General features: G+C 66.4%; 93 protein-coding genes, 5 pseudogenes and 1 riboswitch (1 of these 99 only partly in view). Of the genes and pseudogenes, 44 read left to right on the top strand and 54 right to left on the bottom strand.

The features are described 5' to 3' along the window. A pseudogene (locus ACIDOCELLA78_RS000000101315) lies at positions 1-359 on the bottom strand (type III polyketide synthase); the annotation flags it as partial. A 267-nt stretch (positions 360-626) separates the two neighbouring features. Between ACIDOCELLA78_RS000000101315 and ACIDOCELLA78_RS000000101310 the strand changes: the two are divergent. After that, a complete protein-coding gene (locus ACIDOCELLA78_RS000000101310; protein ID WP_201728052.1) occupies positions 627-2,393 on the top strand; it encodes a DEAD/DEAH box helicase in 1,767 nt (588 codons plus the stop codon). 114 nt (positions 2,394-2,507) lie between these two features. Here ACIDOCELLA78_RS000000101310 and ACIDOCELLA78_RS000000101305 read toward each other — a convergent pair whose 3' ends face one another. After that, positions 2,508-3,629, bottom strand: a complete 1,122-nt coding sequence (locus tag ACIDOCELLA78_RS000000101305) for a glycosyltransferase family A protein (RefSeq protein ID WP_201728051.1) — start codon at positions 3,627-3,629, stop codon at positions 2,508-2,510. Between the two features lie 51 nt (positions 3,630-3,680). Here ACIDOCELLA78_RS000000101305 and ACIDOCELLA78_RS000000101300 point away from each other — a divergent pair, with 51 nt between their 5' ends. The 8 genes and pseudogenes from ACIDOCELLA78_RS000000101300 to ACIDOCELLA78_RS000000101265 all read left to right on the top strand — a co-directional run bounded on the left by ACIDOCELLA78_RS000000101300 (position 3,681) and on the right by ACIDOCELLA78_RS000000101265 (position 10,594). Then, the gene (locus ACIDOCELLA78_RS000000101300; RefSeq protein ID WP_201728050.1) at positions 3,681-4,799 is read left to right on the top strand and encodes a DegT/DnrJ/EryC1/StrS family aminotransferase; all 1,119 of its coding nucleotides are present in this window, start codon (positions 3,681-3,683) and stop codon (positions 4,797-4,799) included. Next, on the top strand, positions 4,796-5,464 hold the full coding sequence (locus ACIDOCELLA78_RS000000101295; RefSeq protein ID WP_283770814.1) for a DapH/DapD/GlmU-related protein: 669 nt from the start codon (positions 4,796-4,798) through the stop codon (positions 5,462-5,464). The genes ACIDOCELLA78_RS000000101300 and ACIDOCELLA78_RS000000101295 overlap by 4 nt, the downstream gene beginning before the upstream one ends. A 147-nt stretch (positions 5,465-5,611) precedes the next feature. Next, complete coding sequence (locus ACIDOCELLA78_RS000000101290; protein WP_201728049.1) at positions 5,612-6,202, top strand: carbonic anhydrase; 591 nt, start codon at positions 5,612-5,614, stop codon at positions 6,200-6,202. A 198-nt stretch (positions 6,203-6,400) separates the two neighbouring features. Beyond that, entirely contained in the window at positions 6,401-7,207 is an 807-nt protein-coding gene (locus ACIDOCELLA78_RS000000101285; RefSeq protein ID WP_201728048.1) for an IclR family transcriptional regulator, read from the top strand. A 16-nt stretch (positions 7,208-7,223) separates the two neighbouring features. Further along, the gene (locus ACIDOCELLA78_RS000000101280; protein WP_201728047.1) at positions 7,224-8,390 is read left to right on the top strand and encodes an acyl-CoA dehydrogenase family protein; all 1,167 of its coding nucleotides are present in this window, start codon (positions 7,224-7,226) and stop codon (positions 8,388-8,390) included. A 235-nt stretch (positions 8,391-8,625) separates the two neighbouring features. Continuing rightward, a pseudogene (locus ACIDOCELLA78_RS000000101275) lies at positions 8,626-8,960 on the top strand (hypothetical protein). 135 nt (positions 8,961-9,095) lie between these two features. Then, positions 9,096-9,662, top strand: coding sequence for a hypothetical protein (locus ACIDOCELLA78_RS000000101270; RefSeq protein ID WP_201728046.1), 567 nt, complete (start codon positions 9,096-9,098; stop codon positions 9,660-9,662). A gap of 140 nt (positions 9,663-9,802) precedes the next feature. After that, complete coding sequence (locus ACIDOCELLA78_RS000000101265) at positions 9,803-10,594, top strand: AI-2E family transporter (protein WP_201728045.1); 792 nt, start codon at positions 9,803-9,805, stop codon at positions 10,592-10,594. A 106-nt stretch (positions 10,595-10,700) separates the two neighbouring features. Here ACIDOCELLA78_RS000000101265 and istB (ACIDOCELLA78_RS000000101260) read toward each other — a convergent pair whose 3' ends face one another. Then, positions 10,701-11,447: an IS21-like element helper ATPase IstB gene (gene istB, locus ACIDOCELLA78_RS000000101260; protein ID WP_201727488.1), complete on the bottom strand. Its 747-nt coding sequence runs from the start codon at positions 11,445-11,447 to the stop codon at positions 10,701-10,703. 17 nt (positions 11,448-11,464) lie between these two features. Then, entirely contained in the window at positions 11,465-12,991 is a 1,527-nt protein-coding gene (gene istA, locus ACIDOCELLA78_RS000000101255; protein WP_201727680.1) for an IS21 family transposase, read from the bottom strand. Positions 12,992-13,221: 230 nt separating this feature from the next. Here istA (ACIDOCELLA78_RS000000101255) and ACIDOCELLA78_RS000000101250 point away from each other — a divergent pair, with 230 nt between their 5' ends. From ACIDOCELLA78_RS000000101250 to ACIDOCELLA78_RS000000101235, 4 genes are all read left to right on the top strand, one after another. After that, positions 13,222-13,500, top strand: a complete 279-nt coding sequence (locus ACIDOCELLA78_RS000000101250) for an AI-2E family transporter (RefSeq protein WP_201728059.1) — start codon at positions 13,222-13,224, stop codon at positions 13,498-13,500. Then, positions 13,497-13,694, top strand: a complete 198-nt coding sequence (locus ACIDOCELLA78_RS000000101245) for a hypothetical protein (protein WP_201728044.1) — start codon at positions 13,497-13,499, stop codon at positions 13,692-13,694. Before ACIDOCELLA78_RS000000101250 ends, ACIDOCELLA78_RS000000101245 begins: the two co-directional genes overlap by 4 nt. Beyond that, positions 13,681-16,299: a cation-translocating P-type ATPase gene (locus ACIDOCELLA78_RS000000101240; RefSeq protein ID WP_249675209.1), complete on the top strand. Its 2,619-nt coding sequence runs from the start codon at positions 13,681-13,683 to the stop codon at positions 16,297-16,299. The genes ACIDOCELLA78_RS000000101245 and ACIDOCELLA78_RS000000101240 overlap by 14 nt, the downstream gene beginning before the upstream one ends. A gap of 66 nt (positions 16,300-16,365) precedes the next feature. Continuing rightward, positions 16,366-17,247, top strand: a complete 882-nt coding sequence (locus ACIDOCELLA78_RS000000101235) for a halocarboxylic acid dehydrogenase DehI family protein (RefSeq protein ID WP_201728042.1) — start codon at positions 16,366-16,368, stop codon at positions 17,245-17,247. Positions 17,248-17,254: 7 nt separating this feature from the next. Here ACIDOCELLA78_RS000000101235 and ACIDOCELLA78_RS000000101230 read toward each other — a convergent pair whose 3' ends face one another. After that, a complete protein-coding gene (locus ACIDOCELLA78_RS000000101230) occupies positions 17,255-17,896 on the bottom strand; it encodes a DsbA family protein (RefSeq protein WP_201728041.1) in 642 nt (213 codons plus the stop codon). Between the two features lie 268 nt (positions 17,897-18,164). Here ACIDOCELLA78_RS000000101230 and ACIDOCELLA78_RS000000101225 point away from each other — a divergent pair, with 268 nt between their 5' ends. Then, positions 18,165-19,709: an NAD(P)/FAD-dependent oxidoreductase gene (locus tag ACIDOCELLA78_RS000000101225; protein WP_201728040.1), complete on the top strand. Its 1,545-nt coding sequence runs from the start codon at positions 18,165-18,167 to the stop codon at positions 19,707-19,709. A 132-nt stretch (positions 19,710-19,841) separates the two neighbouring features. Here ACIDOCELLA78_RS000000101225 and ACIDOCELLA78_RS000000101220 read toward each other — a convergent pair whose 3' ends face one another. The 17 genes from ACIDOCELLA78_RS000000101220 to ACIDOCELLA78_RS000000101140 form a co-directional block, all read right to left on the bottom strand. After that, positions 19,842-21,374 carry an amidase gene (locus ACIDOCELLA78_RS000000101220; protein ID WP_201728039.1) on the bottom strand — a complete coding sequence of 511 codons (1,533 nt, stop codon included), beginning with the start codon at positions 21,372-21,374 and terminating at the stop codon, positions 19,842-19,844. Between the two features lie 74 nt (positions 21,375-21,448). Next, positions 21,449-22,147 carry an ABC transporter ATP-binding protein gene (locus tag ACIDOCELLA78_RS000000101215; protein WP_201728038.1) on the bottom strand — a complete coding sequence of 233 codons (699 nt, stop codon included), beginning with the start codon at positions 22,145-22,147 and terminating at the stop codon, positions 21,449-21,451. Next, complete coding sequence (locus ACIDOCELLA78_RS000000101210; protein ID WP_201728037.1) at positions 22,141-22,869, bottom strand: ATP-binding cassette domain-containing protein; 729 nt, start codon at positions 22,867-22,869, stop codon at positions 22,141-22,143. The genes ACIDOCELLA78_RS000000101215 and ACIDOCELLA78_RS000000101210 overlap by 7 nt, the downstream gene beginning before the upstream one ends. After that, complete coding sequence (locus ACIDOCELLA78_RS000000101205; protein WP_201728036.1) at positions 22,862-23,872, bottom strand: branched-chain amino acid ABC transporter permease; 1,011 nt, start codon at positions 23,870-23,872, stop codon at positions 22,862-22,864. Before ACIDOCELLA78_RS000000101205 ends, ACIDOCELLA78_RS000000101210 begins: the two co-directional genes overlap by 8 nt. 8 nt (positions 23,873-23,880) lie before the next feature. Then, positions 23,881-24,753: a branched-chain amino acid ABC transporter permease gene (locus ACIDOCELLA78_RS000000101200; RefSeq protein ID WP_201728035.1), complete on the bottom strand. Its 873-nt coding sequence runs from the start codon at positions 24,751-24,753 to the stop codon at positions 23,881-23,883. A gap of 136 nt (positions 24,754-24,889) precedes the next feature. Then, positions 24,890-26,143: a substrate-binding protein gene (locus tag ACIDOCELLA78_RS000000101195; RefSeq protein ID WP_201728034.1), complete on the bottom strand. Its 1,254-nt coding sequence runs from the start codon at positions 26,141-26,143 to the stop codon at positions 24,890-24,892. Positions 26,144-26,206: 63 nt separating this feature from the next. Then, positions 26,207-27,088 (bottom strand): nitrilase family protein, encoded by an 882-nt coding sequence (locus ACIDOCELLA78_RS000000101190; RefSeq protein ID WP_201728033.1) that lies wholly within the window; start codon positions 27,086-27,088, stop codon positions 26,207-26,209. A gap of 286 nt (positions 27,089-27,374) precedes the next feature. Continuing rightward, entirely contained in the window at positions 27,375-27,977 is a 603-nt protein-coding gene (locus ACIDOCELLA78_RS000000101185; protein WP_201728032.1) for an ANTAR domain-containing response regulator, read from the bottom strand. After that, on the bottom strand, positions 27,974-29,167 hold the full coding sequence (locus ACIDOCELLA78_RS000000101180; RefSeq protein ID WP_201728031.1) for a transporter substrate-binding domain-containing protein: 1,194 nt from the start codon (positions 29,165-29,167) through the stop codon (positions 27,974-27,976). Before ACIDOCELLA78_RS000000101180 ends, ACIDOCELLA78_RS000000101185 begins: the two co-directional genes overlap by 4 nt. 137 nt (positions 29,168-29,304) lie before the next feature. Then, on the bottom strand, positions 29,305-30,000 hold the full coding sequence (locus ACIDOCELLA78_RS000000101175) for a response regulator (protein WP_201728030.1): 696 nt from the start codon (positions 29,998-30,000) through the stop codon (positions 29,305-29,307). Next, positions 29,997-32,600 carry a sensor histidine kinase KdpD gene (locus ACIDOCELLA78_RS000000101170; RefSeq protein ID WP_201728029.1) on the bottom strand — a complete coding sequence of 868 codons (2,604 nt, stop codon included), beginning with the start codon at positions 32,598-32,600 and terminating at the stop codon, positions 29,997-29,999. Before ACIDOCELLA78_RS000000101170 ends, ACIDOCELLA78_RS000000101175 begins: the two co-directional genes overlap by 4 nt. 59 nt (positions 32,601-32,659) lie before the next feature. Next, positions 32,660-33,259, bottom strand: a complete 600-nt coding sequence (gene kdpC / locus ACIDOCELLA78_RS000000101165) for a potassium-transporting ATPase subunit KdpC (RefSeq protein WP_201728028.1) — start codon at positions 33,257-33,259, stop codon at positions 32,660-32,662. A gap of 15 nt (positions 33,260-33,274) precedes the next feature. After that, positions 33,275-35,311 carry a potassium-transporting ATPase subunit KdpB gene (gene kdpB / locus ACIDOCELLA78_RS000000101160; RefSeq protein WP_201728027.1) on the bottom strand — a complete coding sequence of 679 codons (2,037 nt, stop codon included), beginning with the start codon at positions 35,309-35,311 and terminating at the stop codon, positions 33,275-33,277. Positions 35,312-35,322: 11 nt separating this feature from the next. After that, a complete protein-coding gene (kdpA, locus tag ACIDOCELLA78_RS000000101155) occupies positions 35,323-37,020 on the bottom strand; it encodes a potassium-transporting ATPase subunit KdpA (protein ID WP_201728026.1) in 1,698 nt (565 codons plus the stop codon). A gap of 26 nt (positions 37,021-37,046) precedes the next feature. Further along, positions 37,047-37,187, bottom strand: a complete 141-nt coding sequence (locus ACIDOCELLA78_RS000000101150; RefSeq protein ID WP_201728025.1) for a hypothetical protein — start codon at positions 37,185-37,187, stop codon at positions 37,047-37,049. Positions 37,188-37,192: 5 nt separating this feature from the next. Then, positions 37,193-37,279: a K(+)-transporting ATPase subunit F gene (kdpF, locus tag ACIDOCELLA78_RS000000101145; RefSeq protein WP_374223235.1), complete on the bottom strand. Its 87-nt coding sequence runs from the start codon at positions 37,277-37,279 to the stop codon at positions 37,193-37,195. Positions 37,280-37,598: 319 nt separating this feature from the next. Next, entirely contained in the window at positions 37,599-38,729 is a 1,131-nt protein-coding gene (locus ACIDOCELLA78_RS000000101140; RefSeq protein WP_249675202.1) for an outer membrane beta-barrel protein, read from the bottom strand. A 370-nt stretch (positions 38,730-39,099) separates the two neighbouring features. Between ACIDOCELLA78_RS000000101140 and ACIDOCELLA78_RS000000101135 the strand changes: the two genes are divergently transcribed. Beyond that, positions 39,100-39,690 carry a heme-binding protein gene (locus ACIDOCELLA78_RS000000101135; protein ID WP_201728022.1) on the top strand — a complete coding sequence of 197 codons (591 nt, stop codon included), beginning with the start codon at positions 39,100-39,102 and terminating at the stop codon, positions 39,688-39,690. 173 nt (positions 39,691-39,863) lie between these two features. Here the strand turns inward: ACIDOCELLA78_RS000000101135 and ACIDOCELLA78_RS000000101130 are convergent, their stop codons facing one another. The 3 genes from ACIDOCELLA78_RS000000101130 to bhcA form a co-directional block, all read right to left on the bottom strand. Continuing rightward, entirely contained in the window at positions 39,864-40,166 is a 303-nt protein-coding gene (locus ACIDOCELLA78_RS000000101130; protein WP_201728021.1) for a high-potential iron-sulfur protein, read from the bottom strand. Positions 40,167-40,178: 12 nt separating this feature from the next. Then, positions 40,179-41,930 carry a cytochrome c gene (locus ACIDOCELLA78_RS000000101125; protein ID WP_201728020.1) on the bottom strand — a complete coding sequence of 584 codons (1,752 nt, stop codon included), beginning with the start codon at positions 41,928-41,930 and terminating at the stop codon, positions 40,179-40,181. Positions 41,931-42,133: 203 nt separating this feature from the next. Then, entirely contained in the window at positions 42,134-43,324 is a 1,191-nt protein-coding gene (gene bhcA / locus ACIDOCELLA78_RS000000101120; protein ID WP_201728019.1) for an L-aspartate--glyoxylate aminotransferase BhcA, read from the bottom strand. 162 nt (positions 43,325-43,486) lie between these two features. On the opposite strand from bhcA, the gene bhcR reads away from it, so the two are divergent. Then, positions 43,487-44,326: an HTH-type transcriptional regulator BhcR gene (gene bhcR, locus ACIDOCELLA78_RS000000101115; protein WP_201728018.1), complete on the top strand. Its 840-nt coding sequence runs from the start codon at positions 43,487-43,489 to the stop codon at positions 44,324-44,326. A 227-nt stretch (positions 44,327-44,553) separates the two neighbouring features. Here the strand turns inward: bhcR and ACIDOCELLA78_RS000000101110 are convergent, their stop codons facing one another. Continuing rightward, positions 44,554-44,757, bottom strand: a complete 204-nt coding sequence (locus tag ACIDOCELLA78_RS000000101110; RefSeq protein ID WP_007421600.1) for a cold-shock protein — start codon at positions 44,755-44,757, stop codon at positions 44,554-44,556. Between the two features lie 313 nt (positions 44,758-45,070). On the opposite strand from ACIDOCELLA78_RS000000101110, the gene fghA reads away from it, so the two are divergent. Next, on the top strand, positions 45,071-45,922 hold the full coding sequence (fghA, locus tag ACIDOCELLA78_RS000000101105) for an S-formylglutathione hydrolase (protein WP_201728017.1): 852 nt from the start codon (positions 45,071-45,073) through the stop codon (positions 45,920-45,922). Between the two features lie 25 nt (positions 45,923-45,947). Here the strand turns inward: fghA and dnaA are convergent, their stop codons facing one another. The 4 genes from dnaA to ACIDOCELLA78_RS000000101085 all read right to left on the bottom strand — a co-directional run bounded on the left by dnaA (position 45,948) and on the right by ACIDOCELLA78_RS000000101085 (position 50,417). Continuing rightward, entirely contained in the window at positions 45,948-47,417 is a 1,470-nt protein-coding gene (gene dnaA, locus ACIDOCELLA78_RS000000101100; RefSeq protein ID WP_201728016.1) for a chromosomal replication initiator protein DnaA, read from the bottom strand. Between the two features lie 548 nt (positions 47,418-47,965). After that, entirely contained in the window at positions 47,966-48,238 is a 273-nt protein-coding gene (rpsT, locus tag ACIDOCELLA78_RS000000101095) for a 30S ribosomal protein S20 (protein ID WP_201728015.1), read from the bottom strand. A gap of 237 nt (positions 48,239-48,475) precedes the next feature. After that, the gene (metZ, locus tag ACIDOCELLA78_RS000000101090) at positions 48,476-49,660 is read right to left on the bottom strand and encodes an O-succinylhomoserine sulfhydrylase (protein ID WP_201728014.1); all 1,185 of its coding nucleotides are present in this window, start codon (positions 49,658-49,660) and stop codon (positions 48,476-48,478) included. 91 nt (positions 49,661-49,751) lie between these two features. Then, positions 49,752-50,417, bottom strand: a complete 666-nt coding sequence (locus ACIDOCELLA78_RS000000101085) for a DsbA family protein (protein WP_201728013.1) — start codon at positions 50,415-50,417, stop codon at positions 49,752-49,754. Between the two features lie 101 nt (positions 50,418-50,518). On the opposite strand from ACIDOCELLA78_RS000000101085, the gene ACIDOCELLA78_RS000000101080 reads away from it, so the two are divergent. The 9 genes from ACIDOCELLA78_RS000000101080 to ACIDOCELLA78_RS000000101040 all read left to right on the top strand — a co-directional run bounded on the left by ACIDOCELLA78_RS000000101080 (position 50,519) and on the right by ACIDOCELLA78_RS000000101040 (position 60,140). Continuing rightward, positions 50,519-51,121, top strand: coding sequence for a TetR/AcrR family transcriptional regulator (locus ACIDOCELLA78_RS000000101080; protein ID WP_201728012.1), 603 nt, complete (start codon positions 50,519-50,521; stop codon positions 51,119-51,121). Positions 51,122-51,204: 83 nt separating this feature from the next. Further along, positions 51,205-51,903: a glutathione S-transferase family protein gene (locus ACIDOCELLA78_RS000000101075; RefSeq protein WP_201728011.1), complete on the top strand. Its 699-nt coding sequence runs from the start codon at positions 51,205-51,207 to the stop codon at positions 51,901-51,903. 14 nt (positions 51,904-51,917) lie between these two features. Further along, positions 51,918-52,601, top strand: coding sequence for a haloacid dehalogenase type II (locus ACIDOCELLA78_RS000000101070; RefSeq protein WP_201728010.1), 684 nt, complete (start codon positions 51,918-51,920; stop codon positions 52,599-52,601). Positions 52,602-52,634: 33 nt separating this feature from the next. Next, positions 52,635-52,843: riboswitch (cobalamin riboswitch) on the top strand. Between the two features lie 105 nt (positions 52,844-52,948). Then, positions 52,949-54,946, top strand: coding sequence for a TonB-dependent siderophore receptor (locus tag ACIDOCELLA78_RS000000101065; protein ID WP_201728009.1), 1,998 nt, complete (start codon positions 52,949-52,951; stop codon positions 54,944-54,946). 300 nt (positions 54,947-55,246) lie between these two features. Next, positions 55,247-56,482 carry a branched-chain amino acid ABC transporter substrate-binding protein gene (locus ACIDOCELLA78_RS000000101060; RefSeq protein ID WP_201728008.1) on the top strand — a complete coding sequence of 412 codons (1,236 nt, stop codon included), beginning with the start codon at positions 55,247-55,249 and terminating at the stop codon, positions 56,480-56,482. Positions 56,483-56,492: 10 nt separating this feature from the next. Continuing rightward, positions 56,493-57,422: a branched-chain amino acid ABC transporter permease gene (locus tag ACIDOCELLA78_RS000000101055; RefSeq protein WP_201728007.1), complete on the top strand. Its 930-nt coding sequence runs from the start codon at positions 56,493-56,495 to the stop codon at positions 57,420-57,422. A gap of 6 nt (positions 57,423-57,428) precedes the next feature. Further along, entirely contained in the window at positions 57,429-57,959 is a 531-nt protein-coding gene (locus ACIDOCELLA78_RS000000101050; RefSeq protein ID WP_249675200.1) for an ABC transporter permease subunit, read from the top strand. Beyond that, positions 57,905-59,410: an ATP-binding cassette domain-containing protein gene (locus tag ACIDOCELLA78_RS000000101045; protein ID WP_249675198.1), complete on the top strand. Its 1,506-nt coding sequence runs from the start codon at positions 57,905-57,907 to the stop codon at positions 59,408-59,410. The genes ACIDOCELLA78_RS000000101050 and ACIDOCELLA78_RS000000101045 overlap by 55 nt, the downstream gene beginning before the upstream one ends. Further along, positions 59,403-60,140, top strand: coding sequence for an ABC transporter ATP-binding protein (locus ACIDOCELLA78_RS000000101040; protein WP_201728006.1), 738 nt, complete (start codon positions 59,403-59,405; stop codon positions 60,138-60,140). The genes ACIDOCELLA78_RS000000101045 and ACIDOCELLA78_RS000000101040 overlap by 8 nt, the downstream gene beginning before the upstream one ends. Positions 60,141-60,237: 97 nt before the next feature. On the opposite strand, the gene ACIDOCELLA78_RS000000101035 is transcribed toward ACIDOCELLA78_RS000000101040, so the two are convergent. The 5 genes from ACIDOCELLA78_RS000000101035 to ACIDOCELLA78_RS000000101015 all read right to left on the bottom strand — a co-directional run bounded on the left by ACIDOCELLA78_RS000000101035 (position 60,238) and on the right by ACIDOCELLA78_RS000000101015 (position 65,848). Next, positions 60,238-61,539: an Nramp family divalent metal transporter gene (locus ACIDOCELLA78_RS000000101035; protein WP_201728005.1), complete on the bottom strand. Its 1,302-nt coding sequence runs from the start codon at positions 61,537-61,539 to the stop codon at positions 60,238-60,240. 180 nt (positions 61,540-61,719) lie between these two features. After that, the gene (locus tag ACIDOCELLA78_RS000000101030) at positions 61,720-62,319 is read right to left on the bottom strand and encodes a CarD family transcriptional regulator (RefSeq protein WP_249675196.1); all 600 of its coding nucleotides are present in this window, start codon (positions 62,317-62,319) and stop codon (positions 61,720-61,722) included. A gap of 322 nt (positions 62,320-62,641) precedes the next feature. Further along, complete coding sequence (fdxA, locus tag ACIDOCELLA78_RS000000101025; protein WP_201728003.1) at positions 62,642-62,974, bottom strand: ferredoxin FdxA; 333 nt, start codon at positions 62,972-62,974, stop codon at positions 62,642-62,644. A 77-nt stretch (positions 62,975-63,051) separates the two neighbouring features. Then, a complete protein-coding gene (locus tag ACIDOCELLA78_RS000000101020; protein ID WP_201728002.1) occupies positions 63,052-63,348 on the bottom strand; it encodes an RNA-binding S4 domain-containing protein in 297 nt (98 codons plus the stop codon). Next, positions 63,335-65,848, bottom strand: coding sequence for a helicase-related protein (locus tag ACIDOCELLA78_RS000000101015; RefSeq protein WP_201728001.1), 2,514 nt, complete (start codon positions 65,846-65,848; stop codon positions 63,335-63,337). The genes ACIDOCELLA78_RS000000101020 and ACIDOCELLA78_RS000000101015 overlap by 14 nt, the downstream gene beginning before the upstream one ends. 137 nt (positions 65,849-65,985) lie before the next feature. Between ACIDOCELLA78_RS000000101015 and htpG the strand changes: the two genes are divergently transcribed. Next, entirely contained in the window at positions 65,986-67,806 is a 1,821-nt protein-coding gene (htpG, locus tag ACIDOCELLA78_RS000000101010; protein ID WP_201728000.1) for a molecular chaperone HtpG, read from the top strand. 64 nt (positions 67,807-67,870) lie between these two features. Here htpG and ACIDOCELLA78_RS000000101005 read toward each other — a convergent pair whose 3' ends face one another. Then, a complete protein-coding gene (locus tag ACIDOCELLA78_RS000000101005; protein ID WP_201727999.1) occupies positions 67,871-68,893 on the bottom strand; it encodes a dipeptidase in 1,023 nt (340 codons plus the stop codon). Positions 68,894-68,941: 48 nt separating this feature from the next. Then, positions 68,942-69,433, bottom strand: a complete 492-nt coding sequence (locus ACIDOCELLA78_RS000000101000) for a zinc-ribbon domain-containing protein (protein WP_249675194.1) — start codon at positions 69,431-69,433, stop codon at positions 68,942-68,944. Positions 69,434-69,518: 85 nt separating this feature from the next. Between ACIDOCELLA78_RS000000101000 and ftsE the strand changes: the two genes are divergently transcribed. The 6 genes from ftsE to ACIDOCELLA78_RS000000100970 all read left to right on the top strand — a co-directional run bounded on the left by ftsE (position 69,519) and on the right by ACIDOCELLA78_RS000000100970 (position 74,396). Next, positions 69,519-70,190, top strand: a complete 672-nt coding sequence (gene ftsE, locus ACIDOCELLA78_RS000000100995; protein WP_201727998.1) for a cell division ATP-binding protein FtsE — start codon at positions 69,519-69,521, stop codon at positions 70,188-70,190. A 12-nt stretch (positions 70,191-70,202) separates the two neighbouring features. Further along, on the top strand, positions 70,203-71,129 hold the full coding sequence (locus tag ACIDOCELLA78_RS000000100990) for an ABC transporter permease (RefSeq protein WP_201727997.1): 927 nt from the start codon (positions 70,203-70,205) through the stop codon (positions 71,127-71,129). An 83-nt stretch (positions 71,130-71,212) separates the two neighbouring features. Beyond that, positions 71,213-71,782, top strand: coding sequence for a YdcF family protein (locus tag ACIDOCELLA78_RS000000100985; RefSeq protein WP_249675192.1), 570 nt, complete (start codon positions 71,213-71,215; stop codon positions 71,780-71,782). After that, positions 71,782-72,480 (top strand): 1-acyl-sn-glycerol-3-phosphate acyltransferase, encoded by a 699-nt coding sequence (locus ACIDOCELLA78_RS000000100980; RefSeq protein WP_201727995.1) that lies wholly within the window; start codon positions 71,782-71,784, stop codon positions 72,478-72,480. Before ACIDOCELLA78_RS000000100985 ends, ACIDOCELLA78_RS000000100980 begins: the two co-directional genes overlap by 1 nt. Before the next feature lie 216 nt (positions 72,481-72,696). Continuing rightward, positions 72,697-73,290 carry a DedA family protein gene (locus ACIDOCELLA78_RS000000100975; RefSeq protein WP_201727994.1) on the top strand — a complete coding sequence of 198 codons (594 nt, stop codon included), beginning with the start codon at positions 72,697-72,699 and terminating at the stop codon, positions 73,288-73,290. After that, on the top strand, positions 73,287-74,396 hold the full coding sequence (locus ACIDOCELLA78_RS000000100970; RefSeq protein WP_201727993.1) for a D-alanine--D-alanine ligase: 1,110 nt from the start codon (positions 73,287-73,289) through the stop codon (positions 74,394-74,396). Before ACIDOCELLA78_RS000000100975 ends, ACIDOCELLA78_RS000000100970 begins: the two co-directional genes overlap by 4 nt. A 64-nt stretch (positions 74,397-74,460) precedes the next feature. Here the strand turns inward: ACIDOCELLA78_RS000000100970 and ACIDOCELLA78_RS000000100965 are convergent, their stop codons facing one another. Continuing rightward, on the bottom strand, positions 74,461-75,921 hold the full coding sequence (locus tag ACIDOCELLA78_RS000000100965; RefSeq protein ID WP_249675189.1) for a class I SAM-dependent methyltransferase: 1,461 nt from the start codon (positions 75,919-75,921) through the stop codon (positions 74,461-74,463). A 446-nt stretch (positions 75,922-76,367) separates the two neighbouring features. Here ACIDOCELLA78_RS000000100965 and ACIDOCELLA78_RS000000100960 point away from each other — a divergent pair, with 446 nt between their 5' ends. Next, positions 76,368-77,342, top strand: a complete 975-nt coding sequence (locus ACIDOCELLA78_RS000000100960; RefSeq protein ID WP_307850868.1) for a LysR family transcriptional regulator — start codon at positions 76,368-76,370, stop codon at positions 77,340-77,342. Between the two features lie 37 nt (positions 77,343-77,379). On the opposite strand, the gene ACIDOCELLA78_RS000000100955 is transcribed toward ACIDOCELLA78_RS000000100960, so the two are convergent. Both ACIDOCELLA78_RS000000100955 and ACIDOCELLA78_RS000000100950 read right to left on the bottom strand, forming a co-directional pair. Continuing rightward, positions 77,380-77,580 (bottom strand): hypothetical protein, encoded by a 201-nt coding sequence (locus ACIDOCELLA78_RS000000100955; RefSeq protein WP_249675187.1) that lies wholly within the window; start codon positions 77,578-77,580, stop codon positions 77,380-77,382. Between the two features lie 298 nt (positions 77,581-77,878). Further along, on the bottom strand, positions 77,879-78,466 hold the full coding sequence (locus tag ACIDOCELLA78_RS000000100950) for a RecX family transcriptional regulator (protein WP_201727990.1): 588 nt from the start codon (positions 78,464-78,466) through the stop codon (positions 77,879-77,881). A 96-nt stretch (positions 78,467-78,562) separates the two neighbouring features. On the opposite strand from ACIDOCELLA78_RS000000100950, the gene ACIDOCELLA78_RS000000100945 reads away from it, so the two are divergent. Next, positions 78,563-79,546: a malate dehydrogenase gene (locus tag ACIDOCELLA78_RS000000100945; RefSeq protein ID WP_201727989.1), complete on the top strand. Its 984-nt coding sequence runs from the start codon at positions 78,563-78,565 to the stop codon at positions 79,544-79,546. Between the two features lie 45 nt (positions 79,547-79,591). Here the strand turns inward: ACIDOCELLA78_RS000000100945 and ACIDOCELLA78_RS000000100940 are convergent, their stop codons facing one another. The 3 genes and pseudogenes from ACIDOCELLA78_RS000000100940 to ACIDOCELLA78_RS000000100930 form a co-directional block, all read right to left on the bottom strand. Continuing rightward, a complete protein-coding gene (locus ACIDOCELLA78_RS000000100940) occupies positions 79,592-80,353 on the bottom strand; it encodes an NAD kinase (protein ID WP_201727988.1) in 762 nt (253 codons plus the stop codon). Next, on the bottom strand, positions 80,350-81,201 hold the full coding sequence (locus tag ACIDOCELLA78_RS000000100935; protein WP_201727987.1) for a carbon-nitrogen hydrolase family protein: 852 nt from the start codon (positions 81,199-81,201) through the stop codon (positions 80,350-80,352). The genes ACIDOCELLA78_RS000000100940 and ACIDOCELLA78_RS000000100935 overlap by 4 nt, the downstream gene beginning before the upstream one ends. Before the next feature lie 40 nt (positions 81,202-81,241). Continuing rightward, positions 81,242-82,416, bottom strand: a pseudogene (locus tag ACIDOCELLA78_RS000000100930) (aminotransferase). A 289-nt stretch (positions 82,417-82,705) separates the two neighbouring features. Between ACIDOCELLA78_RS000000100930 and ACIDOCELLA78_RS000000100925 the strand changes: the two are divergent. The 9 genes and pseudogenes from ACIDOCELLA78_RS000000100925 (at position 82,706) to ACIDOCELLA78_RS000000100885 (ending at position 92,059) form a co-directional block, all read left to right on the top strand. Further along, positions 82,706-83,044, top strand: coding sequence for a P-II family nitrogen regulator (locus ACIDOCELLA78_RS000000100925; protein ID WP_012040513.1), 339 nt, complete (start codon positions 82,706-82,708; stop codon positions 83,042-83,044). An 86-nt stretch (positions 83,045-83,130) separates the two neighbouring features. Then, positions 83,131-84,563: pseudogene (glnA, locus tag ACIDOCELLA78_RS000000100920) on the top strand (type I glutamate--ammonia ligase). Positions 84,564-84,793: 230 nt separating this feature from the next. After that, positions 84,794-85,972 (top strand): acetate/propionate family kinase, encoded by a 1,179-nt coding sequence (locus tag ACIDOCELLA78_RS000000100915; RefSeq protein WP_201727986.1) that lies wholly within the window; start codon positions 84,794-84,796, stop codon positions 85,970-85,972. 142 nt (positions 85,973-86,114) lie between these two features. After that, a complete protein-coding gene (locus tag ACIDOCELLA78_RS000000100910; protein ID WP_201727985.1) occupies positions 86,115-88,091 on the top strand; it encodes a phospholipase C in 1,977 nt (658 codons plus the stop codon). A gap of 134 nt (positions 88,092-88,225) precedes the next feature. Continuing rightward, the gene (locus ACIDOCELLA78_RS000000100905) at positions 88,226-88,489 is read left to right on the top strand and encodes a DUF302 domain-containing protein (protein ID WP_201727984.1); all 264 of its coding nucleotides are present in this window, start codon (positions 88,226-88,228) and stop codon (positions 88,487-88,489) included. Between the two features lie 138 nt (positions 88,490-88,627). Beyond that, positions 88,628-90,154 carry an IS21 family transposase gene (istA, locus tag ACIDOCELLA78_RS000000100900; protein ID WP_201727680.1) on the top strand — a complete coding sequence of 509 codons (1,527 nt, stop codon included), beginning with the start codon at positions 88,628-88,630 and terminating at the stop codon, positions 90,152-90,154. Between the two features lie 17 nt (positions 90,155-90,171). Next, positions 90,172-90,918: an IS21-like element helper ATPase IstB gene (istB, locus tag ACIDOCELLA78_RS000000100895; RefSeq protein WP_201727488.1), complete on the top strand. Its 747-nt coding sequence runs from the start codon at positions 90,172-90,174 to the stop codon at positions 90,916-90,918. 121 nt (positions 90,919-91,039) lie between these two features. Continuing rightward, positions 91,040-91,285, top strand: a complete 246-nt coding sequence (locus ACIDOCELLA78_RS000000100890) for a DUF302 domain-containing protein (RefSeq protein WP_201727983.1) — start codon at positions 91,040-91,042, stop codon at positions 91,283-91,285. 54 nt (positions 91,286-91,339) lie between these two features. After that, a complete protein-coding gene (locus ACIDOCELLA78_RS000000100885) occupies positions 91,340-92,059 on the top strand; it encodes a sulfite exporter TauE/SafE family protein (protein WP_201727982.1) in 720 nt (239 codons plus the stop codon). A 120-nt stretch (positions 92,060-92,179) separates the two neighbouring features. On the opposite strand, the gene ACIDOCELLA78_RS000000100880 is transcribed toward ACIDOCELLA78_RS000000100885, so the two are convergent. The 11 genes and pseudogenes from ACIDOCELLA78_RS000000100880 to soxC all read right to left on the bottom strand — a co-directional run. Then, positions 92,180-93,688 carry a tetratricopeptide repeat protein gene (locus ACIDOCELLA78_RS000000100880; protein WP_201727981.1) on the bottom strand — a complete coding sequence of 503 codons (1,509 nt, stop codon included), beginning with the start codon at positions 93,686-93,688 and terminating at the stop codon, positions 92,180-92,182. A 51-nt stretch (positions 93,689-93,739) separates the two neighbouring features. Then, a pseudogene (locus ACIDOCELLA78_RS000000100875) lies at positions 93,740-94,524 on the bottom strand (sulfite exporter TauE/SafE family protein). A 99-nt stretch (positions 94,525-94,623) separates the two neighbouring features. Continuing rightward, positions 94,624-95,061: a hypothetical protein gene (locus ACIDOCELLA78_RS000000100870; protein WP_201727980.1), complete on the bottom strand. Its 438-nt coding sequence runs from the start codon at positions 95,059-95,061 to the stop codon at positions 94,624-94,626. After that, a complete protein-coding gene (gene soxB / locus ACIDOCELLA78_RS000000100865; protein WP_201727979.1) occupies positions 95,058-96,794 on the bottom strand; it encodes a thiosulfohydrolase SoxB in 1,737 nt (578 codons plus the stop codon). Before soxB ends, ACIDOCELLA78_RS000000100870 begins: the two co-directional genes overlap by 4 nt. A gap of 24 nt (positions 96,795-96,818) precedes the next feature. Further along, a complete protein-coding gene (locus ACIDOCELLA78_RS000000100860; protein ID WP_249675211.1) occupies positions 96,819-97,112 on the bottom strand; it encodes a hypothetical protein in 294 nt (97 codons plus the stop codon). 5 nt (positions 97,113-97,117) lie between these two features. Continuing rightward, the gene (gene soxA, locus ACIDOCELLA78_RS000000100855) at positions 97,118-97,957 is read right to left on the bottom strand and encodes a sulfur oxidation c-type cytochrome SoxA (protein WP_201727977.1); all 840 of its coding nucleotides are present in this window, start codon (positions 97,955-97,957) and stop codon (positions 97,118-97,120) included. A gap of 54 nt (positions 97,958-98,011) precedes the next feature. Continuing rightward, a complete protein-coding gene (soxZ, locus tag ACIDOCELLA78_RS000000100850) occupies positions 98,012-98,323 on the bottom strand; it encodes a thiosulfate oxidation carrier complex protein SoxZ (RefSeq protein WP_201727976.1) in 312 nt (103 codons plus the stop codon). 11 nt (positions 98,324-98,334) lie between these two features. Next, positions 98,335-98,829, bottom strand: a complete 495-nt coding sequence (gene soxY, locus ACIDOCELLA78_RS000000100845) for a thiosulfate oxidation carrier protein SoxY (protein WP_249675183.1) — start codon at positions 98,827-98,829, stop codon at positions 98,335-98,337. Positions 98,830-98,875: 46 nt separating this feature from the next. Next, positions 98,876-99,220, bottom strand: a complete 345-nt coding sequence (gene soxX, locus ACIDOCELLA78_RS000000100840) for a sulfur oxidation c-type cytochrome SoxX (RefSeq protein ID WP_201727974.1) — start codon at positions 99,218-99,220, stop codon at positions 98,876-98,878. Between the two features lie 10 nt (positions 99,221-99,230). Beyond that, positions 99,231-99,986, bottom strand: a complete 756-nt coding sequence (locus tag ACIDOCELLA78_RS000000100835; protein ID WP_249675181.1) for a c-type cytochrome — start codon at positions 99,984-99,986, stop codon at positions 99,231-99,233. Between the two features lie 7 nt (positions 99,987-99,993). Beyond that, on the bottom strand, positions 99,994-101,209 hold the 3' portion of the coding sequence (gene soxC, locus ACIDOCELLA78_RS000000100830) for a sulfite dehydrogenase (protein ID WP_201727972.1). It continues 35 nt past the right edge of the window; 1,216 of the gene's 1,251 nt are visible here — the last part of the coding sequence; its start codon lies beyond the right edge, outside the window; it ends in the stop codon at positions 99,994-99,996.

Here is a 101,209-nt window from a genome sequence, read left to right as displayed (position 1 = left end):
GCGACGATCAGATGCGTGATCGCGGCGGGGTCGATCGCGGCGTCCGCGACCGCCCGCAGCGCCAGCGGCGCGGCCTCGCGCTCGAACATCGCCATCCGCGCCGCGGTGTCGGGAAAGGCGCCGGGGCGGTAGAACTCCTGCGCGTCCGCCCCGCCTTCGGCGAGCGCGCCCGGCGCCAGCACCGAGTGCCGATGCCCGATCCCGGCGCGCCCCGCCATGCGGGCGAACAGCGCCGCCGCCCGCGGTTCCAGCCGCCCCGCCGCATAGGCGGTGAAGTCGCGGTGAATGTCATGCGCCGGCACCGCGATGCCGATCCGGTTGATGAACGCCTCGCCCATCCCTGCTAGATGTGCCGCCATCCGCCACCGGCAAGCCGCTTTCCGCGCCGCGTTCGCGGCACCCCGCCTTCCGCGCCGCGTTCGCGGCACCCCGCCTTCCGCGCCGCGTTCGCGGCACCCCGCCTTCCGCGCCGCGTTCGCGGCACCCCGCCTTCCGCGCCGCGTTCGCGGCGCCCCGCCTTCCGCGCCGCGTTCGCGGCGCCCCGCCTTCCGCGCCGCGTTCGCGGCGCAGGGCATCCCTGCCCGCCCGGATGTTTCATCCGCCGCCCCGATGCCCTATGAGCCGCCATGCCCTTTTACATCGAGACCCCCGCCCTGCTTCAGGCCCTCGCCGAGCGTGGCTATGCCGAACCCACCGCGGTGCAGAGCGCCGTGCTGGAACCCGAGGCCGAGTCGCGCGACCTGCTGGTCTCGGCGCAGACCGGCTCCGGCAAGACCGTCGCCTACGGCCTCGCCTTCGCCGCCACGATCCTCGACGACGACCACCTGCCCCAGGCCGCCGCCCCGCTCGCCCTGGTGATCGCCCCCACCCGGGAGCTGGCGCTCCAGGTCCATGCCGAGCTGTCCTGGCTCTACGCCCATGCCGGCGCCCGCGTCGTCGCCTGCGTCGGCGGGATGGACCCGCGGCGCGAGCAGCGCGCCCTCGCCGCCGGCTGCCACATCGTCGTCGGCACGCCCGGCCGCCTGCAGGACCATCTCACCCGCCGCGCGCTCGACCTGTCGGCGCTGCGCGTCGCGGTGCTCGACGAGGCGGACGAAATGCTCGATCTCGGCTTCCGCGAGGAGCTGGACGCGATTCTCGGCGCCGCCCCGGCCGAGCGCCGCACCCTGCTGTTCTCGGCCACCATCGCCCGCGAAATCGCCGCCCTCGCCCGGCAATACCAGCGCGACGCGCTCAGGATCGACACGCTGGTCCGCAACCAGCCGCACGCCGACATCGAATATCGCGGCATCCGCATCGCCGCCGACGAGGTCGAGCACGGGCTGGTCAACCTGCTGCGCCATCACGACAGCGGCCCCTGCCTCGTCTTCTGCGCCACGCGCGAGGCGGTGCGCCGCCTGTTCGGCCGCCTGCAGGAGCGCGGCTTCGCCGCCGTCGCCCTGTCCGGCGAGCTGAGCCAGAACGAGCGCAACGCGGCGCTGCAATCCCTGCGCGACGGCCGCGCCCGGGTCTGCATCGCGACCGACGTCGCCGCCCGCGGGCTCGATTTGCCGAATCTCGATCTCGTCATCCATGCCGACCTGCCGACCGACAAGGCGACGCTGCTGCACCGCAGCGGCCGCACCGGCCGCGCCGGGCGCAAGGGGCTGTGCCTGCTGCTGGTGCCGCCGGCGCGGCGGCGCCGGGCCGCCGCATTGCTGGCCTCGGCCGGCATCGAGGCGGTGTGGGACGACCCGCCCTCGGCCGAGGCGATCCGCGCCGGCGACCAGGCCCGCCTGCTCGCCGACCCGCTGCTCACCGAACCCCCGCTCGATGACGACATCGCCCTCGCCGGCGAGCTGCTCGCCGCCCATCCGCCGCTCGCCGTGGCGGCGGCGCTGATCCGGCTCTACCGCGCCCGCCTGCCGGCGCCGGAGGACATCACCGCGCAGCCGGCCGAGGCCCCGCGCCCCGCCCGCGACCGGCACGACAATCCGCGCGACGGGCGGGAGATGGTCTGGTTCCGCGCCGCGATCGGCCGCCACGGCCGGGCCGACCCGAAATGGCTGCTGCCCCTGCTCTGCCGGATCGGCGGGCTGACCCGGCGCGACATCGGCGCGATCCGCATCTTCGATCGCGAAACAAGGTTCGAGATCGCGGCCGACTGCGCGGGCACCTTCGCCGCAGCACTCGATGCCGGCGCCAGCCCCGACCTCGCGATCGAGCCGGCCGACGCCGCCCCCGCGCCGCAGGCCGCCCGCCCGCCGGCGCGGCCCGGCTTCCGCCCCGCCGGCCGGAGCGGCTTCAAGCCGGGCGGCAAACCCGCGCCAAACCCGACGCCGATGGCACGCCCGCCACCGGACGGTGGGACCAACCGCGGGGCAAATCGCCGGGCAAGGTGGCGGGCAAGGTAGCAGGCAAGGCTGGGGCCAAACCGCATGCCAAACCAGGGACCAGACCGGGCGCGAAGCCGCGCGCGAAACCGGGCGCCTGACTCACGTGCCTGACCTGGGCGCGGCCGGCGCCGCTCAGGCCTCGTAATCGACCACCCCGGTCAGCCGCAGCGCCACCTCCCGCGCCGGCGGCAGCTCCGCCCGCCCGGCGGTCCAGCGCCACCCCTCCTCCGGCGCGTACCAGCCCGCCGCCAGCGCCGTGCTGCGCAGCATGTCCTCGCCATCGACCAGCAGCCGGTCGATGGCGATGCCGAGCGGCCGCTGGTCGGCGGTGCCGAGCGCGAACCCCCGCCGCGACATCAGCCAGGCCGGCCCGCCGGCCTCCGCCAGGCTGAACCGGTGCCACGGCCCGTCCCGCTCGGGCTCGATCCGCCCCTGCGGCGTCAGCAGATGAATGTCCGGCTCCCGCGTCCACGACTGCGCCTCGCGCGAGAAGCCGCGCGCCTCCGCCTGCCCGCGATAGGTCGCACCGCGCATGTATTCGTGCCGCGCCGTCATGTCATAGCGCGGATAGTCGAAGATGTTCAGCAGCGAGAGATGGCGGTGCCGCACCCGGGTGCTGATCCCGGTGCGGTAGCCGAGCGCGCGCAGATTGTCGTGCAGGTCCGAATCGCTGGCATGGCCGGCCTGCAGAATCGCCTCCCGGCGCAGCACCAGCAGCCGGCCGGAAGGGTTGTGCGGCGAGAACACGAGCTGCTCCGGCGTGTCCGGCCGGTGATCCTGCCGTCCCGGATCGCCGTAATAGATCATGTCGCCGACATCGTGGGGCGGGCGGCCCGGCTCCAGCCGCAGCGCCTGCACGGGGTCGACGAAATCCCCGGGATCGACGAGGGAGCCGAGCATCGCCAAGCCCGGATCGTCGTGCATCAGCCCGGTCATGTGGGCGAGCCAGCAATCGAACGCGCCCGGCAGGATGACGGTGTCGGCCTCGATGAAACCGAACAGCTCGTCCTCCTGCGTCAGCCGCGATGCGATCTCGCGGATCACGGCGCCGATCTCGTTGGCCGGCAGCCAGACGATCTCGCGGAACAGGCCGCGCCGCTCGAAGCCGCGCACCACCTCGCGCACCTGCATGTCGTCGGAGGCGGAATCGATCAGCGTGATCGCGGCGGCGCTGCGGGTCAGCCGATGGAGGCTGTCGAGACAGGCCCAGAGATACAGCGGACGATTGCGGGAGGATACGAAAACCTTATACATTGAATGTGACCATTTTTGACAAAACGATTGTATTGAAAACAGGGACGCATTTTGAAAACCACTCTGCCTGTTTACAGGCCGCTCCTGCCCCCGGTCCAGTCGATCCTGCCCTATCTCGCGCAACTCGACTCCCGCCGGGTCTACACCAATCGCGGGCCGCTGGCCGAACAGCTCGAGGCGCGGCTGGCCGTGCTGCTGGCCGGGCGGGCTGACACGCTGGTGACCGCCGCCTCCGGCACCGCCGCGCTGCAAGCGGCGATCCTCGCCCATGCCGGCCGTCCGCGCGGCCGCCGCACCCTGGCGCTGATCCCCGGCTACACCTTCGTGGCGACCGCCTTCGCCGCCATGGCCGCCGGCTACGAGCCGCTCTTCTGCGATCTCGCGCCCGGGAGCTGGCGGCTGCGGCCGGACGACCTGCCGCCGGACCTGCCCACCTCCCGCCTCGGCCTCGTGCTGCCGGTGGCCCCTTTCGGTGAAATGCCGCTGCAACGCGACTGGTCCGCCTTCCAGGCGCGCACCGGCATCAAGGTGGTGATCGACGCCGCCGCCTCGTTCGAGGCGCTGCTGGCCGCGCCCGGCGAGGCCGTGGGCGCGGTGCCGGTGGCGCTCAGCTTCCACGCCACCAAATCCTTCAGCACCGGCGAGGGCGGCGCCGTGCTCTGGGCCGATCGCGACGGGCTGGTGCGCGCCGCGCAGGCGATGAATTTCGGCATGGTCTACACCCGCGAGAGCCGCGCCGCCGGGTTCAACGGCAAGCTCAGCGAATACCACGCCGCGATCGGCCTCGCCTGGCTCGACGGGCTCGACCGGCGGATCGCCGCGCGCCGGCGGGTCGCCGCGCGCTACCGCAAGGCCGCCGCCGCCCACGGCCTGGCCGATCACCTGCTCCTGCCGCCCGCCATCGCCTCCTGCTACGCCCTGTTCCGGGCCGACAGCGGCGCCGATGCCGCGGCCGCATCGGAATCCCTCGCCCGCGCCGGCATCGAGACAAGGCGCTGGTATGGTCTCGGCGTGCAGGCCGAGGCCTATTTCCGCGCCCGCGGCGCCGCCCCCCTGCCCGAGACCGAGCGTCTCGCCGCGCGGATCATCGGCCTGCCCGTCGCCGAGGACATCGCCGCGTCCGACATCGCGCGAATCCTGCGCGCCCTCGCCGCGCGGGGCGCGCAATGAGTCATCCCGTCATTCTCTACGGCGCCACCGGCCACGCCGTCTCGGTGCGCGAGGAGATCGAGCAGATCCTCGCCGAGCGCGACCTGCGGATCATCGCCTATATCGACGACTCGCCGCACACCCGGCCCGACAGCATCGGCGGCGTGCCCGTCATCGATTTCGAGACCTGGCGGCGCGCCTACCGCGACGTGCCGCTGAACGTCACCATCGGCAACCCGGCGCACCGCCGCCGCCTGGTGGCGCGGATCGAGGCCGCCGGCGGGCAGTTCGCCTGGCTGATCGGCACCTGGCCCTCCCTCGCCCGCGACCTCGTGGCCGGCGAGGGCAGCTTCATCGGCGGCGGCTGCTATGTCGGCCCCGGCGTCCGGCTCGGCCGGCACGTCCAGCTCCAGCCGCTGAGCTTCATCGGCCACGACACCTCGATCGGCGATTTCACCACCATCTGCTCCTCGCGCATCGCCGGCTGGGTCGAGATCGGCAGCGACGTCTTCATCGGCATGGGCACCAGCATCGTCCACGGCAGCGCGTCGCGGCCGCTGCGGATCGGCGATGGCGCCTTCATCGCCGCCGGCTCGGTGGTCACCAAGTCGGTGCCGCCCGGCGCGCGGGTCATGGGCAACCCGGCGCGCCCGCTGCGCGAACTCGCCCGCCGCAATGGCGGCTGAACCAACCCGCCGCAACCGCGGCTGAACCAACCCGCAGCACCCCCGGCGGTTGACTTCCGCGTCCGGCGCCATATTTCCCGGCCGCGCCGCCGCAACGTTACGGCGCGGCAACCAGCGGACCCGCCACCCACACCCGAAAGCAGCTCAATGACCTCGAAGACCGTCACCGAAATCCTCGCCGCCAATGCCGACTATGCCGCCAGCTTCGGCGCGAAGGCCGACCTGCCGATGCCCCCGGCGCGCCACTTCGCCATCCTCACCTGCATGGATGCGCGGCTCGACCCCGCCCGCTATGCCGGCCTCGCCGAGGGCGACGCCCATGTCATCCGCAATGCCGGCGGCCGCGCGACCGACGATGCCATCCGCTCCCTCGTCATCTCGCACAAGCTGCTCGGCACCACCGAATGGTTCGTCATCCACCACACCGATTGCGGCATGGAAACCTTCACCGACCAGCGCATGGCCGAACTGCTGGAGGACAACCTGAACACCGCCAGCCTCGATCCGGCCAGCATGACCTGGTCCAACCCCCATCACGGCGGCGGCTGCGCCGACGGCCACTTCATCAAGTGGCTCTCGATCCGCAACCAGGAGGACAGCGTGGTGCAGGACGTCCGGCACATCCGTGCGCATCCGCTGGTCCCCGCCAACATCGCCATTCACGGCTACATCTTCGACGTCCGCACCGGCAAGCTCAACGAGGTCGCCGCCGCCACCGCGGCCGGCCGCCCCGCCTGAACCGCTGACGCCTGAACCGCTGACGCCTGAACCGCTGACGCCAGAATCGCTGACGCCTGAATCGCTGACGCCCGTTCCGCGTCACCCCCGCCGCCCCTGAAGGGCGGCGGGGACTGTCTCCCCCCGCGCATATTCCGCCATGCGGAATACTTTTCCGCAAACTTGACGCCCCCCGCCGCGCCCGCCTAAACCCGGCCGATGAGACCGCGCAGCCCGCGCCCCACCCCCACGGCCGACACAGCGCCCCCCCGTGACCGCGATTTCGTCACCGCCCTCGCCCGCGGGCTCGACATCCTCCGCGCCTTCCGCCGCGAGGGCGAGGCGCTCGGCAACGGCGAGCTCGCCGCCCGCACCGGGCTCAGCAAATCCACCGTCTCCCGCCTCACCTACACGCTCCACCGGCTCGACTACCTGTCCTACCATGCCGACACCGCGCGCTACCGCCTCGCCCCGCCGGTGCTCTCGCTCGGCTATTCCTGCCTCGCCGGCCTGAAGCTGCGCGATCTCGCCCGCCCCTTCATGCAGGCGCTGGCCGATCACTCCGGCATGCCGGTGGCGATGGCCGGGCGGGACCGGATGTCGATGGTCTATCTCGAGCGCTGCAAGGGCACCGACGCGGTGACGCTGTCGATCGAGGTCGGCGCGCATATCCGGCTGGCCACCAGCGCGCTCGGCCGCGCCTGCATCGCCGCCCATCCGCCCGGCGAGCGCGCCCGCCTGCTCGACGAGCTGCGCTTGCATGAGGGCGAGGCCTGGCCGGCGATCCGCCCCGGCATCGAGGCGGCGATCGGCGAATGCGCCGCGCGCGGCTACTGCACCTCGTATGGCGACTGGAAGCCGGGCGTCAACGCCGTCGCCGTCCCCTTCGTCCCGCGCGACGGCACGCCGATCCTCGCCTTCAACTGCGGCGGCCCGGCCCAAACCCTCACCAAGGCGCGGATCGAGGCGGACATCGCCCCCCGCCTGCTCGACCTCGTCCGCCGCGTCGCCGCCGTTTCCCCCTGACAGAAGAGAGAGCGCCATGGCCCTGGATTCCGAAACCCTCGCCCAGTTCCTCGACACGCTGGACCGCTTCGTGAAGGCGCGGCTGATCCCCGCCGAAGACCGCGTCGCCGCCGAGGACGACATCCCCGCCGAGCTGGTCGCCGAAATCCGCGCGATGGGCCTGTTCGGCATGTCGATCCCCGAGTCCCATGGCGGGCTCGGCCTGTCGATGGCCGAGGAGGTGCAGGCCGCCTTCATCCTCGGCCAGGCCTCGCCCGCCTTCCGCTCGCTGGTCGGCACCAATAACGGCATCGGCGCCCAGGGCATCATCATCGACGGCACCGAGGCGCAGCAGGCGCACTACCTGCCGAAACTCGCCAGCGGCGAGATGATCGCCTCCTTCGCCCTCACCGAGCCGGATGCCGGCTCGGATGCCGGCAGCCTGCGCACCACGGCGCGGCGCGAGGGCGACGAGTTCATCCTCAACGGCACCAAGCGCTACATCACCAACGCCCCGCGGGCGGATCTCTTCACGGTCTTCGCCCGCACCAACCCCGCGGTGAAGGGGGCTGCCGGCGTCAGCGCCTTCCTCGTCGAGGCCGGCGCCAGCGGCCTCTCGCTCGGCCGGCCCGACCGCAAGATGGGCCAGAAGGGATCGCTCACCTGCGACGTCATCCTTGAGGATGTGCGGGTCCCCGCGACCGCCATCATCGGCGGCCCGGCGCGGGAGAATCAGGGCTTCAAGACCGCGATGAAGGTGCTCGACCGCGGGCGCCTGCACATCGCGGCGGTCTGCGTCGGCGCCGCCGAGCGGCTGATCCGCGACAGCCTCGCCTTCGCCCTCGATCGCCGGCAGTTCGGCGAGCCGATCGCCGAGAAGCAGCTCATCCAGGCCATGCTGGCGGACAGCCGGGCCGAGGCCTTCGCCGCCCGCTGCATGATCGAGGAAACCGCCCGCCGCAAGGATGCCGGGCGCAACGTCTCCACCGAGGCGGCCTGCTGCAAGATGTATGCGAGCGAAATGGTCGGCCGCGTCGCCGACCGCGCGGTGCAGATCCATGGCGGCGCCGGCTACATGGCCGACTACGCCGTCGAGCGGTTCTACCGCGATGTCAGGCTGTTCCGAATCTATGAAGGCACGACGCAGATCCAGCAGCTCCTGATCGCCCGCAACATGATCCGCGAAATGACCGGCGCCGCCTGACCCGCCAGATCCTCGGCATGAACCCGGCCGGCACGCAAGCGGCCGGCATGAACGCAACCGGCCGGCACGCAAGCGGCCGGCATGAACACAACCGGCCGGCACGCAAGCGGCCGGCATGAACACAACCGGCCGGCACGCAAGCGGCCGGCATGAACACAACCGGCCGGCACGCAAGCGGCCGGCATGAACACAACCGGCCGGCACGCAAGCGGCCGGCCGGCCGGCACGGAATCGCTTGCGGTCGCCCCCCGCGCCGTGTCAATCTCGTTGCAAATGCCGGAGAAGATCAGCAGCTTCGAGAAATCCCCCTCCCGCGCCGAAGACCGTTCCTGGGCGGTGATCGCGACCATCGGCCGGGTGGTGCGGGTGGCGGACATCCACCCGAGCCACACCCGCGCCGAGGCCGACCGCGCCTGGCGCGAGCAGCAGGTCCGCGCCTATCTCGGCTTCCTCCAGCGCTGCGAGCACCCGGTGCCGCGCTACACGATCCGCGCGATGACCCGCGCCCAGCTCCCGCGCGGCTGGCGCCCGCTGCCCGCCCTCGGCTTCCTCAACGGCCGGATGTTCTGACCCCGCGGCGCCGCCCGGCGCGGCACACGGCACACGGCACACGGCACAAAAAAAGGCAGGCGCGGAAAGGCAGGAGCAGAAACAGGAGCGAAAAGACATTGCCCACCCCCGGGCAAACATGTTCTTGTTCCGTTCATGGATGTCGCCCGCCGCTTCCGCGCCTTGATCGACACGCTGTGCGACGCCGTCGCGCGGCGCGGCGCGGCCGGCGTCTTCGGCCCCGAGAGCGGCGCCCTCACCATCCTGCTCTGGACCCGCTTGCGCCGCTACGCCACATTTTTGATCCGCCTCTGCGATAACCAGGTTTCTGCTCCGCGTCCGCGTCCCACTCGCCACCGCGAGCGCCGGCCGGTGGATCGCGCAAGGCTCGCCTTGCCCCGCCGCGCCGCCTGGCTGCTCGCGCCGGTCCCCGAGGCCGTCGCCGCCGCCGGCCAGCTCCGCGCCCTGCTCGCCGAACCCGAATTGCAGCGCCGCATCGCCGCCGATCCGCGCTTCGGCCGCATCCTCCGCCCGCTCTGCCGCACCCTCGGCCTCAAGCTCCCGGCCGCGCTCCGCCTGCCCCAGCGCCCGCGCAAGCGACGCCCCAAACCCGAAACCACACAAGCCCGCGCCGACGAGGCGGACGCGAAACTGCCGCGCCGCTTCCGCCCGCCCGCCTGGCTGCGCCGGCGCGAGCGCCCGCGCGGCCCGCCGCCCGCCTGACCTGATCCTCCCGCGCCGTCCTCGGGCATCATCCGATCAGGTAACTCCGCCTGACCGGCCGATGCTCTACACTCGCGCCATGGCGCGCGGGCACGGCACGGTCGGGGCGGGCGGCGCGCGGGGTTCGGCCATGCGGGCGCATGACTGAGCCGCCGCCCGCCGGGCGTGTGGGCGGCGGCTCCGGCATTGCCCCGCTGGCGCTGGCCGCCGCCGCCGGACTCGCGGTCTGCGCCGCGCTGGCGCTGCCCTTTCTCGGCGCGCTGACCTGGGCGCTGGTGCTCGCCATCCTGTTCGCCCCGTTGCAGGCGCGGCTTGAGCGGCGCCTCCCCCATCGCGGGCTCGCGGCGGGGCTTGTCGTGCTGGTGGCCATCCTCGTGGTCGGCGCGCCGGCGACGCTGGTCATCGAGCGGCTGGCGAATGCCGCGATCGCGGGGGCCGCCTTCATCCAGGCCCGGCTCGCGTCGCAGGGGCCGCTTCGCCTGCCCGCCCTCGCCTGGCTGCCGGCGGAGCCTGACCTCTCCGGCCTGCTCGGCCGGCTGGTCGCGATGCTCGGCAATGAGGGCGCCGCCCTGCTGCGCGGCTCGGTCGCCCAGCTCATCGAGATCGTCCTCGCCTTCTACATCCTGTTCTACGCGCTGCGCGACCGCGCCGCCGCCCTCGCCGCGCTGCGCCGGCTGCTGCCGCTCGGCGCGGCGGAGGCCGACGAGGTCTTCGCCCGCATCGGCGGCACCGTGCAGGCCATCGTCTACGGCACGGTGATGGTCGCGGCGCTGCAAGGCGCGCTGGCCGGGCTGATGTTCTGGGCGCTCGGCCTCGGCGCGCCGCTGTTCTGGGGCATCGTGATGAGCCTGCTGGCCATCGTCCCGGTGCTCGGCACCTTCGTCGTCTGGATTGCGGATTCCGGAGAATTCGCCCATGGATTCCGATTTTAATTCGCCCACGATTCCGACGTTTATTCGCCCGGGGATTCCGAGATTTATTCGCCCGGGTAGCGGTCTCTGTGGCTGTTGATTTCGTTGCTCTCCTGTTCTCGTTGGGTCAAGCGGTTTTTGGGGTTTGCTTGCGGATCTTGCGCAGGCTTTCGCCGGTGAGTTCGATGCGGTGGGCATTGTGGAGCAGACGGTCGAGAATGGCGTCGGCGTAGGTCGGATCGCCGATCAGCTCATGCCAATGCGCCGGGGGGATCTGGCTGGTGATGATGGTGGCGCGGCGGCCGTAGCGATCCTCGACGATCTCGAGCAGGTCGTGACGGGCGCCGGCGTCGAGTGGAGCAAGGCCGAAGTCGTCGAGGATCAGTAGATTGACGGCACCGAGGGTGCGGATCATCCGGCCGTGACGCCCTTCGGCGCGGGCGACCGCGAGTTCTGCGAAGAGTTTGGGGGCGCGCTGATAGAGCACGGTCCTGTCATCGCGACATGCCTTGTGACCGAGGGCACAGGCCAGCCACGATTTTCCGACCCCTGTCGGCCCGCTCAGGACGAGATTGTCGTGCGCGTCGATCCACTCACCCTGGATCAGCTTCTGGAACAGAGCCCGATCGAGGCCGCGGGCACTCCGGTAATCGACATCCTCGATTGCAGCGTCATGGCGCAGCCTGGCATGGCGCAGCCTTGTGCTCAACCGCTTGTCACGTCGGACGGTGATCTCGCGGTCGAGCAGAAGACCGAGCCATTCGGCGTGACTGAGGCTGGGGGTTTCGGGATTGGCGTGCAGCTCGGTGAACGCGCGGGCCATGCCTGCAAGACCGAGCTGGTGGATCTGATCGAGGGTCGGATGGTTCAGCATGAGGCTTCTCCTTGTCATCAGTGGAAATATCCGCCGCCCCGGATGTTGGGGTGGCGGATCGGGGTGGGATCGGGACTGGCGGTGCCGGCGGCTCGCTCCAGCCGGTTATCGAGGATGGATTTGACCGAGCCGTAGGTCAGGGTGCCGATGGTGAGCGCGCGCTCGGCCGCGGCATCGAGCCGGTCGGCGCCAACACTGCGGGCCAGGCGAAGGATGCCGATGCAGGCGCGGAACCCCTGCTCCGGATGAGGCCGGCGTTCGAGGATCAGGGTGCAGAGTGTCGCGACCGAGGGACCAAGCCGTGCGGCTTCCTGATGGATCCGTGCGATGGTCCAGTCGCCATAACGCCGGTGGCTCGAGGGCATGTGCTCGGCGATCGTCGTGTGTTTGCCGTTACCCGGCCTGCGTGCGTGCACGGCGATCCGTTCGCCACGGAGAAAGATCTCGACCGTGCGCACGGTGAACCGGGCCTCGACCTCGGCGCGGGCGTGCCGGTAGGGGACGGAGTAAAAATGCTTCTCGATCTCGACGTGATAATCGATGCCGACCCGCCGGCGCCGCCATTGCGCCAGCACATAGGGTTCGGCCGGCAGTTCCTTCAGCGCGGGACGATCGAGTGTTTCCAGCAGATGCCGTCTTGTCGCCCCCAGGCGACGGACGACCCGCTCCTCGTTCAGCCAGCGGCAGAATTCAGCGATCGCGGCATTCAGTTCGGCGAGGCCGTAAAATGCCCGGTTGCGCAGCTTGCCCAGCAGCCACCGCTCCGCCAGCAAAACCGCCACCTCGACCTTCGCCTTGTCACGCGGCCGCCGCGGCCGCGCCGGGAGAATGGCCGTGCCGTAATGGCGCGCCATATCGGTGTAGGTCCGGTTGACCTGTGGATCGTAGAGGCAGGCGCGGATGATCGCGACCCTGGCGTTGTCGGGCACCAGCAGCGCCGGCACGCCGCCAATTGCTGCCAGAGTGCGATTATGCGCCTCGATCCAGTCCGGCAGGGTCTGGGTCCAGGTCGCCTCAGCATAGGTGAAGCTCGATGCGCCGAGAACGGCGACGAAGATCTGGGCCGCACGCGTCTCGCCGGTGAGCCGGTCGATCACCACCGGCACCGTGTCGCCGGCATAATCGACGAACAGCTTCTCGCCCGATGCGTGGGTCTGGCGCATCGTCACCGGTAGCCGGGCTTCCCAGCTCCGGTAGAGCTCGCAGAACCGGCTGTAGCGATACCCATCCGGGTGCTCGGCAATATACTCGTCCCACAGGATCGACAGCGTCACGTGCTTGCGCTGCAACTCGCGGCGGATACGCCCCCAGTCCGGCTCATCCACACGTCGATGCCCCGGCCGCTTGCCCACCGCGCCGTCGAACAAGCGCCTTTCCAATGCCGCTTCGGACAGCGCCAGAGCCCCTGGCCCATCGAGCCCGGCCGCCTCCAGTCGCCGCAGCGTCAAGCGCACCGTCGATGCCGCAACCCCGACCCGGATCCCCACCTGGCGGGTCGAAAGCCCCGCCATCCTCAATCTGACAATCTCGCGCACATCGCGCATCGCAATCCGCTCCACTGGCATTCATCCGCTCCCTCGATCAGCCAAAGGGAGGGAACCTGAACCAGCCAGCAGAGACCTCAAGCCAACCCGGCCAACCCCGCCCGCCTGGGCGAATAAAAGTCGGAACAGGTGGGCGAATTAATCTCGGAATAGGTGGGCGAATAATTCCCGGAATCCCGGGCGAGTTAATCTCGGAATCCCGGGCGAATTGAGCCCGGAATCAGCACTGGATTCCCGAAGCCGCCTATCTCGCCCTCGAAGGCCACGAGACGAAGGCGCTGATCCTCGCCCTCTGGGGCGCGCTCGTCGTCGGCGAGATCGACAACGTGGTGCGGCCCATCCTGGTCGGCGACCGGCTGAACCTGCACACCGTGCCGGTCTTCATCGCGATCATCGGCGGGCTCATCGTCCTCGGTCCGCCCGGCTTCATCCTCGGCCCGCTGGCGATGACCACCACCCTCCTCGCCCTCGCCCTGCTGCGCCGCCGCCTCGGCGGGCCGGCGTCATGAGCCCGCACACCGCCGGCGTCTGGCTCGGCTTCTGTCTCTGCGCGGCGCTGGTCGGGCTGGCCGGCCCGGCGCTGTCGCGCAATGGCGACGTGGTCGCCACGCGGCTGAACCTCTCCGGCGGGTGGATCAGCTTCGGCCTGTTCGCCATGTATCTGCTCAACGCCTATGTGCTGTTCCTCCATGGCGCGCGCTGATCCCGCCCCCGCGCCGGCGCCGGCCTGGCACGCGCTCGATGCCGCGGCGGTGGTCGCAGCCCTCGGCGGCGACGCGGCGCGCGGGCTCGACGACGCCGAGGCCGAAGCCCGCCTGCGCCGCCACGGGCCGAACGCGATCGAGGCGGCAAGGCAGCAGGGCCGGCTCGCCCTGCTGCTCGCCCAGTTCACCGACGTCATGGTCCTGCTGCTGATCGGCGCGGCGGCGCTCTCCGCCCTGATCGGCGCGATCGAGGACACGATGGTGATCCTCGCCATCGTCATCCTCGATGCCGCGATCGGCTTCATCCAGGCCGCCCGGGCGCAGGACGCGGTGGCCGGGCTGCGCCGCCTCGCCGCCCCGGGCGCGACGGTGCGGCGGCAGGGGCGGGTGCTGGCGCTGCCGGCCGCATCCCTCGTCCCCGGCGATCTCGTCCTGCTCGAAGCCGGCAACACGGTCCCGGCGGATCTGCGGCTGCTCGACGCGCCGGACCTGCGCATCGGCGAGGCCGCGCTGACCGGGGAATCGGCGCCGGTGCCGAAGCAAACCACCCCGGTTCCCGCCGGAACCATACTGCCCGAGCGCACCTGCATGGCCTACAAGGGCACCGGCGTCTTCAGCGGCCGCGCGACGGGCATCGTGACGGAAACCGGAATGGCCACCGAGCTTGGCCGGATCGCCAGCCTGATCGAGGGCGCCGCCGCCGACGCCACGCCGCTGCAACGCCATCTCGCCCAGTTCGGCCGGCAGATCGCCGCGGCGGCGCTGGCGATCTGCGGCCTGATCCTCGCCACCGGGCTGCTGCGCGGCGAGGCGCCGCTGCCGATGCTGCTGACCGCGCTCAGCCTCGCGGTGGCGGCGATTCCCGAGGCGATGCCCGCCGTTGTCACCGTGCTGCTGGCCGGCGGTGCCGCGCGGATGGCGCGGGCGCGGGCGCTGATCCGCCGCCTGCCCGCCGTCGAGACGCTCGGCGCCGTCACCACCATCTGCGCCGACAAGACCGGCACGCTGACGCTGAACCAGATGCGGATGACGTCTGCCTGGCGCCCCGGCGACCCCGACGCGACGGCGCTGCTCCGCGCCCTGGTATTGTGCAACGACGCCACCGCCGATGCCGCCGGCGAGCCGCAGGGCGACCCGACCGAAACCGCCTTCTGGCACGCGGCGCGCGCGGCCGGGCTCGATCCGGCCGCCGAGCGCGCCCGCCACGCGCGATGCGCCGAACGGCCCTTCACCGCCGAGCGGCGGCGCATGACCACGCTGCACCGCGAGGACGGCGCGCTGGTCAGCTACACAAAGGGCGCGCCCGAGGCCGTGATCCCGCTCTGCACGGAAATGGACGGCCCCGCCGGCGCAGCACCGACCGATCATGCGGCCCTCATGCGCGCCGCCGCCGCCATGGCCGCCGATGGCCTGCGCGTGCTCGCCGTCGCCCGCGGGCGGCACAAGCCGGGCGCAGCGGATATCCTCCCCGAGGCGGCACTGGAAAGCGGGCTCGAATGCCTCGGCCTCGCCGGCCTGATGGACCCGCCACGCCCCGAGGCCGCCGCCGCGGTCGCGACCTGCATCGCGGCGGGCATCCGCCCGGTGATGATCACCGGCGATCACCCGCTCACGGCCATCGCCATCGCCCGCTCGATCGGCATTCTCGACGATGCCGCGGACACGGCGGCGGCGGTGATGACGGGCGCCGCGCTGCAGGCGCTCGACGAGCCGGACCTGCGGCGGCGGGTGCGGGAAGTCGCGGTCTTCGCCCGGGTCGATCCGGCGCAGAAAATCCGCATCGTCACCGCGCTGCAAGCCTGTGGCGAGGTGGTGGCGATGACCGGCGACGGGGTGAACGACGCGCCGGCGCTGGCTCAGGCGGATATCGGCGTGGCGATGGGCCGCGGCGGCACCGATGTCGCCCGCGAGGCGGCGAGCCTCGTGCTGCTGGACGACGATTTCGCGACCATCGTCGCCGCCGTGCGCGAGGGGCGGCGGATCTATGACAATATCCGCAAATTCGTGCGCTTCATCGTCGCCTGCAACACGGCGGAGATCCTGACGATCTTCCTCGCCCCGTTCTTCGGTCTGCCAATGCCGCTGCGGCCGATCCAGATCTTGTGGATCAACCTCGTGACCGATGGTCTGCCCGGACTCGCCCTCGTCACCGAGCCGGCCGCACCCGACATCATGACCCGCCCGCCGCGGCCGCCGCGCGCACGGCTGCTCGCCGGCGGCATGGCCGTGGAGGTGCTGTGGTCCGGGCTGCTGATGGCGGCCATCACGCTGCTGACCGAGGCCGCCGCCCGCCGGATGCAGGACGCGCACTGGCAGACGATGGTCTTCGCCGTGCTGACCTTCGTGCAGCTCTGGCAGCTGATGGCGGTCCGCGCCGCGCATGCACCCCCGTTCCATGCCGATCTCGGCGCGAACCCGCCACTATTGGGCGCGGCGCTGCTCACCGTGGCCTTGCAACTCGCGGTAATCTACACGCCCGGGATCAACCGCGCCTTCGGCGCCGCCCCGCTGCGCCCCGGCGAACTCGCCGTGACGATCGCCGCCTCAAGCGTGATCTTCATCGCCCTCGAACTGGTCAAATGGGCACGCCGCATCTTGACCTGAAGGCCGGAGATCGCCTCTCCTGCATCCCGCATTTGAGATCTGCATCGCCGGGAGGGCGACACGACGATGACCACACTCGAAAGGCACCTGCCCACCCCGATCCCCGCCATCCATCCGCTGGCGGAATATCTGGCCGATGGCGAGCGGAAGGCGTTCTACACCGCCATGAAGACCGCGCTGCAGGTGCCATGGATGGGGGTGGTGACGATGGCCTACGCCCATTACCCGCATTTCTTCCGCCATCTGTGGCAGGGGATCGAGCCGATCGTGACCAGTGCAGGCTTTGTCGGCGAATGCCGCGAGCTGCGCGCGCTGGCCGAGGGGGAGGCCGCGCGCCTTGCGCCGGCCGGGCTGCGCGGAACGCTGGACGCCGCCGGCTACGCGCCGGCGGAAATCGCCTCCATCCGCGACATGATCGAGATCTTTTCCCACGGCAACTACCCCTATCTGCTGATCGCCACACTGGTGCGGCTGCTGCTGGAAGGCGGCGCGATGGCGCCTGACGCGGCGGTTGACGCGGTGCCCTTCACCGGCCGCCACGCGCCGGATGTCGCCTGCCCGTTCGTGCTGATGGAGGCGCATCATGCCGAACCGACGACAAGGGCTGTGTATGAGGATGTGAAGGCGACGCTCGGCCTGCCCTTCGTCAACACCGACTACCGGGCCCTGGCGCGCTGGCCGAGCTATTTCGCCGCCGCCTGGGGCGGGATCAGGCCGCTGGTCGCGACGCCGGCCTATGAGGCGGCCTGCCGCCGGGTGCATGACGACGCTCTGGCGCGGGTCCGCCATCGCGTGCCCAATCCGGCGGGGCTGGATGCCGAAGGGTTGCGCGCGGCGGCGCTGCGGGATGCACCACTCGACGAAATGCAGGCGGTGGCCCGGCTGTTCCAGTGGCTCCTGCCCGGCCTCGTGCTGAATGTCGCTCTGTTCGACCTGCAACTGCGATAGACAGCCCCTACCCGGCAACGCCGCGCAGGCGCCAGGCCAGCGTGCCGATCCGGTCCTGGCCGAAAAAGGGCTCGCCGTGCCAGACCATGGTTGGCACGCCCCAGTGGCCGGCGGCGCGCAGATCCCGGTCGTTCCGCGCCAGCACCGCCTCATACCCGTCGGGATCGGCGGCGATCGCCGCATCAAGCGCCGCAAGGTCGAGCCCCGCGCGGGCGGCGGCGCGGGCGAGATGCTCGCCGGTATCCCAGCCATCGACCTGGCCATCCCAGAGCAGGCGGGACACTTCAAGGCAAAAGGCAACGCCGCGTCCGCGCTGCGACCCCGCAACCCCGAGGCGGCCCAGCCGGCGCGCCAGCGGCTGCGCCGCCGCGATGGCGAGCGTCGTCGGGTCCTGCGCGACCGGATCTGGCACGGGGCGGCGGAACGGCATGCCGTGCGCCGCCGCCTCGCGCGCGCTGTCACGCAGGAAATAGGGACGCGCGAGGGGGTTCATGGTCCGGAAGTACTCCGGGTTGCGCAAGGCGGCCGGATGCACGATCCGCATCTCCAGCGCGACGCCATGCGCTTCCGACAAAGCGATGAGGCGCGGCAGCGCGATGTAGCAATACGGGCTGCGGAACGACCAGAACACCAAGACCGGATCACTCATTTTCGCCCCCTACGGTTCCTGGACCAGACAGTCGCTGGACTGCCGCCCGGCGAAATTCAACGTCACCGGCGCCCAGCGGGAAGACCGGAAGCAGCGCGGATGGCGCAACAAATTTTTCCGTCGAGCCTGGTTTGAATACCATTGTTTGCGGTGACCGGAAACCGCATCGGAAATTGATACGATCACCTATTGACCAAGAATATCTTTCTGAATATCGTATTCATGAATTGTATTACTCTATTTTATGTCTCGATAAGGTTAATAATTTATGTCGCCTTCTAATTTTTTATCCAACCCCAAAAAAGTATCAGCGATTTGTATCGGCGCGGGGCCGGCGGGTTTGACTGCCGCGTATCTGCTCAGCCGCAACGGCATGACCGTGACCGTGCTGGAACAGGATCCGGTTTATGTCGGCGGCATTTCCCGCACCGAGACCTACAAGGGCTTCGCGTTCGATATCGGCGGGCATCGCTTCTTCTCGAAATCCGAGGAAATCGAGGCGCTGTGGGACGAGATTCTCGACGAAGGATTTCTTGTCCGCCCGCGGAAATCACGGATCTATTACCGCCAGAAGCTGTTCGACTATCCGCTGCGGGCGATGGACGCGCTGCTGAAACTCGGCGTGTTCGAGGCGGTGCGGTGCGTTCTGTCCTATGCGAAGGCGCGGCTCTTTCCGATCGCCAACCCCACCAATTTCGAAGACTGGGTAACCAACAAGTTCGGCAAGCGGCTGTTCCGGATCTTTTTCCGTACCTACACGGAAAAGGTCTGGGGCATGGCCTGCAACAAGATTTCGGCGGACTGGGCGGCGCAGCGGATCAAGGGATTGTCGCTGTCGCAGGCGATCAAGCACGCGCTCATCCCGCAATCGGGCAAAAAGCCGCGTGAGCAGGTCATCAAGACCCTGATCGACAGTTTCCGCTATCCGCGGCGCGGCCCCGGAATGCTCTGGGAGGCGGCGGCCGCCAAGATCGAACGCCAGGGCGGCGAAATCCGCAAAGGCCTGAAGGTTGTCACCATCACGCCGGAAGACGACGCGTCATGGACGGTCGTCGCCGAGGATCAGGCCGGCGCTCGTCACGCGTTTCATGCGACCCATGTGATTTCGACGATGCCCATGCGTGAGTTGTGCCATGCGATCCAGCCGCGGCTGGACGGCGACACGCTGGCGGCGGCGGACGCGCTCAAATATCGCGATTTTCTCACCGTCGCGCTGATCCTCAAGGACCGGTCGCTCTTCGACGATAACTGGATCTACATCCACGATCCGAGCGTCAAGGTCGGGCGAATCCAGAATTTCAAGTCATGGTCACCGGAAATGGTTCCCGACCCGACGCTGAATTGTTACGGGCTGGAGTATTTCTGTTTCGAGGGCGATGGTCTCTGGGCTTCGGCTGACGAGGCGCTGGTCGAACTCGCCACCAGCGAACTCGTCAGGCTCGGCCTTGCGACACGGGACGATATTCTCGAAGGGACCGTCGTTCGCCAGAGAAAGGCCTATCCGGTCTATGACGACCACTACCAGAAACATATCGATACGATCAGGACGGACCTTGAGGCGACCTGCCCGAACCTGCACCTGATCGGCCGAAACGGCATGCATAAATACAACAATCAGGACCATGCGATGATGACGGCCATATTGGCCGCCGAAAACATCCTGGCGGGAAAGCAGGTCTATGATCTCTGGAAGGTCAACCAGGACGCGGAATACCACGAGGAGGGGACAACATCGTCGTCCCGGAATTATCACCGCGCCTACCGCCAGGTGACCGAAACCTCGCCGCTCGTGCCGATGGCCAGTTCCGACTGAGTTCCATGCTGCCAGAGGCGGGCTGACGATAGGGCATCATCCGATCAGATGAATTCATCTGATCGGACAAGGATGCCGTGATTGCCGATATCGCGGAGCGCCGCATCCGACCCCGAAGGATCGGAGACCTCGCTATGCCGATATCGCGGTCCAGTCCACACCGCTCTCGAAACCTGAAGCGGCACGATAGATCGATCGCTCGTCATATAGCCGGCCGATCAGCATCATCCCGACCGGAAGTCCGTCCACCTTGCCGCAAGGAATGCTCATGGCCGGATGATGCGTGCAGTCGAACGGACAGGTGTTGGGCAGCATCTCGAAGCCCCGCTGCAGGATCTCGGTGACCGGGGCATCGGCATCCGGCAACGGTGGCGCGACCATGGGGACGGTCGGCATCAGCAGGAGGTCGAAGCGCTGCAAGGCGGCGTCGTAGGCGGCGCGCAGGCGGCGGACGAGGTTCTGCCCCTTCGCGTAGTAGCGGCCGCCATGGGTCCTGGTCATGTAATGGCCGAGGAGCATGGTGTTCTTCAGCGTGTCCGACAACTCGTCCGCCCGGTCGCGCCACACGGCGTGGCGGTCCATCAGCGAGGTCAGGTAGAGGCCCTGCCAGTTGAAGCCGAACCCGTTGCCATGCATCATCTGCATCGTCGCCCCCTCGGCGGCCACGGCGAGCCAGATCGCCGGCCCGACCGTGTGCATCGGGATCGAGACGGTTTCGACCTCGGCACCCATCGCCCTGTAGCGCTCGGCGGCGGCGCGGACGAGGGTATCGCTCGCGGCTTCGGACTGCGGATGGCCGAACCCTTCCTGGACAACGCCGATCCGCATGCCCTTCACGCCCAGGCCGAGCGCCTCGACATGAGCGTATGCCCGATCGCCACCGTATTGACGCGGGTCCAGCCCATCGGGGCCGGCAAGGACATCGAGCAGGCGGGCGTTGTCCTCGACCGTCGCGGTGATCGGCCCGGTGTGATCGAGGGTGAGTTCGATCGGCATGATGCCGGTATAGGGCACGAGCCCGTGAGTCGGCTTCATGCCGTAGGTGCCGCAGAAGGCCGAGGGCATGCGGATCGATCCGCCCTGGTCGCCGCCGAGCGCCATATCCACCTCACCCGACGCCACGAGTGCGGCGCTGCCCGAAGACGAGCCGCCGGCCGAGTGCCCGTGCCGGTGCGGATTGTGCACCGGGCCGCTCGAACTGGTATGGCTGCCACCCGAGAAGCAGAAATATTCGCAGACCGATTTGCCGACGATGGTGCCGCCGGCATCGAGGATGCGGGTGACGACCGTCGCGTCGACTTCAGGCATGTAGCCGTCCAGGGTCGAGGCGCCGTTGGACATCGGCAGACCGGCGACACAGACATTGTCCTTGATCACGACGGTCTTGCCCTTGAGTGGGCCGGTGGCGGCGCCCTCGATCACGGACTTGATCGCCCACGCACCGAGCCGGTTCTCCTCCGGGGCGACGCGCTGGCCGGGCAGCCGTGGATAACGGACCTCGGGCAGTTCGTCCTGCATGCGGTCGACGAGTTGCAGGGCGGCGATGCTCGAGGCAATCGCTTCATGGTGTCCGGCGAGATCGGTCTCGTCGAAACTCATGCCCAGTTCGGCCGCCACATCACGCAGAGTCGCGAGCGACGGAACCTTGACGGTATGAAGTGTCATTCAGTCCTCCCCAAAAACAGGCCAGTCGTGAACCAGACAGCCGGCCGCCCGATCCGGGCGGGCCGGAACACGCTTCAGAGTGCGAGATATTCCTTCATGATCTCGCTGTCGGCGATATCGTCGCGATTGCCTTCGGCGACGATGCGCCCCTTCTCGAGAATGATGCAATGAGAGGTGAGCGAGAACACCATCGGGACGTTCTGCTCGACGATCACGATCGTCATCTTTTCCCTGCGATTGATTTCCGCGAGGATTTTCGCGATCTGCTGGACGAGGATCGGCATGATGCCGTCGGACGGTTCGTCGAGCAGGAGAACCTTCGGATGGCTCATCAGACTGCGGCCGATCGCGAGCATCTGCTGCTCGCCGCCGCTCATCGAACCCGCAAGCTGCTTCAGGCGTTCGCCGAGCCGCGGGAAATAGCCGATCACCTCGTCAAGCCGGCTCACCTTCTGCCCGCCGCCGGCAATCCGCCCCATTTCGAGGTTTTCCCAGACCGTGAGCTTTGGGAAGATGCCACGCCCCTGAACGATGGTCGCGATGCCGCGCCGGGAGCGGAGATGCATCGGCAGATGGGTGATATCTTCCCCGTCGAGCACGACACGCCCGGAACGCGCGGGCAGCGATCCGTTCAGGCCGCGGATCAGGGTCGTCTTGCCCATGCCGTTGCGGCCGAGAAGGCCGACGATCTCGCCGGTCTCGACCTTGAAGTCGATGCCATGGATGACCTCGATCGGCCCGTAGCCGACATGCAGGCCGGTCGCGCTCAGCATTCCCACTCTCCGCCCAGATAGACATTGCGCACATCGTCGTTCTCGCTGACAGCGGCGAAATCGCCCTCCATGAGAACCCGGCCGAGATGCAGCACGGTGACCGGCGCGCCGAGGTCGCGGATGAAGTTGATGTCGTGCTCGATGATGACGATCGCGATGCCGAATTCGGCGGCGAGCGTCTTGATGAGCGCCGCGGTCGCGTGCGTTTCCTCCGCGCTCATCCCCGCCGTCGGCTCGTCGAGCAGGAGCAGCTCGGCACGATTGGCCAGCAGCATGCCGATCTCGAGCCATTGGCGCTGCCCGTGGGAAAGGGTGAGCGCCGGCTTCGATGCAAACGCCTCCAGCCTGGTCAGTTGCAGCACCTCGCCCATGCGGGCGCGCCGGTCTGCGCCTTCCGCGTGCTTGCCGATCGAGGCAAGCTCGATATTTTCAGCGACCGTCAGGTTGTCGAACACCGAGGGTGTCTGGAACTTGCGGCCGATGCCGAGCCGGGCCCGCCCTGGAACGCTCATGGGAGTGATGTCGCGCCCCTTGAACGCGATGCGCCCCGATGTCGGCACGACATGGCCGGAAATCATGCTGATGAAGGTCGTCTTGCCGGCGCCGTTCGGCCCGATGATGCAGCGCACGTCGCCACTGCCGAGGGTGAAATCGACATCCTCATTCGCCACCAGGCCGCGGAAATGCTTGGTCAGTTTCGAGATCCTGAGAAACTCAGCCATGGGCGTCATCCTTGCGCGCGACAAGGCGGCCGAGCGCGCCGGCGATGCCGCCCTTGAAGGCGATGATCACGGCGACGAAGATTCCGCCGAGAATCAGCTGCCAGAATACCGGCGACAAACCATCGAGATAGTTCGAAAGCGCCGCCACGCCGAGGCCGCCGAGCAGCGCGCCGAGCAGCGACTGCCTGCCGCCGATCGCAACCCAGATCACCACCTCCGTCGAAAACGCGACGCTGGCGAGCGAAGGGGACACGAATTCGGCATGCGCCCCGTACAGGGCGCCGGCAAAACACGCGACCGCGCCCGAGATGGTGAAGGCGATGGTCTTGTACCACGAAGTGTCGAAGCCGAGCGAAAGCGTGCGGCCCTCGTTCTCGCGAATGCCGACCAGCACCTTGCCGAAATCGCTGCGGGTGAGGCGCCGCAATCCGGCATAGATCGCGACCGTCACCGGCAGAACCAGATAGTAGATCGCGCGGTCATGCGCGAGAGACACGCGGCCGAGCGGGCCAAGCGCGAGGTCCATCCGCGGGATGTACATCCCGTTGAATCCGCCGGTGAGCGAGGACTGGCTGATGGCGATCTGCTGGACCATGATCGACAATGCGAGGGTGATCAGGACGAAATAGATATCCCGCACGCCGGCGCTGAACAGGAAATAGCCAACCAGGAACGCAAGGCCGGCGCCGACGACGATTGCCGCCAGCAGACCGAGATATCCATCGCCGGCGCCGAAGCCGGCCTTCATGGCGAGGCCCATCGCATAGGCGCCGAGGGCGAAGAACGCCGCCTGGCCGAAGCTGAGGATGCCCGCATAGCCCCAGAGCATGCCGAGCGACATCGCGAGAACGCCATAGATCAGATATTGCGGCAGGACATAAATGACGTAGCCGCCCATCATGAGGGGCAGCAGTGCGAGGACGGCGAATACCACGATCGCCGCAGCCGATTCCGAGCGCAGGCTGATTCGCGGCATCGGCGGGACCGGTCGGGTGTTTGACATCGCGTTGCTCATTTTTCCTTGAACACTCCGGTGGGACGGAACCGCAGCACGACGATGGCAAGCGCGAAGACGATGGTCTGCGCGATGACCTGGCTGGAGAAGGCACCGAAGATGGTCTGCGAGCCGCCGATCAGGAAGCTGCCGGCCAGCGTGCCGCCGAGCAGTTGGCCGATGCCGCCGACGATCACGACGAAAAACGAGCGGACGAGATAGATGTTGCCGATCGTCGGATCGATGCTCAGGATCGGGGACATCAACGCGCCCGCAAGCCCCGCAAGCATCGCGCCGGCGACGAAGACGATCTTGTAGGTCGCCGCGACATTGAGGCCGAGCAGGCCGGCAACCTCGCGATTCTGGGTCAGGGCGCGGATCTTGATGCCGTAAGACGTCTTGTAGAAGACGAGGCCGATGGCGCCGAGCAGGGCCGCGCTGAGCAGCGCGACGAGAGCTTCGTATTCGGGAATATGGAAGCCGAGAAAGGCGATGGCGCTGGGCAGCGGCGTGGGGATGGTGCGGATATCGCTGCCGAAGGCGATCTTGATCAGCTCGGTCAGGATCAGGAAAAGCCCCCAGGTGAGCAGAAGCGTCTCGAACGGCTTGTCGTAGAAATGGCGGATCAGCGCGTGCTCGACGATCAGGCCGACGAGCCCGACGCCGGCGACCGCGACGAGAACAGCGAGGCCGAAAGGCAGCCCCGCCGAGAGGCAAGCCCAGGTGAAATAAGCCCCGAGCGTGATCATCGCGCCATGGGCCATGTTGATCACCCCGATCAATCCGAAGACGACGGCAAGGCCGAGCGCGGCAAGGGCGTAGACGAAGGTGATGAGCGTGCCCTGGATGGCGAGGGACAGGATGGCGTGAAACACCGTTTCGTGGGTCATGATCGATACATTGCGGTCGGAGCCTCGTCTTGTTCCAGCCTCAGGGCGAGCACGCCGGCGCGCCGGGACCGGATTGCAGGAAATCCTTGCCGTGCGGGCAGGCTGGCGAAGCGCCCGCCTGCCCGCACGCTCGGGATCAGTTCAGCGGCAGATGGGCGCAACTGGCGGTCGCGGGTGTCACGTCCGGGAAGTATTGCACCTGCTCGAACATGTCCCCGGTTCCGGTCCAGTGGTCGCGGACACGCATGAGGTAGGAGGGCAGGATCGCCTGGTTATCGATCGCCCGCATCGTGACGCTGCCTTGCGGCGCCTTGTCGAAGGTCAGGCCGGCAAGTCCCTGGCGCAGGCCATCGGTCGAGACCTTGCCGGTTTTGGCGATCGCCATCGCCGCCATGTGGCCGGCATTGTACATCGCGACGCCGACCGTATCCATCAGCGCGTTCTGCCCGAATTTCGCGCGGAACTTCTTGAGGAAGGCGTCGTTGTTCGCCTGCTTGATCGACATGAAATAGTCGAAGCTGACATAGGTGCCGGCCGAGGCTTCGGGGCCGAGCGCGCTGGTCACGACTTCCTCGTCATCCACCGTCCAGAGGGTGAAATCCTTTTTCATGCCGGCGGAGACGAACTGCTTGCGGAAATTGATGGTGTCGCTGCCGGTGAGGGAGAGGAAAATCACGTTCGCGCCGGAATTGCGGATCTTGGAGAGCACCGAGTCGTATTGCGGCGTATTGAACGGGATGTAGATTTCCTCGACGACTTCGCCGCCCAGCTCGACCAGGCGCTTCTTCGTCACGGCGTTGGTCACCCGCGGCCAGACATAGTCCGAACCGACCATGAAGAATTTCTTGCCGTGGTTCTTCATCATGTAGGGCAGATGCGGCCAGACCTGCTGGCTCGGCACCGGGCCGAACATGAAGATGTTCGGGTTGCAGACGCCAGGGAAATATTTCTGCTGCTGGCCTTCATAGAAGGTGGGGTAGAGCAGCACCTTGTTCCCCGCGGTGACAACGGGGCCCGCAGCGTTGCGCTCGGCGCTCGAGAATGTGCCGGCCAGAAAGTCGACGCCCTCCTCGCGGATCAGCCGGTTGGCCTGCTCGGCGACGATGCGCGGCTCGGTCTTGGAATCCGCCATGATGATTTCGAATTTGCGGCCGAGCACGCCGCCGGCAGCATTGATTTCATCGACCGCGAGTTTGAACCCCTCGGAATGCGCCTTGCCATAGACCGTCCATGCGCCGGTGAGAGGCGAGATCACGCCCACCTTGATCGGTGCCGCGGCATAGGCGCTGCGGATGACCGCCGGCGCGCCAAGGGCGGAGGCCGCGCCAAGGCTGCCCAACAGAACAGAGCGGCGGTTCACGCCGTTAGCGGAATTCGGCTTTTCACTCATGTTATCCTCCTTGGGGTTAGGGGCTGGCGTATCCCGTTGGTTTTTATCGTTGGACGCGGGTGCTCAGTACCATCCACGCGGCACGTCGGCACCGAGCATTTCATCGTAGACATCCGTCCGCCGATCGCGGAGGACCTGGTTGAAATCGTTCCAGTTCCGGCCGCGGCGGGCATCCTGGAGATTCACATCCGCGTAGATGATCTCCTGCCGTGTCCGGCTGGCGGGCCCTGCGACCGGCCATCCGGTGTAGCTGACGATCAGGCTCTGGCCCTCGAATGGCTGATCGCGTTCGGTGCCGACCCGGTCAGCCGCGGCGATGAACAGCGAATTCGAATGTGCAGCGGCCATGACGAGAATGTTCGCCATCGCCTCGCGCCCCTCGGCCTGGCCGGGGATCGGCACCCAGTTCGTCGGCACGCAGACGATGTCGGCGCCGGCGAGCGCGTTCAGCCGATAGGTTTCGGGAAACCAGCCATCGTAGCAGATCGCCATGCCAATGCGGCCGATCGGCGTGTGGAAGACCGGAAATCCGAGATTTCCGGGTTCGAAATAAAGGGTTTCCTCGTTCCAGAGATGCACCTTCCGGAATGTCCCGATATAGCCTGAAGGTCCGATCAGCACCGCCGCGTTATAGAGGCTGTCGCCATCACGCTCGGCGATTCCGGCGGCGATGTAGACATCGTGGGACGACGCGGCGGCCTCCCAGCGGCGGACGGTCGGCCCGTCGGGGATCGGCTCCGCCAGGGAGAATGCTTCCCCCCGGCTCCTGAACACATAGCCCGAATTGCAAAGCTCCGGCAGCACGAGCAGTTTCGCGCCATTTGCCGCCGCCTGTTCGATCAATCCGAGACTGACGTCGAGATTGGCGTCCTTCTCGCCGACATGCGGCTCCATCTGGAGGCACGCCACCCGCACCATGTTGCGGCTCCCGGACTGCTCGGCCATCAGACAGCACTCCCCAAAAAAAATAGCCCTCGGCCTGCCCCCATGACGTGACGGGAGCGGGACGAGGGCGGACTTGCCCTTGATATGGTGGCAAGCAACCCTGCTCGCCGGTCCCCGGCATATCTTGACGGGGCCCAAGCATGTTGTTCCGCTCATGCGCGCGCTGTCAACATGAATTTTAGAGCACTTTCCGATCCATCCGGATCGGATGACGCTCTAGCCGAGCGGGCGGGTTTGAAGCTGCGACGGGGTGCCGAAACGCGCTGGCATCTTGCCGCGGCGCGGGTCAGGGCGCGTTGCGGATGCCTTCGAGCAGTTCCTCTGCACGGGTCACCGCATCGGCGATCGACGCCATCGAGACCCGCTTCTTCATGGCCTGGCGGCGAAGCAGGGTATAGGCCTCGTTTTCGGAAATGGATTCCTTCGCCATGATGATCCGGGTGGCCTTGGCGATGAGGCGCTGCGATTTCATGGTTTCCTCGAGCTTGGCCACTTTCGACGACAGCTTCGCCTCGTAGGATTGCAGGGACCGCGCGAGGACGAGGTTGGTCAGGATACCGATCGGCCGGATCGGTTTCATGATCACCGCATGGGCGCGGGCATCCATCAGCGCCCGCAAGGTCAGCGGGCTCTCCGCATTGACGACGGCAATCCGGGTCAGGCTCGTGTCGTCGTAGCTGAAGCCGCGCTGCGTCGCCGACTCGTGTTCGACGAGGAAGAAGACGACATCGGCGCGTTCGCTCGCCTTCGCCGCTGCCGGCCAGACATGGCTGACATCGCAGCCAATCCGCCGGAGTTGGCGCACCAGCTCGTCGCCATCCCCATCATGCGGGTGAGCGATGAGAACCCGCAGGTCACGCAGTTCGCGAAGGATCCGCAGGTCCATCATGCGGAGATATCCTGAACGCCAGGCCGCCCCGGGGCGCTTGGGGCGAAGCCGCCTTGATCGTAATCGTGGCTGACGAGGTAGGGATCGGGTTTGACCGGCTCGGTCTCCTCGTGAACGATCCTGAAGGTGCAATCCGCCGTGGCGATTCCGATGCGCGGGGTGACATAGGCGTGATTGTTGTCAGGGTCGATCGTTACCACCCCCTGGGGGGCGTGAAACTCGGCGCCGAGCGCTTCGCGGGCGAGCACCTGCGGGGTAGTGGTGCCGCAGGCCGCAAGGGCCTGCGCGAAAAGATGCACCTGGCAATAAGCCGCTTCCGCATACATGCTGATCGGGCAACCCTCGCCGAACTTCGCGCGAAACCGCTCGCTGAACTGCCGGTTGGCCGGCGTTGCCACCGTGGAGAAATACGGGGCCGCCGTGATGTGTCCAGCGGCCCGCTCGCCGCCGATCTCGGCGAGTTCGCCCTCCGCCATGGTCAGGCTGGCGATCGGGATGCCGGCGGCGAACAGCTTCGTCTCGGCATATTGGCGATAGAACGCAATGCCGGCTTCGCCGACAAGCGTGGAGAAAATCGCATCCGGCCGGATGCGGCAGAGCCGGTCGAGGGTTGCATCGAAGGTGCGATCCGCGAGCACCAGCGGGAAATATTCCTCGCCGACGATCTCGCCCTGCGCCGCATCGACCAGTTCCTTCATCACCCGATTGGATTCGCGCGGATAGATGTAGTCGGAGCCGATCAGGAAAATCCGCGATCCGTGCCGCCCGGCAAGATACCTGGCAAGCTGGATGCTGTTCTGGTTCGGAACCGCGCCCGTATAGATGACGTTCGGCGAGTATTCGAAACCTTCATAGAGCGAGGGATACCATAAAAGGCCGTTCCAGCGCTCGATCGAGGGCAGCACCGCCTTGCGTTCGGCGGAGGTCGAACAGCCGAAAATGATCTGCACGCCGTCGTCGATGAGCAGGCGCTCGGCAAGCTCGCGATAGGCCGCCGGGTTCGAGCCCGGATCATAGGCGATGGGCTCGACGGGACGCCCGAGAATTCCTCCGGCCGCATTGACCTCCTCGATGGCCAGCGCGGTGCCGAAGAAATGCTCGGATTGGGGAATCCGCATCACGCCCGAGCGTGAAAACAGGATTCCAACCCGCCATGCATCGCGATTATTGGCGAGCGTATCGTTCTGCAAGCAAACCTCTTCGATCCTGAACGGACAAGACTGTCCAGCCGCGATAGTGCCGACGCCGATCTTGCGATGCAAGCGGACATCACGGGTCGGTCGGCCCGCCCCTCTCGGACAACGCGGCGTCGCCGCGCGCGGGGACTTTACTCGACGATGTAGCCGAGCCCCGGCCGGGTCCGAATGTGGTTGTCGGCGAAGGCGCCGAGTTTCTGGCGGATATTGCGGATATAGATGCGGATATAGGTGCGGTCGGACTCGTGCACCCCGCCCCAGCCGGCGCGCAGGATGTCGTCATGCGTCACCAGCTTGCCGCGATGCCGCACCAGGGCTGTGAGAATCCGGAATTCGGTTTTCGTGAAATGAATTTCCGCGCCATCGAGGCTGACGCTGCGGGCCGCCTCGTCGATCCGCAGCCCGTCGAAGACGATCAGCTCGGTCGGCACGCCCTGGCCGGTCGCGATCAGGCGGAAGGCGTTGCGGATGCGCGCGAGCAGTTCGCCGAGGCCGAAGGGTTTCTCGACATAGTCGTTCGCGCCCGCGTCGAACGCCGCGATCTTCTGCGCCTCCTGGTCCCGCGCGGAGAGCACGATCACCGGCACCTCGGAGAATTCGCGCAGCTTCACGATCACGTCCTGCCCATCGAGATCGGGCAGGCCGAGATCGAGCAGGATCACGTCCGGCACCAGCGTCGCCGCCAGCCGCAACGCCTCCGCCCCCCGATCCGCCCGCAGCACGAGATATCCCGCCGCTTCCAGCGCCGGCTTGAGGAAGCGGTGGATCTGCGGCTCGTCATCCACCACCAGCACGCGGCCCGTCTCGATCCGTTTCGCCTCGGTCATGGCTGTTTCAGCTCCACGCGGATGATCGTCCCCGGCAGCCCGTCCGCCGGCAGGTCGCGCCGCGGGCTTTCGGCGGCGATCGTCCCGCCCATCGCCTCGACGAAGGCCCGCGCGATCGCGAGCCCGAGCCCGGTGCCCGGCGCCACCCGGTCGCCGCGGACCACCCGGAAGAAACTGTCGAACACATGCGGCAGGTCCTCGGGCGGAATCCCCACCCCCTCATCGGCGACAGACAGCACGACGACCTCCCCCGCGCGCCGCGCGAACACCGAGATCGCCCCGCCCTCGGGCCCGTATTTCACCGCGTTCTCCAGCAGATTGACCAGCACCTGTTCGAGCAGCGCCGGGTCGGCGCGCACCGTGGCCGCGTCCTCGGGGATGTTGACCGCGGTGTGGAACGCCTCGCTCACCCGTGCGACCGCGAGTTCCACCACCGGCGCGAGATCCACCCTCTCGTGCCGGGCGACGATCTCGCCGGTCTCGATCCGCGCCATCCCGGTGATATTGGCGAGAAACCGCGTCATCCGCCCGACATCCTGGACGATGCTGGCCAGCAGGTCGCGCCTTGTCGCCTCCGGCAGGTCGTCATCCGATTCCGCCAGCGTTTCGGCCGCGCCGCGGATCGCGGTCAGCGGCGTGCGCAGGTCGTGCGAGAGCGAGGAGAGCAGCGCCGTGCGCAGGCGCTGCGTCGATTCATGCGCCCGCGCCTCGGCCGCGCTGGTGGCGAGCCGGAGCCGTTCGGCGGCCAGCGCGGCCTGGTCGGCGAGCGCGCCGAGCGTCTGGATCACCGGCTCGGCCGGCGGGGTTTCCGGCCGCACGCCGAGCACGCCGATCGCCCCCGCCTCGGTCGCCAGCGGCTGGAACCGCCAGGCCGATGCGGGCAGCGTCGTCGTGCCCAAGCCGGTGGCGACACGGTTGCGCCAGGCGAATTCCGCCGCCGCCACCGCCGTCTCGTCGAACCCGCTGGCCGGGGGCAGCCGGCCCGCCCGGGCGATGAGCAGCGCCGCCTCGCCGGCCAGCGCCCGCGCCTCCGCCTCCACCACCGCGGCGAGCCCCGCCTCGTCCGAAACCTGCGCCAGCGCGCGGCCGAACAGCGTGATCCGCCGCAGCGCCTCGATCCGCGTGCGCGCCGCCTCGGCTTCCGCCCGCACCCGCCCGGCCAGCGAGCCGGTGAGCACGCCAACGACGAGAAAGGCGAAGAGCGCGGTCACGTCGCGGGGATTGGTGACCGAAAACGTGTAGATCGGCGGGAGAAAGAAGAAATTCCACAGCACGAAGCCGGTCAGCGCCGCGAAGATGCCGACGCTGCGGCCATACAGGCTCGCCATGCCGACGACGATCGCCGTGAAGACATAGCCCATCGCCTCGGCCGGCAGCAGGAAGCGCAAGGCGAACCCGACGATGGTCGTCGCGATCATGATACCGAGGCTGAGGCCGAAGGGCATCAGCCTCGGCGGGGGCGCGCGATGCGGCGGCGCCGGCCGGCTTGCCGCGGGATCGGGGACGACATGCAGCGCATAGGCCCGCGCCCCGCGCGCGAGCCGCGCGGCGAGGCCCCGGCGCCACCGCCACCGCCCCCCGCCCCGCGCGATCACGATATGCGCGACGTTCTGCCGCGCCGCCGCGTCGAGCAATGCCGCGAGCACATCCGCGTTCGTCGTCGTCTCGACGGTGCCGCCAAGCTGGATCGCGAGATCGAGCGCCGGCTGCACGGCCATGCCGGTCGCCGCCCGCTCGGCATGGAAGGCGAAGAACGGCGCGCGCAGCGCCTCGGCAAGCCGGGAGGCGTGCCTGACCACCTGCTCCGCCGCCTCGCCCGCCTCGACTACCGCCATCACCCGCTCCGCCGCCGGCCACGGCCCGGCGATCGCCTGCGCGCGCATGTAGGCGGCGATGTCGCGATCGACATGCTGCGCCACCCGCCGCAGCGCCATCTCGCGCAGGGCGGCGAGATTCCCCGGCCGGAAGAAGCCGCCCAGCGCCCGAAGCGCGACATCCGGCCGGTAGACCAGCCCCTGCTTCAGCCGCGTCCGCAACTCCTCCGGCGGCAGGTCGATCAGCTCGATATCGTCGGCGAGGCCGAGCACCGTATCGGGCAGGGTTTCCGCCACCCGGATACCGGTGATGCGCGCCACCTGGTCGTTCAGGCTTTCCAGATGCTGAACGTTCAGCGTGGTCCAGACATTGATCCCCGCCTCCAGCAGCGCCGCCACGTCCTGCCAGCGCTTGGCATGGCGCAGGCCCGGCGCGTTGGCATGGGCGAGTTCGTCGACCAGCAGCAGCGCCGGCCGCCGCTTCAGCGCCGCATCGAGATCGAACTCCTCCAGCAGCCGGCCACGATAGGGCACGATGCGCCTTGGCAGCACCGGCAGGTCGCCGAGTTGCCCGGCGGTTTCGGCGCGCCCATGCGTCTCGACCAGGCCGACGACGACATCTGTTCCCGTCTCGAAGCGTCGCCGTCCCGCGGCCAGCATCTCCCAGGTCTTGCCGACCCCGGGGGCGGCGCCGAGGAAAATCTTGAGCTGCCCGCGCCCGTCGCTGTTCGCGCGGGCGAGCAGCGCGTCCGGATCGGGCCGATTCTCTGGCGATGCTGATCCCATGCGGGATGATCACGCCATCCCCGGCAAGCGCGCAAGCCCCATGACGCGGCTCTCCGGCGTCACGCTTGCGGCCGTTTCACGAGGGCGAGGTTGAGCCGCAGCACGTCGACATGCGCGGTGCCGATCACGCCGAAGGCCGGCCGCGCCGCGAGGCGGCGCACCAGGCGCGCGACCGCCGCCGCTTTCATTCCCCGCGCCTTGGCCACCGCCCGCACCTGCCGCAGCGCGTTCGCCAGCGAGATGTCCGGATCGAGCCCCGACCCCGACGATGTCGCCGCATCGTCCGGCACCGGCCCTGGACCATAGGCCTTGCGATAGGCTTCGATCCGTGCGGCGACATGGGAGATGAGCACCTTGCTGGTCGGCCCAAGATCGGAACCGCCGGATTCCGCCGCGTCATAGGGCGTGGGTATGGTCTGGCCCTTCGCATTGGTTCCGGTCAGCGCCGAGGGGCGCGAGTGGAACCATTGCGGCCCGCGGAACTCCTGCCCGATCAGCGCCGAGCCGACCGGCTTTCCGTGAACCCGGATCAGGCTGCCATTCGCCTCGAAGGGAAAGACGAGCTGCGCCAGCGCGGTGAGCGCCAGCGGTGCTACCAGCCCGAGCAGCAGGGTGAACACGATGACAAGGGAAACCACGGGGCGGAGTTCGCGCAACATGACGGCCTCGCTCGATCAGCTGAAGATGTGGAAACTGGCGAGGATCATGTCGACCAGCTTGATCCCGACGAACGGTGTGACGATGCCGCCAAGCCCGTAGATCAGCAGGTTGCGCCGCAGCAGCGCCGCCGCCCCCATCGGCCGGAAGGCGACGCCGCGCAGCGCCAGCGGCACCAGCACGACGATGACCAGCGCATTGAAGATTACCGCCGAGAGAATGGCGCTTTCCGGCGAGGCCAGGCCCATGATGTTGAGCGCGCCGAGCTGCGGGTAGCTGGCGGCGAAAATCGCCGGCAGGATCGCGAAATATTTCGCGATGTCGTTGGCGATGGAAAAGGTGGTGAGCGCGCCGCGGGTGATCAGCAGCTGCTTGCCGATCTGCACGATCTCGATCAGCTTGGTCGGGTCGCTGTCGAGATCGACCATGTTGCCCGCCTCGCGTGCCGCCTGCGTGCCGGTCTGCATCGCGACGCCGACATCGGCCTGCGCCAGGGCCGGCGCGTCGTTCGTGCCATCGCCGCACATCGCGACCAGCCGCCCCTCGGCCTGCGCCGCGCGGATGTAGCCGAGCTTGTCCTCCGGCGTCGCCTGCGCGATCACGTCGTCCACGCCGGCCTCGGCGGCGATCACGCTCGCTGTCACCCGGTTATCGCCGGTGACCATGACGGTGCGGATGCCGATGCGCCGCAGCGCCTCGAACCGCTCCCGGATTCCCGGCTTGACGATATCCTTCAGCTCGATGACGCCGAGCAGCGCGCCGTCCGCCATCAGGCCGAGCGGCGTGCCGCCGGCCCGCGCGATGCGGTCCACCGCCGCGCCGAACGCCTCCGGCGCGGCGCCGCCGGCAAGCGCGACGATGGCGTCGACCGCCCCCTTGCGCCAGCGCCGCTCGCCGGCATCGAGACCGGAAAGCCGTGTATTCGCGCTGAACGGCACAACGACCGCCCCCTCTGGCAGCGTCGGATCGGCGCCGAATTCCTCCCGCGCCAGCCGCAGGATCGACCGCCCCTCCGGCGTTTCGTCGCCGAGCGAGGCGCAGGCGGCCGCCTCGGCCATGCGCCGCACATCCACGCCCGGCACCGGATGGAAGGACGAGGCCATGCGGTTGCCGAAGGTGATCGTGCCCGTCTTGTCGAGCAGCAGCGTGTCGACATCGCCGGAGGCCTCGACGGCACGGCCGGAGGTGGCGATGACGTTGAAGCTCACCAGCCGGTCCATCCCGGCGATGCCGATGGCAGAAAGCAGCCCGCCGATCGTGGTCGGGATCAGGCAGACGAACAGCGCGGCAAGCTCGGCGATGCCGAGCCGCGCGTGTGAATAGGACGCGAAGCCGGGCAGCGTGACCACCACGATCACGAACACGATGGTCAGGCCGGCGAGCAGGATGTCGAGCGCGATCTCGTTCGGCGTCTTGCGCCGCGCCGCGCCCTCGACCAGGGCGATCATCCGGTCGAGAAAGCTCGAACCCGGCTCGGCGGTGACGCGGACGACCAGCCAGTCCGACACCAGCTCGGTGCCGCCCGTCACCGCCGAGCGGTCGCCGCCCGCCTCGCGGATGACGGGGGCGGATTCGCCGGTCACGGCACTTTCGTTGACGCTGGCGATGCCTTCGACGATGTCGCCATCGGCGGGGACGAGGTCTCCGGCCTCGACGAGCACGAGATCATCCCGCCGCAACTGCGGCGCCGGGACCAGGGTGAACGCGGCGCGGTCCGCCGGATCGTCGAGCCGCTTCGCCATCGTGTCGCTGCGCGCCCGCCGCAGGCTCTCTGCCCGCACTCGTCCGCGCCCTTCCGCGACGGCCTCGGCGAAGGTGGCGAACAGCACCGTGATCCACAGCCAGGCCGCGATGACGATGGAGAATGCCCAGCTATGGCCTGAAACCATTTCGTGGATACCGACGGATGTCGTCAGCAGGGCGATGATCTCGGTGACGAAGATGACCGGATTGCGGCAGAGTGTCCGCGGGTTGGTCTTGGCGAGGGCATCGCGCAGTGCGCGGAGCAGGATATCGCGATCGAACAGCCCGATCGTCTCGACGTTGCGGGGCATGGCGGCGCTCCTCAGAAGGTCTTGCCGGCGAGCAGGAGGTAATGCTCGACGATCGGGCCGAGCAGGTCCACCGGCATGAATTGCAGCCCGACCAGGATGACGATGACGCCGATCAGCAGGCCGATGAACAGCGGGCCATCGGTCGGGAAGGTGCCCTCGGAATGCGGCAGGCTCGGCTTGGCGCCGAGTGATCCGGCGATTGCGAGCACAGGGATCATCACCGCGAACCGGCCGAGCAGCATGGCGATGCCCAGCCCGTAATCGAGCAGCGCCGTGTTCGCCGAGAGGCCGGCAAAGGCGCTGCCGTTATTTTCGGTGGCCGAAGTCCAGCCATAGAGCATTTCGGAGAGACCGTGCGGCCCGGCATTGGCGAGCGAGGCGAGGCCCGAAGGGCTCAACAGCGAGACGCCGGCACCGACGAGGATGACCAGGGTCTGCACCAGAACCGCGAGCATCGCGAGTTTCATCTCCCGCGCCTCGATCTTCTTGCCGAGATATTCCGGCGTCCGGCCGACCATCAACCCGGCGACGAACACGGCGAGCAGCGCGAAGAGCACGATGCCATAGAGCCCCGAGCCGACGCCGCCGGGCGCGATCTCGCCCAGCTGCATCATGAAGAGCGCGGCCAGCCCGCCGAGCGGCAGATAACTGTCTGTTACCGAATTGACCGCGCCGGTCGAGGTTCCGGTTGCCGCGATGTTGAACGTGGTGGACTGCGCGATGCCGAAGCGCGCCTCCTTGCCCACCATGTTGCCGGGATGCGCCGCGAGCCCGGCATGGACGAGGATGGGATTGTTCGCCGCCTCCGCGGCATAGGCGCCCAGCATGCCGCAGGCGAGGATCACCGCCATCGCCGCAAACAGGGCCCGCCCGTCGCGCTTGCGCCCCGCCACATGGCCGAAGGCGATCGGCAGCGCGAAGCCGATGACCAGGATCAGCCAGATTTCCAGAAGGTTGGTCCAGGCGGTCGGGTTTTCGAACGGATGCGCCGCGTTGGCGTTGAAGAACCCGCCGCCGTTGGTGCCCAGTTCCTTGATCGCCTCCTGCAGCGCGACCGGCCCGCGGGAAATGGTCTGAATGCCGCCGGCGAGGGCATGGACATGGGCAGCGGGGGCGAGCGTCATCGGCACGCCGGAAGCGATCAGCAGGATCGCGGCGATGACGGCGAGCGGCAGCAGGAGATAGAGGGTGATCCTGACGAGATCGACATAGAGATTACCGAGCGTGCGAATACCGCCACTGGCGAAGGCCCGCATGAGCGCGCCCGCCGCGGCGAGGCCGGCGGCCGCGGAGAGGAAGTTGTGCACGGCAAGACCGAACATCTGCGCGCCATAGGAAATCTGGCTCTCGGGCGCGTAGGCCTGCCAGTTTGTGTTGGTGGCGAAGGATATCGCCGTGTTGAAGGCGAGCCTGGGGCTCATGCCCCCGATATGTTCGGGGTTGAAGGGCAGGTAATCCTGGAGCCGGAGGATCGCGTAGAGCAGCAGGACGTGGACCAGGGCGAGCAGCAACAGGCCCACGGCATAGGCGCTCCAGGCCATCTGGCGGGTGGGATCGATCCCGCAGAGGCGATAGACCGGCGCTTCGATTGCAGCGAAGAAGCGCCACTCACCGCGATAGAGGCGGGCCAGATAGGCGCCGAGCGGAAAGGCGGCAGCGAGGACGAGAACGAGCGCGAGGGCGATGAACCCGATTCCGTGCAAGGTCATGGAGGGCGATATTCCGTTCCGGATTGCTACTGGTCCGGCGAATGCCGGTGGAGAAGCTGTTGGACCACCTGCCAGATCCACAGCACGACAAGGATGATGGCGCAGGCGCTGCCAAGGCAGATCAGGGCGTCGGAGGCGAGGCCGGCGATGTGCGCCGCGACATCCATGGCGTTCAGAAATCTTCAGGTCGCAGCAAGGCCCAGACGAGATAGACGAGGACCAGCATGGCGACGACGCCGGAGACCCACAGATCGATCACCGCTGCGGCTTTCGTCAGATCGTCACGCAGGCGTTCACGTAGAGGAGAAGCGCGCCGAACAGCGCGATGGCGAGCGAGAGGGAAAGAAGGTCTGTCATGGCGCCTGGCTCCGAATTGGCCTTGTCGTGTGGCGATTACGCAATTCGGAGTATGGGCGGCGCGGCGGTAAAGATTCGAGGCCGAATTCAGGCGAGTTTGTATAGAAAATGTATAAATGCGGCGCGGCGTATGAGCGTGAGGGCGCGGTGCCGCCAGCCGGACCGGAGACGACGGGTACACGCCCCGCCGAACATCCTGCCCGGCCGCATGCCGGTGGCAGTCAGAACAGGATACCCGCCTCGATCACGCCGGTAACCTGGTTGCGACCCGTGCCTTTGCTGCCATAGGCCGGCCCGGCGCCGATTTTCGTCAGGTGCAGGTAGCCGAGATCGGCGCGCGCGAAGAGATATCTGGTTTGCCAAGTCGGGGTTACCGAAACGCCGACCCCGCGCGAGCCCGGATTTGCGAACCAGAGATCGGGGCCATTGGAGGCGAAATATTCGCCCCAGGCACCGATCGAGTACGGCGACGCGCCGAACTGGTAATCGGCGAACAAGGCGGCGCCGAAATTGCTGGAACCCCTGTTCAGGCCGATCCGATGGTCGGGTTTCGCGTAGACATATTGCAGTTCGGGCACGAGGTTCAGATTGCCCGACGTGTATGAGTAGAACCCGCCGATCATTGTCGAATTGACGAGGGGCGATTCGCTCAGCGGGCCAGCCCCGACATGGGATGCGGCATAGGGCGTGGTCGCGGAGCCGTAGACATGCGCGCGAGGCCCCGTGCGGCCGAGATTGGTCGCACCGAATATCGTGATGCTGTTGGCAGCATCGGGTGCATAGCTGACATCCGCCTGAAGGAAATTCCACACGCCGGTGTTGAACCCGTCGCCGAGCGATGCGGTGGCGCTGAAGGGGCCGCGATTGTAGGTCGCGGTGACACCGAGGCTCTGGCCATTCTCGACGTAGAAGATGTCCGTCGTCAGAACGTTCGCATTCTCCCAATCAATGGCGGATTCATAGCCTTCCACGGAGCCGATCTGACCAGCGGAAATCGTGAAGCCAGGAACCGGAGCGAGGGTCAGGTAGGCGGCATAGAGCGGCCCGGTCGGGAATGCCTGCGCTGTTGCCGGTGTTGGCGCCGTCCCCAGCGTGAACGGCGTCGTCGCCCCGGCCTGGAGGGTGAAACGCACAGGCCCGTCGGGCTTTTCGACCTTGATCAGGCCGTTCATCAACTCCGCGCCGGTCGACTTGCTAGTGCCCAGCAGGCCGGTCTCGGCGCCGCGGCCGGCACCGGACAGCGCATACATGTATCCATCGACCCCGCCAGCAACTTCGAGAGTGCCCAGTGGCCCGGCGTCGAGATGCATCGGTGCCGGCAAGCTCATTGCCGCGGCCAAGGGTGCCGTCATGATCGACACGCCACAGGCGGCAGCCAGTGCGCAGACGGGCCGGCGACCGGCATGCCGGACTCTCGATATCGGTCTCATGGGCGACAGTCACCTTTCGTGAATTGGCGGGCGAAGCAGAGACCGCGGGAGAGGTCGGCAGCATCTCTTCCTGGTCCCGACATGCAGGCTTGGTTTTCGCATGGCACATACAGTGCGCGTGATACAGGATGCCAGAGCATCATCCGATCCGGGGGATTGAAAAACCCGCCATCGCTGACAAAAATCGCACTTCGTCGCCATTGATTGCAGATCAGGGGTGGCGCACCATGTCCTCCTGATGATGCGCAAGATCGCCGCTTTGCCCACGCTCCTGCTTCTCGGAGGATGTACCGTGTTCGGAATCCGGTCTGGCACGCCGCAGCCCGGCTATACCGTCACCGGACGGGTGGGCGCGGTGCAGATTCGCAACTACGGGCCGCGGCTGGCGGCGGAAACGACCGTCGAGGGCGGGGAGATCGGCTCCCGCTCCACCGGCTTCCGCAAGCTCGCATCCTACATTTTCGGCGCCAACACGAGGCCCGGCGGCGGCAGCGGGAAGATCGCGATGACCGCCCCCGTCGAGCAGGCTGGCGCCGGCGGCAGCCGGATCGCGATGACAGCACCGGTCGCCCAGCAGGGTAGCAATGGCCGCTGGACCATCCGCTTCTTCCTGCCCGCCGGCATGACGATGGCCACCGCGCCGCGCCCGCATGACCCCTCGGTCCAGCTCGTCGAGATTCCCGCCGAGACGATGGCGGTCCTGCGTTTTTCCGGCAGCCCCGGCGCCGGTTCGGTCGCGGCCCACAGCGAAAGGCTGCTCGCAACACTGGCTCACTCACCATGGCAGCCGGAGGGCAGCGTCGTCGCCTGGTTCTACGATCCGCCCTGGACGCTGCCCTGGCTGCGCCGCAACGAGGTCGCCGTTCCCGTCGAGCACCGATAGCGCTTCAGGCCAGCCGCCGCGCCTCGCACTCGTTCGGCCTTGCCGATGAGCGGAGCATCACGGCGCGTTGCGCGAGAGATCCGGGGTAGAGCACAATATCCGACTCATCAGAGCGGACGACGCTCTAGTGCCCACTTTCAATCTGAAATCCATCGGATTTCAGATTCTGGACACTAGCCCCGCTTCATCCATGCTTCGCACCAGCCGGCCGGGCTGATCGGGCCGGCGACCAGGTGGCAATGGCTCGCGGTTGAACCCTGTTCTGGCGGCTTGAACAAGACGCAGGCGCCGCAGACCTCGCCATGTTGCGATCTGTCGACATATCCGACAGCGGCTTTCGACACGCTGGGCACCATGGCCCGCAGGCTACCCGGCGCGGGACCGCTCCCTGCCGCGCGCGCCCGCGTGGCCAGGGCGGCAAGGCCCGCCGCGGCGGCGAGAAGGGCATGGCGGCGGGTTGATGCTGAATGGATCATGCGGCGCTCCCGTCAGTAATTCGTGGTGCTCAGGGCGATCCGGGCCGAGAGATTGCGCCCGCCGCCGAGCCCGCCGGTGAGGGCCACGGCAACCAGCCGGTCATGGCGGTAGACCTGCCGCAGTGCGAGGGTCATCGGATGCGTATCCCCGCCAATCGTCGCACGGCCGATCAGCCGGTTGCCCTGCGCGGCGCAGGCGCCCGCGAGCCGCACCGGCCGCCTGCCATATTCGGCGGAGAGCGTCGCGGTCATCCGGCAATCGGTGCGGTTACCATCGATCCAGATGCGGCCCTGGATGTCGGAAAAGTGCCGGACCTTGCGGCCGCGCGACAGGCTGGCCGTCATGCTGCCGGTATCGAGATCGACCTCGACGGTCCTGAGCGGGCGAAGCGCGGCGACGGTGTTCGCCGTGGCGTCCGGCGCGCCGCGATTGCCCCAGCTGGTTCGCACATAATTGGCGATCGCCGCGATCTGCGCATCCGAGAGCATCGCGCCGAAGCGCGGCATGGAGGACTGGCCCGGATGCCAGGGCTGGAACCCGCCGAGGACCATGCTGACCAGATCGTCGCCCGGACCGTTCCAGACGGCCTGGTTGTGCGCGAGATTCGGAATGTTGGCGGAGACACCCTGCCCATCATCACCATGGCAGCGGGCGCATTCATCATGATAGAGGCGCTTCCCGCTCGCGAGGGAGGCGGCGATCACCCGCTTTGCCGGCGCGCTTTTCTGCGGATGCACCGTGCGCAGATAGGCGATGATGTCACTGACATCGTGTTTGGGCAGCCGGCTCAGACTGTCGTCGACCACGGTTTTCATCTTGCCGAATGGCGCGCCTTCGCGCATGTCGCCGCCATCGCGCAGATAGGCGAGGATCGCCTGATCGGACCATGCGCCGAGACCGTCCGATTTCGAGTTGGTGATGTTTGGCGCATACCACCCCTGGTCGACGATGTGGCCGCCGGCGAGATCGCGCGCGGGGATTGTCGCCATCGCGATATTGCGCGGGGTGTGACACGCGCCGCAATGCTCGAGCGCCTGAACGAGATAGGCGCCGTGCCGAACGTTTCTGCTCCAGCCCGGCTGGTATTTCATTTCATGCGGATGGAAGAACATCAGCCGCCAGGCGAGCAGGCCAGCGCGCAGATTGGCCGGGAAGGCCATCGTATCCGGCCGGTCCGGAATCGCGGCGGGGGCGAGACTGTCGAGATAGGCCTTGATCGCCATCACGTCGGCATGGCTGAGCTTGGAATAGGCGGTGTAGGGCATCACCGGGTATTCGTATTTCGGAAACACGACGAGCGAACTACCGGGCTCGATGCCGTCATGCATCGCGCGCCAGAACTGGCGGTCGGTCCATTTGCCGATGCCGTGCCGTTTGCTCGGCGTGATGTTAGGGGAGAAGACGGTGCCGAACGGCGTGCCGACCGCGCGGCCGCCGGCGAAGGGGGGCTCGCCCGCAACGCTGTGGCAAGGCAGGCAATCGCCGGCGACGACGAGAAAGAAGCCCTTGCGCACCATCGCCGCCCGTTTCGGATCTTTCGGCATATTGGCGGGCTGCGGCAGATCGTCGCCCGCCATGCCGGGGCGTGGCGCCGCCGCGACATGCGTTGCCGCCGCCGGCCAGGTGGTGACACCGGCCATGGCCGCCCCCTGCGCCGCGGGCGGGGCGGCGCTGGCGGTGACCCACAACGCCGCGGCGAGGGACAGTGACGCGGCAAGACCGCCAAGGATCATTCTCGTCCGAGTGTGGGGCATTCCGGGCATGCGCAGATCCTCCTCATGGTCCATGAGGGACGGCGGAGCCCGGTTTCAACGGCAGGATCGGTCAGTCGGGGGAAAACACACGAAATCTGACAGAATCGTGATCGCGCGAGCGTTGCACGATTTTTCGTTACGAATTCAGTTCATTTTATATGAAAGCCGAAGCCGGCATCTCCCCTGCCGGCCGTCTGGACCTTCGCCTCGGGTCAGTCTGCGGCTTCCTTCATCTGCGCGCCGCCGTGCCGGTAGAGCGCCTGGGCAGCGGCGACGCCGGCGCCGAGGCGGATGTCGAGACCGAGATCGGCCATGCACATCTCAGCGACAGCAAGGCCGGAGAGCGCCATCGCATCGGTGAGCATGCCGAGATGGCCGATGCGGAAGACCTGGCCGGCGACATCGCCCAGCCCCGCGCCGAACGCCATGCCGTAACGCTCGGCGGCGTGGGTGACGATGCGCGCGGCGTCGAACCCGCCGGGGGTGCGAATTGCGGTAACCGAATTCGAGTAGAGTTCGGGTGATGCGGCGCAGGGCGACAAGCCCCAGGCGGCGACGGCGGCGCGCACGCCGCTGGCGATCCTGGCGTGGCGGGCGAAAACGTTGTCGAGCCCTTCATCGAGCAGCATGCGGCTCGACAGCGCGAGCCCGTTCAGGAGCCCGACCAGCGGCGTGTAGGGATAACCGCTGGCGGCGTTAGTGGCGCGCATGTCGTCGATATTGAAGAAATTGCGAGGGAGTTTCGCGTTCCTGCTGGCGGCGACGGCCTTCTCGCTGAACGCGGTGATGGCGAGGCCCGGGGGCAGCATGAAGCCTTTCTGCGAGCCGGTGACCGCGACGTCGACGCGCCAGGCATCGAATTCGAACGGCATCGAGCCGATCGAGCTGACGCCATCGACGAGGAGCAGCGCATCGTGGCTGGCCGCGTCCATCACCCGGCGCAGGCCGGCGATGTCGGAGACCACACCGGTCGCGGTTTCGTTGTGGGTGGCGAGCACGGCCTTGATCCGGCGCGCCTTGTCCTCGTGCAGAAGTTCGGCGAAGCGGGGGAGAGGAATCCCCTCGCCCCAAGTCACGTCGACCAGGATCACCTCGAGGCCGAAGCGCCGGCACATCTTGATCCAGCGGTCGCTGAACATGCCATTGCGGGCGGCGAGCACGGTGTCACCGGCGCTGAGCGTGTTGGAGATCGCGGTTTCCCAGCCGCCGGTTCCCGTCGCGGGGAAGATGAAGACCTCGGCGCGCTCCGCCTTCATCACGCCGCGGCAACCCGCGAGCGCCGCGCTGAGGATCGGCGCGAAAGCCTGCGACCGGTGATCCATGGTCGGCATGTCGCAGGCTTTTCGGATCACTTCGGGAATGTTCGTCGGCCCCGGGATGAAGACAGGGTTCTGCAGACTCATCGGGCGGATCCTTCTTCGGTTGCGCGGACTATAGGGTTCCGGCCAGGGGCACGCAATTTTTTTGAAAATATTTTTCAAAGCTGGAATTCGGCGGAAAAATGATTTGAATCATGATTTTGTTTTTTTCATCATGCGAAAATTGGTTTCAATCGAGGAGCAACGATGGCAAGGCCGCCCGAGATCGGCAGCACCGGACGCCGTGCGCGGGGACGCCCGCGCGCCTGGGCCGACACGACCAACCAGAACCGGATCAAGTCGCTCGATCGCGCCATGGACGTGCTGGAGCGGCTGAGCGAGATGGGCAGCGCGACGCTCTCGGACCTTGCCGGGGAACTCGGCCAGTCGCCGGCCAGCGTCTACCGCGTCCTGTTCACGCTGGAGGCGCGCGACATCGTCGATTTCGAGGCGACGAGCCAGACATGGCATATCGGCGCGGGCGCCTTTCTGATCGGCTCGCGGTTCCTGAGACGGACATCGCTGGTGGAGCGCGTGCGGCCGGCGCTCCGGAGCCTCATGGAGCGCACCGGAGAGACGGCGAGTCTCGGCATCGAACGGAACGGGCTGCTGCTCTTCGTGAGCCAGGTTGAGACCCATGCCCATATGCGGGCCTTCTTTCCGCCGGGGACGACATCGCCAATGCACGCCTCGGGCATCGGCAAGGCGCTGCTCGCGGAGATGGACGAGGGGCGGCTTGCCGCAATCGTCTCGCGCCACGGGCTCGTGCGCTTCACCGCCAACACGCTGACGACGCGCGACGCGCTGATGGCCGATCTCGCGGCGACACGCGAGCGTGGCTATGCGGTGGATGCCGAGGAACGGGACGATGGCATGCGTTGCATAGCCGCACCGATCTTCGACATGCATGGCGAGGCGATTGCCGGGCTTTCGATCTCGGGGCCATCGGCACGGATGCCCGACTCGGCAATCTCCGGACTCGGTTCATCGGTCATCGAGGCGGCGCAGTCGGTGACCGCGGGGATGGGAGGCCGGCGGCACGAGTGAGGCGTTTGGAAATCCCCCCTGGCCGATGTGATTCGCCGCTGAATTCGTATTCGGCAGGGATGGGAAGCTTGACCGTCTTTCATGCCGACCGGCATGGGGTGAGGAACCGGCATCGTGCCGCCGAACGATATCGGCGAATCCGCCGACGCAGCCGCATAAAAGATGAGGGGCCAAAAAAAACGGGGCCCCGGAGGGCCCCGTCGTGTAACCAGACCAGAACGGTAGGTTCAGACCGCCTTGAGGTTGGTCGCAGCCGCCTTGCCGCGTTCCTGCGTCACCTCGTAGGAAATCTTCTGGCCTTCGTTGAGGCCGCGCATGCCAGCAGCCTGAACCGCAGTGATGTGAACAAAAACATCCTTGCCGCCATCCTGCGGCACGATAAAGCCAAAGCCCTTCGTGGTGTTAAACCACTTGACAGTGCCGATCGCCATTGTCGCGTCGTCGCTCCTAAGACAGACCCACCGTGCGACCGCCGCACGGCTCCAGAGGGACAACCGGGTTTTGGACGTCTTGGCCGTACGGAAACCCGTCTCGTGCAACAAGGCAAGCCAAAGTCGATTGCACGATTAATGACGCAGAAACCGCCGGAGCTGTCAACGCGAATAAATTCTCCCGCGGGCGATTTAAGCAAGATTTCGCAAACTATCCGTTCAAATTCGATAAAACGCATAAGAGCCACCTACGATTGCCTTTCCGCACGCAGCGGGGAATAGTCAGGAAAGCCATTTACAGGGAGATCGATACATGACGAACGCTACCGTTTTCGAGACGATTTCGACCCAGAAATGTTTCGGCGGCATGCAGGGCGTCTATCGGCACGAGGCAAATGAAACGGGATGCGCGATGCGCTTTGCTGTTTTCATCCCGCCTCAGGCCAAGATCGGGAAGGTTCCCGCACTTTATTACCTGGCCGGCCTGACATGCACGGAAGAGAATTTCACGGTTAAGGCCGGGGCGCAGCGCGTTGCCGCGGAGCTTGGGATCGCCCTGATCGCTCCGGATACCTCGCCGCGCGGCCTTGGCTATCCCAGTGAATCGGACGCGTATGATTTCGGCGTCGGCGCCGGGTTTTATGTCGACGCCACCGAAGACCCGTGGCGAAATGGGTACAGGATGTATTCGTACATCTCGGAGGAATTGCCGGCGCTGATCAATGCCTCCTTTCCGGTCGATGCCGCACGGGTCGGCATTTTCGGCCACTCGATGGGCGGACATGGCGCCCTCACGATCGCGCTTCGGAATCCGCGGCGCTATCGGTCCGTTTCCGCATTCGCGCCGATCGTATCGCCGATGCGTTGTCCCTGGGGCGAAAAGGCGTTGACCTTCTATCTGGGCGGCGACCGCACGGCCTGGCGCGATTACGACGCAACCGCGCTGATCGCTGACCGTGGCTGGAATGGTCCGGCCATCCTGGTTGATCAGGGAACGGCCGACCCATTCCTTGAGCGCGAACTCAAGCCCGAATTGCTGCGGGAGGCCTGTTCAGCAAAGGGCGTGGCGCTGGAGCTGCGCATGCAGGATGGCTATGACCATTCGTATTTCTTCATTTCGACCTTCGTCGAAGACCATCTCAGGCATCACGCCCAACATCTCTGATGGGCGGGGCCTGACGAGATGCCGATCAGACGGTCAGTATCCGGCGGAGCAGTTCGACATCCTCGGCGAAATCGGGATCAGCGTCGATCAGTTCGGTGACTTTCGCCACCGCGTGCATCACCGTCGTGTGGTCACGGTTACCGAACTTCCGGCCGATCTCGGGCAGGCTGCGGCTGGTCAGCTGCTTGGCGAGATACATCGCAATCTGCCGCGGGCGCGCGATGTTCCGCGCCCGCCGGGCCGACGACATTTCGCTGATCCTGATATTGTAATGCTCGGCGACCTGCTTCTGGATTTCCTCGATCGTGATCTTGCGGTCGTACGCGCGCAGGAGATCGTGCAGAACCTCGTGCGCCGTTTCAAGCGTGACGGGACGCTCGAACAGGTTTGCGTGCGCGATGAGCCGGTTCAGTGCCCCCTCGAGTTCCCGGACATTCGCGGTGATCTTTTGCGCGAGGAACTCCATCACCCGACCGGGCACGTTCACGCCGGCACGGGCAGCCTTGGCCTCGAGAATGGCCAGCCGCAACTCGTAGGTTGTCGCATGGACATCGGCAACCATGCCGCAGCCCAGCCGGGTGCGAAGCCGGTCCTCGATCCCTGAAAGATCGGAGGGCGACTTGTCGGCGGAGACGATGATCTGCTTGCCGGAATCGACCAGCGCATTGAAGGTGTGGAAGAACTCTTCCTGCGTGCCATCCTTGCCGATGAGGAATTGCAGATCGTCCACCATCAGGACATCGACACTGCGCAACTCGTTCTTGAATTCGATGGTAGACTGCCGGCGCAGGGCGCTGACGAATTTGTGCATGAACTTCTCGGCCGACATATAGGCGACCGTCACCTCGTCCGAGCGTTGCGAAAGCTCCCAGGCGATCGCGTGCATCAGATGGGTCTTGCCGAGCCCGACCCCGCCATAGAGGAACAGCGGGTTGAAACCGGGTGTGGCATGTCCATCCGCGACGCGCCTTGCGCAGGCGTACGCAAACTCGTTCGGCTTGCCAACCACGAACGTATCGAAGGTGAACCGGGGATCGAGCGGCGCGCTCATATCCTGCCGATCCTCAATTTCACGGCGGGCGGCGGCAGGCTTGACGGCAGCCCCCTTCACCTCGGCCTCGGCAAGGTCGGGGGCGCGCTCGCTCGTTCCCACCGGCTTGGTGCGGATATCGACCCGGCGCACCGCAGGATTTTCGGCCTGCCAGAAGGCGGTCAGCAATCCACCATATTCCTTGTTGACCCAGTCGCGCAGGAACCGTGTGGGCAGCATGACCGTGACTTCATCGCCATCAAGCCCATGCAGAACGGCCTGGCGCAGCCAGTTGCGATACTCGACCTCGCCAATCTCTTCCTGCAGACGCCCCCGGACGCGACTCCACTGGCTGGCCAGTTCATCCTGGCCAGTATCGCCGCGCGAACGCCCTGAAGACCGGGCTTCGCTACCCTGATCCTGCCAAACCTGCGTGCTCAAGTGCCGCTCCCGTCCTGACTTCATCCCTGCACGACCGCATGACCGACCCGATATTCGACCGCACAAACCGGCCATCCGCAATCGATGGTTGAAAAAACCACCAAACGGATCAGTCACCGTCATCCATTCGTCATCCTGTGACCTGAAACTAGGCCAAACCCAGCGCCCTGCGCAAGACCCTATTGATTTGATTTTCTGCTGATATAATGTGCATCTTTAAATAATTGCCCATTAAATCAGGTGATTGATGGAGCCCTTTGAAATCTGGCCGCATCACTTCCTGATAAAATCGCAAAAACATCTTGCAATTGTCGGTTGCAGTTCATGTTGACGCGCTGTTGCGAAATACGATCAGTGAAGCAATTCTGATCCTGACAGCGAGTGCATCAGAAAACAACAAACAGCAGACATATCCAGCGACTTGTTTCATTCGCTGAATACCTCAACTGATCGTCGTTAAAAACGTGGTTTCACCAAGCCGAGAGGACTGATTGAAACGGCCCTTGCGTCAAGAGCCGCTCCGGCAACGGCGGTGGGGTTTTATCCGATAGAAATGGAAGCCCCGCCGCGTCTTAGACGGAGGCCGAAAGCGCCTTCACGCGGGCGGAAAGCCGGGACAGCTTACGGGACACCGTATTGGCCTTCAGAACGCCCTTTGTGGCGGCGCGCTGCAATTCAGGCTGAGCGACCACGAACGCGGCACGCGCTTCAGCATGATTGCCCGACGCTATCGCCTCTTCAACCTTCCGGACGAAGCTATGCACGCGTGACCGGCGGGCCTTGTTGCGCGCTGTGCGAACAATGGTCTGACGGATGCGCTTCTGCGCCGATGCAATATTGGCCATGGACGAACGATCTCTTCCAGTAAACGGAGCAAAAACCAACAGGCCGCAGCGCATGGTGGCTGCGGCCCGAAATCATATGTGTAGATATCGCCGGTCGGGTTGGCCGTCAAGCAGGGAAACCGCGCAATCCAGCGTCCGCATTCCGTATGGCCAGAGCGCGCGACAGACGCCGGAACGGCCGTCGCCCGACCGGCCTCCGGATATGACGGCATCCGACCGCAATACCCGCATGGCGCGTTACGCCAGCGCGTCGAACGCCCGATCGAGATCGTCGATCAGGTCCGCAACGTCTTCAAGACCCACGGAGAAACGGATCGTTCCTCCCCCGATGCCAAGGCGGGCTCGCTCTTGCGCGGGAATACGAGAGTGGGTCGTGGTTTCCGGATGAGTTACCATCGATTTCGAATCGCCCAGATTATTGGAAATCGCGATCAGATCGAGTGCGTTCATGAAGCGGAACGCCGCGTCCTTGCCTCCCTCAAGCTCGAACGTCACCAGCGTGCCGCCGGCGCTCATCTGCCGCTTCGCGAGGTCAACCTGCGGATGGTCGGCCCTGAACGGATAGAGAGCCCGCCGGACATGGCGATGGCTTGCGAGATGATCCGCAATGGTCGCCGCCGAGCGGGAGGCCTGGCCGACGCGAAGCGCCATCGTCTCAAGCCCTTTCAGGATGACCCAGGCGTTGAATGGCGAGATCGCGGGACCGGTGTTGCGGGTGAAGGGCTGAAGCGTGGTCTCGATCCAGGCCTTGCTGCCCAGCACGGCACCACCGAGCACACGCCCCTGGCCATCCATATGCTTCGTCGCGGAATAGACGACGACGTCGGCGCCAAACTCGATCGGCCGTTGCAGCAGAGGCGTGGCAAAGACATTGTCGACCACCACAACGGCGCCGGCCTTGTGGGCGAGGTCGGCAACGGCGCGCAGGTCGATGATCTCGAGCATCGGATTGGACGGCGTTTCCAGCAGCACCAGCGCAGCGCCCGGTGCCAACGCCGCCTCCCAGGCCGCGAGGTCGCTCCCGTCGACGAACACGCTCTCGATGCCGTAGCGCGGCAGCAAGGTCGAGACGATCCAGGAACAGGAGCCGAACAGCGCACGCGAGGCGACAACCCGGTCCCCGGCCTTCAAATGGGACAGCAAGGCCGCATTCACCGCAGCCATGCCGGTCGCGGTGGCGCGGCATGCCTCGGCCCCCTCAAGCGCCGCGAGCCGGGCCTCCAGCATGCTGACGGTCGGGTTGCCGAAGCGGGAATACTGGTAATGCGCAATCTCGCCTTTGAACGTGGCCTCCGCCTGTTCCGCGCTATCATAGACAAACCCGGAGGTCAGATAGAGCGCTTCGGCGTTCTCTGCGAAATTGGACCTGATCTGGCCGGCGTGAACCAGAGTGGTCGCGGGGCGGTATTTTCGTTCTTTCATGATCCGTCTATATCGTGCCGGCGTGGGACGGCAACCCACATGCGGCATGGGCCAGACCGGAGGATCGCAAAGGGCTGGTTTGCAACGGCGGTCAGACGGCGCCGAGCGCGGAGGCGGCAGGCGCTGGCTGGCGCAGCCAGCGATCGAGCATGGGAATGATCCGCTTTGCCGGCTGAAATCCTTCGGTGACGATCACGTAGCGCCGATCCGGCTCCTTTGCGGCGACAAGGGTCGGAAAGCCGACGATGCCGGATTTCTGCGTCAGCGCGAAGTCTTGCCGCGTTTCCGCGCCAAGGTCGTCGGAGCGGAGCAGATCCCGGAAAATCTCCGCGCCGAACCCCTGGCGCGCCGCGATTCCCGCCAGCACCACCGGATCCGTCACATCCTCGTTGCATAAATAGAAAGACCGCTGGATGTTGCCCAGAAGGATGAACGCGTCCTCCGCCGAGCGGCGACGGGCTGCGACAATGGCACGACAAGCCATTTCGCTATCGTAGAAAAAGCCTTCGCGGTCGAAAAACGCATGATCGAAGGGCTGCCCGGACGCGTCTTGCACCCGCTCCCAATGGGCTGACGTCAGACTTTTCGCCGCCGCATCCATGGGCGAACGCACGTCTCGCCGCAGGCCGCCGAGAACGATGCGAATGCTCGTCCGGCGGGCATAGCGTGCGCGAATCTCATCCATCACCGGCGCAAAACCCCAGCACCATGCGCACATCGGATCGATAAAGTAGACGAGAGAGGTTTCATATATCATACGTCACACCATATGTGCCAATCCGCCGCGCCGGACGGGTTGTTTTATAATGATCGGTTTATTATATTGGAATTGGTAATGCAGTCGAGATCAAGAGTAATATGCCACGCCCACGCCTCCTGACTGACGATGACGTTCTCGACCGGGCAATCCCGGTCTTCAGACAGAATGGCTACGCAGGCACGTCTCTACGCGACCTGACGGAGGCAACCGGTCTCAGCGCGGCCGCGCTGTACCATCGGTATGGCGACAAGGACGGCCTGTTCCGCGCGGCGCTCGAGCGCTACGCTGATGACGGCTTGACGCCTGTTCTTGAAGAGCTCGCCGCGAATTCCGACCCGATCGCCTCGATTGCCGATTTTCTCGGCCAGATCCGCGACCTTTCGCGGGACGATCCGCTACATCTCGGCTGCCTGCTGGTGAACACGGCGATGGATGGCGGCCCCCTGTCCCCTGAAGCGAGGACGATCGTCGCGACGCGTCTTGGCGACGTTCAGCGGTTTTTCCAGGAACGGCTTGAACACGCCCAGGAGGCCGGGCATTTGCCGGCCGGCATGAACGCCGCCACACAGGCCGAGCTGCTGTTGGGCACCGTTGTCGCGCTGCGCACTTTCGCGCGGCTCGACCCCGATCCTGGCCGGCTGGACCGCCTTGTCGATGACGCCGTGAGCAGACTCACGAGGCCCGCGCCCACATCCATATGAACACATGCACCACCCGGACACGCCGCCAGTCTCCGCCGGCCTTGCGGCGTTGCTACGCGGAGTGCCGCCTGAGGAGAGCCTGAATGCGTGACCCCCTGAAGCTTTACGATCTCGCCGGCGCGGACGAACGCGTCCGGTTCAGCCCGAATTGCTGGCGCACCCGCTTCGCGCTCGCCCACAAGGGCCTGCCGTGCGAGACCGTGGTCTGGCGGTTCATGGAAAAGGACGCCATCGCATTTTCCGGCCAGGGCAAGGTGCCCGTGCTGGTCGATGGTACCCGGCATGTTCATGACAGCTGGACCATTGCCCTGTACCTTGAGGATGCCTACCCGGATCGTCCGAGCCTGTTCGGCGGCGCCGCCGGCCGCGGCCTCGCCCGCTTCGTGAACCAGTGGACCAGCGAGGCGGTACACCCCGCGATCGCGAAGGTTGTGCTGCCCGACCTCGTGGACATTCTGCACGAGGGCGACCGCGAGTATTTCCGCACGACGCGCGAGGCCGCTTTCGGCACCACGGTGGGCGCGCTGCGGGCGGCGCGCGAGGAGAATCTCGCCGCGCTCCGCGCCACGTTGCGCCCGCTTCGCAGCACGCTGGCCGATCAGAAATTCCTCGCCGGCGACGCTCCGAACTATGCGGACCATGTGGCCTTCAGCGCCTTCCTCTGGGCGCATGCCTCGACCCCGGTAAAGATCCTCGCCGAGGATGACACGCTGCACGCCTGGTGCGGCCGCATGTTCGACGCTTATGACGGGCTGGCACGCAGCCTGCCGGCCGCCGCCTGAACGGGAGACATCCAATGTCCGCGATCGAGGGTATCCGCGCCTGCGTGTTCGACGCCTATGGCACGCTGTTCGATTTCGGCTCCGCCGTCGCCCGCTGTCCGGATGTGCCGGATGACCGGCGCGCCGCGCTGGTGACGCTCTGGCGGGACAAGCAGCTGCAATACACCTGGTTGCGCAGCCTACAGAACCTCTACACCGATTTCGAGACCGTCACCGCCGACGCGCTCGATTTCGCGCTGGAAGCGACCGGCCTCGCCGACCCGAAGCGGCGCGAGTCGCTGCTCGCACTCTATCGTATCGTCTCGGCCTATCCCGAGGTAAAGGCGACGCTGGGCACGCTGAAGGCAAAAGGAATCGCCACGGCGATCCTCTCCAACGGCACTCCCGCGATGCTCGCCGCGGCCATCGCCCATGCCGGGATTGGCGACGAGCTTGACCATGTGCTTTCGGTCGAGGCGGTGGGCGTGTTCAAGACCGATCCGCGCGTCTACCAGATGGTGCCGGCGCGCCTCGGCGTCGAGCGCAAGGAAGTCTGCTTCGTCTCATCCAATGGCTGGGATGCCTACGGCGCCTCGGCCTTCGGCTTCCGTGTCGCCTGGTGCAACCGCGCGAAGCAGCCGGCGGAGCGGCTGCCGGGCACGCCCGACGCCATGATCGGCGATCTGTCCGCCCTGCCCGGCCTGCTCGGCCTCGGCTGAGGCGCCGCTTGCGCCAGCCGGGACGGCGGCGCTAGATTGAGAGCAGGAACCGGTGGCCCGCAAGGGCTGAAACGGGAACGCAGAAGGGCGAAGTTTCGCCCCGTCTGCGGCTGCCCCCGCAACTGTGAGCGGCGAGGCGCGTTCATCCGGGCCATTGCGAGGCGGCACAGACCGCCCGCGAGAAGGCCGAACGCGCCAATGACCCGCGAGCCAGGAGACCGGCCGGTTCCGAGACCATGCGCGCGCATCCGGGCGGGGTGAACCGGGAGCGAAGGGTGAAGTCCCGAAGCCTTCGGTCGCCCTGATGGCAGCGCCCGCCCCGCCGGGCGCCGGACCGGAGACTCCTCATGCGCGACTTCGCGCGACACATATCTTTGATCACCCTGACCTTGTGCGGGGCGCTCGCCACTGCGCACGCCCAGAGCGAGCAGCTTCCCGCCGGCACCGTACCGATCGAAACGGTGACCGCCTCGTATGTGCGGACACCGATCGCCGACACCCCCGCATCGGTCACGGTCATTACCGCGGCCGAATTACGCCGGCGCGGTGTATCCACCATCGCCCAGGCGCTCGCCACCGTCCCCGGGCTGAACGTGGTGCAACTGGGTGGGCCGGGGGCCCAGACCTCGGTCTTCATCGACGGCACGAATTCCGAGGACGTGCTGGTGCTGCGCGATGGCGTGCCGGTCAACGACCCCTCGGTGGCCAACGGCGCGTTCAATTTCGGCAATCCCGGCATTGGCGATATCGCACGGATCGTCGTGGTCCGCGGCCCGATGTCGGGCCTCTACGGTTCGGGCGCGATCGGCGGTGTCATCAACCTGATCAGCAAGCGCGGGCACGGCGCGCCGCATGTCGATTACGACATTGCCGGCGGCTTTCCCGGCCAGGGCGAAGGCAGTGTTACACTTTCCGGCCGGAGCGGGAAGTTTGATTACGCAATCACCGGTTCGCTCATCGAGCAGGCCGGGTTCGACGCGACGGCGCGGCGCCTTGCCGTCTATGCCGGGCATCGCGATCCGTTCCGCTACAAGCTTGGCGCCGTCAATCTCGGCTACACGCCCATCGCCGGCACGCGGATCTCGGTGATCGTCCGCGCCCGGCAGACCGGCAGCCAGTATCCCGATCTCGGCTACCCGATCTTCGATGATCCCTATGAAAACAGCTACGATTCCAACGTTTTTGTTCGCTTCGGGGTGAAATCCCACCTGTTCGACAACCGGCTGACCACCGCGCTCGACATCGCCCATGTCCAGGACGACCGCCGCTACCTCACCTTGTTCGACCCCGCCGACCCCAATCAGTATGCCGGCGACAGCGGCTATCGCGGCGACCGCACAGTGATCCAATGGAACAACGTGGTCCGTCTTCCCGATTTCGGGCCTTTGGCAGGGTCGGACCTCGTGGCCGGCATTGAAAGCATTCACGACACCGCAATCGAGAACCTCAACGAGAATTTTTTCGGATTTCCCTATCTGGCGAGCCTCGACGCCTCGCAATCCACCACCGCCGCGCATCTCGGCGCGCAGACCACCGTGGCGCGCCGCCTTTCGGTGCAGGGCGCCATCCGTGCGGATTCGGTCAGCGGCTACGGCACCGTGGTCACCGAGCGCGGCGGCCTCGTCCTCGCGCTGCCCGCCATCGACACACGGTTGAAAGCCTCGGCGGGCAGCGGCTTTCTCGCCCCCTCACTCTACGACCTGCACGGCATCGACAGTTATGGCTATCACGGTAACCCGAACCTCCACCCCGAACACTCGATCGGCTACCGGTTTGGTTTCGAGACCGTCCTGCCCGCCTTCGGCATGGCCGACGCGGTCACGCTGCGGATGAGCTATTTCCATCAGGACATCTCGAACCTGTTCCAGTACACATCGCTGCCCGACGGCACCAGCACGGAGGAAAACGTCGCCCGCGCCCGCATTCACGGCGTCGAGGCCGGCATCGGCTTCGCGCCGGCGCCCTGGCTCTCCGGCCAGATCGACTACACCCGCACCATCGCCCGTGATGTTGCGACGGGCGCCGCCCTCCTGCGCCGGCCGGAAAACGCCGGATCGCTCACCGTCTCGATCCGTCCCATCCCGGCGCTGTCGATCGAACCCGCCATCCGCTATGTCGGCCGTTTCTCCGATTACCTCTACGCCAATTCCGGCTATCCGGCCGGGATCGGCCTTGCCCGGCCCGGCACGATCGCCAATCTCGCGGTCAACTACCGGGTTAGCCGCGCGCTCACCCTCTTCGCGATCGGCCGCAACCTGACCAACTCGCCCTTCGAGCCGGCAAACGGCGTGCAAATCCCCGGCCAGAACTTCCTCTTCGGCCTGAGAGGCACGATCGGCGGATGATGTCCGCATCCCGGCTCGGCGCGCCGCATACGACATATTCGTGAAAGGCATATGTTGCGATGCACAAAAAACTTGAAACAGGCAGGGCAACCGACATATAGTGCGATGCAGCAAACAACACGTTGTTTGCTTTCTTGGACGTTTCCTCCCTAAACTTGGCGGCCTTGTGGCCGCCATTTTTTTTGCTCGCTCCACGTCCTGTCGTGATGTGGCCCTTCCAAAAAAATCGCTTGCCTTCATCCATCAGCCGTTTACTTTACGCATGGCAGCTATATCACAAAAGCAAGAAGGACGGGACGAATGGTACTTTCAAGGCGCAATGCTCTTCGAGGAGCGGCAGGCTCGGTTCTCCTCGCTTCGGCAAGCCCCATCGCCCGTGCGGCGGACAAGGTCTATCACCTTGGGATTACGCTTCCCCTGACCGGTGCCGATGCCGAGGCCGCGCACCTGATCCTGCACGGCGCGCAACTCGCCATCAAGCTGGCCAACCAGAGCGGCGAACTGGGCGACATCCGGCTTGAGCCGATGATCCTGAACAACGCCACAGCGACCGCCGGCCAGTACGACCCGGCGCAGGCCGCCACCAACGCGCGCAAGCTGGCGGGCACGCGCACCGTTCTCGCCAATGTCGGCCCCGAGATGAGCGGCTCGGGCAAAGCGATGGCGCCGATCCTTTCGATGGCCAGTCTCGCGACCATCACCCCCTCCTCCACCGCGCCGGACATCACCAGCCCGACCTATGCCGGCGAGTTCGATCCGGGCGGCAAGCCGATCTATTTCCGCACCGTGACGACCGATGCCTATCAGGGCCCGAACATGGCGAATTTCTACGCCGAGGTGCTGAAGGCGAAAAGCGTCTACCTCCTCGATGACAGCGGCGCCTATGGCGTCGGCCTCGCCAACGCCTTCGAGGCCCAGGCGCGCAAGAAGGGCATGAAGGTCCTCGGCCGCGATCGGCTCGACCCCAAGGCCGCCGACTATTCCGCCGTGCTCACCAAGATCGCCGCGACCAAGCCAGCCTCGCTCTATTACGGCGGCACGATGCAGGCCGGCGTGAAACTGGTGAAGCAGAGCTACCAGATCATTCCGCACGTGATCAAAGGCGGCGGCGACGGCATTCTGAGCCCCGAGATGATGACGGCCGCCGGTTTTCCCGCCGCCGAGGGCTGGTATGGCACCAACGCCTCGCCGCATGTGGTCGATGACCCCAAACTCGCGAACTGGGTCGCGCTCTATACGAAAACCTACGGCGTCGCGCCGGACGACTACGCCATCACCGCCTACGACGCCGCCCTCGTCGCCATCGCCGGGATCAAGGCGGTGCAGAAGGCCGGCAAGCCGCTCACCGCCGCCACTGTGCGCGACGCGATCGCGAGCGTGCATGTCAACGGCTTGCAGGGGCCGATCAGCTTCGACAAGTATGGCGATATGACCAGCCATATCGTCGCCGTGTTCCAGTTCCACCAGGACAAGTCCGCCCCGCTCGGGGATCTGAACAAGCAGATGCGATACGTCGGCGTGGCACCGCAGCACTGACGCGGCACCCATGACCGGAACGGCGGTTTTTCTTCAGCAGCTCGTCAACGGGCTGAGCCTGGGGGCGATGTACGCGCTGCTCGCACTCGGGTTCACGCTCGTCTATGGCATTCTCGAACTGATCAATTTCGCCCATTTCAACGTCTTCATGGTGGGGGCGTTCGTCGGCCTCATCGTGCTGCAATCCTTCGGCCTGCAGGGTCAGACGGTGCTTCTGCACGGCGCGCCCCTGGTTCTCGCGCTGCTCGCTTCCCTCGTGGTGACGATGTTGGCCTCCGGCGTGCTCGGCGTCCTGATCGAGCGCTACACCCTGCGGCCGATGCGCAACGTGCGGGGACCGATGGCGATGATCACCACGATCGGCGTCTCCTATATCCTGTTCAACCTCGTGCTGCTGCTCACCAACGCGCAGGCGCTGAACTACCCCGACCCGATGCCGAGCGTCGACTATCATCTCGGCGGGGTGACGATCCGCCTCAAGGCGGTGATCATCTGGGTCGTCGCGGCGGTGCTGATGTGGGGGCTCAACCTGTTCGTCAGGCGATCCCGCCTCGGCAAGGCGATGCGCGCCGTCGCCCAGGACGCGGAGGCCGCGCGGATGATGGGCGTCGAGGTCGACCAGGTGGTGATGATCGCCTTTTTCGCCGGCTCGGCCCTGGCCGGCGCCGCCGGGATGATCTTTGGCCTCTACTACAATTTCACCCAGTACAGCATCGGCTACACGGCGGGCCTGCGCGCCTTCACCGCGGCCGTGCTCGGCGGCATCGGCAATGTGCCGGGGGCGATGGTGGGCGGCCTGCTCATCGGCCTGATCGAGACAATCGGAAGCCAGTACATCGCCGCGAAATGGGCCGATGTGATCATTTTCTCGATCCTGATCTTCACGCTGGTCTTCCGCCCGGCCGGCCTGCTCGGCGCGCAGTCGCCCAACCGCTCGTAAGCGGCGATGAAACGCCTCGCCTTGCTCTCGCCCCGCCAGCGCCAGGCGCTGTTCGCCGCCCTGCTGATGGTGCTGCTGCTGCTGCCCTTTCTCGGCATCGGTCAGGCGAATATCGATGTCGCGGCCAATAGCTGCGCCTATGCGGCACTGGCGCTCGGGCTGAACATCGTCGTCGGCTTCACCGGCCTGCTCGATCTCGGCTATGCCGCCTTCTTCGCCATCGGCGCCTATGCCTACGGCATCCTGAACTCGTTCCAGCTTCACCCGCACTGGAACGCCGCCTGGGCGCCGCTCGCGGCGATCGGTTTCGTCGCGAAGCTTGGCGCGGGTGCGGCGGCGACGGTGCATTTCACCTTTCCCTTCTGGCTGATGCTGCCGGCTTCCGCCGTCATCGCCGCCTGTTTCGGCATGGCGTTCGGCGCGCCAACCCTGCGGCTGAAGGGGACTATCTCGCTATCGTCACTCTCGGTTTCGGCGAAATCGTGCCGATCGTCGCGCGCAACTGGTCGTCGCTCACCAATGGCGCCGAGGGGCTGAACGGCGTCGGTCCGCCGGTGCTGTTCGGCTATCGCTTCGGCATCAACGCGACACCTTATTACTATGTCGGCCTCGGCCTCGTGCTGCTGCTGCTGTTCATCTCGCTGCGGCTGAAACCCTCGCGGATCGGCCGGGCCTGGATGGCGGTGCGCGAGGACGAGATCGCCGCCGGCGCGATGGGCGTGCACACCACGCGGCTGAAGCTGCTCGCCTTCGCCATGGGCGCCGGGTTCGCCGGCATGACCGGCACGTTCTACATCGCCAAGCTGCAGACCGCGACGCCGGACATGTTCGACCTGCCGGTCTCGATCATGGTGCTGGTAATGATCGTGCTCGGCGGGCTCGCCAGCGTCTGGGGCGCCATTCTCGGCGCGGTGCTGCTGGAACTATTGCAAGCCTGGTTTCTGCCCGCCCTGTCCGGCTGGGTGCAGGGGCTCGGCAACGCGATCCATTCGCCCTTCCTGCAGAATCTCCAGCTCACCTCGGCCTCGGAGCTGATCTTCGGCATCATCCTGGTGACCATGATGCTCTACCGGCGCGACGGTATTGTTCCGGTCGGCCGGAACGAGGTGCGGCTGAGCTACGAGCAGCAGGACGCCGCGGTTTCCCGCGGGGCTGCCCCAGCCGTGGCCAGGCTGCGCGCCGGACTCGCCGAGGCCAGCGCCGACGCACGGCCCGCGGCGCTCGAAATCCGCGACCTCACCGTGAAATTCGGTGGGCTGACCGCGCTGAAATCGGTTTCGCTCGATGTTCCGGCGGGCGGTATCGTCGCCGTGATCGGGCCGAATGGCTCGGGCAAATCCACCCTGTTCAACAGCATCACCGGCCTCGTGAAACCCTCCGCCGGCGTGGTGCGTTTCGCGGAGCGCGATCTGCTCGGCCTGCGGCCGGACCAGGTGCTGCGCGCCGGCGTCGCCCGGACGTTCCAGAACATACGCCTGTTCCCCAACCTCACGGTGATGGAAAACGTGCTGATCGGCCAGCACAGCCATCTCTCCGCCGGGGCCGCCGGGGCGGTGCTCGGCCTGCCCCGCGTGCGCGCCGAAGAGCGTGAGGCGCGGCAATTCGTGCTCGAATTGCTGGCGATGTTCGGCAACCGCCTGGTACCGCGGATCGACCAGGGCGTGGCGCAGCTCTCCTACGCCAATCGCCGCCGTGTCGAGATTGCCCGCGCCCTTGCCTCCCGCCCGCGCCTTTTGATGCTCGACGAACCCACGGCGGGGATGAACCCGGCGGAAAGCCTGGAACTTGCCGAGCAGATCGCCGCCTTCCGCGATTTCGGCCTCACGATCCTGCTGGTGGAGCACAAGCTCGATGTCGTCACCCGCCTCGCCGACAACGTGATCGTCCTCGACCATGGCGAGAAACTCGCCGAGGGACGGGCCGACGAGGTGCGCCGGAACGAAGCGGTAATCGAGGCCTATATCGGCCGGGGTGCGGTCGATGCCTGAGGAAACCCTGCTCGAATTCGCCGGCGTGCACACCCATTACGGCGACCTCCACGTGCTCAAGGGTGTCGATTACACAGTCGCACGAGACGACATCGTGGTGCTGCTCGGCGGCAATGCCAGCGGCAAGTCGACCACGATGAAGACGATCATGGGCACCGTCACCCCCTCGAAGGGCGAGGTGCGCTTCCGCGGCGCGCCGATCAACCGGCTCAGCACCTCGGAGCGGGTGAAGCGCGGCATCGCCCCGGTGCTGGAGGCGCGGCGGCTGTTCCCGCGCATGACGGTCTACGAGAATCTCGAAATGGGCGCCTATACGCGCAAGCGCGGCCCTGACTTCGACGAGGATCTTGAACGGGTCTACGCGCTGTTCCCCCGCGTGAAGGAACGCCGCCAGCAGCTCGCCGGCACGCTGTCCGGCGGCGAGCAGCAGATGGTCGCGATCGGCCGCGCGCTGATGGCCCGCCCGGCGCTGATCTGCATGGACGAACCCTCGATGGGCCTCTCGCCGCGCTTCGTCGAGATCGTGTTCGGCATCATCCAGACGATCAACCGCCAGGGTGTGGCGATCTTCATGGTCGAGCAGAACGCCCACATGGCGTTGCAGATCGCCAGCCGCGGCTACGTGCTGCAGACCGGCCGCGTCGTGCTCTCCGGCCCCGCCGCCGACCTCGCCGCCAACCCGGCGATCCGCGAGGCCTATCTCGGCGAGTTGCAGGTGGAGGACAGCTAGAGCATCATCCGATCAGATGGAGTCATCTGATCGGATGATGCTCTGATTATCAATATCATAGAGCACTACATCCGATCCGGATGGATCGGAAAGTGCTCTAGCCCGGCAGCGGCATATTCACGCCGAAAATCTGCAGGAGCAGAACGACGTTGAGCCCGAGGATCACGATCGCGCCGCCGATCGCGGCGATGGCGGTGATCCCGCGCACCGCGAGCGCGCCCATCAGCGCCCGCCGCGTGGAAAACCACAGCAATGCCAGCATCGGCACCGGCAGCGCCAGGCTCAGCACCACCTGGCTGAGCACCAGCGCTCGTGTCGGGTTCACGCCAAGGCCGATCACCACGAAGCCGGGGATCATGGTCAGCGCCCGGCGAAGCCAGATCGGGATCGAAAACCCGACAAATCCCTGCATCACCATCTGCCCCGCCAGCGTGCCCACTACGGAGGACGACACGCCGGAGGCCAGCAGCGAAATGAGGAAGATCACGGCGGCACCGGCGCCGAGCAGCGGCGAGAGCGTGCGATAGGCCTCGCCGATTTCGGCGATCCCCTGATGCGCCGGATGGAAGGCGCCGGCGGCCATCGCCACCATCGCCATGTTCACCAGCCCGGCGACCCCGAGCGCCGCAAGCACCTCGATATTGGAATAGCGCACCAGCCGCCGGCGCTGCGCCGCATCCTGCGGCGCCACCCGCGCGCCGGAGAGGCCGGAATGCAGGAAGAGCGCGTGCGGCATCACCGTGGCGCCGACGATGCCGACCGCGATCGTCAGCGCCTCGGCATCCGGCAGGGACGGCAGCACCGTATGCAAGGCCGCCTGCCGCCAGTGAACCGGCACGATCAGCAGCTCGGCGAGGTAGCAGAGCGCGATGACGCCGACGAGCGCGCCGATCGCCAGTTCCATCGGCCGGAAACCGCGCCGGTCGAGCAGCAGGATGCCGTAGGTGATGATCCCGGTAATGGCCATGCCCGCCATCAGCGGCAGACGCGCGAGCAGGGCGATCCCGATCGCGCCGCCAAGGAACTCGGCGAGATCGGTCGCCATGGCGGCGATCTCGCTGATGATCCACATCGGAATGGTCAGCGCCGGCGGCAGCGTGTCGCGGCATAGCTCCGCGAGATTCCGCCCGGTGACGATCCCGAGCCGGGCGGACAGACCCTGGAACAGCATGGCGATCAGGCTGGCGAGCAGTACCACCCAGAGCAGGTCATAGCCGTAGCGGGCGCCGGCCTGGATGTTCGTCGCGAAATTGCCGGGGTCCATATACGCGATCGAGGCGACAACCGCGGGGCCGGCAAAGATCAGCGGATTGCGCCATCCGGCGCGCCCGGCCAGCCGGTCCGCGACGGCGCGTGCCGTCCGTTCGCTCAGCCCTGGCCGGGAAACAAGGTCGCTCACCGCAATCGAAGCCCACCCATGAAAATGTAGCCGAGGCTATATATAGGGCAGCAGGCAGGATTTTGAAGAGGCGGGCGAGCGGTCACGCCGAAAACAAAGCGCCGGTCGGAGCGGAACTCCGGCCGGCGCCATGTCTGGATCGTGCGGAGAGTCGGTCGGGCAGGCCCCGGCCGGCTCGGCTCACTCGGCCTTCAGGAAGTCGAGCAGCTTGTCGATCGCGCCCTGCTTGTCGAGCCCCTCCAGCGCGCCGTATTCGGCGGCGAGACGGTCGAGCGCCTGCTCGAAGATCTGCCGTTCGGAGAAACTCTGGTCCGGCTGGCCGGCATTGCGGTGCAGGTCCCGCACCACTTCGGCAATCGCCATCGGGTCGCCGGAATTGATCTTCGCCTCGTATTCCTGCGCCCGGCGCGACCACATCGTGCGCTTCACCCGGGCACGGCCCTTGAGAGCGGCGAGCACCTCGTCGAACTGCTTGCGGCTGGAGAGCTTTCGCAGGCCCGCCGTGCGCGCCTTGTTCACCGGCACCCGCAGGGTCATGCGGTTTTCGTCGAAGGTGATGTGGATCAGTTCGAGCTTCTGGCCGGCGATCTCCTCGGCGGCGATGCGCTCAACCTTGCCAACGCCATGAGTAGGGTAGACGACGTGATCGCCGGGTTTGAAGGTTTCGGCCTTGGCAATCGCGCGTTGCGGCAGCACGGGACGCGGGCCTGGCGGGGGCAGCGCATCGCGTTCGACTTCGGAAGTTTCGGGTTCAGTCTGGGCGGTATTCGGGCTGGGCATATCGGGCTGTGAGTCCTTCTCGGTCTTGGCCGCCTGTGCATCGGCGGCAGTTCTGGCGGTGCGGCGTGGCGTCGCCTTTTCTGGCCGCAGTTCAGTTGGGGGAGCCGCCACTTTACTGGCAGCCTTTGAACGGGACGCCTTGGCACTGTTGCTGACTTCCGCACCGGCGGACGCCGGATCGGTAGGAGCGGGTCGTTTCATGCTGAACCTCGAAAGCGAAGCGATCAAGGGCGCGTATCGCACCACTCAAAAGCCGGACGAACACCGGATCAGCATTGATACCACAAATTTCAGTCCCGGTGAACGCCCGGCCGCGGAACGCTCAATCCTTGTGTGGTTCCGGCGACAGCAACTCCGCCTTGCCAGGCCGGTCCTTCCACTCGTCAGCATCCGCTGGCGGGGTCCCCTTCCTCGTGATGTTCGGCCAGGCGGCCGCGAGTTCACGGTTTTTCTCGATCCAGGCTGATGCCTTGGAGTCGGAATCAGGGACAATGGCCTCGGCCGGGCATTCGGGCTCGCACACACCGCAGTCGATACATTCGTCCGGGTGGATCACCAGCATGTTCTCGCCCGCGTAGAAACAGTCGACCGGACAGACCTCGACGCAGTCCATATACTTGCACTTGATGCAGTTTTCGGTGACCACATAGGTCATCGGGCACTCCTGAGCATGGGATGGATCGATCGGCGATATGCCCCCAACAGCCCGCCAGCGCAAGGCGGCGGCCTGCATCAGTCCTCTGCAACAATCTCGTAGAGCAGGCGCGCCTCGGCGGCAGGGCCGCGTCGCGCACCCAGCGCGATCACCCGCACGACCAGGATTCCCTGCGGCAAGGCGAGGGTCAGCACATCGCCGGGACGGAGTTTTGCATGCGGCTTTTCGGTGATCTGACGATTGATCCTCACGCCGCCAGCCGCGACGAGCCGTGCCGCGACGCCGCGGGTCTTGGCGAAACGCGCATGGAACAGGAACTTGTCGAGCCGTTGCCAGGCGGCATCCTCGCCGCCTGCCGGCTCAGGAGGCGGCACGCCGAAGCGCGGCCAGCGCCGCGAAGGGATGGTCGGGATTGGGCGGCGGGGCCGGGCGCGCGACCTTGCGCGGCGCTGCCGCCGGCCCGCGCTTGTGGCGCCGCAATTCAACCATCGGCGGGCGCGGCGGACCGAACATGCCCGGCGCCATCGCCTCACCGGGAATGAGACGCAGGCCGAGGCCGCGCAGCACCGCCGGCAGATCCTCCAGGCCCACGCCCAGCCGCGGAGCGAGCATCTGCGGCACCGGCGCCGGGCGGCGGCGGGCGGCATGGCGCAGTTCGCCCGCCAGACGCTCGGCGATATCGAGGCGAATCGCCCGCGGACCGGCCACCACCCAGCCGAGATACGCGGCGAGCCCCGCCGGCCAGTCCGGCGCCGGAATCGAGACGAGGCCGGGCGCAGGCAGGTCGGGCAGCGCCCGGCGGTGCCAGGCGGACCACAGCACCGCCCGCAGCACCGCCGCGCGGGGTTTCAGCAGCGCCGGCATGTAGAGCGCGAAAGCGCCCTCCCGCACACCGATCCGGCGCAGTTGCGCCCGCAATTCCCCCCCCGCCCCGCCCGGCGCCAGCACGCCGGCCTGCTCGGCCAGCCGGTGCAGCGGCCCGCGCAGCGCCGGATCCGCCTCGGCCGCCTTCGCCGCGGCGAAGAGCGGCGCCAGCCCCTCGGCGATCACGCCATCGACGAAGCGGGCGAGCCGCGCGCGCACGGCCTCGCGCTGCGATCCGTCGAGAAACTCGCTGTCGATCACCTCGACCGCCGGCGCCAGCAGCGTGGCGCCGCGCCGCAGCCGGGCGACGGGCACGCCCTGCCAGGCAATCGCGCCCGCCGGCCCGAGCGCGAAGTCGCCATCCCCCGCCGCCTCCAGCCGGGAGACCCGGCGCGGCATCTCGCCTGCCAGGGCGCGCCGCGCCGCCCGCAGCACGATCCGCTTGTCCGCCCCGCCCACCGAGGCGTCCGGCTCGAAACGGAACCCCTCGATCCGCCCGACCGGATGCCCCTCGACCACCACATCGCCCGCCCGCGTCACGGCGGACAGCAGCTCGGCGGTCTCGGCCTGTTCCAGCCGCCGGGTCAGCCGCGCCGCCCGGCGATCGACGAAGCGGGCCATCAGCTTCTCGTGCAGCGCGTCAGAGAGCAGGTCCTCCGCCTCGCGCGCGCGGCCCTGCCAGTGCGCGGCATCGCGCACCCAGTCGGCGCGGGCGGCGATATAGGCCCAGATCCGCACCTCGGTCAGCCGCTGCATCAGCGTGTCGATATCGCCATCGGTGCGCCCGAGCCCGCCGATCTGCCCGGAAACCCAGTCCTGCGGCAACACGCCATCGCGCAGCAGATGGGTGAAGACCCGCGCGCAGAGCCGCGTGTGGTGGTCGGTGGCGAGCTTGCGGAAATCCGGGATCTGGCACGCCTCCCAGAGCAGCCGCACGGCGCGGCCGCCCCGCGCGGCTTCGCGGATCGCCGGGTCGTGCGCCAGCGCCGACAGCACGAGCACATCCGACGCATCGTTGCCGCGCACGAGCCCCGCGCGGTCGGGTGGCGCGAGCAGGCTGGCCAGCAGCGCATCGGGCGAGGCGAAATCCAGCGCCGCGTTTCGCCAGGCGAGCTGTTCCAGCGGCTCGAAGGCATGCGCCTCGACCGCGCCGACCAGTTCCTCGGTCAGCGGCGGGCAGGTGCCAGTGGAGCCGAACGTGCCGTCGCGCATCCCCCGCCCGGCGCGGCCGGCGATCTGCGCCACCTCGCTCGCGGTCAGCAAACGCGGGCGGTGCCCGTCGAATTTCGACAGTCCGGCGAAGGCGACATGGTCGACATCCATGTTCAGCCCCATCCCGATCGCATCGGTCGCGACCAGGAAATCGACTTCCTTTTCCTGATAGAGCGCCACCTGGGCGTTGCGCGTGCGCGGCGAGAGCCGCCCCATGACCACCGCGCAGCCGCCGCGCCGGGTGCGCACCGCCTCGGCGATCGCGTAGACCTCGGCGGCCGAGAAGGCGACGATGGCCGAGCGCGGCGGCAGGCGGGAGAGCTTGGCCGGCCCTGCATGCGACAGCCGCGACAGGCGCGGCCGCGTTTCGATCTCGGCCTCGGGCACGAGACGGCGGAGCAGCCGGCGGATCGTCTCGGCGCCGAGGAACATGGTCTCCACCATGCCGCGCGCGTGAAGCAGACGGTCGGTGAAGACGTGGCCGCGATCGGGATCGGCGCAGAGCTGAATCTCGTCCACTGCGACGAATTCGACCTTCCGGTCGAGCGGCATGGCCTCGACGGTGCAGCTGAACCAGCGCGCCTCGGCCGGCACGATCTTTTCCTCGCCGGTGATCAGTGCCACATGCCGCGCCCCCTTCGCGGCCACCATCCGGTCGTAATTCTCGCGCGCGAGCAGGCGGAGCGGAAAGCCGATGATTCCGGAGGAATGGGCCAGCAGCCGTTCGATGGCGAGATGGGTCTTGCCCGTGTTGGTCGGGCCAAGCACCGCCTTCACACGCGGGGCGAATCCGGACATGAGCCGAGTTTGGCGTTTCCGCCGGCAAATGCAAGGCGCAACCCACCGCGCGGCGATTGCAGAACCGCAACACCTCCCCTATCTCGCGGAGCACGATCCGCTCCATGAGCGCGACACCTTGCCGTGAGGATTTTCTGATGAACACCGCAACCGCGACCGACCGTCCGTTCGACGCCGAAGTGGGCCGCCTGCTCGACCTGGTGGTTCATTCGCTCTACTCCGAGCGCGAGATATTTCTCCGCGAACTCGTCGCCAATGCTGCCGACGCGACCGACCGGCGCCGCTTCCTCGCCCTGTCGGACGAGAGCCTGGCGCTGCCCGAAGGTGCTGCCATCCGCATCAGCATCGACAAGCCGGCACGCACCATCACGATCGCCGATGACGGCATCGGCATGACCGGGGAGGACCTGGCCAGCCATCTCGGCACCATCGCCCGGTCCGGCACCAGAGCCTTCACCGCCAGCCTCGCCGAGGCGAAGCCCGAGGACCGGCCGAACCTGATCGGCCAGTTCGGCGTCGGCTTCTATTCCGCCTTCATGGTGGCGGACCGCGTCGAGGTGACCTCCCGCCGCGCCGGCACCGACGCCGCGCACAAATGGTCCTCCGAGGGCACCGGCGGCTATCGCATCGAGACGGCGACCCGCGAGACCCCGGGCACCGACATCGTGCTCCACGTCAAATCCGATGCCGACGAGTTCCTCGAACCCGTCCGCCTCGAGACGATTCTGCGCAAATGGGCCGACCACATCTCCGTCCCGGTCGAGATCGAGCGTGACGGCAAGTTCCAGAAGGCGAACGAGGGCACCGCGCTCTGGCGCCGTCGCAAGGCCGACATCGCCGAGAAGGACTACACCGAGTTCTACCGCCATCTCGGCCACATGTTCGACGAGCCCTGGGCGACGATCCACTGGAGTGCCGAGGGCACGGTGGAGTTTTCCGCCCTGCTCTTCATCCCCGGCCGCTCGCCCTTCCCGGTCACCGAGGATGACCGCGAATCGCATGTCCGCCTGCATGTGAAGCGGATGTTCATCACCGACGACGCGAAGCTCCTGCCCTCCTGGCTCCGCTTCGTCGAGGGCGTGGTCGACACCGAGGACCTGCCGCTCAACGTCTCGCGCGAGATGCTGCAATCCACCCCGGTCCTCGCCCGCATCCGCAAGGCGCTGGTCAACCGCGTGCTGGGCGAGCTGAAGACCCGCGCGAAGGAGAGCGAAGCCTATCGCGGGTTCATCGAGCAGCACGGCCCGATGCTGAAGGAAGGCATCTACGACGACGCCGACCACCGCAACGACATTGCCGCCCTCGCCCGCTTCCGCAGCACGCATGGCGAGGAGCTGACCTCGCTCGACGACTATATCGCGCGGATGAAGGACGGACAGCAGGACATCTATTACATCACTGGCGAGGACCCCGCGCGCCTCGCCGCCTCGCCGCAGATCGAGGGCCTGCGGGCGAAGGGCTACGAGGTGCTGCTGCTCTCCGACCAGATCGACTTCTTCTGGCCCGAGCGGCTCGGCACCTATGAGGGGCACAAGCTCGTCCATGCCGGCCAGGCCCGCGAGATGTTCGACGCCGCGGAGACGCCGGAGGCGATGAAGACGCTGATCGACGCGCTGAAATCAGCCCTCGGCGAGCAGGTCGGCGAGGTCCGCGCCTCGAGCAGGCTGACCGACAGCCCCGCAGCCCTCGCCGCCGGCGAGGCGCAGCCCGACCTCGCCCTGCAACGCCTGCTGCGCCGCGCCGGCCGCCCGAGCTTCGCGCCGGCGCCGGCGCTGGAACTCAACCCGGCGCACCGACTGATCGAGGGGCTCATCGCGCGCGCCGCCGCCGGCGAGGCCATGGACGACTGGGCCGCCCTGCTGCTTGACCTCGCCCGCATCCAGGATGGGGAATCACCAGTGGACCCGGCCCGGTTCGCCCGCCTGGTGGCGGACAGGATGGCCGGCAACGCCGCCTGACATTTCGGGGCGCCGACCGGGCTGACCGGTCGGCGCCGCAACCCTATCGAACCGCCGCCTTGGCTCAGGCGAGCGGCGCGGCCGCGCTCTCCTGCCGCACCTGCTCGGCCTGACGCAACAGGCGAAGAAAATTGGCACCCCAGATCTTCTCCAGCGCCGCACGATCGTAGCCGCGACGCAGCAGTTCCGCGGTCAGCGCCGGGGTTTCGGCCGCATTCATGTAACCGGCGACGCCGCCGCCACCATCGAAATCGGTGCCGATGCCGACATGTTCGATCCCGATCCGGCGGACCACGTAGTCGACATGATCCGCGATCGCCTCCACCCCGATCTCCGAGGGTTTCGCGCCCCGCTTCAGAAACGCCGAAACCATGGTGATCTGGATCAGCCCGCCGGTCGCGGCCAGCGTGTCGAGCTGTTCGTCGTCGAGATTGCGCGGATGGTCGCAGAGCGCCCGCGCGCAGGAATGGGTGGCGATCACCGGCGTGCGCGAGAGCCGGGCCGCCTGCATCATCGTCGATTTCGCGGTGTGGCTGACATCGACGAGAATGCCGAGATCGTTCATCCGCGCCACCGCCGCCCGCCCGAGCTCCGAAAGCCCGCCATGCAGCGCCGCGCCATCGCCGTGTTCGGGGCGTGGGATGGCGGCATCCGCAAGATCGTTATGCCCGTTATGGGTCATTGTCATGTAGCGGACGCCGCGCGCGGCGAAATCATCGAGGGTTGCGAGGTCCCCACCCAGGGCGGCGCCATTCTCCACCACGGGGATCACCGCGAACCTGCCGCCCCGATGCGCGGCCTCGACCTCATCGGCCGTCACGGCGAGGCTTGTGCCGGGCTGGCGCCCCATGGCCGCAATCGCATCGAGCATCGCCAGCGCCCGCTCCTTCGCCGCGGTGCCGCAAGCCGGGATTCGGCGTCCTTGCGGGACGTAAGCGGCAAAGCAGACCGCTCCGACCCCGCCGCGCCGGACCTTCGGCAGGTCGACGCAACGCGGCCCGTCATGCATGAAATCAGGGCCTTCAGGCCAGGGGATGTCGACATGCGTGTCGATGACCAGAAGATCGGCGTGATCGTGATGTGTCATGAGGCAACCCTCGCCGGAGGCAGCCCGTCCGGTCAAGAGCGGAGCCGCTCAACCGAGGCCAAATATCCCGTAGAGTCGCAACATTGGCGGCCAGGCCCGACCGATGGGACCATGCAGCGCGAACAGCAGGACGATCACCACCAGCAATGCGCCGCCGGAAACGATCCATTGCGCCCGCTCGGACGGCCAGATTTCAGCCGGTGCTACGGCCACCCTCCGTGCCTCAACAACCACGGAGGGTTCGGGAACCGGAAGCGGCGCCGGTTCGGGCATGACGAGCGGGGGCTCCGGCACCGGTTCGGATACCGGCGCGGGCGCGGCCTCGTCCGGCGCGGCCTCGGCTTTGGCTTCTACTTCGGCGTCCGCTTCGGCGGGCGCGGGAAGCGGCGTCGCCTCGGCCGCCGCGGCCTCGGGCGTCAGATCCCAGACATGCCCGCATGCGGCACACCGCACGGCGGCGGGTAGTCGCGCCGCCATTTCGACCGGCAGAGCGTACACAGCCTCGCAATTCGGACACGCAGCGCGCATGGCGCGTTTCATGGCAGTTTCGCTCCACCCGCGCAACCGCCGCGGCACGAGCCGGATGCCGGTTGATCGTGACCGGGAGCCGGGGCATTGAAGAGCGATGATCCGCTTCACCCATGTCGGGCTGCGCTACGGCAAGTCTCCGGGCACCGAGTCCGTTGCGCTCGACGATATCGACTTCGAGATCCCGGAGGGCGGGTTCCGCTGGCTCACCGGCCCTTCGGGCGCCGGCAAGACCAGCCTTCTCAAGCTCATGTATCTCGCCCTGCATCCGAGCGAGGGGAGGATCGACCTGTTCGGCACCCCCACATCGAGGCTCGACCGGCGGGGGATCGCCTTGCTGCGCCGGCGGATCGGCGTCGTGTATCAGGATTTCCGGCTGCTCCAGCACCTCACCGCCTTCGATAATGTGGCCCTGCCGCTGCGCCTCGCCCGGCGCAAGGAGGCGCAGGTCCGCGCCGATGTCACCGAGCTGCTCCGCTGGGTCGGCCTGTCCGGCCGGCTCGACCACCGGCCGGACGAGATGTCCGGCGGCGAACAGCAGCGCGTCGCGATCGCCCGCGCGGTGATCGCCAAGCCATCACTGCTCGTCGCCGACGAACCCACCGGCAATCTCGACGACGACCAGGCGGAGCGGCTGATGCATCTCATCCGCTCGCTGAACCGGCTCGGCACCACGGTCATCGTCGCCACCCACAATCTCGGCCTCGTCGCCCGCCACCCCGCGCCGATGATCGAACTGCAGGATGGAAGAATGACATGGCACGGCTAGGTGGACCCCGGCATGGCTAGGCGGCGCCACGCCTCGCGCGCCGACCGGATCGGCCTGCGCGCCGCGATGGCGGACCGGCTGCTGCCCTTCGTGGTGGCGGCGATGTCCTTCCTCGCGGCGCTGGCGCTGGCCGGCAGCATCGCCGCCGGCACGCTGGCGACACACTGGCTCAGCGGTGCACAGGGGCTCATGACGATCGAAGTCGGCTCACCATCGGCGCCGGCCATCGCCGGCAACACCTCGCGTGCCGACGCCGTGCTGCGGCAGATGAAAGCGATGCCCGGCTTCAGCGATGCGCGCCGGCTTTCCGATGCCGAGTTGTCGGATGTGCTGAAACCCTGGCTCGGCTCCGCCGCGAGCGGAAACAACCTGCCGATAGCCTTGCCGGCGGTGATCGTGGTCCACGCGGAGACGGGATCGGTCGACGCCGCAACGCTTGCGAAGACCCTCGACAAGACCGCGCCGGGGACGCTGGTCGATTCCGGATCGCGCTGGGCCGGCCGGATCGCGGAGCTGACGGACAGTATCCGTGCCTCGGCGGCGGCGGTTCTTGTGATCGTGGCGCTGGTCGCAGCCTCGGTCGTCGCGGTCGCGGTGCGGGCGGGCCTTGCCCAGCGGCGGGAAGCGATCGAGATCATTCACGGGCTTGGCGCGCTGGATTCCGACATTGCCAACCAGTTTGCCGGACGCGCGATGCGCCTTGCCGGACTGGGCGGGCTGATCGGCGGCCTCGCCGCGCCGCCCGTGCTGGCCTGGGTCGGCCATCTCGCCGCAGGTCTGATGATCGCCCCCTCATCGGCGACCGGCGCGCATTCGCCGATCATGGCGTTGCCACCCGTGCTGGTGGCAACGCCCCTGATCTTCACCATTGCCGCCGCGGTGATCGGCTGGATCGCGGCGCAGGTGACGGTGCGCGGCTGGCTCCGGCAACTGACGTGAAGCCGGCCGACGACATGGGGTTGGGGCGGCCCCGCAGGCCGGCGCGGCGGCGCGCCGGCCGCCTGCGCTGGGCAATCGGCTTCATGCTGGCCGTGCTGCTGATCTGGATGGGCAGCTTCGGCTGGTTCCTCAATCTGATCGCCGCCGAACATGCGCAAAATCCGATGCCGCACGCGGATGGCATCGTTGTGCTCACCGGCGGTGCGGAAAGGGTGAAGGCCGGCCTCGAACTGCTCATGGCCGGCGCGGCGCCGCGCCTGCTGATCTCCGGCGCCGGCGAGGGCACATTTCTGGGCGACTTCACGGTGAGGGACGGGATCGATGCCAACGCCAAGGCCCGCGACATCGATATCGGTCACTCGGCCGCCAGCACACGGGGAAATGCACGCGAGACCGCGGCTTGGGCCGGGCGGTATCACATCGCCTCACTCATCGTCGTCACCGCCGACTATCACATGCCGCGCGCAATGATCGACCTCCATCGCGCCATGCCCGACGTCAGGCTCATTCCCGAACCCGTCCGCCCGCCCGCGATGACCCATCCAAGCCAGCCCCACATGCTGAAAATCCTGATGGCGGAGTTCATCAAGTATATCGCCGTGCGGCTGCATCTGGACGGCATCGCGGCCCATCGAATAGAGGCTCATGGCTGATGTTCCTGCTGGGATCACTTTTGTTCCACGCCTTTATCGTGGTGTCCGGCCTCACCGCCGGTTTGTGGGCGAATTTGCTGCTGCGCATCTCGCCCGAAAAGGTTCTGCCGTTCGGCCAGGCCTGGGCGCGCATCGCACTGCGGGCGCTGCGGGCACTCTGCGGGATCAGGATCGTCTATGAGGGGCTCGAAAACATTCCCGAAGGCCCGGTGATCCTCGCCGCCCAGCACCAGTCGGCGCTGGATACGATGATCTGGTTCACCCAGTTGGCGAAACCGGCCTATGTGATGAAACAGGAACTCAGCCGGATCCCGGTGCTTGGGCCTCTTCTCATTCCCTCCGGCCAGATCCCGCTCGACCGATCCGGCGGGGCGAAAGCGCTGCGGGATCTGACCGAACGGGTCCGTGCCGCGGCAGCGAGCGGCCGGCAGATCATCATTTTCCCCGAAGGTACCCGCGTGGCGCCCGGCGAACGGACCCGATTGCAGCCCGGCATCGTCGCGATCGCCAAGGCGACCGGCCTGCCCGTCCTGCCGGTCTCGACGGATTCGGGGCGTGCGTGGGGCCGCAACTCCATCCGCAAGCACCCTGGCATCGTACACGTCCAGGTGCATCCGCCGCTGCCGGCGGGCCTTGACCGCGCGGCGATGCTTCGCGCTCTGGAAATCATTTTTTACGGAGAGACATGCTGTGGATAACTCTGTGCGCAATTATCGGCAGTCCCTGAAGAACGTTGTGAGTAGATTTTCATAAGAATATGTTTTATAATGATTTTCATCTTATGTTCTGGTCGGTTTACGGATACCGCCGCCGATGGGGATAAACGAACGGGTCAGGTTTTCGATGGTCCCGCCACAATGGAGGACAAAAGCTGGAATTGGTAAATTTCGCCGTTTCGCTTATGTGATCCCGTTATGTGGTTGACGGACTTCAGTACACTGCTCGGCTCGGCTGCGGGCAGCCCTCCGCTTGAGATCACGACGATCATTCTCGGCACCTTCATCCTCGAAGATGCCGCGACACTGCTTGCCGCAATGCAGGTTGCCGCCGGCGCCGTGTCGCTGCCGATCGCGCTGGGCTCGCTCTATGCCGGCATCGTGCTTGGCGACATCGGGCTTTATTGGCTCGGTCGCCTGTCCGGCCGCCATCCCTGGGCGCACCGGCTGGTGCCGCAGCGCCGGCGCGATATCGGGCGGGATTGGGTGAGCGTACGGATCATACCCGTGGTTCTGGTCAGCCGCTTTATCCCCGGCCTGCGCCTGCCGACCTACACAACATGCGGATTCCTTCGCGCGCCATTTCTTGCATTCGTGGCGGCGGCGATTCTCGCGACGCTCGCCTGGACGAGCCTGCTGTTCTTTGTCAGCCTGAAGCTTGGAGCGCTGATGGTGCGCTATCTCGGCCCATGGCGCTGGGTTGGACTGGCTGTTTTCGTGGTGATCCTGATCATGGTAGGCAGGATCGCCGCACGGTGGCATGCTGACCGGATCGGAAAGGACGCCCTATGAGCGATGTCTCCCCAGCGTCGAGCGTTTCGGCGGGGTCGGCCGGGCGACGGGATGCCAGTCCCGTCTCGTTCTTCGAATTTTGGCCTGGTTTCATCTTCTATGCTCCCGTTGCGCTGTTCTGGCTGTTTCAGTCGATCAGGCACCGCAGCGTGACGCTCCCCGCGCTGACCAACCCCCGCATCGAGGCCGGCGGAATTTGCGGCGAGTCGAAGAACGATATTCTTGATCTGTGCGGCCCGGAGGCCCGGCGGTGGATTGCCCCCTATGTCGGGATCACGACGCCTGCGCATCATGGCGGGGACCTGGCAATGGCCGAAGCCGCCATGCGGCAGGCAGGCCTCGCCTATCCAGTCGTGGCGAAGCCGGACATGAGCTGCAATGGCGCGGGCGTTCGCCTCGTGGAGAACGACGCGGCTCTCGCCGCCTATCTCGCCGAGTTCCCCCGGGCAACACGTCTTCAGATACAGGCGCTGGTGCCACATGAGGGCGAGGCCGGACTGTTCTATATCCGTGATCCCGGTGCCGCACGTGGCAGGATTACATCGATCACGCTCAAATATGCCCCCGTCGTTATCGGCGACGGGCGCTCGCGCATTCGCGACCTGATCGGCGTTGACGCCCGGCTGAACGCGGTTGCCGATTTGCTGCTTGCCAAGCTCGGAGCTGGCGCCGCGCGCATACCCGAAGCCGGGGAACGGGTGCGGCTCGTTTTCGTTGGCAATCATTGCCGCGGGTCGACCTTCAAGGATGGCCGGCACCTGATCACCCCTGAACTCACCGATCGGATCGACAGGATCGCGCGCGACATTCCGGATTTCCATTTCGGCCGGTTCGACCTTCGCTACACATCCGCGAACGCGCTACGCAGAGGCGAGGGCTTCTCGATTATCGAGGTCAATGGCGCCGGCTCCGAAGCCACCCACATCTGGGATCCGCAAACCACGATCAGGGAAGCTTACCGGGCGCAGTTCTTTCATTACGGCGCCGCGTTCAGGATCGGGGCCGCGATGCGCGCGCAGGGTGTGCCACGATACGGCACCCTGCGTCTGCTCCGGGCATGGCGACGGCAGAAGGCGCTCATGGCGCTCTACCCGACCAACGACTGATCCGATTGCAAGGACGGCATGCTCGCGCCGCCGCGAGCGATGCCAGGCGCCAAACCGACAGAAATCAGCAGCGAATCCCCAGCGCTTCCAGCGTCGAACGGCTATCGCGCAGGAAGCTCTCCATGCCGATTGCAAGGGCCGCGCGCATCTCCGGCCGGTCACCCATCGCCTCCGCTGCCCAGCGTTCGATCGTGTCGCGGTCGGGCAATGACAGGCTCGCCCCTTCGACGGCCGATTCTGACCGCTCCTGTTGACGCAACACGGCAAGCGCCCCGGCCGCCGGCATTTTGAATCCGCCGCCCAGTGCCGGCACGGCGAAAGCGACAGTTTCGGTCATCGCAGTACCCGCCGCCTGGGAGGCGAACATAATGCCGTTCAACGCGCGGGCAGGTGCCGTCATCGCCCGGCCGGGCGCCGGAACAAGTACCGCCTGTCCGGTGCCCACAAGCAGGGCGGCAAGCTCAGCAGGGTTGTCGGATGCCGGCGAGGCGCCGCTCGGTCGGGCCAGGCTCAACAACTCCTCAACCGACGCCACCCCTTGCGCGAGACGAGCAAAGACCGGTTCGTAGAATGCAGGATTCATGCCGATTTCGCCCATCGGGGTTGGAATGCCTAATCGGCGTTGGGAATGCGGCAAAGCGAGACCGAGCGTCAGGCCGCGCAGAATGTCATCGCGCGCGACCATCGCGATCCGGCTTCCGCCGCGAACGTATATGTCATGGCGCAACGGCCGGCCGAGAGTGACGTCCTTGATCAGTTCGGTCATCGCCGAATCGCTGAATTTCCTGGCCATTTCCAGCGCCGCGGGAGGTAACGTCACCTCGGCGATACTATCCAGCGCATGCGAGGAGCCGACATAGCTCAACCCCGCCTTCGAGAATGCCGCCGCGACATCGGCGTGGAAGCAGGGCCGCCAGTCAGCATTCATGAACTCATGGGCAAGATACGCCGAAGGCTTGTCGGCGAGCATCTGCAACATGGCACGCGTCCGCTCATCCGTCGCCTCGCCAAGTGGCCCGAAAAGATGGCGTACGACCTCGAAACCCCGCTCGACCTGGCGGTCCGCCCGATCGGCGAGTCTGAGCCCGGTTTCCCGCACAAGGCGTTGCAGCCCCACCATGCCACCCCAGCCCGGAAGCAGGTTGTAGCTGACATGACACAAGCCGCCGGGAGCCAGCCGCCGCTCAAGCAAACGAAGGATGCCGGCGCGGACAGCATCGCTGACCCAGGTCCAGACGCCATGGAGGCTTGCCGCATCGACCTCGGGGAGTTCCGCATCGTCGAACTGGGCGAGATCCGCCTCGATAAACCGGCAATTCCGAATGCCGGCCCGTGCCGCCATTTCCCGCGCTTCAGCGAGATGCGCCGGGTTGAAGTCGATGCCGGTAACGGTCCAGCCAGGGTTTGCGACTGCCATGACCAGCGCCGTGAAACCACGGCCGGACCCTATATCGAGGAAATGAAAGGCCTCGTCCGGACCAGGCATACGCGCGTGCTGGCCCGTCAGCAGCGCCACGAGCGCCATCAGCCGCGGAGACTGTTCAACGTAATAGCCGCTGGAATACACGATATCGGTCACATATCCGTGACCCGTATTCATGCGCGCGAATCTCTTTTTGCGACCGCAATCATCACATCTACATCCTTAATCCCGATACAAAACGCTAGGCAAACCAGAGACGGACAGCAATGCCTCTACCGGCGCTGAACCAGAATTGGTTCCATTTTCCGAGACCGCGCCCCCAATGACGATATCGGGTCGATCTTGCGCGCCATGGCCGTGGCGATTCCACGATTTCCAATGTGATGCCGCGCAGCAACGAGATGAAGCATGGATGACACATATATCTCGGCGAGACCAACCAATCGCGCCGACATCATGATGAAGCGCTGAAAATGAGGGGCTTCCATGACATGATGTAAATATCCATGTCGTCCGGCAGCCGTTATGGCCGGGGTTCACTGATTTTCATGGCAAACCCGCCAGAATTCGAGCAGAGGCCGCCTATGGACCAGCTTTCCCTTATCAACACCTTTATCCGGGTTGCCGAGCGCGGGTCGTTTTCTGCCGTAGCGCGTGATTTCAACACATCGCAGCCGGTGATCTCCCGCCAGATCGCCGCCCTGGAAGACCAGCTCGGTGTCAGGCTGATTCAGCGCACGACCCGAAGACTCTCGCTGACCGAGGACGGCCAGATCTACCTTGAGCATGCGAAAGCGGTCGCCGACGCCGTCGATGCCGCCACGGCAAGCGTCGGCAGCGCCCGGAAGACCCCAACCGGGCAGGTGCGCCTCGGCGTTCCCACGGCTGTCGGCCTCTATCTTGCAGCGAGGCTTCCCGAGTTCTTTGCCCGCAATCCTGAAATCTCGCTCGACCTCAAGATGCGCGACGGCGCGTTCGACCTGATCGAGGAAGGGTTGGATCTCGTGATTTCGGTGGTCGAGGCAACGCAGGCGAGCGTGATCACCCGGGTTGTGGGGACGGCAGCCTCGGTTCTGGTCGCCTCTCCCGCCTATGTCGCCGCACGCGGCGCGCCTGACACCCCTCAGGACCTGCTGCGGCATGAATGCATCGTCTACACACGGCCCGGCGCGGATAGGGAATGGCGCTTCGCGCGCGATGGGATCGAGGAAACGGTCAGCGTGCAGGGCCGATTCCACGTCGATTCGAGCGAGGCCGTGCGCCGCGCCGCGCGAGCGGGGCTGGGGGTCGCTCTCCTGCCACGGCTGACCACGATCGACGATGTCGTCGCAGGGCGCCTGGTCACCCTGCTCGACACGTTCGTGCCGATGAACGTGAAGATCCACGCGATCCTGCCTTCGCGCCGGTATATTCCGGCGCGCACGAGGGCCATTCTCGATTTCCTCCAGGAGGAACTGGAGAAGACCCCCTTCCTGCAATCAACGGCGGGGATGGCGGGCGTTCATGCGCCGATCTTCGACTGAAGTCCTCGACCCGGGGATGCCGGGCGCGGCAGCCCCCTCAGCGGGCGACCTCGCCCTGCCGCGCCCGGCCTGATTGAACGAGAGCGAACTGCACCGGGCCATAGGTGCTGGTGAGAGCAAGGGACGGCTGGCCGGGGAGTGCTGGCGTGGCGCGCGCGAGGCGCACGCCGCCCAACGCCGACCCGAAGCCGGCCAGCAGCGCAACCGTTAACGACGCAACGGCAATGAGTTTCTGCACGATCAGTCTCCAGAGACGAATACGAATCCGAGCGACAACCTCGTCGCCCAGCCATGTTGCACTGCGATATGGCCTCGTTGCCGGGCAATGACCATGCCGGATTTCACATTTCTTTCATGAACCTGCGGGATGAATTGGCGGTTGTGCGCGGCGATTTCGCCTGGCCCCGCTATCCGCGGGCGACCGCGGGCTTGGAGCGCGTTCCGATCCCGATGGATCGGGTGTCGTGCTCTATGAGATTGATAATCAGAGCGTCTTTATCCGATCAGATGACTCCATCTGATCGGATAAAGATGCTCTAGCTCCGGCGCAGCGCCGACAGCGCGGCGTCCGCCTCATCCGGATCGAGATCGACCGCACGCTCGGCGATATCACGGGTGAAGCCGCCTCGCGCGAGGGCCGCGAGGGCCCGCACCCGTTCGCCGGGGCCGAAGGGCGGCAGGCGCCGGCGGCGCAGATAGGCGCAGGCCGCGGCGAGATCGCGCGCCGGATCTTCCGGCACCACTGTCTCGGCCAGAACCGCCTCCACCCCCTTGTCCACCAGATGCGCCAGCGTCGCCCGGCGTGACTTGCCCTGACGGATCAAGCGGCGCGCCCGACCATCCGCGAACGCCGCATCGTCGATCGCCCCCACCGCGCTCAACGCCGCAACCACCGCCGGAACGGCGGCCCGCGCCGCGCGGACAGCGGCTGCGATCGCCTCGGCCTCGAGCCCGGCCAGTTCGGCTGCCCGCGCCCAGCGATCGATCCGGCGGTTCAGAACGCGCGCAAGTCCTGCCCTTGTTGCCGCGAAACGGGCCAGATGCGCGAGCGCGCCCTCGCGCAGCGAAGCCTCGTCCGGCGGCTTCGGGAGGGGCTTGGTCGCATTGCGGGTGGCATTGGGCATATCTGCATCCTGCCATGCGGGGGTGGCAGACCGGAAGACTGCTTGACCGTCAGCGCCTGCGGGAGATAGTGCGGCGCAACAGCAAGGAGTGAACCAATGGCCAAGTCCCCCGTCCGCATCGCCGTCACCGGCGCCGCCGGCCAGATCGCCTACGCGCTCGTCTTCCGCATCGCCAGCGGCGCGCTGCTCGGCCCCGATCAGCCGGTCATTCTCCACCTGCTCGACCTGCCGCAGATGCAGGGCGCGCTCGGCGGTGTGATGATGGAACTCGACGATTGCGCGTTCCCGCTCCTCGCCGGAATGGTCGCGACCGACGACCCCAAGGTTGCCTTCAAGGATATCGACATCGCCTTCCTCGTCGGCGCCCGGCCGCGCAGCAAGGGGATGGAGCGCAAGGACCTGCTCGGCGCCAATGCAGAGATCTTCACCGTGCAGGGCCGCGCGCTCAACGAGGTCGCGAAGCGCTCGGTCCGCGTGCTGGTTGTCGGCAACCCGGCGAACACGAATGCCTATATCGCGATGAAGTCGGCGCCGGACCTCTCGCCGGATTGCTTCTCGGCGATGATCCGGCTCGACCACAATCGCGCCGCCTCAATGCTTGCCGCCAAAGCGGGCGTGAATGTCGGGGATGTCGGCAAGCTGATCGTCTGGGGCAACCATTCGCCGACGATGTATCCGGACTACCGGTTCGCCGAGGCGGGTGGCCGCAAGCTCGCCGAACTCGTCAACGACGAGGCGTGGAATCGCGATGTGTTCATTCCCACCGTCGGCAAGCGGGGCGCCGCCGTGATCGAGGCGCGCGGCGCTTCCTCGGCCGCGTCGGCCGCCAATGCCGCGATCGATCAGGTGCGTGACTGGGTCGTCGGCTCCAACGGCCGCTGGGTGTCGATGGCGATCGCGTCGGATGGCAGCTACGGCGTTCCCGAAGGCATCATGTTCGGCGTGCCCGTGACCACGCAGAACGGTGTCGTGACCCGCGTCCAGACCCTCGAGATCGACGCCTTCGCTCAGTCGCGGCTCGACATCACGCTGAACGAACTCAAGGAAGAGCGCGAGGCGATCGCGCACCTGCTGGGCTGATCATGCCCCGGGCCCTGGCGCATGCCGGGGCCCGCCCGCCGGGGATCACACGGTGAACTGCTCGCGGATGATCCGCTCCGACAGGGCCCGATCGGGGTCCGAGAGGATACGGGCGCGAACCGATCGGTCTTCGCTGGCTGCCACTGAAATCACCCGCCGGACTTCGGTAAAGTCGGCGACGGCGGCCACCGGACGTTTTTCCGATTCGAGGATTTCGAACAGGATTTCGCTATCCGACGGCAGCAGCGCGCCGCGCCAGCGTCGCGGCCGGAACGCGGAAATGGGTGTGAGCGGCAGCAGATTGGCCGAAAGCGGCACAATCGGCCCGTGCGCCGAGAGGTTATAGGCGGTCGATCCCGCGGGGGTCGATACCAGCACGCCGTCACAGATCAACTCGGCGAGACGCACCCTGCCGTCGATCGTGATGCGGATTTTCGCCGCCTGGCGCAATTGCCGCAACAGACTGACCTCGTTGAACGCGAGCGCCTCTTCCACCGCCCCGGTCGAGGTGATCGCATGCATGCGCAGCGGATGGATGTCGTTGCACTGGGCGCGGGCGATGCGCGCCGGCAGGTCGGCTTCGGCGAAATCGTTCATCAGGAATCCGACCGAGCCGCAATTCATGCCATAGACCGGAAGCTCGCGTTCCAGCATGCTGTGCATCGTCTCCAGCATCAGTCCATCGCCGCCAAGGGCCACGACCACCTCGGCTGCGTCCGGTTCCGCATCGCCATACAGCGCGACAAGCCTGTCGCGCGCGGCGAGGGCCTGCTCGGTTGACGCGGCTGCGAAATGAATGCGGGTCAAGCGAGCTTGCGGTGCTGGAGAACCGGCATATCGCGCCGCACCCTCGCCGTGCGGGCGCTGTCGATCCGTGCCGTGGCAAAGCCCGGCCCATCGGACACGCGCGCGACGACGCTGCCCCACGGATCGGCGATCAGCGCGTTTCCATAGGTCAGGCGCGTCTCGCCGCGGCCATCACGATGCGGACCAACGCAGGCTGCCGCGGCGATCCAGCACTGGGTCTCGATCGCGCGAGCGCGTAGCAGCACCTCCCAGTGATCCTTCCCGGTTTGCAGGGTGAAGGCGGACGGCACCATGATCAGGTCGGCGCCGGCCCGGCGCAAGGCGAGGTAAAGTTCGGGAAAGCGCATGTCGTAGCAGATCGACAAACCCACGGTGAGACCGCCGATCCGGCAGGTGACGACTGCATCGCCGGCTCCGTAGGTCGCACTTTCGCGATAGCCGAGCCCATCCGGCGTGGTAATGTCGAACAGGTGGATCTTGCGGTAGCGCGCGATCTCCTGTCCGTCGGCATCAAAGACCAGCGTGGTGTTGTAAAGCCGGTCGTCCGCCTGCTCGCCGATCGACCCGCCATGAACATGAAGGCGATGACGCCGGGCGGTGTCGCGCAGGAATTCATAGGCCGGACCACCGGCGGCACCCGATCCGGCGGGGGGCAGCGCCTCGGCGGCTAGTGTCTTCGCGGCCCGGTCACCGCCGAGACAGCTCCAGACCTCCGGCAATGATACGAGGCCGGGCCGGTCGGCGGCGACGGCGGCATCGATCAGCCGCTGCGCCTGGGCGATGTTGGCGGCCTTGTCTGCCCCCGGCGACATCTGAATGACGGAGAGGCGAAGCGTATCGTCCTGCATGAGCGTATCGTGCGCCAGGTGCCGTGAGCAGGCAAGCGGGCTATTCGGCCGCCCGCCGCGCGGCGAAATGGGCGGCGAGCCGCTCCACGGCCTCGTCCAGCACCGCCTCGCGCTTGCAGAAGGCAAATCGCGCATAGTGCCGCGGCGCCTCGCCCGGATAGAACGCTGAAACCGGAATGGCCGCCACCTTGGCGTGCTCGGTGATGTGCCGGCAGAAATCCGCATCGTCCCCATTGAACCCGAGCGGGGCGAAATCGGCCGTCACGAAATAGGAGCCATGGCTCGGCAGCACGCCGAAGCCGATCCGCCGCAACCCGTCCGACAACCGGTCGCGCTTCGCCGCGAGATCCGACGCGAGCGACGCGAAATAGGCATCGTCCTTGGCGAGCCCCACGGCGACCGCGCGTTGCAGATTGGGCGGCGTGGTGAAGGTGAGGTTCTGGTGCGCCCGCGCGATCACCCCGGCCAGCCGCGCCGGCGCCGTGACATAGCCGATCTTCCAGCCGGTCAGGCTGAACGTCTTGCCCGCGCTGCCGATGCGCACGCAACGCTCCCGCAGGCCGGGCAGGCTCATCAGCGGGATGTGCTTCAGCCCATCGAAAATGAGATGCTCATAGACTTCATCACATACCGCATAGCAGTCATGCTTTACGAGGAGGTCGGCAATGAAGCCGAGTTCTTCGCGGGTGAAGACCTTGCCGGTCGGTTCATCGGCGAGTTGAGCAGCAGCAGCTTTGTCTTGGGGCCGAAGGCTGCCGCCAGTTCGGCGCGCGGGAGCGCCCAGTCGGGCGGGTTGAGCCGCACCAGCTTCGCGGTGGCGCCCACGAGTTGCACTACGGGCAAATAGGTATCGTAGAGGGGCTCGATCAATACGACCTCATCGCCCGGATTGAGCAGGGCGAGCAAGCTCGCGGTGATTGCCTCGGTCGCCCCCGAGGTCACGACCACCTCCCGCGCGGGGTCGGCCTCGATCCCGTAAAAGCGCCGGTTCGCGGCGGCCACCGCCTCGCGCAGTTCGACGACGCCGGTCAGCGGCGGATACTGGTTCCGTCCGTCGTGCAGCGCCGCCGCCGCCGCCTCGATCACGTCGGACGGTCCATCCGTATCGGGGAACCCTTGACCCAGATTGATCGCCCCGTGCTCCACCGCCAGGGCGGACATCACCGTGAAGATGGTCGTGCCGATATTGTCGAGCAGTTGGTTTGGCGATTTCACGCTTGTCTCTCCAGTCTGACGGATGTCGCACTATCGCGGCACAGGGCCGCAGGGCAAGGGGTTTTGCCGAGCGGGCTTGATTTGCAGGCAATGACTGCCGTTTATTTAGGCATGAACTGTGCCGCCCCCGTAGGCACTCGGCGTGCCACTCATTTTTACCCATAACTGGCACGACGCATGCAAAAATGGCATGATATCTGCACGTAAGTCATGCCGGCCGGTGCGCGCACCAGCTCGCCGCGATCAACCGTAACAAGGAGGTGCCCGTCTCGGATCGGGCGTGAACCGGATGAAGAAAATCGAAGCGATCATAAAGCCGTTCAAGCTTGACGAGGTCAAGGAAGCCTTGCACGAGGTCGGGCTTCAGGGCATCACCGTCATGGAGGCGAAGGGATTCGGGCGCCAGAAAGGCCATACCGAACTCTATCGCGGTGCCGAATATGTTGTTGATTTTCTGCCGAAGGTGAAGATCGAGGTGATCTGCGAGGATGCCGTTGCCGAGCGCGCGATCGAAGCCATTACCAACGCCGCGCGTACCGGGCGGATCGGTGACGGCAAGATTTTCGTTTCCACGATCGAGGAAGTTATCCGTATCCGCACCGGTGAAAAGGGCGAAGCGGCGATCTGACCCTCTGTTTCAATCCATCCCTCAAACCCAACGAGAGCGGGTCCGCATGGGGCGGACCCGCACAATGACCAGCAGTGAGGACGACAATGGCGAAGAAGCCCGCCGGTAGCGGCGATGCGATCAGCAAGGTGATGGCCATGATCAAGGAGAACGGGGTCGAGTATGTCGACCTGCGGTTCACCGATCCGCGCGGCAAGTGGCACCACACCGCCCAGCACATCTCCACCATGGGCGAAGACGCCTTCCGCGACGGTATCATGTTCGATGGCTCGTCCATCGCCGGCTGGAAGGTCATCAACGAGAGCGACATGATCCTGATGCCGGATCCGGAAACGGCGGTGATGGATCCCTTCGCCGCCAAGCCCAGCCTGGTCATCTTCTGCGACATTCTCGAACCCTCGACCGGCCTGCCCTATTCGCGCGACCCGCGTTCGACCGCGAAAAAGGTGGAGGCCTATGTTCGGGCATCAGGCGTCGGCGATTCCATCCTGTTCGGCGCCGAAGCCGAATTCTTCATTTTCGACTCCGTCCGCTTCGGTACCGGCGGCAATTTCGGCACCTATCAGCTCGATAGCATCGAAGGCCCCGGGTCCTCGCTGAAGGACTACCCGGAAGGCAATATGGGCCATCGTCCGGTGGTGAAGGGCGGCTATTTCCCGGTTCCGCCGGTCGACTCCGAAAGCGACCTGCGCGCCGAGATGCTCTCGACGATGGGCGAGATGGGCCTGCCGATCGAGAAGCACCATCATGAGGTTGCCCAGAGCCAGCACGAACTCGGCACGAAGTTCGGCACGCTGGTGCAGATGGCCGACCAGATGCAGATCTACAAATACTGCGTCCACAACGTCGCCCACAGCTATGGCAAGACCGCGACGTTCATGCCGAAGCCGATCTATGGCGACAACGGCTCGGGCATGCACACCCATCAGTCGATCTGGAAGAACGGCAAGCCGCTCTTCGCCGGCAACGGCTATGCCGATCTCTCGGAACTCTGCCTGTATTACATCGGCGGCATCATCAAGCACGCCAAGGCGCTGAACGCCTTCACCAACCCGAGCACGAACAGCTACAAGCGGCTGATTCCGGGCTTCGAGGCGCCGGTCCTGCTGGCCTATTCGTCGCGCAACCGCTCGGCCTCGTGCCGCATCCCGTACACGACCAACCCGAAGGCCAAGCGCGTCGAGGTTCGCTTCCCCGACCCGACCGCGAACCCCTATCTCGCCTTCGCCGCCATGGCGATGGCCGGGCTCGACGGTATCAAGAACAAGATCCATCCGGGCGACCCGATGGACAAGAACCTCTATGATCTCCCCCCGAAGAACTTCAGGGCATTCCGACGGTCTGCGGCTCGCTCCGCGAGGCTCTGGAATCCCTCGCCGCCGATCATGACTTCCTGCTCGCCGGCGATGTATTCAGCAAGGAACAGATCGAGAGCTACATCGCGCTGAAGTGGGAAGAGGTTTACCGCTTCGAGCACACGCCGCACCCGGTCGAATTCGAGATGTATTACTCGGCCTGACCGACAGCGACGGCACGCATCGAAGGGCCGGTCCGCAGCCGCGGACCGGCTTTTTCCTGGCCCCGTCCCGATCGTGCGTAAGCGGTCGTAATTCCGCATCCCGCAGAAGCTTGATTCCCGCAGAGCAACGGCCGTTTCCCTCTGGCCGGGTGAGGCTCTATCCTGTCGCGGCCAGGCCCCGCGGATTTGACGGACAGCCGGGCATCGTCACTGACGGGAGAAACACGCGGATGGGCACAGCAGTCCTGGTTCTCAACGCCGGTTCATCGAGCATCAAATTCGGCATGTTCGAGATCGCAAGCGGCCTGCCCCGGCGCGCTCACGGCTCGATCGAGCGGATCGGCGTGGCGCCGCATTTCCAGGGATTCGACGCGGCCGGCCAGCTTCTGACCGAGCGCCGATGGGATGGCGGCGCGGCGATTACGCATGAGGACCTGCTGAAGCCGTTGCTGGAATGGGCCGATTCGCATCTCGCCGGCGATCGGCTTGCCGGCGTCGGCCACCGCATCGTGCATGGGGGGCGCGATTTCGCCGCCCCCGTCACGCTTGATGAGACCATTGTTGCGGCGCTGGCTGCGCTTGTTCCCCTCGCCCCCCTGCACCAGCCCCATAACCTTGCGCCCGTTCGCGCCATCGCCCGCCTGCGGCCCGGCCTGCCGCAGGTCGGCTGCTTCGATACCGGCTTTCACTGCGCGATGGGCGCCATCGCAACGCGCCTTCCCCTTCCCGCGCGCTACCACGACGCTGGCGTTCGCAGATATGGGTTTCACGGCATTTCCTATGAATACATCGCCGGGGCGCTCGCCGCGGCAGCGCCCGCCCGCGCCGCCGGCAAGGTTATCGCCGCGCATCTTGGCAACGGGGCCAGCGCCTGCGCGATGCTGAAAGGCCGGTCGGTCGAGACGAGCATGGGTTTCACGGCGCTGGACGGGCTGATGATGGGCACCCGGCCCGGCACGCTTGATCCTGGCGTGGTGCTGTACATGGCCGAGCAGGAACGGCTGGACCCGGCCGCGATCAGCCATTGCCTGTATCACGAATGCGGCCTGTTGGGCGTCTCGGGCGAGGCGTCGGACATGCGCACCCTGCTGGCGAGTTCACGCCCCGACTCGCGCCTGGCGGTCGAGTTGTTCTGCCATCGGGCGGCTCGCGAAATCGCCGCATTGAGCGTCGCTCTTGGCGGTCTCGAAACGCTTGTCTTTACCGCCGGCATCGGTGAGCACGCGCCGGAAATCCGCGGGAAGATCAGCGCGCGACTGGGCCATTTCGGCATCACCCTCGATGATGCCGCCAACCGGCGCAACGCGCCGGTCATTTCGGCGGCTTCCTCGGCCGTCCAGGTGCGCGTGATCCCCACCAATGAGGAAGCCATGATCGCGCATCACACCGCCACCCTGCTGCGCGGCTGATCGGCTCGATTGCCACCAAAACGTCATCCAACGCGCAGGCCCTCTGGTCTAGAGCGGTCCGCGGCGGCCGCGCCCTGACCGGCGCGGCCGATTCATCCGTGCAGCCGCAGGTTATGCGGCACGGCAACAAAGGAGTCCCTGAATGAAACGCGTAGCCCTTCTGGCCTGTTCGGCGCTTGTCGCCGTCAGCGCCGCGGCTTTTGCCGCGCATGGCCAGGAAGTCGTCACCCAGCCCGCCGCTCATGGCATTGTCAGCAAGATGATGGACAAGCCGCAGCCTGTGCTGAGCGACGCGGAAATGACCGCTCTGGTCCGCCACAAGATCAAATACGTCTTCGTGCTGTATCAGGAGAACCGCTCGTTCGACTCCTATTTCGGCACCTTCCCCGGCGCGGACGGGCTCTATTCGCAGCCGGCCGCCAAGACCCCCGGCTTCGTGCAGGAGCTGGTCAATACCGATGGCAGCACGACGACGATCTCGCCCTTCCGCATCGGCCCGAAGCAATATGCGTGGGATACCGACGACATCGACCATTCGCACGGCCGCATCATCGCCAAGATGGACGTCGTCGCCGGCAAGCCGCTGATGGACAAGTTCGCCGTCACCGAGGAGAAGAAATACTCGCCGTCCGGCAATCCCTCGCTCAAGGCGAAGCAGTTCGGCGAACTCGCGATGGCCTACGAGGATTGCGACACGGTGCCCTTCCTGTGGCGCTACGCCAGCCGCTTCGTGCTGTTCGACCATGTCTTTCAGGATATTGCCGGCCCTTCGACGCCGGGCAACCTGTCGATCTTCGCCGCCCAGACCGGCCTGACCCAGTGGGCCCTGCATCCCAACGAGGCAACCGGAACCTACAAGGGCGGACCGACCGCCACGAACGCCGCCGGCGGCAAGATTTCGGAGGCGGGCGCTGGCGTGCCGGTTGTCACCGACGACGATCCGCTCTGGGGCTCGCCGCTCGACCCGCACCCTGCGGTGCCGGCCAATCCACATGACTTCGCCAGCCCGCACGGCACGCATGTGCAGATCAACCAGACCTACGCCTCGCTGGCGCTGACCACGGCGGGGAAGACCATCAAACGGGAAACCGCGCGCGACACCGACCCGGATACCGATCTTGCGGATGTCCGGCAGGATGTTGCCTATCTCGCCGCACACGGCCAGAAGCCGGTCGGCTGGGGCTGGTACGAGGAAGGCTATGGCAAGGATGCCGGCGACAGGCACGCTGGCCCGACCGACGCCCAGGGCATGCACGCCGCCTACATCACCCATCACAACGGGCCGCAATATTTCGGATACGTCGCCAACAATCCGGCAGAACGCGATCATCTGCACGGCGCATCGGCGTTCTATACCGCGCTGCGGAGCGGAGCCCTGCCGGCATCCGGCGGCGTGTTCTATCTCAAGGGCGGCTTCCGCAACGACATGGGTCTGACCCCGGACAACCCGGATGCCAAGGCGCGCAAGAACTTCGTGGGTGACGATGATCATCCCGCCTATTCGGATGCCCAGATCAGCGAGGCATTTGTGGCCAAGGCGGTAAACGCGATCGCGAGAAGCAAATACTGGAAGCACGCCGCGATCATCATCACCTGGGACGATTCCGAGGGCGATTACGACCATGTGCCGCCGCCGGTGGTCATCGACGGGCCGGATCACAAGCCGCTCACCTTCGGCCCGCGCGTGCCGCTCATCATGATCTCGCCCTATGCGCGGGTACACCAGATCTCGCACGCTGTGGGCAGCCAGGCCTCGGTCGTGAAGTTCGTCGACAAGGTCTTCGGCCTGACGCCGCTCGCCCGCCTGCCGGACGAGATGAAAGGCCGCAGGCTCGGGCAAAAGGAATTCGGCGAGGCCAATATCGGGCCGGCCGACGCGATCACGCCCGATACCTCCGACCTGATGACTGCGTTCGACCCGGCACGGCTCGAAGGCCAGGCGCGCGCATTGCCGCCGAGCTACGCGATCATCCCCGATCACGACCTCACGACCCTGCCGCAATTCGGCGGCAATGGCTGCAAGGTGGACGGCATTGTGCCGACGAATATCACCAAGGGAATCCGGAACAAGATCCCGGCCGACTTCAATCCGCTGCCGAAGACCAATCCGTCCACCTGAGCGCGAACGCCCTCACCAACGCATCGCCCGATCGGACATCATCGTCCGGTCGGGTGTATTTTTGGGCCGCTTGCCATCTCACGAGTCGTGGGTCGATAGTGTCGTCTCCTGCATCCTGGCTGGGGGACCTCCCGATGAGCTATCACATCTCGAAAACGACCGGTCTCGGGTTCGACGACGCCGTTGCAGCGACGGTTGCGGCACTGCAATCCGAAGGCTTCGGTGTTCTCACCGACATCGACGTGGCGGCGACCATGCAGGCCAAGCTCGGTGCACCGTTCCGGCCGTATCGCATTCTCGGCGCCTGCAATGCTGATTCCGGGCTCAATTCGCCCGGGATTCCGAGATTAACTCGCCCGGGATTCCGGGAATTATTCGCCCACCTATTCCGAGATTAATTCGCCCACCTGTTCCGACTTTTATTCGCCCAGGCGGGCGGGGTTGGCCGGGTTGGCTTGAGGTCTCTGCTGGCTGGTTCAGGTTCCCTCCCTTTGGCTGATCGAGGGAGCGGATGAATGCCAGTGGAGCGGATTGCGATGCGCGATGTGCGCGAGATTGTCAGATTGAGGATGGCGGGGCTTTCGACCCGCCAGGTGGGGATCCGGGTCGGGGTTGCGGCATCGACGGTGCGCTTGACGCTGCGGCGACTGGAGGCGGCCGGGCTCGATGGGCCAGGGGCTCTGGCGCTGTCCGAAGCGGCATTGGAAAGGCGCTTGTTCGACGGCGCGGTGGGCAAGCGGCCGGGGCATCGACGTGTGGATGAGCCGGACTGGGGGCGTATCCGCCGCGAGTTGCAGCGCAAGCACGTGACGCTGTCGATCCTGTGGGACGAGTATATTGCCGAGCACCCGGATGGGTATCGCTACAGCCGGTTCTGCGAGCTCTACCGGAGCTGGGAAGCCCGGCTACCGGTGACGATGCGCCAGACCCACGCATCGGGCGAGAAGCTGTTCGTCGATTATGCCGGCGACACGGTGCCGGTGGTGATCGACCGGCTCACCGGCGAGACGCGTGCGGCCCAGATCTTCGTCGCCGTTCTCGGCGCATCGAGCTTCACCTATGCTGAGGCGACCTGGACCCAGACCCTGCCGGACTGGATCGAGGCGCATAATCGCACTCTGGCAGCAATTGGCGGCGTGCCGGCGCTGCTGGTGCCCGACAACGCCAGGGTCGCGATCATCCGCGCCTGCCTCTACGATCCACAGGTCAACCGGACCTACACCGATATGGCGCGCCATTACGGCACGGCCATTCTCCCGGCGCGGCCGCGGCGGCCGCGTGACAAGGCGAAGGTCGAGGTGGCGGTTTTGCTGGCGGAGCGGTGGCTGCTGGGCAAGCTGCGCAACCGGGCATTTTACGGCCTCGCCGAACTGAATGCCGCGATCGCTGAATTCTGCCGCTGGCTGAACGAGGAGCGGGTCGTCCGTCGCCTGGGGGCGACAAGACGGCATCTGCTGGAAACACTCGATCGTCCCGCGCTGAAGGAACTGCCGGCCGAACCCTATGTGCTGGCGCAATGGCGGCGCCGGCGGGTCGGCATCGATTATCACGTCGAGATCGAGAAGCATTTTTACTCCGTCCCCTACCGGCACGCCCGCGCCGAGGTCGAGGCCCGGTTCACCGTGCGCACGGTCGAGATCTTTCTCCGTGGCGAACGGATCGCCGTGCACGCACGCAGGCCGGGTAACGGCAAACACACGACGATCGCCGAGCACATGCCCTCGAGCCACCGGCGTTATGGCGACTGGACCATCGCACGGATCCATCAGGAAGCCGCACGGCTTGGTCCCTCGGTCGCGACACTCTGCACCCTGATCCTCGAACGCCGGCCTCATCCGGAGCAGGGGTTCCGCGCCTGCATCGGCATCCTTCGCCTGGCCCGCAGTGTTGGCGCCGACCGGCTCGATGCCGCGGCCGAGCGCGCGCTCACCATCGGCACCCTGACCTACGGCTCGGTCAAATCCATCCTCGATAACCGGCTGGAGCGAGCCGCCGGCACCGCCAGTCCCGATCCCACCCCGATCCGCCACCCCAACATCCGGGGCGGCGGATATTTCCACTGATGACAAGGAGAAGCCTCATGCTGAACCATCCGACCCTCGATCAGATCCACCAGCTCGGTCTTGCAGGCATGGCCCGCGCGTTCACCGAGCTGCACGCCAATCCCGAAACCCCCAGCCTCAGTCACGCCGAATGGCTCGGTCTTCTGCTCGACCGCGAGATCACCGTCCGACGTGACAAGCGGTTGAGCACAAGGCTGCGCCATGCCAGGCTGCGCCATGACGCTGCAATCGAGGATGTCGATTACCGGAGTGCCCGCGGCCTCGATCGGGCTCTGTTCCAGAAGCTGATCCAGGGTGAGTGGATCGACGCGCACGACAATCTCGTCCTGAGCGGGCCGACAGGGGTCGGAAAATCGTGGCTGGCCTGTGCCCTCGGTCACAAGGCATGTCGCGATGACAGGACCGTGCTCTATCAGCGCGCCCCCAAACTCTTCGCAGAACTCGCGGTCGCCCGCGCCGAAGGGCGTCACGGCCGGATGATCCGCACCCTCGGTGCCGTCAATCTACTGATCCTCGACGACTTCGGCCTTGCTCCACTCGACGCCGGCGCCCGTCACGACCTGCTCGAGATCGTCGAGGATCGCTACGGCCGCCGCGCCACCATCATCACCAGCCAGATCCCCCCGGCGCATTGGCATGAGCTGATCGGCGATCCGACCTACGCCGACGCCATTCTCGACCGTCTGCTCCACAATGCCCACCGCATCGAACTCACCGGCGAAAGCCTGCGCAAGATCCGCAAGCAAACCCCAAAAACCGCTTGACCCAACGAGAACAGGAGAGCAACGAAATCAACAGCCACAGAGACCGCTACCCGGGCGAATAAATCTCGGAATCCCCGGGCGAATAAACGTCGGAATCGTGGGCGAATTAAAATCGGAATCCATGGGCGAATTCTCCGGAATCCGCACCTGCAACCCGCGCATGGCGCACGAGGCGCTGAAACTGGAAGACAAGGTCGGCACCCTGCTGCCCTGCAATGTCATCGTCCAGCAGCACGATGACGGTTCGGTTGAAGTTTCGGCCATTGATCCCGTCACCTCGATGCAGGGAATCGGGAACCCCGACCTTGGCCGACTTGCCGGCGCCGTGCGCGAGATGTTGCGCAATGCGGTCAATCGCATCGCCTGAACCTGGCATACGCGCATCGTGAGCTTTGCCCTGCCCCGTTTGGGGATCGTCATTTTGACCTTCTTCTTTGCCGGGATCGTGAAGGGGATTCTCGGTATCGGCATGCCTGTCATTACGATGGGGGTTCTGGGCGCCATACTCAGCCCTGCGGAAGCCGCATCGCTGCTGCTGGTGCCATCCTTCGCAACCAATGTCTGGCAGTTTCTAAGTCACCGCGGCGCCGGCAGGGCGCTCGCGCGGTTCTGGCCGATGATGGCCGGCATCCTCATCGGCGCGCCGCTCGGCACCGGCCTGATCACCGGTCAGGATGCGCGACCGGCCGCGGCCGCCCTTGGTGTCGTGCTCATGGTCTACGCATTTCTGGGACTGACGCATCCAAGACTGCGCGTGCCGGTGGGCGCGGAGCGATGGGCAGGCCCTCTGGCTGGCCTTGGCGCCGGTCTGCTCGCGGGCGCGACCGGGGTATTCGCCATTCCGACCATTCCCTATATCGCCGCTCTCGGCCTTGAGCAGGATGCGCTGATCCAGGCCCTCGGACTGATCTTTTCTGCCGCGTCTCTTGCGCTGGGCGCGGGCCTCGCCTTTCATGACGCGCTGCCCGCGACCTCGCTGGGCATATCCGCCATCGCCCTGGTGCCGGCCCTCGCCGGGATGAAGCTGGGCACACGGCTACGCCGGAAGGTTCATCCTGACCGCTTCCGCATCCTGTTCCTTTGCGGCCTGATCGTGCTCAGCGTGTTCATCATCTGGCACGCCGTCTCGGGTGCTGCGTGACCTCGGGCAGATATCGCGGCGCAGATCACTCGGCTATCCCGCTCGCGCAGCGCTCCACAGCACTTTCCGATCCATCCGGATCGGATGCAGTGCTCTATGATAACGATAATCAGAGCATCTTTACCCGATCGGATGACCCCATCTGATCGGATGATGCTCTAACATCGCGGCGAACGCGTCGAGGATTCGATCAACCGCCTGATTGCGATAGGCGAACACCGCCTCCCGCTCGGGGTGCACCAGCATCGCCGCATTGGCTTCGAAAACGAGAATTCGCCCGTCTGGAAGGATGGAAAAGTCGATTCCGGCATAATCGAGATCGAGACGACGGCCGATCGCGCTGACCGCCTCGAACGCCGCGGAACCCAGCGCTGTGACCGGATCATCGAGAAAGCGTGCTTCCTCGGCCCTTCGTGCCGGATCGAGATCCATCCCGGCGGTCCAGTAATGCACCATCCAGTGCGGCCCGATCGCGAGATGATAGGGGTAGACCTGCCGGTCGACGAAAATCATCCGGTATTTTCGATAATATCCATCCTCACTCCGGTAATCGATGAACTGGCTGAGATATTTGTCGCCCGCTTCGCGCGACGCTTCGGTCAGCTGTTCCGCGGTTTCCACACGCCGCAATCCATGGCCGCCATGCGTGCCCACAGGCCGGATCAGCGCCGGCAGGCCGATGCTGACAGGAATCTCGTCCGCGGCGATCCGCAGCACCGGCGGCACGACGAGACCGTCGATCCCCGCGAGCAGCGCAGGCAACGCTGTGCGACCGGTGCGCATGACCGCCTCGGGCCGGTTCATGATGGGCCGCCCGCAAGAGATAAACCCGATTGTCGCGCCATCCAGCGGTGGCATCAGGTCGGCCTCGCCGATCGCATTGAAAACCAGGTCGTGCGGCGGCAGCTGGGGAAGACTGTGCATCGAGTGGTCAATGAACCACTCGGCCAGCGTGTAGCGGGCATGCGGCAGCAAATGCTCGATCGGCAGGCTGGCTTCGGCGAGGCAGGTAAGCACCAGTACGCGCAATGAGTCTGGCGGCCCCGGATGAAGAAATACCGGTCCATTCCGGAACGCGATCTCACGATGCCGCGCGGCGGACTCTGGCTCGCTGCCGGCCAGCAGCACGGCAAGCGTGCGATGGGCGTCGATCAGGTCGGGGTCGCACCGCAACGCTCCACGTGCCGCTTCGATCGCCAGGGCGGTCTGCCCGAGCCGCGCCCGTGCCGACCCCAGATTGGCAAGCGCACGGCCGCTCGTATCATCCGGCGCCGCGCGCGCGAACCAGATGGTTGCCTCTTCAAGCCGCCCGGTTTCGGCAAGGCAGTTTCCCAGCGCAACCAGCACCGGGGCTCCCGTCGCGCCGGCAGCAATGGCGGCGGCAAATTCCCGCACCGCAGGCTCGAACCGGCCAAGCGCGCGCAATGCCCGCGCATGGACGAGGAGAACGCCGGGATCCGCGGTATCGGTGGCCGCCCCGGCAATCGCGAGTGCCGCCTCAGGGTCTCCCGCCTCAAGCAAGGCCGAAGCATAGGCAACGACGATTCCAGGCTGGCGGGGATGAGTTGCGTGGAGATCACGATAGATACCGACCAGATCGGTCGCACCATCCACTACGGCGACGTTCATAAAGAAACTTTGGCACGATGGAGTGAAGGACGAGTTAATCTTTCAGGAAGATCATGCCAGTCCGAACGAAGCGGCGTTCCTGTACAGCATGTAGATTGCCACGGCGAAGACCAGCCCGGCGAAGATCCGGTTCAGCGCGGCGCGCCGCCCGGCGAGGTGGATCGCCAGCCGCGTGCCGATGAGCCCGCCGATCACGCCGCCCAGGATGAACTCCACCGCAACCGCCCAGTTCACGAGGCCGGACGCCGCATAATTGACCGCTGTGGTCAGCCCGAAACTGCCGACCGAAAGCAGCGAGGACCCGATCGCGAAAATCATCGGCATCCCGGTCGAGAACAGCAGGCCAGGCACGATCAGGAAGCCGCCGCCAATGCCGAAAAAGCCCGACAGCGCACCGACCGCAAGCGCTGCGACCGCTACCGCCAGCAGCCCGGCCATGTCCGGCCGTTCATGCTGGCCACCCCCGCCATCCGCCACGCCGCGGGGCCGAAGCATCAGCAATCCCACCGCGATCATCAGGATCGCGAAGAGAAACAGCAGCTTCCCGCCATCGAACGCCTTGCCGAGGGTGGACCCGCCGCAGCGCCAACCATGCCAAGCCCGGCGAAAATGACAGCGCTCCGCCACCGCACATTCCCCTTGCGGGCATGGCCGCCAAAATTGGCGAAGGCATTGGCCGAAACCGCCAGCGCGCTCGTGCCGATCGCCACATGTGGCGCGAGGCCAATGACGTAGAGCATCAGCGGGGTCGCCAGAATCGAGCCCCCGCCGCCGATCAGCCCCAGGGTGAAGCCGACAGCGTTACCGGATACAAGGGCGAGAACCGTCTCGATCATGGAAAATCCCCCTGGCGGGTCACGCCACAAGACATTCATATTTACGAATATGTCTAGACCGGCATGTATCAGGTTTCAAGAATGCAACGCGCCGCCGCATCACGGCCGAACGATCACGTATCCCTTCCCGGCCAGCTCCATCAGCCGCGGTACGCCGTAAGGAACCTGCTTCGCCTTTGGGTTCAGCACCGGCGTGTGGCCGGTCTCGCGCTTGAGGGTCTCGATCGTGTTCATGCAGACGTCGAATTCGACATTCTGCGCGATCAGGCTGTCAACCTGCTCGCGCAGCGGCGAGTCGGCGAAGGTAAGCTCCACACCCGGCCCGAAGGCCACCACGATGATCGACGCCGTATCGGGCCAGACCTTCAGCACCGCATTGGCATTGTTGAGAACCTCGCGCTGCTTGGCCATCACCGAGTCCGAAAGTTGCAGCGCCAGCAGATGGGTCGCGAAAGGATTGCTGAGGGCGGCGCGCCCCACCCCCATCGCCGCCGCCGCAACGCCAAGGCCGCCGAACAACCGCCGCCGCGAACTCATGAAACCGCGTAGCCCGGATTGCCGGCGATCCCGAGCACCTTCACCCGGTTGGGCCGCGTCAGCTTCACCATTTTCACCTGGCGGAGATGCCGGGCCACCATATCCCAGACCGGCGTGCCGGTCTGCGGCAGGGACACCGAGGCCCAGCTCGCGACAGTGTATTGTTTCGTCGCCTCGACCGTAGTGCCATCGTCAAGTTCCATCGCGGAAATCCGGTGACCGATCGATTGGGCCGGCGCACAGGCATAGTTCATGCCGCCAACCCGGATCATATCTCCGCCCTGCTGATAGTACGGGTTGGGATTGAAGAGATTGTCGCAGACATCTTCCATCACCGCCTTGATCTCAGCGCCGGTCATGGTCTGCTTGTACACCATCGGATAGGTGATGGCCGTTTCCGCCAGCAGATCGCCCATCGTCAACGGCGCATTGCCAAGCACCGTATTGCCCCAGCGGAAACCGGGCGAGAAGGCGATCTGCGCGCCGGTTTCGGCCCGCAGCGCGTCCATGATCACCTGATCGACCGAGCCGTAGAAATTGTTACGCCGATAGAGCAACGTTTCGGTATCAGCCAGCTTTTCGTTCAGCATCGCGCGGTGCGGCACCTCTTGCGCCTCCACCGCGGCCGCCACCGTCGCGTCCTGTTTCACCTGATCGGCATAGATCGGCAGCAGCCGGTAATGCACGTCCCTCACCCGGCCTTTCGCCAGTTCGAGGTCGAGCACCGCGACGAATTTGCCCGCCGTGCCGGCATTCGTCACCAGCGTGATGCCGCCGGGATTCTTCACCGGGACGGGATGCGGCACCGCATCGTGCGTGTGTCCGCCGAGAATGACGTCGATCCCGCGCACCTGCGATGCGAGCTTGAGATCGACCGGCATGCCGTTATGCGAGAGCAGCAGCACGGCATCGACCTTCTTCACCGCGCGCAGTTCATCGACAACCTTCTGCATCCGGCCCGGGTGGATGCCGAACCGCCAGTCCGGCGTGAACCGGCGCGGATGCGCAATCGGCACATAGGGAAAGGCCTGGCCGATCACGCCGACGCGGTAGCCGCCAAGCTCGCGAATGACGTAGGGCGGGAATACGCGGCCGGTCTTCTGGTCGAAGGCAGGCGCGCCCATCATCTGCGATTCCGCCGAAAGAAACACGTTCTGGGCGATGAAGCGTCCGTGCAGCGCCTTGATGAGCGCCTCGATCCCGTCCTGCCCGTAGGTGAACTCCCAGTGCCCGGTCATCGCATCGATGCCGAGCAGGTTGCCGAGCGCCACCATGTTCTGACCGCGGGTGAGATTCGCGAGCCCCGTGCCCTGGCAGAGATCGCCGCCATCGAGCAGGATCGACCGCCCCGGCCCGGCTCCGGCGCGCAGACTGTCGATCACCGTCTTGAGGCTGGCGAAGCCGCCGAGCGGGCCGTAGCGATGCGCCAGCGCCTCGAAATCGAGGAAGGTGAAGGCGTGGGCGTCCCGCGTGCCGGGTTTCATGTGGTAGAAATCGAGAAAGGCCGAACCCACCAGATGCGGCGGCTGCCCGGCAGCGCGACCGACCCCGATATTCTGCGTCGGCTCGCGGAAATGCACCGGCCGCGCATTCGCGTGCGTGTCGGTCTGATGGATGATGCGGACATCGCCGCTCATCTTCACATCGTAAGGATCGGCGGCGGACCAGGCGATCCGCGGCAGCAGCGCCGTGCTGGCCGCCGCGGTAAGAAGCGCGCGTCGTGCAATCGTCATCCGTTCAGTCTCCGCCCGGCCGGCTCAGCGCGGCACTGCGTTCTGCCAGAGGCGCTTCTGGCTGCGCGCCTGGGCGATCGAGGCGGCGGCCAGCGCCTCGGCGCGCTTCGCCGAGGCCTCGGCCTTCGCATAGTCGCCCGCCGCATCGGCGGCCTTCGCCGCCTTGAAGGCGGCAATCGCCGGCGTCCACTGGTCATCGAGCGCCGCCGCGATCTTCATTTTCGCCGCGGCCCCGGCAATCGCCCGCGCCGCATCGACCTTTCCGGCGGCGTGCGCAACGCCGAGCCCCAGAACCGCTGCTGCCACCACCAAAGCCATCCGTTTCATGACCGTGCCCCCGGGCCCGCGATCGGCAGGCCGTTGCTCATGTAGGTGAGGAAATAGGCAAGGTCGCGATAGGCCGCCGAATCCGGTTTCGCCGGGACCGAACGCACCTTCTTGTTGCAACCGATGAACCGCCGCACCAGCGTGCCGACATCGCCCCATTTCGAGCGGTAGACCGGGAACGACGCGGTGATGCCGAGCGCCGGCGCCAGATATTGCCCCCGAAGTCGCTTGCCCGCCGCCTGCACGTGGCAGCTGGCACAGGAAAAGTTCAGCTGGCCTCTGCGCGAATAGAAATACTCCTTGCCCGCCTCGTACGCCGCAATCGCCCGCTTGTCGTTCGGGATGACGACATGGATCGGTTTGCCGTCCGAGGTCGAGGTCATATAGGCGACGATGTCGGCGAGTTCGCCCTTGGTCAGGCTGAGCGGCTTCAGCCCGTGCCGCTCGCGGCATTCGTTGACGGCGATACCGAGGGTGACGACCTTGCCGGTTTTTTCATCGAATTTCGGATAATCCTGCGCGATGCCGATCCCGCCCCGCGGAAAGCACGAGGCGTAGTCCGCACCATCGGGAAACTTCGTGCCGAATGCCGTCTTCCCGGCATCCACCGCGAAGGAATAGGGCGGGAATTCGAGAATCTGCTTCCACTGCGCGCGGTCGTTGGCGCTGAAATTATAGGGCCCGTTGACGTAATCCTGCAGCGCGAGCGTTGGAAAACGTGTCTGGAAATACCCCTGGAACGCCTTGAGATCGGCCGCCGGATCGGCCTTTGCCGGTGGCGCCAAGCCCGGTGCCAGCGTTGCGAGAGCCACGATCATCGCCCATGCGCGTTTCATTGTCTGTTCCCCCCAGCCGCGCGCGCCGGCACGCAGAATGCCGGCGCGCCTCGCTTACATGATTGCCGCCGACATGTTTGCGGTTTCGCCCTTGTTATCGACCCATGAAACCCCGATCGGATCGCCCGAGGCGCCGCCCTTGAAAGAGAACCTGATGAAGGGATTTTTCGAAACCGCGGGGCCCCAGAAGCCGCGCAGCACGAGCTTGCCCTTGTGGGTGAACTCGACCACCTCGATGTAATGCGGCGGAATGAGCTTGCCGTCCTTGCCCTTCACGAAGCCGGAATCCATCGGGTGCTTGATCAGCGCCTCGACAGTCGTCACCCCGCCCGATGTGGTTGCGTGAACCAGAATTTGATGTGCCATTGTTCCTCTCCTCAGCCGCACCCGCCGAGGGTGACCTTCACCTGTTTCGACGTGGCGTAGAGCTTGCCGCCCGCCTTCACCGCCGTGATGACCTCCGTGGTACGGGCAAGTTTCAGGCGGCTCGAGATTGCCGGGCTCGTGCCCTCCGGAATTTCATAGGCGCACGCAAGCGAATATGGATTGTGCCGGGCCAGCAGCGCGGCACCGGTGATGCCCGTCTCGTTCGCGTCGATGGAAATCGGCACCACTGCGCCATTTTCGGCAATATCCGGCGCCTCCATCTTCACCTGGTCGGTCGAGACCAGGGTCGCGCTGCCCCACAATGCCTTCAGCGCCACATCGGGCATGGTCGCCTTGAAGGCCGCTTCGGGCCAGAGCGAAGCCTTCGGCGCCGCCACCGCAGCGGCAGCGAGGCCGGAACGCGGCATCGCCAGCGCCGCGGCGCCGCCCACGGCACCGAGCAGCACCGCCCGGCGTGCGGGCCCCGTCTTTCGTGGTTTGGTCATCATCTTGTGTTCCCCAATGCATATCTGCTTCGAAGCAGTTCGGCCTTCACTTGGTGTAGAGAAAATCGATCACTTCATTGATCTGTCTCGGCGTCAGGATCAGGTTCTTCCCGAAAGCGGGCATCACCGTCTGCGGGTTTCGCGCCTGCTCGTCGAACACGATCGCATAGAATGTCTTGCGATCTGGTATCATCGCTTTCACGTCCTTGAGCGCCGGACCGACATTGCCCGGTTCCACCGCGCCGGCGAAACTGTGGCAGGCGGCGCAGTTGCCGAGCGACTTGGTGGTGGCGATCTTCTCGCCCGCGGCAACTTGCTGCGGTGTGGCCGCCAGCGCGACGGCGGGCAGCACCGCGACGGCGAGGCCCAGCAGGATGGCGGTGTGTTTCATTTCCCCCTCCTCATTTGCCGCTCCCCTTCATATCGTCCACCGGGCCGGTGGTGCGCGGGGTCAGCCCCATCTTTGCGGCGCTCGATGTGATCCGGACGGAACCGGCCGGCGCGCAATCCTTCATGCAGGCGATATTATGCGTGACGGGACGCGGATCTTTCCAGTTGAAAGAGTCGCGGTTGGGCATCTGCACCCGTGGCACGCTCTGCGCATCGGCGACGAATTTTCCCGTCACGATGCCGTTGAGGTTCAGGATGAAGGCTGTCAGCGCATAGACCTGGTCGGGCTTGAGCGTATGCGGCGCATAGAACGGCATCGCGCGGTTGATGTAGTCCCACAGCGTCGTCGCGTAGGGCCAGTAGCTGCCTACCGTTTTCTGCGGCGCCGTTCCCGCCAGCGACCCGACGCCACCGGCGAGCGCCGGATAGCCATGCGCCCCCTCGCCAAACCCACCATGGCACATCGCGCAATCGCTCGAAAAGAGCTTTTCACCCGCCGCCACCGTGCCGCTGCCGGGCGGCAGATTGGCCCCATCGGGCGGCACGGCGATGGTCCAGCCGGCGATCTGCTGCGGCGTCGGCGTTGTGCCGATCGCGTAATGACCCGGCGGTGTGGCGGGCTTGTAGCGGGACAGTGCGCCATTGCCGGTGCCGAGATCGCGCCACACCTTCAGTGTCGCGGCCGGCACGATCCCGTCATAGGATGGCGCGGGCGCATCGCCCGCCCGCGCGATGGCGACAGCCGCCACCATCCCTGCGGCGGCCATCAAAATCCTACGAGAGCTGGACATTGTTCACCGTCCCGTCGGCCAGCACCTGCCATGTCTGGATCGAGTTGTTCTCATAAACCGGATCACGCCCCCAGAATTTGTGTTTCTGCCTGATCGTCGGCTGAACGTAGCCGGTTTCGTCGGTGACGCGGGACTGGATGAGCGCCGGCTTGCCATCCCACCGCCAGTTGAAGGTGAACCGGGTCAGGCAGCGCGAAAGCACGGGGCCGTCCAGCGTGGCGCGATGATAGTTCACCCCGCCATCGAGCGAGACATCGACATGCCTCACCCGCCCGTTGCCGCTCCAGGCGAGGCCGTGAATCTGATAAAAACCCGGCCCGCCGGTCAGCTTCTTCTCCGGGCAGGGAAAGGTGATGACCGATTTCGCATTCATCGCCCAGGTGAAGCCGAGCGATTTTCCATCGCCCAGCAATTCGCTGTATTCGCTGGTCTCTTCGCGGGTGATCCAGGGCTCGGACCCGACCTGGAGCTGGCGCAGCCATTTCACGTTCACATTGCCCTGCCAGCCCGGCACGACGAGCCGCACCGGATAGCCCTGCTCAGGGCGGATCGCCTCGCCGTTCTGCCCCCAGGCGATGATGCAGTCATCAAGGCATTTCACCATCGGCAGCGAGCGATCCATGTGGGCGCCGTCCGACCCGCTCGCAAGAACCCAGCGGCTGTCGGGCAGCAGACCGGCCTCATCGAGCAAGGTCGACAGCCGCACGCCCGTCCATTCGGCACAACCGATCATCCCGTGAGTGAACTGCAGGGAATTGAGCTGCGCCGCCGGCCATTCGGTGGCGCCGTTGGCGGGGCACTCGATGAAATGGATGCGCGACACGGATGGATAGCGCATCAACTGGTCGAGCGTCAGCAGCAGAGGCCGCTTGACCCGGCCGGAAATCATCAGGCGGTAGTGTTTGGGGTCAATGCTGGGACGTCCCGAATGGTAGCGCTCGAAGAACAGGCCATTCGGGGTGATGATCCCATGATGGTCCTGCAAGGGCGTGAAGCTCGCATCCGCGTCCTTGGTCGGCGAAAGCCACGGCACATAGCGACGGATGACGTTCTTTTCGAAGCGCGAAGGCCTGCCATAGGGACGAGAGTCGACGCCGGCACCCAGCGCATTCGACCACGGATCGTCAGCAGGCGGTGCGATCGTGGCAGCACGAGCGCCGGTGGAAGCGGCGGTGGCGATAGCACCAAATGCGGCGCCG

It is taken from the genome of Acidocella sp. C78 (genome assembly GCF_907164655.1).
Note: the sequence above shows the minus strand (reverse complement) of the source record. Positions and strands in the feature narration are given on the sequence as shown.

Bases quoted from the DNA above. Each gene is read 5' to 3' on its own strand.
- ACIDOCELLA78_RS000000101310 (WP_201728052.1), top strand. From the start codon at position 627: ATGCCCTTTTACATCGAGACCCCCGCCCTGCTTCAGGCCCTCGCCGAG.
- ACIDOCELLA78_RS000000101305 (WP_201728051.1), bottom strand. From the start codon at position 3,629: ATGTATAAGGTTTTCGTATCCTCCCGCAATCGTCCGCTGTATCTCTGG.
- ACIDOCELLA78_RS000000101295 (WP_283770814.1), top strand. From the start codon at position 4,796: ATGAGTCATCCCGTCATTCTCTACGGCGCCACCGGCCACGCCGTCTCG.
- ACIDOCELLA78_RS000000101290 (WP_201728049.1), top strand. From the start codon at position 5,612: ATGACCTCGAAGACCGTCACCGAAATCCTCGCCGCCAATGCCGACTAT.
- ACIDOCELLA78_RS000000101285 (WP_201728048.1), top strand. From the start codon at position 6,401: ATGAGACCGCGCAGCCCGCGCCCCACCCCCACGGCCGACACAGCGCCC.
- ACIDOCELLA78_RS000000101280 (WP_201728047.1), top strand. From the start codon at position 7,224: ATGGCCCTGGATTCCGAAACCCTCGCCCAGTTCCTCGACACGCTGGAC.
- ACIDOCELLA78_RS000000101270 (WP_201728046.1), top strand. From the start codon at position 9,096: ATGGATGTCGCCCGCCGCTTCCGCGCCTTGATCGACACGCTGTGCGAC.
- ACIDOCELLA78_RS000000101265 (WP_201728045.1), top strand. From the start codon at position 9,803: ATGACTGAGCCGCCGCCCGCCGGGCGTGTGGGCGGCGGCTCCGGCATT.
- istB (WP_201727488.1), bottom strand. From the start codon at position 11,447: ATGCTGAACCATCCGACCCTCGATCAGATCCACCAGCTCGGTCTTGCA.
- istA (WP_201727680.1), bottom strand. From the start codon at position 12,991: ATGCGCGATGTGCGCGAGATTGTCAGATTGAGGATGGCGGGGCTTTCG.
- ACIDOCELLA78_RS000000101245 (WP_201728044.1), top strand. From the start codon at position 13,497: ATGAGCCCGCACACCGCCGGCGTCTGGCTCGGCTTCTGTCTCTGCGCG.
- ACIDOCELLA78_RS000000101240 (WP_249675209.1), top strand. From the start codon at position 13,681: ATGGCGCGCGCTGATCCCGCCCCCGCGCCGGCGCCGGCCTGGCACGCG.
- ACIDOCELLA78_RS000000101235 (WP_201728042.1), top strand. From the start codon at position 16,366: ATGACCACACTCGAAAGGCACCTGCCCACCCCGATCCCCGCCATCCAT.
- ACIDOCELLA78_RS000000101230 (WP_201728041.1), bottom strand. From the start codon at position 17,896: ATGAGTGATCCGGTCTTGGTGTTCTGGTCGTTCCGCAGCCCGTATTGC.
- ACIDOCELLA78_RS000000101225 (WP_201728040.1), top strand. From the start codon at position 18,165: ATGTCGCCTTCTAATTTTTTATCCAACCCCAAAAAAGTATCAGCGATT.
- ACIDOCELLA78_RS000000101220 (WP_201728039.1), bottom strand. From the start codon at position 21,374: ATGACACTTCATACCGTCAAGGTTCCGTCGCTCGCGACTCTGCGTGAT.
- ACIDOCELLA78_RS000000101215 (WP_201728038.1), bottom strand. From the start codon at position 22,147: ATGCTGAGCGCGACCGGCCTGCATGTCGGCTACGGGCCGATCGAGGTC.
- ACIDOCELLA78_RS000000101210 (WP_201728037.1), bottom strand. From the start codon at position 22,869: ATGGCTGAGTTTCTCAGGATCTCGAAACTGACCAAGCATTTCCGCGGC.
- ACIDOCELLA78_RS000000101205 (WP_201728036.1), bottom strand. From the start codon at position 23,872: ATGTCAAACACCCGACCGGTCCCGCCGATGCCGCGAATCAGCCTGCGC.
- ACIDOCELLA78_RS000000101200 (WP_201728035.1), bottom strand. From the start codon at position 24,753: ATGACCCACGAAACGGTGTTTCACGCCATCCTGTCCCTCGCCATCCAG.
- ACIDOCELLA78_RS000000101195 (WP_201728034.1), bottom strand. From the start codon at position 26,143: ATGAGTGAAAAGCCGAATTCCGCTAACGGCGTGAACCGCCGCTCTGTT.
- ACIDOCELLA78_RS000000101190 (WP_201728033.1), bottom strand. From the start codon at position 27,088: ATGGCCGAGCAGTCCGGGAGCCGCAACATGGTGCGGGTGGCGTGCCTC.
- ACIDOCELLA78_RS000000101185 (WP_201728032.1), bottom strand. From the start codon at position 27,977: ATGATGGACCTGCGGATCCTTCGCGAACTGCGTGACCTGCGGGTTCTC.
- ACIDOCELLA78_RS000000101175 (WP_201728030.1), bottom strand. From the start codon at position 30,000: ATGACCGAGGCGAAACGGATCGAGACGGGCCGCGTGCTGGTGGTGGAT.
- ACIDOCELLA78_RS000000101170 (WP_201728029.1), bottom strand. From the start codon at position 32,600: ATGGGATCAGCATCGCCAGAGAATCGGCCCGATCCGGACGCGCTGCTC.
- kdpC (WP_201728028.1), bottom strand. From the start codon at position 33,259: ATGTTGCGCGAACTCCGCCCCGTGGTTTCCCTTGTCATCGTGTTCACC.
- kdpB (WP_201728027.1), bottom strand. From the start codon at position 35,311: ATGCCCCGCAACGTCGAGACGATCGGGCTGTTCGATCGCGATATCCTG.
- kdpA (WP_201728026.1), bottom strand. From the start codon at position 37,020: ATGACCTTGCACGGAATCGGGTTCATCGCCCTCGCGCTCGTTCTCGTC.
- ACIDOCELLA78_RS000000101150 (WP_201728025.1), bottom strand. From the start codon at position 37,187: ATGGATGTCGCGGCGCACATCGCCGGCCTCGCCTCCGACGCCCTGATC.
- ACIDOCELLA78_RS000000101140 (WP_249675202.1), bottom strand. From the start codon at position 38,729: ATGACGGCACCCTTGGCCGCGGCAATGAGCTTGCCGGCACCGATGCAT.
- ACIDOCELLA78_RS000000101130 (WP_201728021.1), bottom strand. From the start codon at position 40,166: ATGATCCATTCAGCATCAACCCGCCGCCATGCCCTTCTCGCCGCCGCG.
- ACIDOCELLA78_RS000000101125 (WP_201728020.1), bottom strand. From the start codon at position 41,930: ATGCCCGGAATGCCCCACACTCGGACGAGAATGATCCTTGGCGGTCTT.
- bhcA (WP_201728019.1), bottom strand. From the start codon at position 43,324: ATGAGTCTGCAGAACCCTGTCTTCATCCCGGGGCCGACGAACATTCCC.
- bhcR (WP_201728018.1), top strand. From the start codon at position 43,487: ATGGCAAGGCCGCCCGAGATCGGCAGCACCGGACGCCGTGCGCGGGGA.
- ACIDOCELLA78_RS000000101110 (WP_007421600.1), bottom strand. From the start codon at position 44,757: ATGGCGATCGGCACTGTCAAGTGGTTTAACACCACGAAGGGCTTTGGC.
- fghA (WP_201728017.1), top strand. From the start codon at position 45,071: ATGACGAACGCTACCGTTTTCGAGACGATTTCGACCCAGAAATGTTTC.
- dnaA (WP_201728016.1), bottom strand. From the start codon at position 47,417: ATGAAGTCAGGACGGGAGCGGCACTTGAGCACGCAGGTTTGGCAGGAT.
- rpsT (WP_201728015.1), bottom strand. From the start codon at position 48,238: ATGGCCAATATTGCATCGGCGCAGAAGCGCATCCGTCAGACCATTGTT.
- metZ (WP_201728014.1), bottom strand. From the start codon at position 49,660: ATGAAAGAACGAAAATACCGCCCCGCGACCACTCTGGTTCACGCCGGC.
- ACIDOCELLA78_RS000000101085 (WP_201728013.1), bottom strand. From the start codon at position 50,417: ATGATATATGAAACCTCTCTCGTCTACTTTATCGATCCGATGTGCGCA.
- ACIDOCELLA78_RS000000101080 (WP_201728012.1), top strand. From the start codon at position 50,519: ATGCCACGCCCACGCCTCCTGACTGACGATGACGTTCTCGACCGGGCA.
- ACIDOCELLA78_RS000000101075 (WP_201728011.1), top strand. From the start codon at position 51,205: ATGCGTGACCCCCTGAAGCTTTACGATCTCGCCGGCGCGGACGAACGC.
- ACIDOCELLA78_RS000000101070 (WP_201728010.1), top strand. From the start codon at position 51,918: ATGTCCGCGATCGAGGGTATCCGCGCCTGCGTGTTCGACGCCTATGGC.
- ACIDOCELLA78_RS000000101065 (WP_201728009.1), top strand. From the start codon at position 52,949: ATGCGCGACTTCGCGCGACACATATCTTTGATCACCCTGACCTTGTGC.
- ACIDOCELLA78_RS000000101060 (WP_201728008.1), top strand. From the start codon at position 55,247: ATGGTACTTTCAAGGCGCAATGCTCTTCGAGGAGCGGCAGGCTCGGTT.
- ACIDOCELLA78_RS000000101055 (WP_201728007.1), top strand. From the start codon at position 56,493: ATGACCGGAACGGCGGTTTTTCTTCAGCAGCTCGTCAACGGGCTGAGC.
- ACIDOCELLA78_RS000000101050 (WP_249675200.1), top strand. From the start codon at position 57,429: ATGAAACGCCTCGCCTTGCTCTCGCCCCGCCAGCGCCAGGCGCTGTTC.
- ACIDOCELLA78_RS000000101040 (WP_201728006.1), top strand. From the start codon at position 59,403: ATGCCTGAGGAAACCCTGCTCGAATTCGCCGGCGTGCACACCCATTAC.
- ACIDOCELLA78_RS000000101030 (WP_249675196.1), bottom strand. From the start codon at position 62,319: ATGCCCAGCCCGAATACCGCCCAGACTGAACCCGAAACTTCCGAAGTC.
- fdxA (WP_201728003.1), bottom strand. From the start codon at position 62,974: ATGACCTATGTGGTCACCGAAAACTGCATCAAGTGCAAGTATATGGAC.
- ACIDOCELLA78_RS000000101015 (WP_201728001.1), bottom strand. From the start codon at position 65,848: ATGTCCGGATTCGCCCCGCGTGTGAAGGCGGTGCTTGGCCCGACCAAC.
- htpG (WP_201728000.1), top strand. From the start codon at position 65,986: ATGAACACCGCAACCGCGACCGACCGTCCGTTCGACGCCGAAGTGGGC.
- ACIDOCELLA78_RS000000101005 (WP_201727999.1), bottom strand. From the start codon at position 68,893: ATGACACATCACGATCACGCCGATCTTCTGGTCATCGACACGCATGTC.
- ACIDOCELLA78_RS000000101000 (WP_249675194.1), bottom strand. From the start codon at position 69,433: ATGAAACGCGCCATGCGCGCTGCGTGTCCGAATTGCGAGGCTGTGTAC.
- ftsE (WP_201727998.1), top strand. From the start codon at position 69,519: ATGATCCGCTTCACCCATGTCGGGCTGCGCTACGGCAAGTCTCCGGGC.
- ACIDOCELLA78_RS000000100990 (WP_201727997.1), top strand. From the start codon at position 70,203: ATGGCTAGGCGGCGCCACGCCTCGCGCGCCGACCGGATCGGCCTGCGC.
- ACIDOCELLA78_RS000000100985 (WP_249675192.1), top strand. From the start codon at position 71,213: ATGCTGGCCGTGCTGCTGATCTGGATGGGCAGCTTCGGCTGGTTCCTC.
- ACIDOCELLA78_RS000000100980 (WP_201727995.1), top strand. From the start codon at position 71,782: ATGTTCCTGCTGGGATCACTTTTGTTCCACGCCTTTATCGTGGTGTCC.
- ACIDOCELLA78_RS000000100975 (WP_201727994.1), top strand. From the start codon at position 72,697: ATGTGGTTGACGGACTTCAGTACACTGCTCGGCTCGGCTGCGGGCAGC.
- ACIDOCELLA78_RS000000100970 (WP_201727993.1), top strand. From the start codon at position 73,287: ATGAGCGATGTCTCCCCAGCGTCGAGCGTTTCGGCGGGGTCGGCCGGG.
- ACIDOCELLA78_RS000000100965 (WP_249675189.1), bottom strand. From the start codon at position 75,921: ATGGCGCTCGTGGCGCTGCTGACGGGCCAGCACGCGCGTATGCCTGGT.
- ACIDOCELLA78_RS000000100960 (WP_307850868.1), top strand. From the start codon at position 76,368: ATGGCAAACCCGCCAGAATTCGAGCAGAGGCCGCCTATGGACCAGCTT.
- ACIDOCELLA78_RS000000100950 (WP_201727990.1), bottom strand. From the start codon at position 78,466: ATGCCCAATGCCACCCGCAATGCGACCAAGCCCCTCCCGAAGCCGCCG.
- ACIDOCELLA78_RS000000100945 (WP_201727989.1), top strand. From the start codon at position 78,563: ATGGCCAAGTCCCCCGTCCGCATCGCCGTCACCGGCGCCGCCGGCCAG.
- ACIDOCELLA78_RS000000100935 (WP_201727987.1), bottom strand. From the start codon at position 81,201: ATGCAGGACGATACGCTTCGCCTCTCCGTCATTCAGATGTCGCCGGGG.
- ACIDOCELLA78_RS000000100925 (WP_012040513.1), top strand. From the start codon at position 82,706: ATGAAGAAAATCGAAGCGATCATAAAGCCGTTCAAGCTTGACGAGGTC.
- ACIDOCELLA78_RS000000100915 (WP_201727986.1), top strand. From the start codon at position 84,794: ATGGGCACAGCAGTCCTGGTTCTCAACGCCGGTTCATCGAGCATCAAA.
- ACIDOCELLA78_RS000000100910 (WP_201727985.1), top strand. From the start codon at position 86,115: ATGAAACGCGTAGCCCTTCTGGCCTGTTCGGCGCTTGTCGCCGTCAGC.
- ACIDOCELLA78_RS000000100905 (WP_201727984.1), top strand. From the start codon at position 88,226: ATGAGCTATCACATCTCGAAAACGACCGGTCTCGGGTTCGACGACGCC.
- istA (WP_201727680.1), top strand. From the start codon at position 88,628: ATGCGCGATGTGCGCGAGATTGTCAGATTGAGGATGGCGGGGCTTTCG.
- istB (WP_201727488.1), top strand. From the start codon at position 90,172: ATGCTGAACCATCCGACCCTCGATCAGATCCACCAGCTCGGTCTTGCA.
- ACIDOCELLA78_RS000000100890 (WP_201727983.1), top strand. From the start codon at position 91,040: ATGGGCGAATTCTCCGGAATCCGCACCTGCAACCCGCGCATGGCGCAC.
- ACIDOCELLA78_RS000000100880 (WP_201727981.1), bottom strand. From the start codon at position 93,688: ATGAACGTCGCCGTAGTGGATGGTGCGACCGATCTGGTCGGTATCTAT.
- ACIDOCELLA78_RS000000100870 (WP_201727980.1), bottom strand. From the start codon at position 95,061: ATGAGTTCGCGGCGGCGGTTGTTCGGCGGCCTTGGCGTTGCGGCGGCG.
- soxB (WP_201727979.1), bottom strand. From the start codon at position 96,794: ATGACGATTGCACGACGCGCGCTTCTTACCGCGGCGGCCAGCACGGCG.
- ACIDOCELLA78_RS000000100860 (WP_249675211.1), bottom strand. From the start codon at position 97,112: ATGGCTTTGGTGGTGGCAGCAGCGGTTCTGGGGCTCGGCGTTGCGCAC.
- soxA (WP_201727977.1), bottom strand. From the start codon at position 97,957: ATGAAACGCGCATGGGCGATGATCGTGGCTCTCGCAACGCTGGCACCG.
- soxZ (WP_201727976.1), bottom strand. From the start codon at position 98,323: ATGGCACATCAAATTCTGGTTCACGCAACCACATCGGGCGGGGTGACG.
- soxY (WP_249675183.1), bottom strand. From the start codon at position 98,829: ATGACCAAACCACGAAAGACGGGGCCCGCACGCCGGGCGGTGCTGCTC.
- soxX (WP_201727974.1), bottom strand. From the start codon at position 99,220: ATGAAACACACCGCCATCCTGCTGGGCCTCGCCGTCGCGGTGCTGCCC.
- ACIDOCELLA78_RS000000100835 (WP_249675181.1), bottom strand. From the start codon at position 99,986: ATGGCCGCCGCAGGGATGGTGGCGGCTGTCGCCATCGCGCGGGCGGGC.